The organism is Actinosynnema sp. NPDC023587 (assembly GCF_040640215.1).
GTDB lineage: Bacteria > Actinomycetota > Actinomycetes > Mycobacteriales > Pseudonocardiaceae > Actinosynnema.
In genome coordinates, this window is the sequence record NZ_JBFABG010000014.1 from 57,672 (window position 1) to 154,552 (window position 96,881).

Sequence of the window (96,881 nt, forward strand, 5' to 3'; positions counted from 1 at the left end):
CACCTCGATACACCGTCGACCAGTCCTCGGCGGCCTGATCAACGAGTACGAACCCACAGCAGCATAAACGCAGGTCAGACCTTGTAGCCGAGTTTTGACACCCCACAACCGTCGACTGGCTGTGGCCGTTGAGCTCACCGGCACCTACACCCGCGGCCGGCTCGTCGCCGACCTGCGCCCCATCGTCAACACCACCCACATTGAAAGCTTCATCACCACCGACCGCCACCCCGTCGACGTCGCCCTCACCGCCAGCGCCGACACCTTCTTGGCCAGACTGCTCGCAGCACTCAGCTGATCAACAGTCACGCCGAGAGCTGCCAGACCCCCACGCACCACAGCACGTGTCCATAGCCTTCTCGCAAGTTTCCCAGTGTCCTCCCTGAAGGATGGTGCAACCATCGCGGTATGGACCACTGGCCATTGCTTTATTCCGCTATCGTGGTGCATTCCAGCATACGGAGGGCAGCAATGGGGTCGCAGATCAAGGTACCGCGAGAAGCTCTGGCGCAAGCACGCGATCAAGCCGGGTTCAGCCAGGAGAGCCTTGCTGATGCACTAGGGGTGCACCCCACTACAGTCGGCAACTGGGAAAACGGCAGGACGTCCCCATTGCCACACCACCGACGCCCTCTTGCGCAACTACTTCACATCAGCTTGAGCGAACTTGCCAACCTACTCGGCCCAGGCCAGTCCCCGACTGCCCCTAATACGTTGTCCCTGAACAACGGCCAGTCAAGTTCATCACGCGATCGACCCCGTCAAGAGCCGCTTGTAGACAATGACGCCGAACAGGTTCGAACGCAACTGGAGTCGTCCCTGAGCGAGTCGGCCTCACCAGCTCGTATGGAACTAATTGATCAGCAAGTAGCGCACTACATCGGTGAGTACACCCGAACCGGTCCAGGGCAGGCGTTGGAGTCCTTGATACCGGCCTTGGCGGACATGCAGGCATTGGTCGCACGGCGCCATCCGGTGGCCGTGCACCGGCAGCTGTCCACGGCTACGACCACGTTGACGCTGCTGATCGCCGATGCGTTCATGAAGTTGCAGCACATCACCGGCGCACGCCGGTGGTACGGCACCGCCTTGCTGACCGCGCGGGACGCCGACGATCCGGTGCTGGTCGCGCTGGTGTTGGCTCAGCAGACAATGCTGGCGTACTACTACGAGAACGCGCGGAACGCGGTCGCGTTGGCACGACGCGCACGTGCCTTGACCTCCGACCTGGTATGCGACGCCGCAGCGCTCGCCGCAGCAGCCGAGGCGCGCGCCTTGGGCAAGCTCGGCGAAACCCGTGGTGTGAGGGAAGCGCTGGACGACGCCCGACGCCTGACCGAGAAGCTGTCCGACCAACTGACCGGGCAAGACGACCCGTACGCCGCCTTCCGCTTCAACCCAGGTCGTCTGTACTTGTACGCCTCCGGAGCATGGGCGAATCTGGGCGCTACCTCTCAGGCTCACGCCGCCCAGGAGGCCGCCTTGAGGGCCTACGCCGACGACGAACGCCTGGTGGTCGATCCCGCGCTCATCCGCTTGGACCAGGCACTGACCGAGGCACGCTGCGGTGACATGGTCGGCGCGACCACGCTTGCCCTGACCGTGCTCACGGAGTTGCCGCCCGCACACCGCACCGGAGTGGTGCTGACCCGCGCCCGCGATGTGGTCGCCGCGACGGAGGCACTGCCCCGACCTCGTGGCCAAGTACCGGAGACCGTGCAGGAACTGCGAGCGCTCACAGCATCCGCCGCTCACCGTTGAACGCACGGAGGACAAGACCGTCCCCCGGTCGGTGCACGACAACCGTTTGACCGCAGACTTGACTGGTGACCTCACGGCCGTCCGCGACCGAAAACGACTTCACCGTCGACCGCACCCGACCGCTTCTCCAGCGGGCATGCGCAGCAATCGGCTTGGATGCACGGGACGCACAGGTGTTGCGCCACCACACCAACGCCGTCTACCTCGTCGGCGACGTTCCGAACGCCGTAGTCGTCAAGATTAGCCGCCCAGGCTCCAACCCCCAACAAAGCCTGAGCAACGCACGAGGACTTGTCTCCCTCGTCGCCTGGCTGACCCGTCACCGGGTGCCCATCAGTCCCCTGCTGCACGGCGTGGAACAGCCCGTCGTCATCGACAATCACGTCGTCACCTTCTGGCACCACCTGCCACAGGACCGACCGGTATCGACCGAGGCCATCGCCAAGCCACTGCTGGCGCTGCATCAGGCGCTGCAACCGTCGATCAACCTCCCTGCTTTCGATCCGATCACCGCGATCACTCGCTCGGCAGATGCCAGTCGCATCCTCAGCGATGAGCACAAAGTGGTAATCAGGGAAAAGCTGGATGGCCTGCGGACTTTTTGGGCGCATCTGGTCCAGGCAACGTCACCGTGCCTGATTCATACTGATCCACAGCATCGCAACACCCTGTGGCGACCTGCCACCGGCGGCGAACGGGCGGCCGTACGCGGTTTCCCGACGTCGGCCATTCTATGCGATCTGGACGGCGTGACACTCGGCCCGGTCGAATGGGATCTGGTCACCGTCGAGGTCCACTGCCGCAGGTTCGGCCACGCCGACTACGAGACCTTCGCCGCAGCTTACGGGCGCGACGTCCGCGAATGGCAAGGCTACCCGAAGCTACGCGCTCTGCGGGAGCTGCGGATGATTACCACCAATGCCCGAAAGTCCCAACCCGGCAGCCCTCAAGCGGCCGAGGTCATCCGACGTGTTCACAGCATTGACGAAGACGTCACCCTGCGATGGAACATCATCTGACTCCTGGCCAGACCAACCAAGCCGAGCACTTCTTTACGTACAGCTTGTCGAGTAAAAAACCTCTGAAAGGTTCAGAGGACCCACTTCTCGATTCGATCAAGATTGCAGCTGGATTGCAGCCGGATTCTATGGCGGGTGTTGCGCGGACGCGGTTGACTATCCACATAGCGCAGCGTTTCACCTTCGCAACGAGCTTCATATTCTCGAAGACCCGTCGCTTCACCGAATAACCGGAAAAGGGCAAGCGTAACGAGGAGGCTTACGGTGACGACCACCTGGGCTGCCAAGGATCCACTCGCTGTCAACTGCCGTCTCCGCCGCAGCCGATCAGGCGCGACGAGATTTTGCTCGAATCGCGCTCCAGGCCAGCGCTGATGGGGACCCGACCGTTTCGGTGGTTGCCGCACCAGGGACGTCGTCACGCCATCCCCGACTCGATGGCAGCCAACGACGACGGCCAGACTCTGTGCGGGGTTGCCGTCACCATGCCACACGACCCACCACCACGTTCCCCCGACGGCTGCTGGCCCACATGTCGTGACTGCGACCAGGCATGGCGCCAACACGAAGGCATTCCCCTGTTCCCCTGGCCCCGCGAGGCAGTGGACAACGCAACGACCACCGCAGCACGACAAGGCGCTCGTGGGAGTGGGCCGTGATGGTGGCGCAGAACAACCACGTGGTATTCGCCGCGATCCGTGACCAACTCTGGTCCGACCTCGAAGCCACATGCGACGTCGTGCTCGATGGCGACGACCACGCCGCCGCCCTGGCCGCACGGACACAGTTGCCCGGCTTGATCGCGGGCCTGCGCGCCCTACTCGCACAGCACACACCCGATGCGGACGGCTACTGCCGACAGTGCCGAGCCGGACGCTGGTGGCGCAGGATCCCGGCTCCATGCCGTGCGCTGCTCGAGTTCCGACTCGCCCGAGACGACTCGATCGAACACCGACCACGGCACCGACTCCGAGGACGGTGAAGCGGCTCGCGCGCTGATCCACCCGGCTCGGTTCGCAGGCAGCTCACGCACACCCCGACACGTTGCCCCGCGTGAGCGAGGTGCGCAGAGCGCCGGACAGAAGCCGGTTACCGGAGCGGCAGGAACCCCGGCCCCCGCCGCCCCACCCAACTCCGCCAACCGCCCCCGCCTCGCCCAACTCGCAGCTGGAGAATCCTCATGACCGGAATCGGTAACCAACCCCCGCACACAAGCCACATCGACCCGCTGGACCGCAGGCCCACGCTATGCGCCCGCCTGCTCGGCACCGAACTGCGCCGCATCCGCGAAGCGGCAAGCCTGACCGTGGGCGAAGTAGCCGCGCTCACCGACCTCGAACCCAACAAGATCCGGCAGCTGGAAAGCGGCATCGGTCCGGACGTCCCAGCGTCCGAGTCGACGGTCTGGTGTCAGTGGGGCACCCTCACCATGAGCATGATCAACTCTCTGTGCCGCAACGCAGAGCGGATCGACATCTTCGCGCCCCTGGGCATCCACCCCGCCCTCGGACCACTCGATGTCGACCGGTGCACCGCCTACGTGCTGGAAGACTTCGCCGCCGACCGTCGCGACGTGACCGTGCGCGTGATCCGGCACGGAGGACGACTGTACCCAGGCATCGAACACCACCCGATTACCCGCTTCACCCTGCCCGACGGCCCGGCCGTCGTTCTCTACGCCTACCTGCACGCGGCCCAGTTCACCGAGGAAGAACAACACCTCCTGGCGGCGTACACGCTCTTCGACGAACTCGCCGGGTTCACCGGAACCACTGGTTCCGCCTAATAGATCAGAAGAACGCGGTGAGCCACGGATCGCAGCTCACCGCCCACGGCCCGCCCGACACTTTCTTGACCTGGCGGCGACTTCAGCGGAGCTGAAGCCGTGAAACTCACGGGAGGACACATGAGCACGCGCACCACGCCCGAGTCACAAGGGCAACCAACGGAGGCCGACGAGAAGACCGCTCCCCGGTTGAGCAATGCGCGCAGTCGCGAACTCGGCGAGGAACTACGCCGAATCCGCCATCGTGCCCGCAGGTCGTCCGCGGGCACCCCCGAGACGATGGGCTGGTCACTGGGCAAGCTCAGCAAACTGGAGACCGGTAGCCGTGGCACCAGCGCGTGGGAGATCGCCACCCTTATCGGACGTCTCGGCACCGACGAACCCGCCCGTGACCGCGTCCTGGCCATCGCCGACGAACCCGACAACGGTAGCTTTCTCCGCCCTCACAACGACGAACCCGACACCGTGACCGCCCCGACCCTGCACGAGCAGCTTGCACAGACCATCACTACCTACGAACCCCTCAAAGTTCCCGGCCTCGCGCAGACCGAGGACTGCGCATATGCCTTTACCGGTGATCGCACGCTGGCCATGGCTCGGATCGCCAGGCAGGACGCCTGCGCCGGCGAGATGTCGGTCCAGAAATGGCCGTCTTCGTGCACGAGGCCGCGCTGCGCACGATCGTCGGCGCTCCGGACGTCATGCCGGGCCCAGTTGCTCCACCTGACCCTCATGTGCGGATGAGCCCACCGCAACCCGCGAATAATCCTCATGTCGGCGCAGTCCCACGCCGTCCTCCGCAACCCGGCCACGCTACTGACCTTCGACCATTCGATCCCGCCGCTGGTCTACACAAAGACCGACACCACGGTCGTTTTCCAGGACGAGCCCAGGCCGTCACCCGCTATCAGGCCAAGATGCGGCGTCTCGCCGCAATCGCGCTGAGCCCCGTTAAGTCCCACGACGTCCTGGCCAGCTGGGCCAATCGCTACGACCGTGACACGCGCTGACCACCGCACAGCCGTCGGAGCAACTATGAACACGACCTACACCGTGAAGCTTCGGACCGACGCCTTCGGCAAAGCCGCCCTGCTGGCCGGCTTCGGCTCCGATTACCGCACCGCGGCGGCGATGGGAGTCAACCGCTCTACCGTCAGTCGAGTCCTGTCGGGTGAAATCCAGCCTGGGGCCGCGTTCATCGGTGGCGCGCTGATCGCGCTGAAACCGATGGCCTTCGAGGATCTGTTCGAGGTGGTGCCCAACGCGGACAGGACCTCCGAGTGAGTGTCTCCAGGAATGCCGCCTCACAGTTGCGTCGTGAACTGGCACAACACCACGACGGCTCGCACTTCGACCCTGGCCGTGTCCTCACGACCCTGCACGCCGTGCTGGACGAACCGGAGGCCGCAGTCGCTCTGCTGGCCGAGGTCTGGTCCGTCGTCCCACCGGATGTCGAGCAGGACTGGATCCGCCGAATGAGCGATGTCGGAGCCCACCTGCTGACCGTGCTGCCCACATCCCTGCTGCTGGCGACGACGTTCCGCCGCGCCGCCCGGACCTTGCGTACACACGGCAACCTCCGCCCCGCCGCCATTCACGGCATGCGGGAACTCGCGATCCACCGGCAGCGCGACGACGACCCGGACGCCACCGCCACGTCGCTGCACGACCTGGCCGAGACCTACCGGACCCAAGGCCGGATGCGCAAGGTGATCGACTGCGCCGACGAGACGCTGGAGACCTACCTGCTGCATGGGCACAGAGCCGGTGTCGCGCGAACGCTGACCCACCTCGGCACCCTGATGAGCGAAGTCGGCCGGCACGACTCGGCCGTCAAATACTTCACCCGCGCCGACAAGGCATACGAAGACCTTCCCGACACCACCGCGCGGGCCGAGTGCCTGGCCGGGCTCGGCCGGGCGCTGTGGCTGTCCGGAGAGTAGAACAGCGCCCATCAGGTCCTCAACCGTGCCCTCGCAGTCGTCATCGGCTCCGAGAGCAGCGCCACACTGCGTGTACGGGCCTTCATCGAAGAAATCCGGCAATCGGAGGTCGTTGCGCGGGATGGTGCGCCGGGCGGGTCGGCTGCGGGTCGCCGCCCCGGCTCACGGCCTGGATGAGGTCAGCGGGGTGGAGTCGGTCGGGTGGGGGTGGCGTCGGCGAAGGCGGTCCAGAGGAGGTTGAGGGGGTGGTCGTGGGCGTAGCGGTCGCGTTCGCCGGGGCGGGCGAAGATGCCGGTGACGATCTGGAGGTCGGGCGTGTAGTCGTGCGCGAGGGGAATGTTGCGCAGGTTGGTGCCGGGGAGTGTGCCGGTGACGGCGGCGTGGGCGACGCGTTCGGTGGTGAGCATGCAGCCGTGGAGCAGTTCGTTGTCCAGCAGGGTGAGGCCGTAGTTGAGGGAGTCGATGTCGGCGACGACGTTGAGGGTGCCCCGGTAGTCGGGTCCGTACCAGCGGCCGAGGAACTGGGCGAGCAGTCCGGCCGAGGGCACCAGCAGCGGTAGGTCGCGCAGGGTCTCGGAGGAGACGGGGGTGTCGGGCAGTTCGCGGGTGTTGAGGTTGGTGAGCAGGGCGACGCGTTCGCGGTGCCATTCGATGAAGTCGTAGTCCAACGTCACCGGCTGGTCGTGCTCGACGGCGAGGCTGCCCACGACGAGGTCGACGTGCTTGGCGTCCAGGCGTGCCCACAGGTCGCGGGTACGGACGTGTTCGATCCGCAGCTGCACACCGCGGCTTTCGAACTCGGTGCGCAGGCCGGGCCAGACGGTGCCGAGGAACTGCACCGTGAACTCGGTGGTGCCGACGGAGATGGTGGAGCCGACGCGTCGGCGGGTGTGGTGCACTCGTTCGCTCCACCCGCGCAGGTGCTCGATCGCCAGCTCGACGACTTCGTGGCCCGATGGGGTGAACGCATAGTCCTTGCCGCGTCCCTGTTTGAGCACAAGTGCTTCGCCGACCAGTCGGACGGCGGTGCCGTTAAGGTTGTCCAGCTGCTTCTGCACACTGGACTGCTCACGCCCGAGGGCTTTGGCGGCGCGCTGCGCACTGCCGGCGATCCTCACAACGGCCAGGGTGCGCAGCTGGTCGAGGCTGAGATCCAGAAGGTGGGGCGGCACGTCGAGCATCTCAGCGAGCAGCGCCGCGTCGTGGTCGGGCGTCGTGGAGTCGGTCACGCGCGCTCCCTGATTGGGCTGGCTGTCATTGTCCGCGCGGACAACCGGGCTGTCGCTACTCGCACTGATAGCCGAACTGTCCGAAGAATGTCCACACGGACATCTTAAGGCCCACTACTGTTCGACCGAACACTTAGTGAGGTGGTGCGTCGCCGTGCCGCCCGAGTGTGGAGAGGTGAGCCATGAGCGCACGCAGCATCGCCGGCCCCGACCGGGCCGCGTCGTGTTACTTCCGGACCACGGTCGACGCGCCCCACCGCAAGGCGCTGGTGCAGATCAACGAGGACTGCAACCTGCACTGCGCGCACTGCTTCGTCTCGGCCACCAAGGTCGGCAGGCAGATGCCGCCGGCCGACGTCGTCGGCAAGGTGATCCCGAGACTCGCGCAGTGCCGGGTCACCCGCGTGACGCTGACCGGCGGCGAGCCGACCCTGCACCCGGACTTCATGTCCATCGTGCGGGCGTTCCGCGCCGCCGGGATGCAGGTGGGGATCTGCACCAACGCCACCACCTTGGACAACCAGCGGATCGCCGAGCTGACGGCGATCGGCGACATTCACTGCAACGTCTCGCTCGACGGGTTCGCCGCCGAGTCCCACGGTCGCTTCCGCGGCGACCGGGCCTCGTTCGACGTCACCGTGGACACCGTGCGCAAGCTGGCCTCGGCGGGTTTGCTGCAGGGCTTGTTGTGCACGCCCAACACCCTGGCCCGCAACGAGGAGTACGCCGAGCTGTGCGCGTTCGCCCACGAACAGGGTGCCCGCTACGTGCTGCTCAACCCGCTGGGCAGCATGGGCCGCGGGGTGAAATCCCAGCGGACGCTGGCCAAGACGACCCTGCACATGCAGGACATCTTCCAGCGCACCATCGGCTTCGACGGCCCAGACCTGGACATCGTGCACATCCGCTTCCCCAACACCGAGAGCAAACCGCTGGCCGGGTGCGAGGCCGGCACCATCCTCTACGTGTTCACCCCCGGCGAGGTCACCGTCTGCCCGTATCTGGTCTTCGCCGCCCGCACACCAGCCTCACAGCACGTCGACACCGAGTTCATCGTGGGCAACATCTTCACCGACCCGGACCTCGCCACCCGTCTGGACGACTACCGCTTCCACGACCGCTACCAAGTAGGCGACAACCCCACCTGCGGGTCCTGCGCACTCGGCGATGGCTGCGGCAAAGGCTGCCCCGCCGCCGTGGTCGCAGGCGGCGGACGCATCGGCGAGGTCGACACCGACCAATGCCCGCTCCCGGTACCCGCGCAAGGACGCCGGCTGCTGCCGCTGACGCCGGCATGACCGCCCCGACCCCCGAACAGCGTCGGCTGCCGGGCACGCTGGTCACCGTCGACGGCCCCGGCGGCGTCGGCAAGTCCACCACCGTGGCCCGCCTCGTCGAACTGCTCACCGCCACCGGCACCGCCGCCCACGGCACCACCCAGCCGTCCCGCACCCCGTTGGGCGAGCTGATCCGCCACGGCACCGACACCTTCCACGGCCTGGCCCTGGCCCACCTGTGCGCGGGCGACCGCCACCACCAGCTCACCGACGAGGTCCTGCCCGCCCTCGCCACCGGCACCGTCGTGGTCAGCGACCGGTACGTGCCCGCCTCACTGGTCCTGCAAGGACTCGACGGCCTGTCCGCGGACACCGTGTGGACCATCAACCACGGCGTCTACCGCCCCGACCTCACCGTCATCCTCAACGCTCACCCGGACACCATCGAATGCCGGCTGCGCACCCGCGGCGCACACTCCCGATTCGAACGCGACCCCGACAACGCCATCCGGGAATCCCTCGGCTACCACCACACCGCGAACTACCTCAGGGAACACGGCTGGCCCGTGGTCACGATCGACACCACCTCGACCCACCCGGACCGGACCGCCGCACAGATCGCCGACCTCATCCGATCACCCCACGCCCGCACCACAACGAACACAACCGAAAGAACCCCGCAGGAGAACCCGGCATGCCCCTGAGCCTGCTCACCCTCAATCTCGGCGCCCCCTCCCTGGACCGCGCCCAACGCCAACTGGACTGGCTCGCCACCCGCCCCGAAGACGTCCTCGTGCTCACCGAGACCAAAGCCACCCCCGGCACCCGCCACCTCGCCGAGTCCCTCACCGCCGCCGGTTACACCGTGACCATGCCCGAGCACGCCGACGGCGAACTCGGCGTCATGATCGCCAGCAAACTCGCCACCCACCCCGACCCGCTCACCGACCACCTCGACCACCTACCCGCCCGCGCCACCGGCGTCGTCATCGACACCGACCACGGCCCCGTCCGCGTGCTCGGCGCCTACGTGCCCTCCCGCGACGCCTCCTTGGACAAGACCGAACGCAAAAAACGCTGGACCACCGGCTTCCTCAACGCACTCGACGCCACCCGCGACGACCAGCCCATCATCCTGATGGGCGACCTCAACGTCCTCGAACCCGACCACCAACCACCCCACCGGGGCCAATTCGCCCCCTTCGAATACGACTTCTACCGAGCCCTCACCCACCGCTGCGGCCTGACCGACCTCTACCGCCACCACCACCCCGACCGCGTCAACCACAGCTGGGCCCGCCGCCCCGACCTCGGCTACCGCTACGACCACGCCCACGCCACACCCACCCTCGCCGACACCCTCACCACCTGCGACTACATCCACGAAACCCGTACACACCAAACCGACGGCACCCGACTCACCGACCACTCAGGACTCGCTATCACCCTCGCCCTCACCCCCACAACCCGACTGCTAACGTCCGACCCCACCACGGTGGCCGCCCAGCACGACGAACCCGAATTCACCCTTTTCTGACCCGCCCGCCGGCCACCCTCCCCCCGACCGTCGCACCCGAGGGACACCGCACGGATGGCCGGTACCACCACCAGCAGCACCGCCCCGCGCATCGGCGCACGCGTGCTCCTGCTCGACCCCCACAACCGGGTCCTGCTCATCCACGCCCGCGACCCCGACCAACCCAAGCACCACTGGTGGGAACTCCCCGGCGGCGGCGTCGACCGTCACGAGACCCTTGCCGACGCCGCCCGGCGAGAAGTCGCCGAGGAAACCGGCATCCACCTCGACCACCTCGGCCCGAAGCTGTGGATCCGCGAGAGTCGCTTCCACTACCGCGGCCACAACCACCACCGCATCGACCACGTCTACCTCGCCCGCACCGCCACCGCAGCTTCCCAACTGGCCCTCAGACCCACCGACAACGAGAAGCACGGCCTCATCGAACGCCGCTGGCGCACCCTCCACGACCTGGACAGCAGCACGGACAAACTCCTGCCCCCGCAGCTCCCCCGACTGCTGCACCAGATCATCGACGGCACCCTGCCTACCGAACCAGTAATCCTCGCCGACTGACCGGCACAGCGAGTGGCCCGCGTAGGGCGGCCCGTCTGCCTGGGAAGCCCACGATCCCACCGCCCGTTCTGCGGTGGCGGGTGGGGGTGTCGGTCGGGCGTCGGGTCGCCAGTCCACGGCCGTCGACCTGCTGCCGGTCGTGACGAACTCGTGCACGGCCGTGCGCACGGCGGCCAGGAGCACTTCGGCGTCGGCCGGGAACTCCCGGATGTTGCCCTGGTAGTCGTAGACCAGCGGACCGCCGGACGAGTCGCCGCCGTTGGTCGTGATGAGCGTCCCGGTGGGGTCGGTGTGGGTGATCAGCCCCCGGTCCCCGTTGACATCGACGTGGACCACGACCCAGTCCTTGCCGAGGGCGGACAGTTCCATCAGCCGGGGAAGTGGCCCCGGGCCGGCGGCCTGGTCGGCGGACATGCGTGTGATGAACGCGTCCACGTCGTCCGTCGTGTCGATCCTGATGGGCTCGTTGTCGTCGTAGACGTCGTAGTAGGCGTTCAGTGCCACCACGGTTCAGCTCCTCCGGTGAAGCGCTTCCGGTAGTTCGGACCGTGCACGGTCAGGGAGTACCCCTCGCGCAGCAGGATCGGCAACAAGGTGTCGCAGCCCATCGCACCCCGGCACGGGCGGTGATTCAGCACCAGCGTCACCTCACGCATGGCCGGGTCGTCCGCGTTCCGTCCCGGAATCCGCCCGACCGACGCGTGTCCCACCCGAGAAAGCGCCTTCGGAACGGGTGGCGCGGCTCCGCGAGGAACTGCCGGACTACATCACCTCCGGGCGGTACGAGGACGAGAACGACCGGCCGGTGGTGGTACAGAGCGGCCGAGGTGCCGAATCCCCGCTGATCGCCCACCACCTGTTCGACACGGGCATCCTGCCCAGGCCCGGTATGCCGTTCGTGGCGATGCACGTCGAGCCGAAGGTCGCCTGGAGAATGCGCACCGGCGGCCATGACACCGTCGAACTCGTGATCAACAACAAGGTCTGCCAGGGCGACCTGTCCTGCCGCAAACTGGTCGAGGACATCCTGTACGAAGGACAGACGCCGATGGTGCACGATCCCACGGAGGACCGGCCGCTGGTGTCCGAGGGAAGGAGTCCGCGGTGAGCGCGGCGTTGACCATCTGGTACTACCGCCACGACGGCCGCGACGGGGAGGACCCTGAAGTCGTCTCCACACCCGACGCCCTGGACCGGATCCTGGACTACATCCTGGACCACCCCCAGCCGCATCCACCGGTGCTCACCGTCCGCGACCGGCCCCGCCTGATGGACGGCCGCTACCCCGACCACGAGGTCAAGATCGACGCCGACCGCGACGCCGGGCTCGGCGCCGTCCTGTGCAGCGGCCCGGCCGACTTCGCACCCGACGCCACAGTGACAGGCGGGGACGGCGGCAGCTGGATGACACTGGCACGAGGCACCCACCCGCCGCACGACACAACACCCGCCCTGTACATGGACAAGGCAACCAGGACCGAATTCCCCAGCGATGCACTGCTGCCACTGGCCTTGTGGAGGAAATCCCTGCACGAACTGCTGCAGACCGGCCGACGCCCGACCTGCGTGCAGTGGCAGGACACCGACTTGTCCTGAACCGCTCCGCTCACCCTGCGAGATGTCGCTCCCCAGGGATATGCAGAGCCTGCTCCCCCGAATGGCCAGGGACCACGCTGTCGGGCGTTCGGTCCCCACACCTGTCCGGCCGATGCGTCCCGCGCCCGGGAAAGCGTCTTCGGATCGAGCCCTGCGGCACCGCGAGCAAGCGCTGGGCTACATCATTTCCGGGCGGTGGAAGGACGAGACCGGCCAGCCGGTTGTGGCGGGACGGCCCAGGTGCCGGATCCCCAGTATCGGCCGCCACCTGTTCGCCACAGGCCGATCGGTTCTGGATTGGGTTGCGGCACGAGGGGCGGGTCCCGTGGTCAGTAGACCTCGGATGGTTGCCAGGAAACGGTGCCGGGGCGCAGTCCGGTGCGCATGAATTCCCGCAGCGCCGCCCGCCACACGTCCAGGGGCAGGGCCGCGTCCCGGGGGAACTCGGTCAGTGTGGCCTTGTCGATGTACAGCGGCGGTGCGTCGCCGGGCACGGTGGTGTCGTGTGCCTGTGTCACCCACACCCCGCCCTGCGGGTCGAGGTGGGCGTGGTCCGGCGCGTCGGGCGGGACGATGTCGCGGGGGCCCAGGATCAGGATCGCGCCGATCCCGGCGCGGGCGCACATGTCGATCTTGACGAGGTGGTCGGGTTCCTCGGTCCCCTCGTAGCGGGTTCGTTCGCGGGCGACCAGCACGGGCGGGTTGGGCTGGTCGCGCTGGAGCAGGGTGTCGAGCAGCCGTTCCAGTTCCGGTTCGGTGTACACGGTCGTGGGCTGCGAGGTCGCGCCGTCGGCTCGCCCGGTGTGGTGCCACACGTCGAGGGTGAAGCTCATGGGCCGACCTTCCCATGCAACGGCGGGTGCCTGCCGTCGGGGTCGTACACGGTCAGCGTCTGCCCCGGGCGCAGGATTGCCGGGATCATCCGCCGACAGGACAGCGGGCCGTCGCACAAACGGTTGTTGACGATCACGGTGGCGTGGGTCGAGGCGCTGTTGCGCAGCCGCCACGCGGCTTTGACCTCGACGTGCTCCACCACCGTCGGCCGCCCGAACGGCCTGACGGCACGGACCGACTTGAGATGGTCGGTGATCCGGTCGTGTTCCCCGTCGGGTTCGGCACCGCTCTGGACCAGTTCCCGGTGGCCGTCCTCGTCCACCAGGTAGCCGCTGGTGACATAGCGGGGAAGACCGGTCCTCTGCCGACGCGACCATTCGAGATCGTCGTCGACTTCCGCTGCACCACCCTCGCCCACCGACGAAGCCGCCGAGCCCAGTCGTGCCGCGTACTGTGCGGCCAGGGCGGTGGCGTGGCGCAGGAGCCCGACCAGATCGTCAATGCCGGACACGGTCTCGCGCAGCGCCGCGACGGCCTGCGCCGAGTCCGCCTCCAACCCGTACGCGCCGGAGGTGGCATTGTCTAGCAGGTCGGCTGCGTCGCGCGCCAGGTCCCGGGCCTGCTGAAAAGCGATCGCCGCATCTTCGGCTCTCTCGCCCGCGTTCCGCACCGCAGCGACGACCTCGGCCAACGTCGCCAAGCCGCAACCCTCCTCACGGGCCGAACCCCCGCGATCGTGACACGAACCGGGCACAGAAGACGTCCCCGGTCAGCGGTCGGTGTCTTCACGGGACGCCGACGGCCACGTCAGGGGTGCCCGGCCGGACGTGCCGGGGCAGCCCCGGTGCCCCGACGCCCACGGCTCCAACGGTGATCCCCGAGTCGTGCGAGATGTGCCAGGGCGATGGCACCCTGAACCGGTCCCGGAACAAGGCGCGGTGCGGAGTACCGAGGATGCCCAGCCGACTGTTCCGGTGCAGTGCCACACGTCGAGGGGTGACACTCGCGGGCCGACCTTCCGGGTCGGTCCGCCGTCGCCCCGTCGGGGTTTGCTCGTAGCGGTGGCCGGGCGGTGGTGGTGGGCATCGACGGCATCGGCCGTGACCGAAGCCGGTCCGGAGGAGCTACTGCTCGAAGCCGCCGTGCTTCGCCGCGGCGACGAACGTGCTGAAAGCGTCGGCACCGAACGCGATGTCGACGTCGGGGTGCTTCGAGTCGCGGAATCCGACAGAGCCCTCGACGAACGTCACCTCGACGCAGTTCGACCCGCCGCCGCCGTTGCTGCCACCGCTTCGGCTGCTCTTGCGCCACAAGACCGCGTCTTCGATCACCGAGGCTCACGCTCCAACTCTTCGATCACGCTGCCGATCAGCGCGATCGAGTCGGCCGGATTGAGGGCGATACCGAGCAGGTGCCCGAACGTCAGCGTACAACGCCGCACGTCCTCGGAGTCTTCAAGATACAGGCTCCCACCAGGGCCGTCGGTGTAGCCGACGTCGGCGGTGTCGTCGGAGAACCCGAAGATCGTGAACCAGCCGGACAGGCCGGGGTGCGCACCGGCGTCGGCTCCCACCACCCGCAGGACCACGTTCCTGCGGGAAGCCAGTTCGACCAGGCGACGAAGCTGTTCGGCACGCACGTCGATCGAGCCGATCCGCACCCGGAGAACGCGCTCGTCGAGCAGTACCCAGAGCTCTTGCGGATCGTCGCGCGTGAAAACCGCCTGCCGGGCCATCCGTGTGGCCACGCGCCGTTCCAGCTCGTCGTTCTCGATGCTCGGCTCGACACCGGCGATCACCGCGCGGGCGTAGCCCTCCGACTGGCACAGGCCGGGCACGAGCAGCGGCTCCCAGACCCGCTGTACGGCCGCCCGCTCCTCGTACTCGCCGAAGTCGGCCATGTTGTCCGGCAGACCTCGTCGTCCCTTGTGCCAGTGGCCCTTGTCACGGGCGGCCCTCGCCCACTGCTTCAGCCTCGCGAGTTCCCCGGGGTCGTCGTGCCCGTAGACGGCCAGGAGGTCTTCGACCACATCGGGTTGCACCCGTGCCTGATCGTTCTCCATCCGGCTGAGCTTGGTCACCGACCAGTTGCCGCTGCCCGGGATCGCCTGGAGCGCACGGACGACGTCCTCCTGGCGGCGGTCGCCGCGCAGTTCCTTGAGCCTGGCCGCCAGCCGCTTGCGCACGTTGGGCGGGATGTTCTCCGTGGCCACGCCGACCCTTCCTCACCGAACTACCTCGAACAGCAGCCTACGGCCGCCACCTGCAGCAGCAGGTAGCCCGACCGGGTGAACAACCCGCAAGTTGCTAGTTTCGCACTTGCGGATCTCGCAACTTGCACCTAACCCTGGTGCTGCGCACGTGACTACCGAAGGACCAAGCGTAACGAGGAGGTTCACGGTGACGACCACCACGGCTGCCGATCTCCTCGCCGTCACCCCTCCGCCCGGCCATAGCCGGCCAGCGGTGACGGCGAGCCTCTCCCCAACCCTCCTTCCAGGTCGGTCCTGATGGGTATCGGACCGTTCCGCTGGCTGCCCTATCAGAGCCGACGTCACGCGATCCCGGACTCCATGGCGGCCAATGACGAGGGCCGGACCCTGTGCGGAGTGGCCGTCAGGGTGCCGCACGACCCTCCGCCACGCTGTCCCGACGGCTGCTGGCCCACGTGTCGCGACTGCGACGGGGCATGGCGGGAACAGGAAGGCATCCCCGTGTTCCCCCGGCCTCATAGAAAGGCGGACAAGGCGTCCACCGCCGCGGCGCGACAGGGTTCCCGTCGAGGTCGGTCGTGATGGTCGCGCAGAACAACCACGTGGTGTTCGCCGCGATGCGTGAGCAACTCTGGTCCGACCTCGAAACGACCTGCGACGTCGTGCTCGACGGCGACGATCACACCGCCGCGGTGGTCGCGCGGGATCGGCTGCCCGGACTGGTCGCGGGCCTACGGGCTCTGCTCGCACAGCACACACCCGACGCGAACGGCCACTGCCGCCAGTGCCGCGTCGGGCGCTGGTGGCACCGAACCCCAGTCCCGTGCCGTGTGCTGCTCGAGTTCCGGCTCGCCCGGGACCACATGGTCGACCGCCGCCCACGCCACCGACTCCGAAGACACTGAAGGCAGCCCGCGTATCCGAGACCACCCGGCCCGGTCCGCACGCAGCCCGCGCACAGCCAGCCACGCCGCCCCGCGTGGGCGATGTGCGCAGAGCGCCGAACCGAGCCGGTCACCCGGGGTGGCAGGAAACCCGTGCCCCCTGCCGCCCACCTTGATCGACGACGAAGTGGCCTGAGCTCTACAGGCAGTCCCATCAGCAAGACGATGTCCCTGGTGGTCCGTCAACGGGTCGACTCGCCCACGGACTACCCGTCGAACAGATCAAGACGGTGCCAACCGGCACTCAACCACCAGGCTGCCGGCGTAAAACCCCTGGTCAGCCCTGTTCTCATCCTTTGGTGCTCCCGCCCAAAGTCCGGCCCTGTGCACAACGATCTCGCGCAGGTTGGCGCCCGCCCCAAAGTCCGGGCCAGGGCGGCGGCACATACCGAGATCACCGACCGACGGCGGGACATGTCGCCGCCACTGACCTCCGAACAATGCCTCGACCCCAAGACCGATGGTGCGGCAACCACATCTGACGAGCCCTCTGGCGGCCGTCAACCCGATCCTTCGGGGAGTGGCCAACTACTTCCAGCGCGCTGTGGTGAAACGGACCCTGCACTACCTCGCCTACTACGCGTGGTGGCGGGTGATGCGATGGCTCCGTGCCAAGCACTCCGAGGTGAACTCGAAGTGGGTCGGGGACCGGTACTGAAGCAAGGACAAGATCGCGGTGGCGGGCGTGGCTCTCTTTCGTCCCGACTGGTGCTGGTGACCGGGTATCGCTATCGAGGCGAGGATTCCCACGCCGTGGAACGCTGAGACGCTGAACGGGCAGCATGGTCCCACCTGCACACCTGTGGAGAGCCCGGTGCAGGGCCAACTTGCACGCCGGTTCGGAGGGCGGGGCGGAGAAGCGGGCGACGCCGCATGATCACACTCGACCGCAGAAGCCGCGGGTGAACATAGGGAACAGACTCCGTCCACGCCACCCAGACGCCCCTGCCGCTTCGCGACGACCTTGGCCTCGAAGCTCGCGTCCCGATACTGCGGCACAATGATCTCGACCGGGCCGACATCGGTCAGCACGGTCTTGGGCCGGGTGGCGTTGCGCGAGTTCCCGTCCCGCGGCCGGCCGGGTCGTGCTTGTCGTAGCCGAGGTGATCTGTCATCTCGCCCTCAAGCGCGGAGTCCAGCACCGGCTTGGGACAGCTGCCGCAGTCCGCCCTCTGACACCGGCGGCTACGCGGAACGCCCAATCACGAAGATTGGGTTATACAGATCCCGTTTGACGCCGTCACAACCACGGCGGGAACCGGCGTCGGCGGCCTCCTGCCGCGAAGTGCTACCGCGCCTGTCACGCCCCCGAGCCTCGGGCCAACTTCAAGCAGGTGGTCAGGTTCTTGCGGGTGTGCAGGGTGCGCGGGTGATCGGGCCCGCCCACCTTGGTCCAGACCTCCAGTAGTTCGGCGAACAGCTCCGCTGCGGCGGCCGGGTCTCCCGACATCGCACGCCAGCGCGCCAGTTCGCTGCGACTGTCCAAAGTGTCCTGATGTTCCGCGCCCCCCAGTCGCGTCCGGTCCGCCACCAGTTCCACCAGGTCGGCCGCCGCTCCGCGCGCGTCGCCTGTCTCACCCCGACACATCGCGAGGTAGTGCCGGGCACGGAGCGTGCGTGGATCATCGGGGCCGTATGCCTGCGTCTGGTCCGGGATGAGCGCCTTCAACGCCTCCGCCGCACCGGGCTTGTGCCACCTCACCTGCGAGAAGATCAGGGTTTCCCGTGCGGCTAGCGCTTCCGGGTGTCTGGGTCCCAGGCGACGTACTTTGTCGGCCAGCTCAGCGGCTTCGTCGAGCGGCTTCGTCCCTTGCGATGCCCAGGTGTCCTGCTGCCCGGTGCCGGGTGTCGCGAACTCCGCGCGGAGAGCGGGGAAGGCGGCGAGAACGGCCTTGGCCTGCCTCTGGATGGCTGGCAACACGTCGTCGCCGATCTCGGCGCCGTCGATCGTTGCTGTCACTTGCGTGTAGTGGGCCTCGATGTCGTCCAGTCGCCTCGCGATGGACTCCTCCGGGTTCCAGAAGTGCTCGTTGACCTTGTATGTGCCGCAGCGGCATCCGAGAGCGTCCTGTGGATCTCCATCGAGGGAAAGCAGGAACACGGGCAGGTCCTCGCGGCGCCTGGGCGGGTCGCCATCCCAGGCCGGCGCTTTTACGCCCCGGACGGCAAGTTCGCGGTCGACCGCGTGACGGACGTCGCGCACCGCTCCCCGGAAAGCGCGGAGATCCTCGCGGATCTCGTCGATGGTGGAGAGTCTGCTGCCGGCGGGGTGCGCGATCGTGATCGCCGGCGAGGACACCGCCAGGTCCTTGTTGTAGTGCAGGTCGAGCCGAAGCAGATAGAGGAGGGTGTCCTGGGTGCCGGGGATGCCCAGCCGGATATGGAAGCGGTCGGTGCCGTAGGGCGCGATCTCTTGCGAGAGTTCCAAGTCGAGGCGGGTGCCGCGGGCTTTTCCGGGTTCGGGCAGCGCGACGTCGTAGGTATGGCTGACGTGCAAGACGCCGCGGACCCACATGTTGTCGTGGGGCAGGAACCCGACAGTGTTGTACGGCGAGAGGCTGACAGCGTCGCACAGGTGCACGGTCGCCCGCAGCAGGATCGCGGGCTGACCGCCGGTGTTGCGCAGCTTCAGGTCGAGCAGAGCACCGGAGTTCTGGCTTCCGGTGTCGGCCAAGGTGACCGAAGTCAGCTCGAGCTCCGCCTCACCGCGGTCGGGGCCGACGTGGTTGACCGTCATGTCCCGACCGGCGACGTGCGTGTCCCGGCCGGAGTGGATGTCACCGATCCGCAGGCCACCCGGCTCCGGCTTCTCCTGGGCGGGCACGGCGATGATCAGCTGCAGCACCACCGATGCGGCAGCCAACGCTCCCAGCGCCAGCCACCAGGTCAGCGTCCAATTGTCGCTGAGCACGTTGGTGACGACACCCGTCGCGGCGGCCACGAGCACCGAGGCGACTGTCGCTGCTAATCGGTTCTTCATCCGCGCCCTGCCCTTTCGCGCGGTCCAGGTCCGTCGGCTCACGCCCGGAAGGTGAGGGTCGCCTTCGCACCGGCCGCGTCGTCCATCGCGTCGGAGTGGTTGATCGAGGCTACCGAACGCGACGACTGCGGGAGCCGGAACAGGCGACGTGACAGTCGCCCTCCGTGAGCCTGTGTCACCGTTCAGTGATACGACAGTGCGAATCTGCCTGCATGTGGCTCACATGCTCGCCGCAGACAACGCAATCACGTTCGCCCACGCCTGAGCGCACATTCGTCGGTACTGTGGCAACTTGAGACGGCTGGCGTCGCCTCGGCCGAGCTCTCGAAGCCAACGCGACGAACCTCTGCGAAGACCTGGCTGGCGCCAGCCACTTGGCCGGTGTCGTCCTCTCGACCTGCCCCGCCTTGGCACTCGGCGTGAGAGTCTCGACGGCCGAAACCAGACGACTCGCTCGACAACCGGACGCGGCCTACAACACCTCATCAGCGCACACAACGTCCGCGAGACGTTCGTTGTAGCCCTACGCGATGATGCGGGTGACCAGCAGGACCGGTGAACGGAGGCGTATGCCATAGAGCCCAGTGGCTCCCGCAAGACCTCTCCGGCAGGGCACGTCCACAACTCTTCGCCATCCTGGCTGGTTGAGGCAGTCCCACGGTCACTCGGCTGTAGAGGCAACCCCGAAGTGGGGACGGGTCCGAGCGACCCGTCCCAGGCCGCTACTCCAGTGTGGATAGGCCGAACGATGACTCCACCACCAGGCTGCCGATATTGAACCCGCTGGTCAGCCCTGTTCCCATCCCCTTGGTGCCCCACCCGACGTCCGGCCCCGCGCAGAACGATCTCGCGCAGGTTCGTGACTGGCCAGGGCGGCGGCACATACCGAGATCGCCAACAGACAGCGGGAAATGCCGCCGCCACTGGCCTCCACACGAGACCCGGACTTCAGAAGGATGGGCGCGGCAACCGGATCGGACGAACAAGCGTTTCTTCCACGGTCGGCACGCGTCGATCCAGCTCCAGATCACCGGAGGACCTCTGGTTGAGCCTCTGCGACGTCAACGACTGAGTGGGCTTGCCGGAGACTCACCATCGTGAACGTCCGCGACCTGCCCGGCTAGATCGGGCAGGTCGACCCGGCTGCCCTGTCAGCGGCATGACAGGACGTTCGTCGAGTGCCGTATCGGCGGTGTCCGCAATTGTGCGTTGTGGTGGCTGGTTGTGGCGGCTGTGGTGTCGTTTGGTTCGGATTCGGCGGTGCAGGGATGGTGTTGGTGGGTTCTGATGACGGTGGTGTGCCCGGTCGGGTGATCCAGTCCGGCGTGGCTTCCGGTGAGGCGCTTGTCTATCAGGCGGGTCGGGATCTGACGGTGCGTTCCGGGCCGGTGGTGCCGATGATGGAGTCGGTGCCGGTGGTGGCGGGTGTGGGTCGTATTCCGGTGGGATCGGGTGTGTTCGTGGGGCGCGCGGTGGAGTTGGAGCGGCTGGACGCTGCTGTGGCGGAGTCGGGTCGTGCGGTGGTGGTGGCGGTGCACGGTCTGGGAGGGGTGGGCAAGTCGACGTTGGCGGCGCGGTTCGCCGAGCTGCGCGCAGAGCGGTTTTCGTTGGTGTGGTGGGTGACTGCGGATTCCGCCGCTGCGGTGGATGAGGGGTTGGCGGAGTTGGCGGTGGCGGTGGCTCCGGAGGTGGCGGGCTTGCCGTTGGAGCAACGCACGGAGTTGGGTGTGCGGTGGCTTTCCACCCGTGACGACTGGCTGCTGGTGTTGGACAACCTGACCGGCCCTGTGGACGCGGTGGGATTGTTGGAACGGGTGCGCACCGGGACGGTGGTGGTCACCAGCCGTCAGGCGGTCGGTTGGCGCATGGTCCGCACCGTGCTGTTGGACGTGTTGTCCCCCGACGAGGCGACTGAACTGCTGGCCCGCATCGTGCGCGCCGAGTGGCCGGAGGCTGACCTGGCCGGTGCCGGGGCGTTGTGCGCGGAGTTAGGGCTTCTCCCGTTGGCGGTGGAGCAGGCCGCCGCCTACCTGGCCCAGGCCCGGATCACCCCGGGCGCCTATCTGGGACTGTTGGCCGGGTTCCCGGCGCGGATGTTCGCCGCGACCGCGGAGGGCGGGGACACGCAGCGGACCGTGGCCCGTGTGTGGCGGGTGACCCTGGACCGCCTGGCCGACACCCCGCACGCCGGGCGGCTGCTGCGACTGCTGGCCTGGTACGCATCCGACGCCGTTCCCCGCGCTGTGCTCGCCCGCGGCGTCGGGGAGCCGGACCTGTCGGAGGCGTTGGGCAGGCTGGCCGCCTACAGCATGATCACCCACACCGTGGACGCCGTGTCGGTGCACCGCCTGGTGCAGGCGGTCACCCGCATCCCCGATCCGACCGACCCGCACCGACAACCCGACGACATCGCCGACTCCCGCGACACCGCCACAACCATCCTTTCGGACATCGTGGCCGCATTGGACCCCTGCTCACCGGCCGACTGGCCCCGCCACCGGCTCATCCTGCCGCACGCCCGCGCCCTGCTCGACCACACCACCTCCGACACCGACAACTACCAGACCTGTCGACTCCTCCACGAACTCGGCATCTACCTACAGGAACAGGGCGAGGCCGGCACCGCCATCACTTACCACACCCGCGCCACCACCACCCTCGAACACCTCCACGGCTCCGACCACCCGAACACACTGACCTCACGGAACAACCTGGCCCACGCCTACCAGGCAGCGGGTAGCCTTAGCCGAGCGATCCCGCTGTGCGAAGCCACCCTGGCCGACCGCGAGCGGGTGTGGGGCTCGGACCACCCGCACACGCTGAACTCGCGGAACAACCTCGCCGGCGTCTACGAGTCAGCCGGTGATCCACGCAGGGCGATCCCGCTGTACGAAACCACCCTCGCCGACCGCGAGCGGGTATTGGGCTCCGATCACCCACATACGCTGAACTCGCGGAACAACCTCGCCGGCGTCTACGAGTCAGCCGGTGATCCACGCAGGGCGATCCCGCTGTACGAAACCACCCTCGCCGACCGCGAGCGGGTATTGGGCTCCGATCACCCACATACGCTGATCTCCCGGAACAACCTGGCCTACGCCTACCGGGTGGTGGGTGATCTGAATCGGGCGATCCCCCTGTACCAAGCCACCCTCGTCGAGGCCGAGCGGGTGCTGGGGCGAGAGCACCCGTACACGTTGACCGTGCGGAACAATCTCGCTATCGCCTTCTGGGCGGCGGGTGATCCGGGCCAGGCGGTCTCGGTGTTCGAGGTCGCCCTCACCGACAGCGAACGGATACTCGGCTTAGAACACCCTACCACCACGGCCATCCGGGCGAACCTCGACAACGCGAGGTCGACCTGAACCTGTCACGCCTGATCATCACGGGCCGTCTCGCGACCCGGCGAACATTCACGTCGGCAGCAGTGGACCGCATGTATCGCGCGATCAGCGGCATGTGCGGGTGTTGCACCATGGTGATCGACGGCGCGATGTCCGATTCGTTCAAGACCGCGGCGTCGGCTCTGTGATGGTGTTGGCGGTGCTTCGTACTGATCTCCTGGGAGCGGCAATGAGGTTCGGTTACGCCATCGTGTACGTCTCGGACGTGGTCCAAGCCGTTGGCTTCTACGAGCGGGCTTTCGGGCTGGCCCGCGCTTTCGTTCACGAGTCGGGCGATTTCGCCCAGCTCGACACCGGCGGCACGGCGCTTGCCTTCACCAGCCACCGGCTGGGGGCGGAGGCGGTGCCGGTTCCCTACGCCGCCCTCGACCCTGCCCTGCCACCGGCGGGCATCGAGTTCACCTTCATCACCGATGACGTCGCCGGTGGCTTCGCCCGCGCGGTCGCGGCCGGTGCCACTGCCCTGGCCGAGCCGCACGACACTGCCTGGGGTCAGGTGGTCTCCTACGTCAGAGACCCCTACGGCGTCCTCGTGGGAATCGCCTCGCCGGTCACCGGGTCCTGACCCGTCAAGACCGGTCAGGCAGAGCAGCGCTGCCGGGAGCACCCCGCTGCTTCCACGCAGGCTGCCACCGTCGGCTGGACGAGCGTACTCATCTCGGCATGTGCGTGCGTTCGGTCCTGTCGCTTGATCAACGCCTGTCGAGTGGCTTGAGGCGGCCGGACCCGATCAGGCCGGGCCCGGTGCAGACCAGGTTCAGGTGGTGCCGTCGCTTGCCATACGTGCGGGTGTTGCCGCCTTCTGGAAAGCCTGACGTCGGTGGGCGCGCGTTGCCTCGCAGGTGCGGTGGCCGGGGCCTGAGCCGTGACGGTGGGCCACACGTCAGGGTCGAGTCCGCATAAGTGCGGACTCATTGGTATTCCAGTCTGGCTAGCATCGTCGTGTGCCAGTCGACCCATCCGCCTTGCACGGGGACCACGAGGAGCTGTTCGCGGCGATCCCGACCGAAGGGACCACGATCAGCAACCCGACCCTGCAACGGCGTCTCGGCTGGGACGGCACCCGCTACTTTCGTGCCCGCGACGCCCTGGTCGACGGCGGGCTCATCGTCCGCGGGCGGGGACGCGGCGGTGTCGTGCGTCGTGTCGTCTCCGACGACGACACGGTGGCGGAACGCACCATCGCCGTGGTCGTCGACACCACCGCCGACCCGGAGACCACCGCGGCCACCGTCGAGGCGGTCATCAAGAACGAACTGGCGCTCTACGACCCCATGCGGCACGTCATCGCCACCGACTGGGCGCAGGACCACCGCCGCGACCCACTCGCCGTCGAGATCACCGCGCTACAGGGACGCCGCGCCACCGGCGGCACCTGGTCACGCCCCGACATCGTCAGCGTTGAAGTCCGCACCTTCGCCTACGTCCCCGGCAAATACCTCGAAGTCGCCACCTTCGAGGTCAAGGCCTCCAACGCCGTCAACGTCCAGGCCGTCTACGAAGCACTGGCCCACCGCCGCTCCGCCACCCACTCCTACGTCCTGCTCCACATCCCCGCCGACCAGGCCGACCACCTCGAAGACGCCGTCGCCGACGTCGCCGAAGCCGCACGCGCCCACGGCATCGGCGTCATCACCGCCGCCGACCCCCACGACTACGACACCTGGGAAGACCGCGAAGAAGCACGCCGCGTCGAACCCGACCCCGAACGCCTCAACACCTTCGTCGCCACACAACTCGCCCCCACCACACGCGACCTCATCTCCCGACGCCTGCGCTGAAACACAACGGGGCTCCGGCCCACACACGAACCCCGACTCACGCGCCACCCGCACCGCATCCTGACATCGGCATGACAGGACGTACGCCGCGCGATGTCAGCGAGGCGGCTTCGGCCGAGCCGCCGGGTCGTCCTGTCGCCAGGCTTCCAGCCATGAGTACCCCGGCTGCGGATGTGTCCGCCTCCGGCCTTCCCGGATTAGGATGCGCAGTCGATCAGGAATAGGAAGGTAGGACGTTACGTGACGACGGGGAGCAGCAGGTGAGTAGCCGGGCGGCTGTCAGCGCCATGCCCCTACCGGTCGATTCCCCCCGGTCCGTGGTCTTGGATGGTCCGCCGATTCCCCCTGCGGCGCGTCTCCGGTTGTACACGCCCGACGAGTGGGAGGAGTTCATCCGCGAGTGGGCCACCGCGCTGGCTGAGGACTATTTCCAGATCAAGCGGCTCGGTGGGGCGGGTGATAAGGGTGCGGACATCGCAGCGTTCAAGACCGACCGGCAGTTCGAGGGGCCGTGGGACTGCTTCCAGGCCAAGCACTACAAGGAGCCCCTCGGCTACGCCGTTGCCGCGGCCGAGATGCTCAAGGTCTTCACATCCGTCATCGACGGTGCGTACTGCCTGCCCGAGAGCTACCAGTTCTTGGCGCCCAGGGGGCTGTCGACGCCGTTCAACATGATGGTCAGTAAGCCGACCACCCTGCGGAACAAGTTCCTGGACCGGCTCGTCGAAGGCGACGCGCTTGTGAAGGGGCTGGACAACGTGATGCTCGGCGCGGTGCAGGATTTAGCGGCGGTGACCGACTTCGCCATGTTCAGGTCGGTGGAGGTCTTGGACGCGCTGGACACCCACAGTCGAACCCGGTGGCACGCCGCCCGGTTCGCCACCGCGCTCCCTGCACGGGCCGACGGAGAGATCCCGCCTGAGCAGTACATGCCCGCCGAGGCCCGCTACTTGCAGCAACTCCTGGCCGTGTACGTGGAGCGTGCCCCGGACAAGATCACCACTCTGGACTCGGTGGCCGGTGTTCCGAAGCTGGGCAGGCACCTTCAGCGGCAGCGGGTGAGTTTCTTCCGGGCGGAGTCGCTCAAGGCGTACTCCGCCGGAGCGGTGCCTCCAGGCACCTTCGAGAAACTCCAGGAGGACATCCACGCCGGGGTCGTCGACGTGGCGGAGGGCGACCACACGGACGGCTACGCGCGGTTGGGACAGGTCCTGGCCCAGGTGGGCAGCCTCGACCTCAGTCGCCACAAGCTCATCGACGTGGCCGACATGGATGACCGCAAGGGCGTCTGCCATCAGCTCGCAAACGACGACCGGCTGACCTGGGTGGAGGAAGCATGAGGGCTCCGCTCAACGGCCCACTGGAGTACGGGGTCCGAGTCCTGGTGATGCTGACCGAGGCGTATCCGGAGCAGTTGGACATCAACCACCTGGTCCTGCTTGACCACAGCGTGCTGCACACCGCCGAGCTCGGGGGACCACCCAGCATCCACCCCGCCCACGCCCTTCACGCCGGAGAGCTGGGCGTGCGGCGCGCGAGCATCGAGGAAGGGCTGCGGGTCATGATGCGTGCCGGGCTGGTCGACATGCGTGCGTCGGCTGCCGGCATCCGCTACGAGGCAGGGGATGAGGCGCACAGTTTCGTCTCCGCGCTCGCGTCGGGCTATATCGCCAAGTTGCGTGACCGCTGCCGGTGGGTAGTCGAGCGGTTCGCTCCTCTGCCCGAGGAGGAAGTCCGCCGACAAACGGCTGCGATCTTCGGCAGTTGGTACGGCGGAGGCGACAACGGTGACCGGGAGAGGGGTACGGGTTCATGGAGCGGCTGACCCTGCTGCATCTGACCTTCATCGGCCCGTCGGTCAACCCGGCAACCGTGGATTTCGGGCCCGGTCTCACGCTGGTCCGTGGTCCGTCGGACACCGGGAAGTCCTACATCGCCGACAGTATCGACTTCATGCTCGGCGGCGCGGCGCTGGAGGACATCCCGGAACGGGTCGGTTACGACACCGTGCTGCTCGGCATCCGCCTGCCCGACGGCGAGGACGTCACCCTGTCCCGAGCCACCCAAGGGGGTGGCTTCCGGCTGTTTCACGACGACCACCGCGCCTACCCACTGCCCGCCAACGGTGGGATCCTTGCGGAGAAGCACAACGCCAAGAATGCCAGGAACCTTTCGCGCTACCTCTTGGACAAGATCGGCCTGGATGGGAAGTTCATTCGAACGGACGGCGCAGGGAAGACGATCTCGCTGAGCCTGCGCAAGTTGGCTCCCCTGTTCCTTGTCGGCGAGACCAAGATCCAAGCCAAGACCGCCCCAGTGGTGACAGGGCAACACACACACCGCACCGGAGAAATCTCAACGTTTCGTCTCCTCCTTCAAGGCGAGGACGACTCCGCGATCGAGCCGGGTGAATCGGCAACCGAACGTCGCCGGTCCAAGCTCGCCAAGCGCGACGTCATCGACACGCTGCTGGCCGAGCTGCGTGAACAGCTCCAGACCGAGGAGACGCTCCAACAGGTCGTCGACCGGCTGGGCCGACTGCGGACAGCAATCACCGAGTCGACCGCCGCGGTCGAGCAGACCGCCACCGCAAGGCACCAATGGGGGCAAACGCTGTCCAACAGCGAACGACTCGTCGTCGCCGCACGGCGCAGCCTCGCCGAACTCGACGCCCTCGATGCGCGTTTCACCCTCCTGCACGAGCAGTACACCTCGGATCTGGCACGACTGGAAGCCGTCGCCGAGGCCGGATCGCTTCTCGGCTACTTCACCCCGGGTCGCTGCGTGTTCTGCGGTGCCGAGCCCGCACACCAACACCTCAACGAGGACTGCGCCGACGACACGACCGCGTTGGCCGAGTCCGTGCGAGAGGAGCAACGCAAGACGACCGCGCTGCGCGGCGACCTGCTTCATGCCATCGACGGGTTGCGCGTCGATCGTGCGGAGAAGGCCACGCGCCTCTTGGCATACACGGATCGGACAACCGAGGCGCGGTCGATGATCTCGCGACTCGACGGCATGCTCAATCCTCGACAACTTGAGCTGAACGAGGTGATCAGCTTGTCGTCGCAACTCGAACGCGACGCCGAGACCATCCGCCGAATCCAGCGGCTCGAAACCCTCCGCGTCGAGATCGAGAATGAACCCAAGCAGGACACGATCGCTCCCACCGCAGGCCTGCAACGAAGCGCTGTCGACGATCTGTCGCGCATGATCGCGGCCCGGTTGCGGACCTGGGGCTTCCACGACGCGGACAACACCAGTTACAGCTTCGAGGCCCAGGACATCGTCTCGGGAAGCCAACTGCGCTCCGCCCACGGCAAAGGTGTCCGTGCCGTACTGCACGCCGCGTTCACCATCTCACTCGCCCAATACTGCTTCGACAACGACCTACCCCACCCAGGCTTCGTCGTGCTCGATTCGCCCCTGGTCGTCTACCGCCCCCCGGACCCCGACGCCGAACCCGACGACAGCGGCGACGTCCTCGACACCACCAGTCTCGCGGGCCGGTTCTTCGCCGACATCCAAACGAACTTCTCTGGCCAGATCATCATCCTGGAGAACCAAAACCCCCCGGACGCCTTGGGGGTCGGGGCACGGGACATATCCTTCACCAAGAACCCGACCCGCGGTCGCTACGGCTTGTTCCCGCACCCTCAGACGGCCGATGCCTACGAGTTCAGCGGGTGATCCGGGTCAGGCGATTCCCTCTACCAAGCTGCCCTCGGCAACCGGGAGCAAGCGCCGGGCACCAACCATCCACAACCAGGACCATCCGCCCGAACCTAGGAAGACACCAGAGACAACCGGACCCGCCTCGTCACGCACATCTCGCAACGACGCCGACCGGGCAACGGTGACAACATCCACTTCTCGGCAGAAGCGGACGTTCACGGCACGCGGCACCGAGGCCCGTCCGTAACGGCTGGTCCTGCCGAGCGGGTTAGCACCTACCTCCGTCGCCTCCTGACACATCCGGCCGCGACAGCGTGAATCGCGGCTCCACCACCAAGCTGCCGGTATGAAACCGCCGGTCAGCCCCGTTCCGTCCTTCGGTGCTCCTACCCAGGAGACGAACCTGCGCAGGACCAGGTTCACTGCCTCCCATCGCTCGGAGGAAGCAGTGCACAGACACGAAGCGCCAAGCCCTCGATCGGCCATCCGGCCTGAATGCTGTACGTGCCGTACCTGGGGCACGCGAGCACACTTCGTGCCCCGGTTGTCTCAGGCGTCCCGTCGGATGCCGGCGTCAGTCCTGGCCTCCACAACACCGCGCGGGCTTCAGCGGCGGGAACGGTCGTCCGGGGTCGCGCGGGTGTGCGTGGTCGAAGCTGGCGGTTAAGGATGGTAGTCGCCCACGCCAAGGCGGCGGTTGCAGTCGTCGTCGGGGTCTTCGATCCGTTGGACTCGTCCCGACGGAACCGATCCACGCTCCTGCCGGAGCCGTCACCGACCACATAATCGGACTCGGCGACCGACCTCAGGGCACCGCCTGCTCCAGCACCGCATTTTGTCGACCACCTCGACCAGCACCACGACGGTCACCTCGGACCCGCGGCGCATCCCACCACCCGCGACCGCCTCACGACCCAACGACCAGCACCCCTCGACGGCCCTTCCGCTTCAGGTCGGTTGACGTCGGTCCGCGCCCATCAGGCCCGGTCCTGGCAGGTTCGACAGAACCACCCATTCGGGTGACGACCCCATATGGCGCTGGCAAAAAATCAGGAGCGAGTCGCTCCTGATCCGCTCCTTCACAGCACCCGCGAAGATCGTTTCGTAACCGTCCCGTGACCACTCTAAGATCGGTACGAACACACGAAAAAACCCGCCGACCTGGGCTTTCGCTCCAGAGCCAGCGGGCTTCCTCAGACCGTCGGGACGACAGGATTTGAACCTGCGACCCCTTGACCCCCAGTCGCGGAACGACTGAGCGACATGCTTGGGCCTGTTCTTCCAGGTCGTTCCCTAGTGTACTCAGCCGAGTAAAGGTGTCCACGATTCAAGTCTTCGGACTGGGCGCCCCTAGGATCGACCGTACCCCTGTGACAGTGACTCTGACTGCCCCGGTTCACCCGGCCTGACGGCAGCCCGATCGAGGGGGCCACCCTCACCCGGCACTTCAACGCCCTCCTCCACAGGGCTGCCCTCCGCCGCATCCGGTTTCACGATCTCCGGCGTTCGGCAGCGACGCTCCTGCTGGAGCAGGGCGTCGAACTGGTCGTGATCGAGGAGCTGCTGGGCCACGCCCACATCGGCGTCACCGCGACGGTCTACGCCCATGTCCGACTCCGCCTCCAGCGCGAGGCCATCGACCTCCTCGGCCACGCCCTCCGGGCCACCGGCGAGACCGTCACCGAGCCCGACGAAGGCAACGACCCACCACTTTGCGCAGCACCCATCCGCTGACGTTGCCGTCAGCTACTGCCGTCAGACACCCCAAAGGCCCCACCGGAAACTGATCCGGCGGGGCCTTTTATGGGAGTTTACATTTGCCGTCGAGCGATCTGAAGCGCCCATTCGACGAATTCAGCAGACACGCTTTCCACCTTCGGATTAATACTCACCCGCGCATCCGGCCAACCTTCCCCGGAGCTATAAATGGCGAGGACGGCACCATTCGCCTCGATCGCAGGATCCACGAATTCGATAACATGCTCGCCGCTGACGTCATCAATTTCGATGACCTGAACACGGCGTCCCTGGAATGCTTCGTATCGCACGACGGCCCACCCTATTAGTCCAGGAAACCTGAGAAGTTCCCGTTGAGGTCAAACCGCGCCCCCAGGCCACTGGAGAGGCGCACATCCAGCGCATCCTGCCAAGCTCCTCCGACTCGACCATACCCAATGTGTGCGACTGAATCAGGGTTAGTGAGAATACCGTCGAGCATATTCTGCTCGGACTCGTTCCACCCCGTAGGATTCTCTCTCTCCCGGACGGCCTCGGCCAGTTCGCACCGGTGCCCGTACGATCTGCATGCTTCTGCAGAGCGCGCCCAGCAAGAGAGCATCCACCCCTATCCGCTGCAGCCCCAGAGTGAGAGGCGTGATCCAGGTCAATTAGACCATCCGGCCCAGTCCCACAATTGTGAACCAAGATCGGTGTCGCGCCAGCGAGTACATAGTACGTGCGCGCCGCCGTCCGGAGTCGAGACGGTCAGGTCGACGTAGTCGGCGTCGGCGTCGGTGACGTGAACGGCGAGGACGGCGTGTTGTTCGGTGTCGGTTTCTTCGGGTTCGCTGTTGGTGACCTTGTCGCCCGCCTTGATCTCGTCGATGCGCTTGGTGCTGCCGTCGGCCATGAGGACTCGCGTGTCCCCGGTGAAGCTGTTTCGATACTTCACCAGCTTGGGTGACATACCAGACTCGAGCGTCGAAACGCGACCACTCGGGAGGGCCTTGGCAGCGGCAGCACCCAACTTGCCACCGAGTTCAACTCCCGGCATGACTCCCATGCATGCGCCGACCATCCCTGCCGTATCGCCGTCCTGAGCGTACTTGGCGCAATCCATCGCGGCGAACGGGATTCCGACGAAGGGCACCGTGGCCGCCCAGCTCATCGCCCGGTGGAAGTCCTTCTTCGTGGTGTGCGTTTCACACTGCGGGCAAGCCGGATAGTTCGACCCGGGCGGTTCGTAGGCGGAACCCTGACTGCATTCGACGGCGTAGCTTCCGGAGGCGGAGAGACAACGCCCTTGAGCCGGCCTGCCCGGTGCCGAAGGCGATATCGACGACGCGGTCGACGAGTTCGCTGAGCTGGATGTCGAGGCGTTCGAGGAGGCCGTCGAGCACGCCGAGGACGAGCTGTACGCCGCGACGCAGGCGCACGTGCTGGCGCGGCTGGCCCTGCTGCGCCCGGATCTGCTCGACACGGAGGCGACAGCCGATTTGATGGGTGGTTCTTCCGCGTTCGAGCCGTTGCACCACATCGGTATGCAGGTCCTGCTGTCCCTGGGCAGCGCCACGATGGAGCAGGTCGTGAACTCGTCGTCCGGGCCGGTGAAGGCAGCAGCCGAGCAGGTGCTGCGCGCCGTCGACGCCGAGGATGACGACGCCTACGACGATTTCCACCGCGTGCTCGAAGACCTGTTGCCGGCGATCGTCAAGCCATCGGCGGCCCGCCGCGCCGGCACCCGAGTCTTCCTGTACCTGCTCGCCACAGCCTCTCGTGCCGCAGGGGTCGGGGCCGCCGCTGAGGGCGCTCGGTACCTGGTGGATTTCCCGGCTGAGTTGGCGTGCGTGATCGTGGGCGTGCCCGACGACGACACGGTGGAGCACGTGCTTCAACGGCGTGTGCTGGCCGCCGTAACCGCGCTGGACCCCACTGCGGCGGGCCGGTACGCCGCAGATCTTCCCGAGCTGCGCAGCGACGACCCGCGCGACGAGCCCGCTCTCCGTTCCGAGGCCACCGGTTGGTGGGCCGCCCCGCGCCTGCACGCCGCGTCGAACCCCTCGCTGGTCGAGGCGGCGCTGGAAGCCTGCCCGGGGCCCGCGGCGACCCTCTCCTGCGAACGCCGAGTGACGGTCCTTCGTTGGGCGCGCTGAGCACCGGGGACCTAGTGTGCTGCGCCTGAAATTCGTTGAAGAATTGTAGAGTTGTCGGGTGGCTCGTAGGGGTCGGCCGGTGGCCGTGGTGACGTTGACGGACGAGGAACGCGAGACGCTGACACGCTGGGCACGGCGGGCGAAGTCGTCGCAGGCATTGGCGCAGCGGTGCCGGATCGTGCTCGGCTGCGCGGACGGCAAGTCCAATCAGGATGTGGCGGCCGAGTTGGGGATCTGGCCGCAGACGGTGGGCAAGTGGCGGCGCCGGTTCCTGGACAGGCGCCTGGAGGGTCTGGTGGACGAGCCACGTCCCGGTGCCCCGCGGAAGATCACCGACGAGCGGGTCGAGCAGGTCGTGGTGGCCACGCTGGAACGGACACCGGCCGACGCCACGCACTGGTCGCGGACCTCGATGGCGGCCGAGAGCGGACTGTCCCGTTCGACGGTCGGGCGGATCTGGAAGGCCTTCAAGCTCAAGCCCCACCAGGTCGACACGTTCAAGCTGTCCACCGATCCGCAGTTCGTGGACAAGGTCCGCGACGTTGTCGGCCTGTACCTGGATCCGCCGGAGAAGGCGCTGGTCCTGTGCGTGGACGAGAAGTCGCAGATCCAGGCACTGGACCGGTCCGCGCCTGTCCTGCCGATGATGCCCGGCCTGCCCGAACGCCGCACCCACGACTACATCCGGCACGGCATCACCACCCTGTTCGCCGCGCTCGACGTCGCCACCGGCGAGGTCATCGGCTCCGTGCACCGCCGCCACCGGGCCGTGGAGTTCAAGAAATTCCTGGCCAAGCTGGACAGGGAAGTGCCCGCCGATCTCGACGTGCACCTGATCTGCGACAACTACGGCACCCACAAACACCCCACCGTGCGGAAGTGGCTGGAAGCGCACCCTCGGTTCCACATGCACTTCACCCCTACCTACTCCTCCTGGCCCGACCAGGTCGAGCGGTGGTTCGGACTGCTCACCGACAAGCGACTACGCCGCGCCGCCCACAAGTCCCTGCGCGCCCTGGAGAACGACATCCGCGACTGGATCAAGACCTGGAACGCGAACCCCAAGCCCTTCATCTGGACCAAGGACGCGGACGAGATCCTCGACCGCCTCGCCTCATATCTTGATCGAATTCCCGGCGCAGGACACTAGGGAGCTGTTTGGGGTTCGGATCATGTGGTTGAGGTGAGGGTCTTCAGCCACATGATCGCTCCCCGTAGATGCAGTCCGGCCTCGTAGCTCTCCGGTGATTTGTCGTAGCGGGTGGCCAGGCCGCGCCATGTCTTGATCTTCTGGAAGGAGCGTTCGACGGTGTTTCGTTGTCTGTATCGCACGGGATCGAAGGACACGGGCCGCCCTCCGGCCGAGGCTTTCTTCTTCCGGTTGGCCTGCTGGTCGGTCTTCTCCGGGATCACGGCCGTGATCCGGCGGCGGCGCAGATAGGCCCGGTTGGCCTTGGAGGAGTAGGCCTTGTCCGCGGCCACCGCTCCCGGACGGGTGCGGGGCCGACCGGACGGGCCGGGAACCCGGACCCGGTCCAGCACCGTCCGGAACCGCGGACTGTCAGCGGCCTGGCCGGGTGTGAGCACGAACGCCAGCGGCAGCCCGGCGGCGTCGACCGCGGCGTGAATCTTGCTGCTCAGCCCGCCTCGGGACCGGCCGAGCCCTGCCGCTTCGGCCCGCGCCTTCCGACGGCGCCGGAGAGCGGCACGGTCCCGACCCGCAGACGTGCCCGCGTCGGCCTTGTCAGGCGCGGACCGCGGCGCATCACCCGCAACACCCGCCGCTGGGTGGCCAACGGAGCCCCTTTTTCCTCCGTCAGCGCCTGTTCCAGCGCGTCGAGGGTCTCCCCGGCGACCGCCAACCCGGCCGATTCGTGATGCGCCCGCACGATCGTGGAGTCCACGCCGACCAGTTCCAACCCGACCTGCCCCTGGGAGGCGGCCTCGGCGATCAGCGCCTCCATCAGCGCCTGGAACACCCCGGCCCTGGCCCGGGCGTTGAACCGTGAGTAGACGGTGGACCACGGCCCGTACCGTTCGGGCACGTCACGCCAGCCCGATCCGGTGCGGAACCGCCACAGGATCCCGTTGAACTGCTCCCGCACCCGACGCGGCAACGGCCCCGTGGCCGCCACCGGCACATGCGGTTCGATCAACGCCCACTCGGCATCGGTCAGGTCAAAATGCGCCACATCCGTGTTCTACCAGCCCCACCAGCACACCACCGCGCCCGACCTAGATCCGAACCCCAAACAGCTCCTAGTGGTGGCGGTCGTCCAGGCGATCTCGGCGCTGAGCGTCGCGGCCCGCAATCCCGAGCTGCCGAACGACATCCTGTTGTAGCCGCAGCCGGCACAGCCCGGGATCGGCCGCTGCGCGGTCCTTGGCATTACCGAGGTTCGGTGTCGTAGCGGCGGGGAGCCCGGCGTCGGACCGCCGCCGAGCGGCGGGCGAGCCTCAACATGTGTGCGGTGCGGGCGTGGACCGCCAGTTCCCGGCGCAGGTCCGGCGGCAACTCGCCCTTGGGGTCCACCTGACGCTCGAACTGCTCCAACGTCGCCTGGGTCGCGTTGGCCGTGCGTGCACGGCGATCCGTCGTCCTCGCCCACGACTCGTGCGCCGCAGCACGGGCCCTCAACCTCCGGTCTGCGTCGCTGATTCCGCGCTGGTCAGACATTTTCACCGATCCCCATCCGTGTCTGGGACTCCTGCGCACGTTCTGCAGCGGCGCTCGCACCGTAGTGGCGCGGCATGTCCTCCGATTCCCAGCCCAGCAACAACATCAGGTCACCGGTGTCCCCGCCGGCCCGCTTCCACTCGTGTGCGAAGTTGTGCCGCCACCGATGCGCGTGCACTCCCACCACCCCGGCCGCGCGTCCCCGCCGCTTGAGCATCAGCTTGATCCCGTTGGGCGCCAGCGCCCGACGACCACGCTCGGCCAGCCACAGGTTCGGCAACCTTGCGGCGACGTGACGGTCGCGGGCCCGCAGGTACCGGCTCAACGCCCGACCCGTCCGAGGCCCGAACCGCACCCGCCTCTCCTTGCCACCCTTGCCCCGGTACACCACCGTGTCCCGACCCAAGTCGACGTCCTCTAGCCGGAGACCGCCCACCTCGGACAGACGCGCACCGGTGTTGTAATACAGCCGGATGATCGCCTCGTCGCGCAGGTGCACGAACTCCTTACCCTTGCACGTGGCCAACACCCGCCCAGTGTCCTCGTCACGAATCACCGGTATCAGCCGCTTCTCCACCTTCGGCTGCCGCACGCGCTCCATCGGCGACCGTTCGATCTCCTCCTCGTCCAACCACAACCACTTGAAGAACTGCTGCAATCCCTTGTGCTTGTTCAACGCCGTCGCCGCCGACCGTGATTCGATCATCCACGCCTGGAACGACTCCACGTGCCCCCGCCGAACCTCCACCGGGTCCCCCGCCGCAGCGGCGCATTCCACGTCGGTCGCGGCCTCCTGCGCCAGGAACCGGGCCAGCTGCGACACCGCCAGCAGGTAGTTGTACCGCGTCGTCTCCGGCCTGTTCGCCGCCCGCAACGACCGGTCCCAGTCCCGCATGAACCCGGCCCACGACCTCGGCAACCCCCGCGTCAACCGCTCCAGCTCACCCCACACGGCACGGCCCGACGACCGAAACGACCGCGCCTGAACGGACAGCGAGCCCTCCACCAGGTCGAGCCGCCCACGTACCCGATCTCATCGACACCACCACTTCCCCGGATGAGCCGAAGTCGAGTGTCGACCGCATACCGCCGATCGCGAAGGTCGAGGGGACGAAAACCCGGAAGCCCATCAGACGGAAGCAGCACTGCGGCGGCATGTCTAGACGGCGCAACCGGACCACCGGTCGACCTCATCCAGCGCCGCCAGTCGACTATCAGTCGCTGGCCTCCAGAAGGCCCCACGGCAGTACCCACTGCGGTGGCGGGCCCCTCGGGCAGCGGAACTCGGCAGAGGCGTCGGGCGCCTGCCTCTCCTGGCGCGGAGGGTCAGGCGATCTCTGTGGTCGGTGTGGGCCAGATGGTGATGTGCCAGCGTTCAATGTCCACGATCGGGTCGCGGTGTTCGTGGTGGCGGGCGTTGAAGGTTTCGTCACGACCTGTGCACTCGACGACGCAGGTGATGGGGCCGGTGGCCGGTGCAGCGGTCACCAGGGCGGTGCGGCCTTCGGTGTCGACCACGGCGATCTCCGGCCTGGAGTTGGTGAACGCGTAGCGAGGCCGGTGGTCGCGCAGGTGATCGGGCACTTCAGTTTCGTCATCGGCGACTACCAGGGTCACGTGGGCGGTGTGTTCGCTGGTGACGCTGTTGAGGCCGATACCGTCGCCGGCCGACACCGCCAGTTCCTCCTGCGGGCCCCAGACTAGGCGGGGGTCGTCCTTGATGGGTTGGGGGTGGCTCACCAGGTAGAAGCGTGCGAAGTACACCGGGACGGACGTTTCGTGCGTTCTCATGGCTCTGCCCCCTTCACCGGGCCTGGGTGGAACAGCGGTTCGACTGTTCCACCCAGGATGTAGTGGTCAGTCTAGGGACTCAATCGATGTTGGGAGTGCCGACGATGTCGACCCAGAAGCGGTCGGTGTGGAGGACGTGGTCGCGCAGGTAGAAGGCGCTGAGCAGACCTCCGCCGATACTGTTGTCCAGTTTGCGGATCGGCCTGGCGGAGTAGCTCCAGATGCCCGCACCGCCGTTGTACTCCGTGTACGCCGCGCCTTCGTACGTCGACCGGTACGGGTACTCGTCGCACTCCCGTTCACCGGTGACCGGGTCGTTGGTGGCGTAGTCGTTGCCCCAGTGCTGCTTGCAGGTTAGGACCGCGACGTAGTTGTTGCGGTCGTACCGGGTTTTCTCGTAGTCCGGGTGCATCCGGGTGAGCATCTGCCCGGAGCCACGGCTGCCCGCGACCTTGGTGAGCGGGATGCCGGGTTTGGTCGCCGCGATGTTGTTCTGGGCGTCCCAGATGTGCTTGACCTGTTGATAGATCTCGGGCCGGGAGAAGTCGTACTGGAGCCAGGATTCCACGTCCATGAACACGAACCCGCCGCTGCCGGCGTAACTCGCGGTGTCGCTGCGCAGGATCTGGACCTTCTCGCTCACGATGTCACCCATGCCACCGCGGATCAGGAACCCAAGGTCGTAGTAGATCTTGTTGTCCTTCTCCGCAGAGGTGTTGCGTTCGGTCAGCGTCTGCACCGAACTTGTCCACCCTGCCTGGAGTTGCGCCACCGTCGCCATCCCGAAGCCCCGGTCGAAACCACAAGTCACACCGATGTAGGTCTTACAGACCAGTCCGTTGTAGATGTTGTCCCACGCCGGCGGTGGCGTTCCGCCGTCCACACCGCCCATGTCGGTGAACCACTGGAACTTCACGGCCCGGGAACCGTCCGGGTTCACGTTGCGGGTGCCGTGGCCGACGATGACCAGCCGGTAGTGGACGGCACCAAGGATGGAGCACTGGCCGTTCTGGCAGAACTTGTTCTTGAGCTGGATCGCCGCGACCATGCACGAGTTGAACCGGTCCCGGTACCAGTACTGCGGCTTGCCGATGTTCGTGCCGAACTTCTGGCGGCAGTCGTCGACCGAGACGGGGTTGGGCGTCTCGGCGTCCGTAGCTGCGGGATTCCCGGCTTCGGCGATCAGGTCGGCGGCGCGGGTAACGTGCCGCGCAGGCTTGGGGCCGTTAAGGTAGGCATCCAGTTCCTGGCGCCCGTTCGGTTTGTCCGACCGGAACTCGGTGCTCAGCCCGGACGCGACCCCCGTATCCTCCGCAGCCGCCCGATTCACCGAGGTGCCCCAGGCATCGAACTCGACGCTGGTGAAGCGCATACCACCCGAACTCGCACCGGCCGCGCCGGGCGTCAACCCGACCGCGAGCAGAGCGACGATGGCAACGAAAAGTGCACGCCTGTTCTTCATTTCCCCTCTTCGTGCAGGGCCCAACCGGATTCCGGCGCAGCATGAAGAGGCGCGTGAAATCACAGGCCTTGATGCAGGAAATCCGCACTGCAGACGGTTCCGGTCGGACGAGACTGACGCCCGAATCCTTTCGGGCAAGCCCGGCGTTCTGCCCTAGCGGTGAACGAATTGCCGTACCGGGAAGACCACGTCACGACCCGATCGAAGGGATACCAGCCGAGATGCAAAGCAGATTCGGTGCACGATCCTCCCAGTTCGACCGGCGCACGCGAGCGGTCTTCATGAAGATTAGCGACACCTTCGGCGACTGTCAGCCATGAATCACGAGATCACTCGACCGGACGCGTCGTTGCCACCGAACGTCAAGTCAATAGGCAATGCGGGCGATCCTGCCGAAAAGTGGCAGACGGCACACATGATGGAGACACGAGATGGTGCAGGAGCCACGTGTGGGTTAACCGAGGGGCACGACGGCCGGAGCGAAGAAGATCGCGGCCACCGGGTCCGGCGGAATTTTATCGCATTCGGCATGGCGCGGCGGTGCCGGTTGTGAGGTGCGAACGGCGCGGCGGGCGGAGCCACCGTCGAGTCGGCCAGTTAGGGAACCGTCCGAAGGGCCGTCCCGCGATCCCACGAGGCTGAGAATCGAGCGGTGTCCGGGGCGGGGCCACCGGCACCGACCGAGCGAAGGGAACGCCCGAGGTCCCCGGTCAGGATGCGTGGGTGTCGCCGCCACCACCACAGGTCGGGGCCTGGCAACCGGTGGAACCCACCGAGTGCCTGACCGTCGTCGTCGACGGTCACGGCCTTGGACCCGCGGCGTCCCGAGCTGGACGACGGGGTCGTCCAGTAGGACCCACGCCTCGTGCAGCCAGTTCCGGCGGTAGAGATCGTTGGCGTACTCGTGGATGTCGTCGCCCTAGCCGCGCTCGACGACACACACCAAGGCAGCCCACGCGTCCACCCTCTCCGCGACCGTGAAGGCCGCCCGCCAACCACGCTGACGCAACAGTTTCCCTACCTCGGCTTTCGGTGGCCACGGGATGAGGCTTTCACGTCGACTCCGTCCGGGCGACCGAGATGTCTACAGCCAGAGGACAACGGGAACCCGCACCGTGATCGAGCTAGGACGATCTCGCCGTGGCCGGTGTGCTTTCAGCGTCAGAGCCGTCCTGGACAACCCGTTCACCGAGCCGAGCCGGTCCGGCAAGCGCCGGTGACGGCCCTGCGACACAAAGGCTCGGACCCGGCCCACAGGGCAGCCGTGGGGTCTTCCCGTTAAGGGACCGGGTACTCCTGGTCGCGGCCTACCGGCGCACCAGCAGGTTGACCATCACGATCCGATCCTCGTGGTTGCGATCCCGCTGGGACACAGGTCCCAGCGCTGCCCGCGAGCGCCATCCGGGACCCGAAGGACAGGTACCAGTTGCGATCCTCGCTGGGACGCGGGTCCCAGCGCTGCGTGCGGGCGGCGCGGGCGGTGACCTGTCGCTGGTGTTGCAATCCTCGCTGGGACGCAGGTCCCAGCGCTGCCTCCCGGCCGTGCTCGTCGGCCAGCTCGCCCCGTGGTTGCGATCCTCGCTGGGACGCAGGTCCCAGCGCTGCACACGGTCGTCGCCGGGGCCACGTGCACGATGCGGTTGCGATCCTCGCTGGGACGCAGGTCCCAGCGCTGCGCCGGCCCCGGACGTGGACACCGCGCCGCACCACCGTTGCGATCCTCGCTGGGACGCAGGTCCCAGCGCTGCCGGTGAGCGCCTGGACCAGCTCGCCGACGACCTGGTTGCGATCCTCGCTGGGACGCAGGTCCCAGCGCTGCGCCGGCCCGCGTGGCCGACCAGCTCGCCACCGAGGTTGCGATCCTCGCTGGGACGCAGGTCCCAGCGCTGCCCGCCGGTCTGCTGTTCGGGCCCGATGTCCTCACCGTTGCGATCCTCGCTGGGACGCAGGTCCCAGCGCTGCCCGACACCTCGTGCGGCGCACGATGGACACACCGAGTTGCGATCCTCGCTGGGACGCAGGTCCCAGCGCTGCCTGGAGCAGGCCGACGGGTTGCCGGCGGTGTGGGAGTTGCGATCCTCGCTGGGACGCAGGTCCCAGCGCTGCCAGCCCGTACGCACGGGCCAGGGCCGCGTGGTGGTCGTTGCGATCCTCGCTGGGACGCAGGTCCCAGCGCTGCGTGCGGCGGCGGCCTCGTCGGCGTGGTCCTCGCCGTTGCGATCCTCGCTGGGACGCAGGTCCCAGCGCTGCCCGTGACGACACCAGCGACTCATACGACGGCAGGGGTTGCGATCCTCGCTGGGACGCAGGTCCCAGCGCTGCCACGGTCGACGAGGTCACCGAGCAGCTCAGCGAGTTGCGATCCTCGCTGGGACGCAGGTCCCAGCGCTGCACGACTGGCTCAGCCACAACCCCAGCCGCGCGGAGTTGCGATCCTCGCTGGGACGCAGGTCCCAGCGCTGCCCACCCACACGAGCCCGACACCCTTGTGCTGCTGTTGCGATCCTCGCTGGGACGCAGGTCCCAGCGCTGCCTGCTGGACCTCGACCGACTGCTGGATGGCCTCGGTGTTGCGATCCTCGCTGGGACGCAGGTCCCAGCGCTGCGTCGTCGAACGTCGCCGCCTCGTCCAGCAGGTCGTCGTTGCGATCCTCGCTGGGACGCAGGTCCCAGCGCTGCGTTGACGGCCACGGTCGCGCGGCTGGACGGCGAGGTGTTGCGATCCTCGCTGGGACGCAGGTCCCAGCGCTGCACTACGTCGACCTGTCGACGCCCGGCAGCCAGGTCGAGTTGCGATCCTCGCTGGGACGCAGGTCCCAGCGCTGCACGCGCTCGGCTCGGCGATCTCCTGGGTGTGGCAGTTGCGATCCTCGCTGGGACGCAGGTCCCAGCGCTGCTCGGTGTCCTCGCCCTCCAGGAGGAGATCGCGTGGGTTGCGATCCTCGCTGGGACGCAGGTCCCAGCGCTGCCCGAAACCGTTGGAACGCGGCGTGGAGCAGCCGAAGTTGCGATCCTCGCTGGGACGCAGGTCCCAGCGCTGCTGGCCGAGGCGCGTGCGGGCGGGCTTTGGCATCCGTTGCGATCCTCGCTGGGACGCAGGTCCCAGCGCTGCCTGGGCGGGTGTGGGTGTGGTGTCCCGCCTCCCGGTTGCGATCCTCGCTGGGACGCAGGTCCCAGCGCTGCCGGCGAGTTGCCGCCCCTGAGACGAGAGTTCGTCGTTGCGATCCTCGCTGGGACGCAGGTCCCAGCGCTGCACGTGGCGGATCTTGATCTCGTGCTTGTCCGCCGAGTTGCGATCCTCGCTGGGACGCAGGTCCCAGCGCTGCTCGCGACCACCTGCACGTAGCTCCCGATGGTCGAGTTGCGATCCTCGCTGGGACGCAGGTCCCAGCGCTGCCGATCGCAATGTAACCGTCCGGGGTCTCCACCCGGTTGCGATCCTCGCTGGGACGCAGGTCCCAGCGCTGCCCTGGATGAACAGGGAAAATGTGGTTACGGGTTGGTTTCTGGTCGGCAGTTGTCCCCAAATCGGGATGACACGCCGGTGCTCGCTTAGGAACCTCTCGGCGTGTCGTGTCACGCTTGTGGTTCCCAAGCGGCCGGGACAGCGGCTTCGGCGTCTGGCCCAGGGCTCAGACGATCCACGGGCCGGTGTGGGGGATGGCAACTGCGGCACCGAGGTGTCGGGCGGCGTGGAAGGTGCCTCGGTCGAGATGGTAGATGCGGACCGAGTCGAGCCTGGTGTCGATGGTCGACTGGAGGCGTGCTTCGAGTTGGAGTCGTTGGGCTGGGGTGCAGGTGACCTCGAAAACGGACTTCTGAACTCGGTGGCCGACGCCTTCGCAGATTTTCGCCACTTGCCGCAGGCGTCGTTCACCTTCCGGGGTTGTGGTTTCGACGTCGTAGGTGACGAGAAGTTCCATCAGGCCACGGTCCAGGGGATGTAGGTGTCGGCGGTTCCGCGTAGGTGGCGGGCGAGGAGCCGGGCCTGTACGAGCGGGATGAGGGCCGCGGGGATGTCGCGGCCGAGGGTGGCGTGGGGCCAGGGCCGTTCGCGGGCGGTGCTCCAGTGTTCGAGGAATGTCTTACGGCCGTCGTCGGTGAGTTGGACGGCTCCGCCGGGAAGTGTCTCGGTGTGTCGGTCGAGGATCTGTTTGCGGTTGAGGAGGGTGAGGACCAGGCGGTCCACGAGCAGGGGCCGCATCTCCTCCATGAGGTCGAGGGCGAGGGAGGGTTTGCCTGACCGGACGCCGTGGAGATAGCCGACGTAGGGGTCGAGGCCGACTTGTTCGAGGGCTCCCTGGACGGCGACGCGCAGCATCCCGTAACCGAAGGACAGCAGACAGTTGACGGGGTCGGTGGCCGGTCGGCGGGTGCGTCCGGCGACGACTCCGGGTGCGAGTGTGTCGAGGGCTTGGAAGTAGTCGCGGGCGGCTCGGCCTTCGATGCCGAGGGTTTGGGACAAGGTTGTGGCGGTGGGGAGTTGTTCGAGGGATAGTGCGTGGGTGGCGGCAATTTCGCGCAGGCGATCCCGGCGGGGCCCGGTGAGGTCGCGAGCGGCACGCAAGAGTAGTTGCCGGTAGTTGTGGAGCTTTCCGGCGACGAACGCTTTGGCGAGATCGAGTCGCCGGTCGTGGTCGTCGTGTGCACGGACCTGGGCGAGACGCAGGAACGGGTTGCCGTTCTGGGGACCGCTGGTGCGCGCCAAGAAGCGACCGTTGCGGGTGATCCAGGTGACCGAGCGCCCGTCGGCGGCGCAGCGATGGACCAGGTCGTCGGTGAGCGAGACGCCGTTCCACGCAACGATGTGGTCCAGACGTACCAGGGGAAGCAGGTGTCGGCCGGGCTTCTCGGGATGGGCGACGCGCAGGGCGTCGCCGTCGAGGTGGAGGCTGGTGCCCGGCGTGGTGACGTAGAGGGTGCGGAGGAGTTCAGACATCCCACTCTCCGAGCGGTCTGGGGCGGAAGAGGTCCGTGGCTGGGACCACGGGGGTTTCGGGCAGGCAGCCGGGACGCAGTGAGCAGCGGCGGCACCTGTTGTCGTTGACCGCTGGCGGGAGCACGGCGTCGTCGAGAAGGGCGCGTACGGCGCTGGTGGTGTCGAGGACCCTGTCGCGCAGGGTGTCGTCGACGGTCACCTCGTGCCTGCGCCGGTCCCGCCCGGAGAAGACGATGCCGTGCGGGACCGGGGCGGCGAACATCTCGCGCAGGCATAAGACCTGGGCTGCGACCTGGAGGTCTGCGGGGCCGCCTGGGTGGTAGCGGCCGGACTTGTGCTCGATCGGTGTCGGGCCGTCGGCGGTGAGGCTGACGGTGTCGCAGATCCCGTGCAGGCCCAAGGTGTCGCTCCAGACTGGCAGCGAATGCCACACCTGTCGACCGGCCCTGTCGGTGGCGGAGCCGGACCGGTCGACGGCGGCGTGGGCGAGGTCTCCGCGCACGGTGTCGGTGTTGGCCTCGAAGTAGGCGTCCACGTGGATCAGGGCAGCCTGTCGAGGGCAGTAGGCGTGGTGTTCCAGGGCCGAGATCGGGATGCTGCGCAGCACCTCCCCTGGCGAGTCGTGCATGGGGGATGTCCTCAGGCGATGAGTTTGGTGAGGGTGACGCCTTCGGGGAGTCCGTCGTCGTCAACGGAGACGACGTAGTCGCCGAAACGTCGGGGGGACAGGTCCGGTTCGGTCTTGGTGACGTTGACGCGTTGAGTGAGGCGGTGTGCGGGTGCGGCGCCGAACGCGTTGGGGTGGCTGAAGATGTAGAGGCCGCGCGGGGTAAGGGTGCCCCTGGTCGCGGAGCGGTCGTGGTCGAACATCATTTCCAGGGCCTGGTAGAGAAGGTTGAAGTCCTTCTCGTCCACGCCGGTCTTGATGCCGCGACCGGCGGAGTAGTACAACTCGGCCCGGTAGAGACCGTAGGGCACAGTCCACTTGCTGCCCATCTCGGTGGTCTCGCCCTTGTCGATGTCCTCTTGGCGGGTCTGGGTGACGCGGGTGATGGCGTGTTCGGCGGGGTGGACCGGGTCGAGGCTGCGGGCCATACCAACCTGGAGTGGGCCCCGGATTTGGCCGAGGGCACCGGTTTTGCCGACGGAGAGCACGGCGCCGAACAGGCGGATGTCGGCGTAGCGGTCGCAGAGCCACGCGCGGGCTCGCTCGGCGTCCTCTGGGCTGATCTTGCTTCCGAGTTTGAGGCTGTTGGCTTCGTAGGAGGCTTCCAGGCGGGGGTTGAGGGCGTGTCCGGCCTGGACGAAGATGCCGTAGCGGGGGTCGTCTCCGGCGGCCAAGGCGAGGGTGTCGCGGATCTTGCGCTTGAGCGCGACGTCGGTGACGAGACCGTGTTCGGTCTCCTCGTCGGTGCGCGGCCGGTTGCCGGCGTCGGGGTCGCCGTTGGGGTTGCCGTCGGTGACGTCGAACAGGAACACCATGTCGTGACGCACAGCGGGGTTGAGGTGGGCGGCGGTCATTCGGAGTCCTCCTGGTTGGTGGTGGGGTCGTCGGACTGCGCAGCGGCACGCGCCTCGGCCTTGGTGCGCAGGGTGTCGAAGCGGTGGGCGCGCTGGTGGTGGTAGCCGAGCAGGAACGTCGCCTGCTGGCGTGGCGTCGCGCGGGCGGGGATGACCTCGTGCGGGTCCTTCTCGCTGACAGGAGCGGTGAGCAGCTTGTAGAGGGAGTCGAGTTCGCGGCTGTGGTTGACCCCGATGCCCTTTCGGTCACCGCGGAACTTCCGCAGCCACGCGTCGACGTGCCTGCTTCCGGCGAGCAGGGCGGTGCGCGGGTTGGCGGGCGCGCCTTGGAAGTGCTTGTTGGCGAACGACGCGTTGATCTTGCCCTGCAGGGCGTCGTACTGGAGGGCGTCGAGCGCGGCGAAGATCCGTCCGGCGACGTAGGCGGGGTCGGTGGATTCCGGGTTGAGACCGGTCATGGGGGACTCCGTGGTCGAGGGCGAGCGGCGCAGCGTCAGGCTCAACAGCGCCGCGCGGGGTGTGTCAAGTCGTCCGTCGGCGCGGACGCGGTGCAGCACGTGCAGCAACAGCGACGGGGGCAGGCGGGTTCCGCGCATCGCGGCGCGCAGCAGGTGGCGCTGGATGTCGTCGGGGCGGTCCGCGCCCTTCGTGCCGATCGGGACGTACTCCTTCCGCTGGCGGTGCCACCGCCCGGTGACGCGGACGAGTCGACCCAGGCTCAGGTACGGGGGCTCATCCGGGCGCAGAGGGGGGACCTCCATGTCCTCGAACCACCGGACGACGTTGTCCTCCAGGGTGTTGAGCGGCATTTCGAGCCAGTCTCGGACCATGACGCGAGCGACGTTGCCGCCGACGGTGAGCGCGCAGAACTTCGTCTTGTCCGCAGAGGCGTCCGGTTTGCGCCCCTTGCGGACGGCGCGGATCAGCTCCCTGGTCTTCGCCGGGTCGGCGTCGACGATGCGGCGCATCGCGTTGCGCTCGACCGGCTGGGTGACCCACCAAGCCAGTCGGCTGTCCTGTCCACCGTAGGACGCGGTGTCCGGTGATTCCAGGACTTGGACAAGGCCGGCGGACAGCGCCTCACCGCAGGTGATGCAGATCGGTGAGCACGACAGCTGCGTGCTCAGGTCGTAGCCGAAGACGCGCTCGTTGATGCTGACCAACGCGGCGTCGTTGGACGCGCCGGGAACCAGCCGTGCGGGCACTTTGCCGGGCAGTGTGTCCAGCAGTGGGCGGTGCTTCCCGCACACCAGGCACAGGCCCACGCGGCCATCGCCTTTACGGAGCGCCACCTCGGCGGCCCAGAACGCAGCCACGGACGGTGCCCGGTAGGCAGCGTGCCCGTCTACGGTGATCAGGACGCGCTGCTTCATGGTGGCGTCGGGATGACGGTGCAGCCACTCGGCCTGGCCGGACTCGTAAAACCTGGCCAGCGCCGTGGGGACGGGATCGGCTCTGCCTTCGTCGCTGGCCGCCCACCGCCGGGTGAGGTCGACGAACGCATCGTGGCATTTGGCGACCCGCTCGGGTTTGCCCTCGGGGTCTGCCCAGCCCAGCACGTACTGGATGTCGTCGGCGGCCAGGTTGGGCGCCACGCCGACCGTGCGGACCACTGCGGGCACGACATGCTCCACGCCGCGAGGCTTCTTCGGCGGGCTGTCTGGATCGACCAGGGCCTCAAGCCCGTCGCTGTGGACCGTGCCGTCCAGTCCGAGCCGCAATTCCCAGTCGAAGCGCAGTGCCCGGTGGAACGGTGCGGCGGACCGGTTCCGCTCCGCGACGTCGACCAGTCGTCGGACTAGCATCAGGCGGCTCCGCTCACGACGTCCTCGTCGCGCACGGTGACGACGCCGTTGACGATCTCGGCGTTGAACCAGGTGAACGACGGCGGCGTGGTGGAGTGGTCGACCGAGTGCAGCATCAGCCCCAGTTTCTCGTTCAGGTCCACGTCGGCGGGCTGATCGTCGGGGTCGCCGAAGAAAGCGGAGAACTCCCGAACGCCGAGGTAGGGCTGGGAGAAGCAGCTTCCCCTGGTGACCCGGCGGCGGAACTGGTCGCGGAATGCGGCTTCGGGCTTGTCGACGCCGGGACGCGGGATCACGTGCGCGTGGATGCGGTAGGCGACATCGCGCAGGCACACCGCGTTGCGCTGCACCCGGTTGGCGACCGTGTCCAGTCTCCGGGTGCCGGACACGGCGTCCGTCAACGAGGCGAGATCGGTGGTCTCGTTGCGCCGCTGGGTGAACTGGCGAATCGGGTTGAGCACTTCGATCGCGACGACCTTCCACTGGAACTGCGGCTTCCAGTAGATCGCCTCCAACACACCCACCGCCGCCGACGGCGTCATGACGGGGTAGGACACCCGCTCGACCTTCAACTCGGGCCGGGTGAACAACGCCGCGTCACCCCACACCTGGACCACGACCGGCGGCGCACCGGACGCCGACTTCGGGAATTCTGGCTTCACCACACGGTCTCCACTTCGTTGCCTTGTTCGTCGATGCCGACGCTGGGGTCGTAGGGTCCGACCCACTCCCACAGGTCTCCGTCTCCGGCCAGCACCGGCCGGCACAGCGCCCGCACCTCCGGGGCCGTGGCGATCCTTCGAGGCAGCGGGACCATGTAACGACGGAGTTCACGCAGAATCCGCCCGGCCTGCTTGTCACCGACTCGCACCTGGTCGACCAGGTCGGCGATGTTCTCGTCAGATTCGTACCTCGTGGCAATCACCGTGACGGGGTCTTCGTCGATCATGCGGAACGCCAGCTTGCCGTCACGCTTCCCGTCGTTCTCCGGCCCGTATGCGACGGCTTCGAAGTCCCGTTCGGACCGGTTGAACTGGATCACCGATCCGCGCCGTGCCTCGTCCACGTTGAGGCCCGTGTACAGGCTGCGGTAGTAGGCGTCGAGCAGTACCGGGTCGTCGGGGTCTCTGCCTGGGCCGAAAAACGCGCGGGTCTTGTCGACCGCAGATTGGTAGAAGGCGGGGGTCTTCGTCCCGTCCGGGTCGAACACCACCACCCGACCGAGGCCGGGAATCTTGCCTTCGCGATTCGCCCGGCCCGCTGCCTGCTGCAACGCCTCCGACGGCGCGAGCGCCCGGAAAACCACCGGGAAGTCCAGGTCCACCCCGGCCTCCACCAGCTGAGTGGACACGACCAGGACGGGTTCGCCGTTCTTTTCCTTGAGCAGCCTGTGTATGCGGTCCAGCTCGACCTTGCGGTGCGCCGGGCACATCCGGGTGGATAGGTGCAGCACCGTCGCGTCCGGTCGCCGGTCGCGGACCATTCGGTGCAGCTCACGGGCGTGGCCGACAGTGTTGACGATCGCGAGCGCCCGACCCTCGCCCGAGATCTGGCTGGCGATCTGCTCCCACGTTGGACGCGGGTCGAGCTGCCACTCGTAGCGGACTCGTTTGAGTTTGGAGAAAATCTCGACCGGCGCCTCCACCAGCGGGACGACCTTCAAGTCCTCCCACGCCTTGAGGTGCTCGAAGGTGGGCTGCGTCGCCGACGCCAGGATGACCGTGGTGCGGAAGTGCTTCACCAGCGTGCGCAGCGCGTCCAGGATCGGCACCAGCAACGAGATCGGCAGCGCCTGCACCTCGTCGAGCACCACGACGGCATTGGCCAGCCGGTGCAGCTTCCTCGACCGGGAAGGTTTCCTCCCGAACAGCGAGTCGAACAGCTGGACTGTCGTCGTCACCACGAACGGCGCATCCCAGTTCTCCGCCGACAACCGCAACCGGTAGTCGTCCAACTCGGCGTTGGAATGGTGCTCCAATACCACGTCGGTCCCCAGCACCCGCCGGTAGACTTCCGCGTTCTGCCCGGTGATCGTCGTGAACGGCACCGCCACGATCACCCGCGACTTGCCGTGCACGGCGGCGTGGTGCAACGCCGCACCGGCCGCCGTCAGCGTCTTCCCCGACCCCGTCGGAGCCGGAAGCCGGAACACCCCGGGCTCGCCCTTCGCCAAACGGACCGCGTCGTCGTACAGTCGCGTACGCACCACGTCCAACTCCGAGGGCTCATCGGGCTTCTCCAGCATCACGGCACGCCCGGCTTCGAACCGCCTCAGCAACCCCGCCATATCGACCGGGGGCCTCACGCGCGGCTCCGCATACATGTGGTGGTGGGCAGCGGTGTCGAGATGGTCGGCATCGACCAGAGCGGAGAACACCAGTCGAATTCCGATGTCCGCGACGAACTCCGACTCGAACCACGACACCGGCACTAACGACGGTCCGGCCTCCAGTCCGCGAGCCTCCGGCACCTCGGCGACGAACCGCGCCCACGCGGTCTGCAGGTCGGGTGTCCAGGTCAGTTTCTCCAGTTCGCCCGGCGACGTCAGGCCACCGTGGTGGCCGAGAACCGCCATCGCGGCGTCCAGGGCCCGGTCACCAAGAACCAGCGCACCGAGACTTTTGTGATCACCACCGACCTTGCCTCGAGTCATGGCGACCTTGAGCAGTCTCGATTGCCAACCACAGTCGGCTTTACCTGCATCGTGCACGAGCCCCAACGCCCAGGCGAGTGGCCCAGCATCGAAAGACTCCGCAAATCTGCGGGCTAACTCCGCTGTAGAACGTACGTGGTCCGCTAACGAGTGCCACGCCCCCGGCACTCGACCGGGACTGTGCGCCAACAACACTGATGAACACCTTCCACGTCGTCTCCCCGACGAACGACGTGACCATAAGGACCACCACCGACAAAACCAGGACATCCGGCGACAGGCCCCACCAAGACCACCCTAATGGAGCAGCGCGCCAACGGTCACCGTTGGCGCGCTCCCGTGATGATATTCCACAACCTCTGGAAAACCGCACGTTGCGATCCTCACCGGGACCTAAGCCCCAGCGCTGCCGAAGGGCTATGACCCCCCATCTGGCGAGCACAGACCTTACCAGTTCGTGCGGTTTTCAGAGGAGAGCGCTTAGGGGTGGTTCGAACCGATCGACCACCTCCGGTATGGTCCGCCGATGCGACATAAACCGAAGGAGTCCGACAAGGCCACTACAGCCATTTCATGAGGAATGCTCGAATGCGATCATGAGCGAGGAGAGTGTGGATTGCCTAAGAGATATTGCCGAACGACTCGCATGAGGAAACGCAGTCGCGTAGCCACGTCACACAAGAACCAACCACGATTTTGGCGGTCCGAGCGGGGCGGCAACCCCGCTCAGACCACTGCCTTTCGCATCATCATCACGGCTACAGGAGCACTTGTGAACCTTCTGATCAGCCTGACCCGCTAACTTCGGCGGGGCCAGCGGCAAGCTCCACACCACTGGCCTCGCCAGGTTGCTGTGCACCCCTAACATACCAACCTACGAGTGTTGCGATTCTCGCCAGTCCCGGAGGGCTGGCGCTGTTTGCCCGCTGGTACGCAAGTCACAACGGGCGACGGGCCGATCCGCTCGGTGCTCCACGGGGCACAGTTGCGCCCCTCGATGGGCCGCGAGTCCCAACGCTGCTCCCGACCAGCGGCAGAGCCGCCACGCTTGCGGCCGTTGCGATCCTCGCTGGGACGCGAGTCCCAGCGCTGCCCGCCAGGTCGTCCCGCAGCCGGAACCGCAAGTCGTTGCGATCCTCGCTGGGACGCGAGTCCCAGCGCTGCCAGGAGGCCCTGGGGCCGACGCTGCTGGCGGTCCCGTTGCGATCCTCGCTGGGACGCGAGTCCCAGCGCTGCACGCCCAGCATCACGCTCGGCGCGGGCCTCACGTTGTTGCGATCCTCGCTGGGACGCGAGTCCCAGCGCTGCCCCCGCTGAGCGACTTGCCCTGCCCGTAGGTCGGGTTGCGATCCTCGCTGGGACGCGAGTCCCAGCGCTGCCCGACTCCACGTCCACACCGGTGGTCTCCAGGTCGTTGCGATCCTCGCTGGGACGCGAGTCCCAGCGCTGCGTCTGCGCACCGATCACCCGCTCCGTGCCGTCCGGTTGCGATCCTCGCTGGGACGCGAGTCCCAGCGCTGCGACGTTCAGCCCGAGGCTGGACCGGTCGGCACGCCGTTGCGATCCTCGCTGGGACGCGAGTCCCAGCGCTGCACCAAGACGAAGATCGAGTGGACGGACGCGACGTGGTTGCGATCCTCGCTGGGACGCGAGTCCCAGCGCTGCCTTCTGCCCAGCGGCCACGGGTCACCCCATCCCGTTGCGATCCTCGCTGGGACGCGAGTCCCAGCGCTGCCCAGCCAGTAGGTCGTCACGATCCGGGGGTCGGCGGAGTTGCGATCCTCGCTGGGACGCGAGTCCCAGCGCTGCACCCCTTTCTCAGGAGACGGCGGGGGTGCCGAGCACGTTGCGATCCTCGCTGGGACGCGAGTCCCAGCGCTGCGGACTGGTACTGCGCCGTCTGCGGACCACAACGAGTTGCGATCCTCGCTGGGACGCGAGTCCCAGCGCTGCGTCACGGTGGCCAGGGTGTCATGACGGTTGTGGGAGGTTGCGATCCTCGCTGGGACGCGAGTCCCAGCGCTGCACGGGGTCCTGGTGTTCGACCGGCAGGCTCTCGTGTTGCGATCCTCGCTGGGACGCGAGTCCCAGCGCTGCCACTGGCGGCCTCGGCGGTTGCGACCGCCTCGACGTTGCGATCCTCGCTGGGACGCGAGTCCCAGCGCTGCCTGGCCGGTGACGACGTGCACGAGGTGCCAGCCGCCGTTGCGATCCTCGCTGGGACGCGAGTCCCAGCGCTGCGTTCGCGGCGTTCTCCCACTTGGCGTAGGCGTCGGGGTTGCGATCCTCGCTGGGACGCGAGTCCCAGCGCTGCCGGGACCTGATGGGCCACTCGGACACCAAGATGGTGGTTGCGATCCTCGCTGGGACGCGAGTCCCAGCGCTGCCAGCCCGATTCGGGTGCTCATGCCGCCACCCCTCGGCCGTTGCGATCCTCGCTGGGACGCGAGTCCCAGCGCTGCCCTGCATGAGCAGGGGATTCTCCCACTCGACGGATACGCAAGAGCCGAACAACACGAAATCCGAGAAGACACGCCGATGGCAGGTTCGGAACCTCTCGGCGTGTCGCGTCACGCTTGAGGTTCCGAAGCCCGCCCAAGGTCGTTCACACGGACCACGCTCCCGGCAGCCGCCGCAGGCCAGCCGGCTTCACGGAAGCTGCAGCGAAGCCACCGAACGCGCACCTCGGACGCTGCCCTCTCAGCTCTCGGCCGACTGTTCCAGGAACCGGTTCCACGCCCGTCCGCTCACGGCGACCTCGGGCGAGGTTCCGGGACTCTTGGTGTCCCGGATGCGCACGGCGGCGCTGGTGATCATCACTTCGACGCAGTTGTTGCTCGGGTTTGAATGGCTGGACTTGAACCAGCCTCGCCCCGCGCGGTCCCCTCCACCGTTCATCGGTCCTCCAACTCCTTTCGGACGCTGTGCAGCAGGGCAAGGGTGTCGTCGCGGTCCAGGGCGCGTTCGAAGACGTCCTCGAAGCTCGCGGTGAGTTCCAGGAGCGTGGTCCGGCGGTCCACGAGCCCGGCGGTGCTGGTGATCGAGTCGATCCAGGCGTGATCGGTCACCCAGCGGGACGCGAAGCTCATGATCGAGACCGACGAGCCGATCATCGAGTGGGCGCCCACGGTGTAGGGCACGACGCGTATGCGGAGGTGCTCGTCGTCGCGTTCAACGAGTTCCGCCAGGTGCTCCACCTGTCGCCGCATCACGGCTCGCCCGCCGATGTACATCCGGATCGACGCCGGTCCGAGCACCACGGAGTAGCGCACCGGCTCCGGCCCTTCGAGGCGAGCCTGCCGCGCCAGGCGCGACTCGACCCGGGGACCGACGTCGACCGGCCGGATGTAGGTCGAGCCGCCTTTGATCATCGCCCGCGCGTAGTCGGCGGTCTGCAACAGGCCGGGGACCGTCTCCGCGACGTATTCCCGGATCTCGGCGGCACCGGCCTCCAAGCCGAGGAACCGGATGAACTCGTCGCTGAAAACCGACTCGTAGTCGTTCCACCACTGCCGCCGCTCGGTCGCGACGCGCAGGGCCTCCAGCTCGGCGACCTCGGCCGGTTCGAGTTCGTAGTGCTCGGCGAGCCGGGACAGACCGGCGGGAGTGAGCCGCCGCTTGGCGATCTCGATCGTCGAGACGTTGTTGCCGCCCAGACCTGTCGCCGTACCGACCGCTCCGGTCGTCAAACCCAGAGCACTGCGGTGCGCGCGAAGCCGTTGGCCCAATTCGATCGCGTGCACGGTGGTGAGGATCGGTCCGCCGGCCATCAACCTGGAACCTCCCGCGTGCGTGCTGGAGCTGGCTCGACAGCCTACGACGCCGCGCCAGCTTTACCCGATCGGGGCACTTCATTCGAGATTGAATCGGAGCTACCGTGATTGTACTCACGAGACCCATCCGGCTCCCGCCGGAAACCGGAGGTGGCCATGTCTTTCGCCCAGCCCGCACGTCTCGGTGTCCCGCAGACCTCCTGCCGAAGGCGGCCTCGGTTGTGATGGGCACCCGACCGTTCCGATGGCTGCCTCACGCCGGAGCACGGCACGCGATCCCGAACGAACTCGCCGCACACGAAAACGGATCGACGTTGTGCGGTGTGGCGGTGACCGTGCCGCACGTGCCGCTTCCCCGGGTTCCCGACTGGTGCTGGCCCACCTGTCGCGCCTGCGAACTTGAGTGGCGCGCCGTGGAGGGCATCCCGGCCTTCCCCCGGCAGTGCGCGAACCCGACACGCTCATCCACACGACCGGCGAAGGGGGCCCGATGACCCCATCCACAGTTATGCAACGTGCGATTCGGTCAACAAGCAGGCCTGCTCCGGAGTGCCGAGCCCCCGAACGGCGAACACTTCCGCAAGGCAAGAGCCTGTGCGCATGCCCTGCCGCCTCGGCGCGCACACGCAACGCGGAAACCGGGGCCCGACCAGGCGGGTGTTGCCGACGCCAGCGCGCGAGGCGTGGATCGCTCGACACGCGAATACGGGCACCTGCTCCTCGGGAACCGCCACGAGACCAGCTATGATCACACTGGGAATCCATTCGGTCACTGATCAGGATGGCCTTCCCTGTGCCCAGGCTACGCACGGAGCCCACCGTGAACGACGTCGAACTTCCTGACCACGACGACCCGCCCGCCGCCGCTCGGCTCGCTCTGGAAATCAGGCGGCGCAGGAAGGCCGCCGGGCTCAGCCAACCGCAGATGGCCAGCCGGATCGGCTACACCCGCCAGTACGTCTCCTTGGCCGAGCGCGTCGGGCGCAACCTGCCCTCGCGCGAACTGGTCACTGCAATCGACCGCGTCCTGGGCGCTGCCGGGGTTCTCAACGCCTTGCGGGATCAAGCGAAGCTGGATCAACAAGCGCGCCGACGTCGCACCGGCACCGACGCCGTCAAAGCAACCGAGTCCACTTCCCACGACCGAGCCGTTGCCGAAATCGCCGATCCGCGCGGATCGTCCGACCTTACGAAGCCGTCAGACGACACCGCAGTCCAAGTGATCAGCCCCGAGGTCGTGGAGGAGATGCTGGTGAGCGCGGCCGACGAGTCCACGGACTTCCTGGCGTGGGCGGAGACCACGAACGTCGGTGAGTTGACCATCGAGCAGATGCACGCCGAGGTTCGACGTGTCGCGCGCTCCTACCTCAAGGTGCCGACCCTGCCGTTGTTCGCACGCACCAAGGCTTTGCGGGACCACTCGTTCACCTTGCTGGCCGGACACCAGGACCCCCGCCACAGCCGCGAGCTGTACGCCGTCGCCGGCTGGTCGCTGACGGTGCTCTCGTGGATGTCGGTGGACTTGGGCCACGCCGAAGCCGCCGAGAATCATGGCCGGGCCGCTTGGGCGTGCGCCGAACGCGCCGACCACAACGGGTTGCGCGCGTGGGTGCGCGCCACCCAGCACACGTCGCTGTTCTGGCAAGGCAACTACATCGGCGCCGCGCGGTACGCGACCGACGGCCTCGGCTACACCGGGACCGGCACCGCGACGTTGTTCCTGTCCAGCGCACTCGCGCTGAACCTGGCACGCGCCGGTGATGCCGACGCCGCCGCACGGGCTCTCGAGCGCGCGCAACGGGCTGCCGAGTCGGCTGCGCGTGCCGAGGATGAACCGGCAGGGCCTCTGACTTGCTCAGTCGACCGTGCCGCGTCGCTGTGGTCGGACACCGAACTGGCGTTGGGCCGTGCTGAGGGTGCGCTCGCGCTGGCCAACCGGGCCGTGGCGATGTTCGAAGCCACCGCCGAGGAGCAACGCAATCGAGGCTCGGAACGCATGACACGTCTTCAGCAGGTCAAGGCGCACCTGGTGCTCGGCGACCTGAGCGCGGCAGCCGAGGCGCTGCAACCGGTGCTCGACACTCCCCCCGCCCACCGCGTTCGCCCCTTGGCGCACCGGGTGGCGGAAGTCGGGATGCTCGCAGCCCAGGCAGGGAGGGAAGCCGACCCGATCGCGCGGCGAATCCGTGCGGCTGTCGCTTCCTTCCGCAGGGATTCCACGACGAAGGAGTTGACCGCGTGAGCGAGGCGATGCGTGATCATTGGTGGTGGCGACCTGGGTGGCGGATCGGCCGGTCGTTCTACACCTGGCACGTGACCTTCGCCGGCCAGCCCGGCGCTCAGCGACTCGTCGACGACTACGCGCCGTTGCTCGCCTCACTTCCCCAGTTCGATCCGGTGCCGGCGCAATGGCTGCACCTCACGCTCCAAGGCATCGGCTTCACCGACGAAGTGGACCGCGACGACGTGGACCACATCGTGCAGGCCGCGCGGGCGCGGTGCGCGGAGCTTGTCCCGTTCACCGTCACCATCGGACCTGCCCTCGTGGACCACGAAACACTTCAAATGCCCGCCCTGCCGGGTGAGCCGCTGGCCGGGCTGCGACTGGCCATCCGCGCTGCCATCGGCGACGTGCGAGGAAACGACAACGTGCCCGAGTCCGAGGACGGGTTTCGCGCACACGTCAGCCTTGGCTACTCCAACACCACCGGCCCAGCCGCACCCGTTGTCGCGGCTGTGGAAGCCCACGGCGGGCACACCGCCGAGGTCACCGTGTCCTCGGTGTCGCTCATCGACCTCCACCGCGACCGCAAGGCGTACGAATGGACGGACGTCACGTCGGTCGAACTCGGGCGTCTCTGAGCCACCACAAGATCCAGTCGCACCACGCCGACTTGCACTACCGGATCACCCGATGTCGGGACGTCACGTGGTCGAGGCGTCGGTGCCCGACCATCCGTTCCAAGCCAGACCACCAGTTGGGTCGCCGAACTCGGGCCACGGTGACGCAGGTGCAGCGGTTCCGCTCGGGGTGGCCAGCAGGGCCTGGACGTGGTTCGCGGTGGAGTAGTCGAGGCCGATGCACTGTGCGAGCACATGCCGCAGTCGGCGGTTTGCGGCCCGTCTGTCGCCGGCGGCCAGGTGCACCCTCGCGACCTGCACGTGACAGCGTGCCACGCCGCTCGTGTCCGACAGCTTCTCGTACAGCGCCTTCGCGCGGTCGAAGTAGCCGACGGCAGCGGAGTGTCGGCCGACCTCGGCCATGAGGCACCCGAGGTGGCCCAGCATGGACGCGATCCCCGTCTCGTCGCGGCAAGCGATGCAGTCCTCCAAGATCCCGTCCGCGCAGTCGACCACCCGGTGCATCCGCCCCTGTGCCCGGTAAGTGACGGCCAATGACTGCAAAGCGGCACCCGACGAAATGCGGTCATCCCTTGCGCGGTGCACCGCCAGCTCCCTCAACCCCTGGCTGACTGCGAGCGGGTAATGCCCCCTGGCACGAAAGAACTCCGCGCCGCGCCGGAACGCCGTAGCCAGCGCAAGGGACGCAGGCAGCGTGGCGGCCACCTGGTCAGCCATGAGGAGCAGGGGCCGGCACCAGTCGGAGTCGTCACCCTCGGGCGCGAGAAGCCACAGGTAAGCGACGAGATCGGCCACCGCATCGGACGGTTCGTCGGTGATCATCTCGCACAACGCGTCCACCAGGTGCTGCCGAAATTGTTGGGCGCCGTCGCCGATGCCGTTCACCAAACCGCTCCCATCGCCGGTCGCCGATTGACCGCTCCGGGGTTCAGTACAGCCCGGCGACGACAGGTTCGGCACCACGACCCGAGGGGGCAAGTAGGTCTGCAACGTGACTTGCCTCCCCCTTCGGCAACGGCCGCCTGAACAGCGGCCACGCAAGGTGCCAGAGCGAGAAGGGGGCAGGCGCCATCTGTATTCCACTTGCCTCCTTTTGTGAGCACTCAGGACCTGATCACATGGCAAGTAGTCACTTCATTGAGCAATGAGGCGGAGTACCGGTCCGCGACCTGCACGACCCGAACAGCCGGATCACCAGCTTCGAACGTGGAAGCTCCGTTCCCACCTCTGCTGTCGCCCACCTGACACGACCGGAACCTCCGAGAGATTCACTACTGGAGCCTCGCCATGACCAAGGACGAACTCGACCACGCTGCCCATGTGGCGCGAGTGAACACCGTGCTGGGGCGGTACTGCGTGCGCCTGGTGGACGAATCCGACCCGAGGAGCACCACCCATCGAACCGTCCCGTTGGAGGAGGTGGAGCGCAACCTCGGCCACGAACTCGTTGAACTGGGCCAGGCACTCCTCGGTCGAGCCACCGGTCGAGGTCATATCACCGTTCCGATCCTGCTGCCGGGCACCTACGAACCTGCCCCCTCCCGATCAACGCACCCAACCGACAGCACAGACGAGCCTGCCCAATGCTCGTTGACGGAAGGCACCGCCATGCACAACCACCACGAGCCCGGCCCCGCCGATGACCTGCCCAACCCGCCGGCTTCGCTGCGGACCTTGGCCTCCCAACGCGCTCCCCGCCTGTTCGCCATCGGCTACGCAGGTGGTGATCACGACGATGTTGGTATCGCGGCCTGGGGAATCGCCTTCCCCGATCAGGTGCAGGTCACCTCGACCGATGGCACGCACCAGGTCGTGACCGATCGGCCCGAGCACGCCATCCGGCACTTCCTCGAAGCCGATGCGACCATGCACATGATCGAACTTGAGGTCCGGTAGACCTGGGCACCGACCAAAGCCGAGGCTTTGGAGGAAGGCGGAACAGTGGGTTCCGGACCGACGGGCGACCCACGCGCCAGGCGCGCGGCCCCGAAAGAAGTGCGGCTACGAAACGACTTGTTCGCCAGGGCTGCCCTCGCTGCCGGATTCCGGTCCGATTACGCGTTGGCAGGAGCCATGGGCCTCCATAGGTCCACCGTCGCGAGGGTGGTCAACGGGGAGATCCGGCCAGGTGCAGCGTTCATCGGCGGAGCCCTGACCGCGTTGGCCCCATTCAGGTTCGAGGACCTGTTCGAAGTGGCCGACGACGTGAAGGCGTGAGCACAACGGTGCACGCCACCGACTGTTTCCACGGTACGAACCGCGATGGGTTGACCTGAACGTCGGCTGGGTAGTTGCGCTCCGTCCTGCCGCGCAGCGTCGAAGACGATCACATCGCGTGGAGGAAGGTTGGCGCTGAACAGCGCTCGCTGCGATCACGCAGCGAGCGGTGCACGACGTTGTCCGTCGGACACGGCTTCGCGCCTAGCGACCGCGCACCCACAGCGCGACGTCACGCGAGGATCTGGTTTCGGGTTCGCTCGGTCTCCGCCAGGTGGGTGCGGGTTATACCCGGAGGTTCAGGGGCCGCAGTCACGTCGACCGCAGACCGGGCTGGCCGGCACCCGAGCAGGAAGTTCTTCCCTGTTGCTCGGCAGCGAAGCAAGTGTTGCCGAGTCCAGCAGAACTGGTCGATGCCCCGTTCGAGGCCAGCGGACGGGGCATCGTCGCGTTCACAAGTCGTGCGCACTGCGCACACCACGGGTGCGTCGGTCGACTCGATCAGGATGAGTGCCCGGCGATGTCGTCGCCGGGTACTCGTCGTTCGTCGGGTATCGGTTACACCGCAGGCTGTTCCAGTCGACACAACCGGCGCCCGTCGACATCCATGGTGTTCGGGGCGACAGGGATGTAGTAGGCGTTGGTGACGCCTTCGCTCAGGTAGAAGGGAACCGATCCCCACGGGCCGACGCACTTGCCGAAGCGGTGACCGGAGGTGGTGTCGACCCGGATGAGGATGAACGAGTCGGCGCAGTGGTCGTAGCGGGAGACGGCGCCGTTGTTGTGGTCGGGGTTGACGTGGTGGAAGCCGCACGCCGCCTGGGCCGATGCGTCCGGTGCCAGGCCGAGACCGGCGGTGGCCGTGAGGGTGATCAGGGCAGCGCGAAGTGGTGCGAGGATGTGCATGGGATCGCCTCCGAGGTGATCGGTACCGCTTGTGCGATATGGCGATTCCGAGCATTGATCCCGTCGTTCATTTTCGACAGGGAGTTGCCGTATTCGAATGGGAATGAATACGGAACAACCGCGCCGGTCAGGTGTCGAGGTCGCCCAGGTAGGCGACGCCGCCTGCGGCGGTCGCGGCGTTGATCAGGCGGTGGTTGTGGTCGATCATCCGGGTGAGGGTCGCGGGAGAGTCGGGTGGTGCGGCGCGCAGCAGGGAGAACAGGAAGCTGGTCGGGGTTTGCGGCAGGCGGAGGTTCGGGGTGGTGATCCGGGCTCGTGGCAGGGGGTAGAGCAGGGCCAGGCCGCTGTCTCCGACCAGTTCGGGTGTGGTGGTGGCCAGGGCGGTGGTGACGATGTTCTCGGTGTCGCCGTCGGGTAGCAGGAGGTTGAGCCAGGGGTGGGGGTCTTGCCAGGGGCCGATTCTGCGCAAGAGCGCGACGGATTCGGCCAGGCGGTCGAGGAAGTTCAGGTAGGGCACGGTGTTGCTGGCGGCGTTGTGGTGACGCAGGCCGTGGAGTGCCTGGTCGGGGTGGTCTGGTGGGGAATGGAAGGTGGCGGCTTCGATGAGCAGGGTCCAGGGACCGGTGTCGGTCGGCTGGGCCTGGCCTTCGAGGTAGTCGAACCGTTGTTCATTCATCAGGGTGCGTTGGTCGGCGAGGAAGTCGGTCAGGTTGGCGTAGCACAGTCGGTGGACGGTGGCGTGGGTGTGTGCGGGGACCAGTCGGAGCGTGGCGGTGAGGATGATGCCGTGGCGGCCTCGCCCGGCTCGGACCGCGTCGAACAGCGCGGAGTTCGTGGTGGGTGAGCAGGTGTGGCGGGTGCCGTCCGGGGCGAGGACGTCGAGCGCCAGGACGTTGTCGGTTTGCGCGCCGTGCCGGTGGCTCGCGCCGCCGAGCCCGCCGACCGACAGGGTGCCGCCGACGGACAGCTCCAGGTAGTCGGTCAGGACCGGCGGGGTCAGGCCGTGCGGAATCGTGGCGGCCAGGACCCGGCTCCACCGCGCGCCCGCGTCGACGACGATGTGGTCGGAGGCAACGCGGTGGACGGTGTTCAGGCCGGTCATGTCCACGACGATTCCGCCGGGTGCCTGGGCCTGGCCGGCGGTGGAGTGGCCTTCGGCACGCGGGACCAGGCGGAGGTCGTTCGCGGTGGCGTAGCGCTGCACGGCTGCGATGTCGTCGACCGAGTCGGGCCGCAGAACGGCCAGTGGCCGGTGGTGGACGGTTCTGCCGAAGTCGGTCGCTGCCCACGTAAGGTCGCGCTTGTCGGTGGAGATCACGCCCCGCACTGCCGGGAACGGTGCGAGGGGGTCGGGCATTGGCGGTCCTTTCCTTGCCTGGGCACATTTTCAGTCGGGGCAGCGCGGTGTGGGCAGGTCACCGGCATCCAACTCGGCGAGGTCGGCGCGCAGGCCGACCGCCCTGGTGTCCCCCAGCGCCTCGAACAGTTGTAGCGCCTCGGTCCAGGCTTGGCGGGCCTGGTCGGGTCGGTGGTGTTCGAGGTGGAGTCGGCCCAGTTTCCGGCGCAGCTCGGCCTGCCCCCACAGGTCGGCTGCGCCCGAGCTGGCGGCCAGCGCCTGCTGGAGGTACGCGAGCCTCGCAGCCTGGTCGCCCCGGTCCCGGTGGACGTCGGAGATCTTGCCCAGCGCGCAGCTCTGCGACTGGGGGTCGTCCAGCCGTCGCATCACAGCGTGGCTCTGTTGCAGGGCTTCGAGGGCGGCGTCGTGGTCGCCCAGCGCGCGGCGGGCATCACCGACGTAGGCGGTGGCCATGGCCCATCCCCACCGGTCCCCCAGTTCGGCGCACAACGCCTGCACGGTCAGGTAGTGCTCATGGGCCCCGATGTGATCTCCCTCGGACTGCAAGGCACGTCCTATGCCGATCCCGCTCCACACCTGGCCTAGGCGGTCGCCGTCGTGCACCCGCAGGCGCATCGCCTCGGCGAAGCTGTCGTGGGCGTCGCGGACGCGGTGGAGGTCGAGGTAGGCGGTGGCGAGGTTGTTGAGCAGCGATGCCTGGGCGGCGGTGTCGCCGAGGCGACGGGCTTCGGCCAGACCGGTCTCCATCGGCCCGACCCACAGGTGCCAGGGCCGCCGCCAGTAGAGGTAGTACCCGAGCACGACGGGGAATCCGAAGGCGAGATCGTGGATGCCGAGCGTGGCTGCCTGGCGGGTCATGGCGGCCAGGTTCGCCAGTTCTGCCTCCACCCAGCGCACCGCGTCGTGAACCGTGGCGAAGACCAGTGGTTCCGCCGGTTCCGTGGTGTCCGGGATCGCTGCCTGCGGGCGGTTCGGGGACATGGCCTCGTTCGCTGCCGCCATCGTGCGCAGGTACCAGGAAGCGAGGGTGCGCACGGCGCCGACGGTGTCGTCGATGGTCTCCTCGGCGGAGACGCGTTCGACCGCGTAGTCGCGGATGAGGTCGTGGAAGCGGTAACGCCGGTGGCCGACTTCGTGCAGCAGGTGCACGCCGGTGAGCGTGTCGAGCAGCCTGGTCGTCTCGGGCATCGGGTAGCCGGTGAGCGCGGACGCGGCTCCGACGCCGAAGTCCCGGTCGGGGTGCAGGCTCAGCAATCGGAACGTCCGTGCGGCGGCAGGTTCCAGGGCGCGGAAGGACCAGGAGAACACCGCGCGCACGGCGGTGCCGATGTCGTGCAGGGTGAGCACGTCGAGTCGCCGGCTCTCGCCGGACAGTTCGTCGGCAAGCCCGGCGAGGGTGAGATGTCGGCTGGCGGCAACCCGTTCGGCGGCCACCCGCACGGCCAGGGGAAGCCCCCCGCAGGATCTGATGATCCGGTGGGCGGCGTCGAGGTCGAGGTCGACGCGTTCAGCGCCGACGACGTCGCGGAGCAGTGCCACGGCCTCGGATTCGTCGAACTTCTCGACGGTCAGGGTGTGTGCTCCGTGGCGCACCGCGAGTCCGGAGAGGCGGCGCCGGCTGGTGACGATGACCAGACAACCGGGTTCGGCGGGGATGAAGGATCGCACCTGCTCGATGTCGGCGGCGTTGTCGAGCAGGAGCAGCGTGCGGGTGCCGCTCAGGACGGTGCGCAGCAGCGCGGCCTTCCAGTCGACGCCGACCGGGACGTCGGTGGACGGGACGCCGAGGACTTTGAGCATGTGTTCGAGCACGTGGTCGGGATTGGCGGGATCGCCGTCTGCAGCGTAGCCGCGCAGGTCCACGAACAGCGCGCCGTCGGGGTAGGCAGCCTTGGCGTGGTGGGCCCAGGCCAAGGCGACGGTGGTCTTGCCGACGCCCGCTTGGCCGTCGAGCGCGATGACGCGCGGTGAGTGACCGTCGTTCGGGGTGGTGAGCACCTTGTCGAGGGCGTCGAGCAGCGCGGTACGGCCGACCAGCCGAGGTGAGTGCGGCAGTTCGGCGGGGCGAGCGCGGGTTCCAGATCCGCTTCTGGCTTGCGCGTGCCCGACCAGGGCCACGAATTGGGAGCCGGTCGCGAAGGCGGTGTCGCAGGCGCGGGCGAAGTCCTCGGTCGGCGGTTTCAGCCCGTTCTCCACGTTCGAGTAGTGGCTGGCGCTGTACTTCATCCGCCTCGCCACCGATGATTGGGACTCGGGCCCCCGCGCGCGGCGCAACTGATCGGCGAAGCCCGCCTCGACCGCAGAGCTATTCTTTATTCCTTCCATTCGAATACACCATCCCCCTTGTCCGCCCCCCAGGCTGTTCCGACACTCGGAAGACCGGTCAACGCCCGATGGGCGACAACTTCCGAGGAGTCGAGGATATGTCCATGCACCCACGATCGTGCGGAGTAACAGGGACACAAATCACCGGTCGGGTGGTAAGTCACCCTTTCAGGGAGCCGGAACTCCCGCCATCGTCACCCGGTGTGGCCGAGGAACGGGACTACCTGGGACGCATCCTGCGGGTGCTTGATGTCGTGGCCGCGAGCGGGCGAGCGGTGAGCATGTCGGAGATCTGTCGGCAGATGTCGTTGCCGATGACGACCGTCCACAGGCTGTTGGTCGCGTTGTGGAAGGCCGGGGTGCTGGAGCGCGACGCCAGGCGTCGATACCTGATGGGACGCCGGCTGGCGGTGTTGTCCGCCGCACCAGGCTCGGGCGGGGATGCGGCGTAGGCGCGCTTCATGCGGCCAGGTGTGTGTTCTGGTCTGCCATGCGCGAGGCATCGAAGGCCATGGCAACCAGTCGTGGTGTGACGCGCAGGGCACGGGCCAGGCGGACGGCCAGCGCGATGGGCAGCAGTCCGGTTCGTTCGTGCTGGTCGACGGCGCTTTCGCTGATACCGATGAACGCGGCGAGCAGAGGGCCGTGTTCATCGGGCCCGCCGAGGTGGCCGTGCTCCCACAGGAGCAGGCGGTGGAGCTTGATGTGGAGTCGCGCGGCGAGTTCGGTCGGGGCTAGGGCGGCGAGGCTGCGGAGGTCGACCATCGTGGGCGGTGCGGTGAGCGGCAACTGGAGTTGGGGCGGGACGACTCGCAGTTCGCGGGCGACCCGGCGCAGTTCGGCGGCGGTGATGGGCGTGATGCCCTTTTCCCACCGGTAGATCTTGTTGTCGTGAACCGTCAGGCGGCCGGCAAGTGCTAGCTGAGTGAGGTCGGCCCGCCTGCGGCACCGGGCCAGAGCAGCCGGGTCAAACCTCGGGATTTCGTGGACTTCGGACGACATCGCTCCTCCTCAAGTCGGTTCACCGGAGTGCGAACATTCCGAAGGTAGCTCTGACGGACGCATTTATTCCACCTTCCCATGTACCGAAAGAGCAAGCTTCAACCGGTTCGCGGAAATCCGGGAAATCGGCGTTCCGATCCGACCGCTATGACTCTTCGGCGTGATGCTGAAGTGCGTTCGCACTCTCACGGAGGTCGTCCATGAGCAGGTTCATCTTCCTGGTTGGGGTGGTGTGTGGCATAGCCGTGTCGACTGCATCGGCGTCGTGCGCGGTGCCGGAGGCAGCACCGTCGCCGTCGAGAACCGGTTCGGCTCCGACTGCCGAAGTGCAGGTGTTCGCCGCCGTGCGGGTGGTGGCGAAGGTGCCCGTCGGCGTGGGCGCAGGCGTCGGGTTGGCGCTGTCAGCGGACGGCCTGGTCGAGTTCGTGGTGACGCCCGCCGGGTCGGCGCTCCGGGTGGTGGATGTCGGAGATGGCCGCGAGGTGCGCCGGATGCCTCTGGCCGACCGGCGTGATGTGGCCGGCGTGGCGGTGACGTCCGGCGGACTGTGGCAGGTCTCGTCCGGAGTCGCGGTGTTGCGTGATCCGGTGTCGTTGGCCGAGAAGCGGCGAGTTCCGGTCGGTGGTGTGCCGTCGGGTGCGTGCGCAGTCGGCAGGTTCGTGGTGGTCGGCGACGGGACCGATCGGCTGGTGCTGCGGGATTCCGTGACGTTGAAGGAAGTTCGCGCGGTCACGGTGTCGGGTCATTGGGCAGCCGGGCAGCGTCTCGGGGCGTTGACGTGTGTGCGTGAGGACGGGCGGGCACAGGTCTGGGCGGTGGTGGCCGGGTCGGATTGGCTGGTCCGGATCGACGTCGAGTCCGGTCGTGTGACGGGTGTGGCGAGCGTTGCCAGGATTCGCGCGGAGGAACCGGGCGCAGGTGGTGCGGTCGGCGGGATCGTCGCCGCCCGCGAGCCGGGCGAACTGTGGGTCTCGGGCGGGTTCCGCCATCGGTTCAAGGTCCGGTTGGGTGGAGCCGGCCGATGAAGCTGCTGCTGGTGCTGATCGCCGTGGCGTTCGCGGTCGTTGTGGGTGGCGGCTTGCTGACGACGCAGTGGGATGCGGGTGCGACGAGTGCGGCCGTGGCGTGTGTGGTTGACGGTACGGCGGATGGTGCGCCGTCGATGTCGTCCGCTCAATCGGCTGTGGTGGACGCGATCCTGGGTTCCGTCAGGGAGTTGGGCATCGAGCGGCGTGGGGCGACGATCGCGTTGCAGACCGCGATGCAGGAGAGCACGTTGCGGGCCGATGTGGTGGTCGGCGAGGCGGTGGGCGCTTTCCAGCAGATCGCTCCGGGTCCGTTCGGCGCGTACGCGGGTTATGACCGTACTGATCCGGGCCGAGCGACGGCGGGGTTCTTCTCCGTGTTGCTCCGGCGGATTCCCGGGTATGCATCCGATCCGCGACCGAATCACGAGTTGGCGCAGGTGGTGCAGGCGAGCGGAGCGGGCGCGGCGTGGTACGCGCGGCACCAGAAGTGGGCGGAGTCGGTAGTGGCCGTCCGGTTCAACTCCGGCTCCGGTTGCGTGGAGCAGGTGGTCGAGGGCCCGGTTCCCGTGAGGGTCAAGGGGAACACGGTCGAACTGCCGGCCGAGGCGAAGGTCACCGGCACGGTCGTAGCCGCATCGGAACGGGTGGCGAAAGCGGTCGGCGCGGCGTTGGCGTGGCTGGGGACGCCGTACTCGTGGGGCGGTGGGGACGAGAACGGCCCGACCAAGGGCGTGCGGGACGGCGGGGTGGCGGACGCGCACGGCGACTTCGACAAGGTCGGTTTCGATTGCAGTGGCTTGACGTTGTACGCGTACGCGCAGGCCGGGAAGCGGATCACCAGACCGTCTGATGCCCAGTTGACCGGGGCGGAGCTGGTGGTGCCGTTTGCCCAGGCCCGGTCGGGTGACCTGCTGTTCTGGGGGACGCACCACGTGGCGATGTACCTCGGTGTGTTCGACGGCGTGCACCGGATGGTCGAGGCGCCGCAGTCGGGGGATGTGGTGGAGGTGTCGCCGGTGCGGTTGGACGGCGACTTCCGGGGCGTGGCGGCACGGCCGATTCCGTGAGATCCCGAGAGGTAAGGAGAGGTCGATGACCGGTCTGGAGAACGAGGGCTTCGTGGGATTCGACGGGCAAGTGGTGGAAGCGGCGTCGCTGGACAGGACGCCGGCCACGGATTCGGTCGCGTCCGCAGTGGCCGTCGAATCGCATTTCGCTTCGCGCGGGTCGGCTCACGCCGATCGACTCACAGAGGAGATTACGCTGTCCACAATGGATGCTCGGCCGGTCGATCTGTCCGAGTCGATCAAGGCTTTCTCCGCCACGACGAAGCGGCAGAAGCAGTACTCGACAGCGTTGTGTGATCGGGTGGCACATCATGCGAGCGAGCTGCGTGGTGCCGTCGCCGGACGCGAACTCGGCCTCCCTGTCTCGTACGCGGGGCCGATCTACGCCGCGTCCCACCTGTCCGACCGGCAATGCCTGGACCTGGCCGGGGCGTTGGACGAAGTCAGCGCGCAGCTTTCGTCACGGGCGGGGATCGACCTGCCGTGGCAGTTGCGGGCGTCCGGTGGGTCGTCGGGGGCCTCTTCGACAGAGTTGCGCTCCAGGGTGGGTCGGCTCGGCAACCCGGGCCCGACCGGTTGTGCGCCGCCAGAGCCCGTTGTACAGCCGCGTCCGGCGTGGCTCCCGATGCGCATTGGGTTCCGCTGATGAGCGCGAACTGGGGAGGCAGGCCGGTGCCGTTCCCGGCCTCCGCCGCGTTTGCGGTCCGTCTCGCCCCGCAACCCGGGCTCCCCGCGCCGATCGTGATCCCACGCGCGGAAATCTCTGCTGTCGAGCGGTTGACGGCCGGACGGCGAGGCCGGGCTGAGGTGGAGGAGGCGCTGCGTCGGGTGCCGCAGGCTGCCCGGGTGGTGGCGGTCGTGGGAGTGGCCGGGTCGGGTCGGTCGACGGTGGCCGCCGAACTGGCGGTGGTCGCCGCGTCGTATCAGCCGGGTCCGGTGATCGTGGTCGACGCGTCGGGCTCGGTGTGGCCGGGGGCGCGTTGCAGGTTCCCGCCGACCTCGGGAAGTGATCTGGACTGGCTCAGGATTCGCCCGTTGTTGGCACGGCAGGACCGCGTTCCCGCTCTCGGCGCGTTCGTCCACTGTGTGCGGCACGTCGAGTACCGCAGGGAGGTCAACGGTTCGGAGGGCTGGGTGACACGACTCGGCGGTGTGCCGCCGTCCCGCCCGTGGGAGCCGGTCAGGCCGGCGGAGGTTCTGGCCACCGTGGAGGCCGTGCGTGGGCTGAGCCGGATGACCGTGGTGGACTGCCCGGCCGACACCGACGCGGTGACGCGGGTCTGCGCGACGGTCGCGAACGTGCTGGTCGTGGTGTGCCGGGCCGATGCCGCCGAGGTGCGCCGTTGCGGGCAGTTGGTAGAGGTCCTGTCGCGCGATGTGCGTCGCGACTTGACGAGAAGAAGCGTGATTGTCCCGGTGCAGCACCGGCCGGGTCGGTGGCCACGTGCCGCCGCCGCTGCCGAAGCAGCCGCAGGTCGTGCTGTCACGGCAGTGCGACGGCTCCCGTTCAACCGAACCCTTGTCGACGCGAGCACGCCCGTGACGCATGGCGTGACGGCAGCCAAAAGGCTCACAGCAGCCGTAGTTCTCCTTTCCGCACAACAGTTGTGAGGTGTATTCCGATGCAGTACGACATCTGGTCGATGTGGTGGCACGCCGCTCAACCCGGCGGACCGGTCGCGCCGATCGACATCGAGGACGGACGCAACGCACCGGGGTTGAGCGCGATGGAGTCGTTGGTCAACTCGATCGCGATGTACGTTTTGGTCGGCGGGTTGGCGGCGGTGGTGATCGGGATCGGGATCGCCGTGGTCGGGCCACGATTGGGGTTCCAACACGCGCGCGGGGTGGGCATCGGCGGTGTGGTGGGCGGAGTGTTCCTCGGCGCGGTCGTGGGGCTCGCCTCGATCCTGGTCAATTTCATGTACTCGGTGTTCTCCGGTTGAGAGGGGCGCACCGATGGTGGATTACATCAACTCGCGGGTCCTCCGCCCGGTGATCAAGGTGCTCGCGGTCGCAGGTGCGGCGGCGTCACTGTTCACCGGGGGAGTCCTCATCGGCCGAGTGAACGCCGATCAGGCACCCGTGACGCAGACCTCGCACGACATGGAATGCGAGCGTGGAGACGACGCGCTGGCGGCTACTGCCGCAGCTCACCTGGCGGTGCTGGTGTCCCAGCGGGTTGCGGGCAGCCAGGCGGTTCGTGATGCCTCCGGCCGGCTGGGTGCCCGGCCGGAGGTGGCAGAGGAGTTCGGCCGGTGGGCGGAGCAGGAGAACCCTGCGTACCGGCACGGGTTGTTCGGTGCGACGGCGGTGAAGGTCGACACCCGCGAGGGTGATCGGGCGCGGGTGGCGGTCGACGGCTACTGGCTGCGTTCCGGGAGCACCGCTGTGGGAGCGGGCGAGGTCACGAGCGCGTTGTGGACGTATTGGCTGGTGTGGCGTGACGGCCGCTGGACGCCGTCGTCACCGCCGGAGGCGACCACGCTGCCTGAAGGGGCCGTGCACAAGTCACTGGCGTTCCTCAGGATCAGCTCGGGGTTCGTGGGGGTGCCCTATGTCCGCTGCTGACCGGTTCCTGCGGCTGGGATTCGTCACCCTGACCGGGGTGGTGTGGTCGGTGGTGTTCGCCGGGCCCGCCTTGGCCCAGGCGGCTGTGCCGGTGCCGACGACGGGTGTCGACCTGGTGCGGATCGCCGACCGGGAGTATCCCCGGCTGAAGGTCGCGGACGGGCGCTGGTGGTATCTCGCGCCGAACTGTCCGTGGCCCTCGGCGCAGGTCCCGGCGGACGCGGTGTGCGGTGGGGACCAGGCACTTCTGCGGGATGACACGGACTTGCGGTGCACGTTCGTCGTCAACTACCGCAAGGAGCTGCTTCCGCAGCGCGCGACGTGGCGGTTCTGCCTGACCCGGCCACCGTTGTCGCCCGCGTACCACTGGACCGAGGAACAGAACGAACGCCGCATCGACCAACTGCGCAACGCCGTGGGTTCGTGCGTGGGCACCAGCAACGGGTGCATGGCTTTGCAGTGGTGGCCGCGAGCGGCGGACGGCACCATCGACTGCGCCGCGATCCCCCGCGACAAGCTAGGCAACGCACTCAAGACGGCCAGCTCGCAGGGAACCGACAGGGCGGTCGTCGCCCGGACGTGCGCGGTGTTGAACTCCTACATCGCCCGCCGTCCGTTCTCTTCCGGCGTCACGGCACCTGACCTCAACCTCGCCGGGCGGGTCGTCGCGGACGGCGTCCCCATCGGCAGCGCCACCGGCGCGACCGACTCGGTGGTGGACTGGGACAAAGTCGGTGACAGCCTCCAGGGGTTGTGTTCGATCCCGACCACCATCCTCACGATGGGCACGTTGTGCGTGGGCGCGACGGCAGCCCAGATCGGCGCGAAGTTGTGGGGCGCGATGGACTGCGCCACGGAGTTCGACAAGTGCCTGGCCGAGGCCGCTGCCCGCGCGATGCTCGCCGGGTTGGAACTCACGCTGGACGCGTTGCGGCACCCGACCTCGGTGGACTTCAACGATCCGGGGTTGCGGTCGGTGTTCGGCGCGATCGGCACGGTCAGCGCGTACCTGGTATTGACGTTGTTCCTGGTCAACGCATTGATTGCGGCGGTGCGGATGCGGACCCGTGAACTGGCCGAAGGCGCGCTGGGAGTGGTCCGGTGGGCGTTCGGGCTGGGCGCGGGGTTGACGCTGGTGGCGTTGGCGGTGTTCGTGTCGGACCGCGTGGCGGACTGGTTCGCCGGCGCGACGGCCGGGACGTCGGAGGTCGTGTACGCGCGGTTCTTCGCGCTGATGTACACCCTGGCCGCGTCGGGTGGTTCGCAGGCCGTCGGTGGCTGGCTGTTCGTGATGGTGGTGTGCTTCATCGGCGCTTTCTGCTCCGGGGTGGCGTATCTGTTGTTGGTGTTTCGCAAGGGTGCGATCGTCCTGGCGGTCGCGTTGATGGTGTTGCAGCTCGCCGGCGGCGCGGGGCCGAAGGGTGCCCGGAGGTGGTCGCGCAAGGGTGCGTCGGTGTTGTGGGCCTGCGTCATCGCCAAGCCGCTGACGGTGATCGTGTTCCGGCTCGGGGAACACTGGATCGGCCGAGGCCGTGGGTTGGGCGACCTGCTGCTCGGGGTGGGGACTCTGGGTGTTGCGGCGTTTGCGCCGTTCGTGGTGGTGAAGTGGTTCCCGCTCGACGGTGGGCACGGTGGTGGTGCGGCGCGTGGGTCGTTGGCGATGACCACGGCTACCGCGTTGACCATGGTCGCCAGCCGTGGTTCGACCACGAGCGCAACACTGCGTGCGAACACCCCGTCGGCCGCTGGACCGCATGTCGCCGGGGCGCGGCTCCAGGTCGGTCGCGTGGGAGGAACGGGATCGCCGCCGAGCACCAGCGCCGTGATGGCGTCACCGCCGGACCGGGGGCAGAACCACTCCGCGAGTCGACCGGACAGCCTCCCTCAGCAGGTGCATCGCGTCGCCGGCGGCAACACGACAGGGATGCGGTCGGTGCTGACCGGTGCCGCGATCGCCGGGGCCGCGGGCGCGGTGGTGGGGCAAGTGGCGATGGACGGCGTCACCACCGGCGGTGCCGAGGACAGCCCGTATCCGGAGCACCTGCCCTACTTCCCGTCCTCCGGTTCGAACGGCCTGCCGCCACCGCCGGAGACGGGTGCCCCGCAGCAGGCGAGCGGGCCGGCCAGGCCCGCGACAGGAGGAGGTCGGTGGTGACCGAGATCCGTGTCCGCTTCTCGAAACGCCGGAGTGATGGTGTCCTGTGGGGCAAGACTCCCGCCCAGCTCGCATGCCTGGTGGTCGCGCTGTTCGCCATGGTCGGCGGGCTGAACACGGCCGGAGTGGTGAAGGTGGTGCCGCTCGGTGTCGCGGGTCTGCTGGTCGCGGCGGCCCTGGTGCCGGTGTTCGGACGGCCGCTGGTGGACTTCGCGCCGATCCTGCTGGGGCGGCTGGTCACCAGGGCGTCCGGCGGGCACGAGTACCGGGGCGGCCCGTTCCGCCTCGGTCGTCGCGAGGTCACCTCCGACGGTCCGAGGCTGCCCGGTGACCTGTCACGGTTGCGTTTCCACACCTACCAGGTCGGCGAGAACCGCGACCGCGATCTCGGCGTCGTCACCGACACGCTGGACGGCAGCATGGTGGCCGCGTTGGAGATCGGAGCGGACACCTTCGCGTTGCTCGACTCCGCCGAGCAGGCACAGCGCGTGGTGGGTTTCGGGGCGGTGCTCAACTCGTTGTGCCGGTCGGACAGTCCGCTGGCGCGGGTGCAGATCCTCCAGCGGGTGATCCCCGAATCAGGCGATCCGGTCCGGCGGGAGTGGAACGTCCGGGGTGAGCACGGCAACCCGTTCGCCGCCGCTGCCTACGAAGAGCTGATCGGCACGCACGGCCGTGCCGGTCAGCGCCACGAGTCGTTCCTCGTCCTCAAGCTCGACCCCAGGCGGGCCACGGCGCGGATCAGGGCGGCCGGTGGTGGTGACGACGGCGCGGCCTCCGTGTTGTTCGCCGAGATCACCCGGGTCGAACGCGGGCTGCGGGCAGCGGGGGTCACCGTGCGCGGCTGGCTTCCCCCGCGCGGTCTGGCCTACGTGGTCCGCACGGCGTTCGACCCCGCCGCCACCGCGATGCTCGACCGGCGTGGCGGCGGCCGGGGCGACCAGGCCGGAGGTGACCTCGGCGCGCCTTCCGGCGTGCACCCCGTCGCGTGTCACCCGATGGCCACCGCGACCGCCCGCACCCACTACGCCACCGACTCGGCGGTGCACCGGACCTGGTGGATCGCGGAGTGGCCGCGCGCCGACTGCGGCGTGCCGGTCGGGTTCCTGGAGCCGTTCCTGCTGCGCTTGACCGTCCGCCGCACCCTGTCGCTGGTGTTGGAGCCGGTACCCGCCCGCAAGGCCCAGACCAGGATCAACGTCGAGGCCGGAGCCGACGACGCGCGCGAGACGATGAACCGCCGCATCGACCGCCGCACCAAGCGATCCGACCGTCGCGAAGCAGAGGACCTGCACCGCAGGGAAGCCGAACTCGTCGAGGGCTTCGCCCATTTCCGGTTCCTCGGATTCGTCTCCGTCACCGCGTCCACCCTCGAAGAACTGGAGGTGGAGGCGGGCGCGGCCGAAGCGGCGCTCAACGAGTCCACGGTGGAGCCTCATGTGCTGCACTGGGAGCAGGATCAGGGGTTCTGGGCCGCCGCGCTGCCCCTTGCCCGGGGTCTGCGATGAGCGGGCGACGCGTCCACCAGGTCGGGGCGGCGCTGCCCGACTGGGTGCCGCGTCCGTGGCTCGGACCGGCCGGGCGGCGAGCGGGCCGGGTCCTGCACCGGATGCGGCTCCCGGCGCACGTCGAGTCGACCGCGCAACTGCGCGGGGTGCTGCCGTGGCTCGCCGGTGTCGGGTTGCCGCCCGTGGGCACCTACATCGGGCAGGAGCGGTTCTCCGGCAGCCCGTTCTGCTTCGACCCGTGGCGGCTCTACTCCCTCGGGCTGCTGCACGACGCCGGGGTCTTCATCGCCGGCGTCATCGGCAGCGGCAAATCCGCGCTGGCCAAGTCGTTGTGCATACGCGGTGCGGCGTTCGGCCGCCGCTTCGCCGTTCCCGGCGACATCCGCGGCGAATGGGTTCCCGTCGTGGACGCCCTCGGCGGTCGGGTGCTGCGGCTCGGGCCGGGCATGACCGAACGCCTCAACGCCCTGGCCCTCCCGCCCCGGCCGGACGGCATGACCGACCGGCAGTGGTGGCCCATCGTCCGGTCCCATTGGGAGGAACTCCTCGCCGCACTCATCCGCACCCTGCTCCCGAGCCAACGCGCCCTCACCATGGACGAACGCACCGCCCTGGAAACCGCCCTCACCGTCGCCACGCGTTGGCACGATGTCGACGGCGACCTGACCCGGCTCCGCCCCATCCACCTGGGGCTGCTGGTGGACCTGTTGCTCGACCCGACCGAGGAGATGGCCGAACACCACCACCTCGACTCCGCGACCCTCCGCGACCGCACGCACGAGATCGGCTTGGCCGTACGAGCCCTGACCCGGGGCAGCCTGTCCGGGCTGCTGGACGACGAGCGACCGGACAACCAACTCGACTGGCGCGACACCGCCACCGTGATCGACATTAGCCGCGTCAAGACCAACGACACGGCGGTCGCGTTGGTCATGGCCGCCACCCAGGCCGTCATCGAGTTGGCCTTCGCACACCGTCCCGGCCACCGCTACACCGTCTACGACGAAGCCTGGCGCCTCACCCGCTTCCCCGCCCTCATGGCTCGTACCAACGCCGGGCAGAAAGTCTCGCGAGCCACCGGCAACGCCACACTCCTGCTGTGCCACCGCATCGGCGACATGCTCGGCGGTACACCCGAATCCCAGTTCTACGGCCGCGCGCTGCTCGCCGACTGCGGCACCCGAGTGCTCTACCGGCAACGTTCCGACCAACTCGCGGTCACCGCCACCGAACTACACATGGACGACAGCCAGGCGTCCATGCTCACGCTGTTGGAACAGGGCACCGCGCTGTGGAAGATCAACGATTCGCCCTACCTGGTCGACCACGCCGTGTTGCGCGGCGGACGTGAATGGCAACTGATCGACACCGATCAGACCATGCGCGACACCACCCCGACCGGTGCGTCATGACAACGCGACGCGACCCCCACGGCGACGACCAACTCCTCGCCCTGGCGTTGGCCATTGCACTGGCAATCCTCGCGATGGGGCTGGTCACCGGCTTGGCGGTCGGCGGAGCGGTCACCGCACTGCTCGATGGCCACGGGTGGACCTGGCGTTCCACCGGCTGGGCCCGTGCCACCGCCGCGCTGCTGCGCGACCCCGCCCACCCGGGAATCGCCTTCGGCCATCCCGATTCCCACCCGCTGCCCTGGTGGACCGTCACCGGCCTGGTCGAACTGCTCGTCCTCGCCTCCACAATCACCCTGGCCACGGTCATCGCGCGACGGTTCCGACGCGAGAACACGATGGCCGGCGGCCGGCACCTGCGCCGAGCCCTCGGTGCCGGGGCCGCCCGCGCACGCGCCCGACGCACCCGCCCCTCACTGGCCGATGTGCCGAACCGACCCATGTCCGAGGTCGCCGTCCACATGGGACGGTCCGTGCAGCATCGCATCGACCTGTACGGGCAACACGAAGACGCCGAACTCGTCATGGTCGGCACCCGGCAGGGCAAGACCAACCGCCGCATCATCCCCTGCGTCCTGGACGCGCCCGGTCCCGTCGTCACCACCTCTACCAAAGGTGACGTCCTGGCCGCCACCGTCGGCGTGCGTGAGCACGACGGCCCAGTCCACGTGTTCGACCCGGAGAACGTCACCGGCTGGCCCGAGCCGATGCGCTGGAACCCCGTGAAAGGCTGCCAGGACCCCGAGGAAGCGATCCGCCGAGCCCGCGAACTCGTCGCCGCCAGACCGATGGACGGAGCCTCCAACGTGGGCTTCTTCACCGACTCGGCCGCACGAGTCCTCCGGGCCTGGCTGCACGCCGCCGCCCTGTCCGGCAAAACCATGCGCGACGTCCTGGTGTGGGCGTCCCGCTGGACCGACGACGAGCCCGCCGCCATCCTCCGCCAGTCCCCCACCAGCGCGCACTGGGCCCACATCCTGCGCGACCTCACCACCAACACCGCCGGCGAAATGCTCGGTGGCATCGCCCAAACCCTCAACCTCGTCCTGGACCCGCTCAACTCGCCCAGGCTTCTCGACGCCTGCTCACCGCGCGCGGGCAGAGAGTTCGACGTCGACGTCTTCCTCAGATCACGCGGAACCCTCTACATCATCAGCGAAGGCGGTGTCGGCTCCGCCGGCCCACTCGCCTCCGCCCTCGCCCTGCACGTCCACCACAAGGCCAAACGCCTCGCCGCCCACTACCCCGACGGGCGCCTCGACCCTCCCCTGCGCTGCCCCTGGGATGAAATCGGCAACGTCGCCGCCCCGGAGAACCTCGGCCAACTCGTCTCCGACTCCGGCGGACGCGGCATCCACATGATCCTCGCCTGCCAAGGACTCGGCCAACTCCAGCGCCGATGGGGCAAAGACCAGACCCGCGAAATCTGGAACTCAGTCACCACCCGCCTCATCCTCGGCGGCGTCGCCGAAGCCGACACCCTCGACGACCTCTCGCGCCTCGTCGGCGACACCCAAGCCCTCCAGACCAGCGCCAGCAGCGGCGAATTCCGACGCACCCGCTCTACCAGCTACACCTGGGAGAAAGCTCTCCGCGTCGATCAGCTCCGCACGCTGCCCGACGGTCAGGCTCTCCTGCTCTACCGCAACACCCCGGCCACGCTCGTCCACCTCGACGCCTGGTTCGAACGCCCCGACGCCCACCACCTGCAAACGCTCAAGCAGCGGGCCGAGCAGCGCATGGGACGCACCACGCCATGACCAATCCAAGCCCGGCAGACTTGGCGAGGGCACTGGCCGAGCTGCGCACCCGACACGTCGAACTCACCGACACCGTCGAACACGTCGTGACCGCGCTCGAAGCCCTCCGCCCCGCCGTGGACCGCGCCGAACCAGGTGCCTGGTCCTGGGAACACCTCGACGCCGACCGCGCCGCCACCCTCTGGCATCAACTCGACCAGTTCGTCCACGATCTCAACACCCGCGAGGAACTCACCCACCCCCACCACATCCCACCCTGCTGGCACCATCACCCACGAGCCGTGGAAGACCTCACCGCCCTGCTAGCCGCCTGGCAGGACGCCTACCACCGCCCCGCCGAACCCACCACTGCCCTGATCGCCTATCGCCACCACTACCTGTGGCCCACTCTCATCCGCCTCACCGAGACCAACACCCCACTGCGCCGCTGCATCGACAAGGACCAGCACAGCCCCTGGCAGGCACCCGACGACGCCGGCTACCTTGATCCAGACGGGCAGCCATACGATCCCGCAGCGCAACTGGCCCACCACCTCGCACGCGACACCGCTCGACGCCCATGACCGGATCGCGAGTAGCGCCTGACATTGGCGTGACTACGTGCCAAGTGCGCGACGCAGCCGAGATGTCGTCATCCGGCGGTCGGGTACCAGGCCGGGGGCTCCTGCCAGGTGGGAGCGGTCGGCCGTTGTCCGCCGGTGGTCAGGTACTCGTGCGCGGCCCGACGCACCACGTCCAACGGGATCTCGCAGTCGACCGGGTACTCGGTGTCCGAATTCATGTAGTAGTACAGAATCCGGTCGCCACCACTGCTGTCCGAGCCGGATTCGGCCTTGCTGAACCACAACCCGTTCGGCGAGGTGTAGACGAGTGCGCCCCGACCGGTGTCGCCGTGCACGCCGACGTCCAAGGTCATCCGTCGCATGGCCAAGTCCACCGGCCGGGCCGGCTTCAGGTGCACGATGATCCGGCCGTCCCATCCGGCCACGGTGTCCAGCACGGCATCCAGTTCGGCGGGGGTGCGGACGGTCACGGCGTCGTTCTGCTCCTCGTCGTACCAAGCCTCTAGGTCCACCACGGTTGAGCTCCTCCTGTGTAACGAGTGCGGGTTCGGGTGCCGGCTGCGGTTTGTCCGTGCACGGTCAACGTGGACCCTTCCGGGAGAAGGATCGGCACGAGGGTGTCACAGGAGTCGTCACGGCCGCGACAGGGCCGGTGATTGATAATCAGTGTCGCGTGGGTGATCCCGTTCGCCACCATGTACGCGGCCAACTTCTGTTCCACATCCCCGGAACGCCCGGACCCGCCGGGCAGCCCCATCCGGGCTAATTGGCTCTGCACCAGCGCGGACCCATGATCGAACCCGCTGTGGATCGCCCGCGTCACGCCGTCCTGGGCGATCCACCTACCGTGCGTCTTTTCCCCACTGTTGGGCGTCACCGGCGAAGGCAATTCCCGCCGTAATTCCTCGATTCGCTCGGGCAGGATCACCGGTGGATCATCGGATTCGGCACGGCAAACCGGAGGTTGCCGCAGCCGTGTCGGGGGTGGTTGCACCGACTGCCGAGCGTCCGGCGCCGGGGCGACTGTGTTCTCACCCTCAAGCCTGGCCACGATGCTCTCGGCAGCCTTCAGCGCTTCGGTGATCAACGGCCACAAATACCCCTTACACCCGTCCACCACGTGGGTGAACCGGGAGAGCATCACGGCCACATCGGAGTCGAGGTTGCTCGAACCTGCCAACGCCCTGGCCAACCCGTCGTGGGCTTCCTCCGCCAAGTCCTCCGCCTGTTCCAGTGCAGTCCGTGCCTGTTCGGCTTTCACGCACGCGGCACGGACTCGTGCGGCCACCTCCTTGATCGACCCCACCCCAGCTCCCTCTCTGCCTGGCCTGGTCCTTCAATCCTTGGAGGCCAAGGTCAAACGGTAATGTCCCGGCGGCAGCATCGAGTATCGGAATTGGGCCGACCAGGGGTCTCGCACCGGCTGCCGGGGTCGCAGAGGCGTTCAGGGAACGCCTTTGGTGCTCGGTGCTGACCGTATCGTGCGACATCCTCGAGTACACCCCGGCCGAACTGATCGCCATGACCCCTGACACGATCGCACCGCGCATGACCGCGACCGCCGGGGCCGAGGTGGTCGATCTGGCGGCCACCGTGCGCCCCAAGACACTGGGCAGCCTCGCCTCGAAGAACGGCATCTCCCGCATCAGCGGCTGCGTCGCCGCACTCTGCCGACTCGGCCTCGAGGCACCCGCACCCGTCATCGCCGACGCCCTGGGCATCCGATACACCACCGCCACCCGTCATGTGTCCTGGCGGGAGGCACCTGGAATCGTTACGCCCCCGAGCCACCACGCACGACCGCCTTCACCGATGGACGCTGGATGAAGGCGCTTCGACTGACCAAACCCGCCGACCGACCTGATCACACCTGGACCTGGGTCCGACCTGGGTCCGTGGAGTCGTCGAGGTCGTCGAGTTGCCGTTGAACACGTTCGGCATCGAAGGTACGACCTTGTTCCCGATATAACTCCAGCGCTTCCCTCCATGCGACGCGGGCCTGCTCGTGTCGTCCGAGGGCGGCGTGAGGGTGGCCCGTGTGATCGAGGGCGTCCGCGACCTGGTAGGCGTTGTCGAGAGCGCGGTACAGGGTGAGTGCCTGATGGTAGTAGTCGACGGCCTGTTGGTGTTCGCCGGCTCGACGGGCGATGAACCCAAGGCTGTCCAGGGTGTTGGACTCGCCGTCGAGGTTTCGGTGGTCTCGGTGCATGACGAGGGCGGCGTGACAGCAGTCCCGGGCGGCGTCCAACTCACCCAGGCGGGCGGAGTGCCAACCCACCAGGTTGAGCGCGACGGCTTCCCACACCGACAGGTCGAGAGTGCGGAAGAGGTCGAGGGCGCGGTGGGCGTGGTCCAGTGCCCGCCGGGCATCCCCCCGGCTTCCCCAAACGAGCGCGAGCACTCGGTGGGTGTGTGCCTGTTCGGTGGGGTCGCGATGGCGCACCGCCAGTTTGAGGGCCCGATCCAGGTGGTCGGTGGCTTCCTCGTGCAGGCCCATCCGGGAGTAGGCGCTGCTGAGATTCCGGTGGGCGCGGCTGCGGGTGGTGAAGTCGGGTAGGTGTTCGGCGGCCTCCAGTGCGATCCGCCACGAGTTGAGCGCGTCACGTCGGTGTCCTCGCCGGAAGTGGAAGATGTCCAGGACCCAGGCGAGGTGCCAGACGACGAGATGGCGGCTAAGGGCGGCGGCGGTGCGCTGGGTGGCCAGGAGAGTGGTGTGTTCGGCGTCCAGCCAGGCCATCGCCGCCGCGGCGTCGGGCAGTGGGTGTGGGTGGATGCCGGGCGCGGGCGGCTCCGGCCGCACGAGTGTGCCCTGGGGGTCCAGGAGGCGGTCGGCGGTGTGGGCGGTGTGCAGGTGGAAGTCCGTCACCCGCACCAAAGCAGCCTTCTGTACGCCGTCGGGCAGGGTGTGGGCGGTAGTGGTGGCGAAGGCGCGAACCAGGTCGTGCATCGCATACCGGCCGCCCGGCCGCCGTTCGAGCAACGACGCCTCCTCCAGCGCCGTCAGCGCCTTGCACGCGTGGGCGCGGGGCTGGCCGGTAAGGGCGGCGACGGCAGGTGGGGTGGTGTCAGGGCCGGGGGCGATACCGAGCAGGGCGAACAGGGTGCGTTGTGCGTGGGTGAGGTGGCGCAGCGACCAGGACAGGACAGTGGGCAGGCTGGCGTCGGGGTCGTCGGAGTCCAGGGCGTCCAGGCCGAGGTCGCGGAGTTCGGCGGCGATGTCGTGCAGCAGGTGGGGTCGGGTTCGGATGCGGGCGGCGATGAGACCGAGTGCAAGGGGGAAGCCGCCGCAAAGTTCGACCAGCCCGGGAATCGCCTGGTCGGTGTCGGTGGTGGAGTCGAGTGCGGTGGTGAGCAGGGTGTGGGCTTCGGTTTCGGTGAGGATGTCGAGGTGGACGGGGCGGGCGTCGTGGCGGGCGACGAGGCTGCGCAGCCGGTCGCGGCTGGTGATCAGGACGGTGCAGGTGTCGCCGCCGGGCAGCAGGGGCAGGATTTGGTCGGCGCGGGCGGCGTTGTCGAGCAGGACGAGCAAGCGCTTGCCGGTGGTGTGCGTGCGGTAGAGCCCGATCCGGGCGTCCAGATCCGTGGGCTGGCGGTCGCGGTCGACACCGAGGGCGGCGAGGAAGTCGCCCAGCACGTCGACCGGTCGGCGGGAGTCGCCGGGGCTGAAGCCGCGCAGATCGGTGGCCAACTGTCCGTCGGGGAAGCGGTGCAGGTTGCGGTGGGCCCAGGTCTGGGCGAGCCAGGTCTTGCCGATGCCACCGGTACCGCCGATCGCGGAGATCACCGCCGTGCCACCGGTACCGTGGCCGCCGTCCCCGGTTCGGGTATCTGTGACGAGAGCGCGGTCGAGAGCGGCGAGTTGGTCGGCGCGGCCGACGAACCCCGCAGGTCGGGGGCCGAGCTGTCGTGGGGTGGGCACGGATGGTCGGGGTGGCGGCGGGTGGAGGTGCAGGCCGCCGGCGAGGATACCGATGGCGGTGCCGCCAGTGTCCGCCGTGACGTCCCCGCGCACCTGCTGGGCGGCCATGCTCGTTCCGGCCGGGCGGCAGGTGCCGATCGGACGGTCAGAGGCGGGCACCGACGAAGTGTGCTCAAGGTCCTTGGCCATCAGGGGGTACTGCGGTTCCGCACCCGCCGGGGAACGCGCGGGTGATGGGTTGATGGTGAGGTGGCCTCCGGTGACCGCGCCGACCGTGATCCCCGCCCCGGCACCATGCACGCCGCCGGCGATGTGCACCCCGCGAGGCCCCGTGCGGAAGTCTTCCACTTCGGTGCGGCCGGTCCCGCTCTCGGAGCCGACCGGTGCCCGACCGCCGGGCACGGAACCTGTTGCGGGGAAGTGTGACGGGTGGTCGAGCACCGCCGGGTCGGCAGGGTAGGGATGGTCTGGCAGGGCGATCCAGGCTCGGTCGCGGAAGGACTTCACCGCCACCTCGACCGGCCGGAACGTTGCCGGGTCCACGGTCGTGGAGTTGCGCACGACTTCGTCGAAGACCAGCCGGGACACAATCAGCACCAGTACGCCCGGTGTCCCGGCCAGCGCCTCGCGCAGCGGGGCGGCGTCCACCAGCCGGAACGCCGCGACCATCGTAGGCGAGGTCGCGCCGTGCCCGTCGAAAGCCACCTCCCCTGCATGGATCGCCAGCCGCAGCCGGACGCGCGCGGCGTCGTGACTGATGCTGTTGTGCCCCCGCACCGCCCGCGCCAGCGCCTCGGGCAGCACCTCCACCAATGGAGCCTTCGGATACTCCGGCGGAATCAGCAGGAACAGGCCGTCGCCGCGGTCCTCGCAGTGACAGGCATCCCACGGCACACCGGCCGCCGCCAGCGCCTCACCGACCACCGCGTAGAGACCCGCACGGGTGCCGAGTTGGTGCGGCAACGTCCTGGTCGCGGAGCTGTAGCCCTCCACGTCGACCAGGACCATCGTGCGGTGAACCGCCTGCCTGGCCGTGTCCGCCATGCCACCCCCGGAGAAGGACCGCGTGGTGCGCGGATGAACCACGGTTCTACCGACCGACGCGGGCAGGCCCCTCGCCATTCGGCGTCAGTAGCTCATTCGGCTGTATGAATACACCCGACCGGGGTACGCTCGTCACTACGCCTACCAGCTCATTCCAGGCGACACAGCAAGTAACGAACCAACCGATCCACCGGGAACACAGACCACGGGAACAGTGGCTCCTACCAGTCTGGGTCGCCGCTCCGGTGGCACGTTTCGCAGATAATGGCTCGGGCACCACGAACAGGCTCACCTGGTGGCAGGGGTGCTGGTTCTGTACCGGGAACAAGAGCGTGACGTCGACGCCATCCCGGGCAGCGTTTGATCACCCTTGTCGAACATCTTCCCGGCCAAGCCCGCGCCCGCAGCAGCAGCGACACCGCTTGGTCCACCGAACGTCTGCAACGATCCGTAGCCGACCGCCGACAGTCGCATTCAGGGTTTGAGGTGTGGACCCTTCTGCCGTGGCTGGGTATACGGCGCTGGCTGGGTGTGTGGTTCGGTCGCCTTCTCGCTGGCAGTGCCCCGGCGTAGCCGGGCCAGCAGGCGTGCGGCCCGGGTCTTCAGGGCGTTCGTGTTCGGGCGTGGCTTCTCACGCGCGGTGGAAGCGGCGATGTGGTTGAGGTAGGCGGTGCTGGCCTCGGCGAGGTCTCGGAAGAAGTCCGTTCCTGGTGTCGGCACATTGGGCTGGTGACTGTTGGTGGCAGGCCGAAGTGCCGTGGGGTTGGGGGTCGGAGGCGGGATCGCTGTGGACTCGGTATGACGTGTGTTGCGACCAATCTCGGTGAGCCGGTTCCGCATCGCGCGGGCGGCGTCCGTCGGTAGCGGTTTCGGGGCGGCGGGATCTCGCGTTGCAGTGGGTTGTTTGGGCAGCAACGCGCCGAGTCGGTGGTGCAGGACCTTGGTCAGCGACTTCGCGGTGCGGGTCTCACGTTCCGCGCGGGCGTCGATCAGAGCCGTGACAGGGTTGGTTCCGGTGTCGTCGACGTGGTGCAGCAGCTGTGCCAGCGCAGGCCAGGCCGGGTCTGCGGTGATCGGATCGGTCTCGGTGGGCAGTGCCTGGCGGAGCCACTGTGCCGCTTGGTGTTCGAGGTAGGTGGTGGCCGCTTTGTGGATGTCGGCCCGGAGGCGGTTCGCCGAGACCGGTGCAGGACCGACGTCCGAAATCGGGAGTGTCGATGGTTTCGTCGGTTGGGGCGAGTCGTGGCGATGGGCGTCGACGGTGTTCGCCAGCCAGCGACGGGCGCGTTCACGGGTTCCGCAGGCAGGCGGGCCGAGAATTTCGGGATCGGTGTCGGGGACGCTCCAGCGTTCCCGAAAGGCTGCGATCTGCGCAACAGCGTCGAGCCATTGCAGCCGACGATCGAGGCTTTGCGGAGGGCCAAGGCTCACCAACCAGGACGGTTGCCTCTGTATGGCATTGAGTGCGAGTTCTTCGACCCGCCGTGCGATGGAGTCGTGTTTGTTCTGCAACCAGTGAAGCAGTTCGGCGTGCTCCACGTCGTGCGCGGGTTGGACAGGTGGTGGAGGCAGCCAGATGGGAACGAACGACTTGTCCGGATCGGCACTGGCCGGTGGGGAGCGGAGGGGTGTGGGTTCGAGTTCTTCGAGGTGCTCGTTCAGGCGGTGGTGCAGGACTTTGGCGATGCTCTGGGCTGTGTCGAGTTCACGGCTGCTGGCGTTGGTGGCCAGGATCTCGGTGGGGTCGTGGCCGATGTCGTGGATTTCGTGGAGTACGGCTTGGAGGGAGGGCCAGGCGTCGTCGGCGAGGATGGTGTCGGCGAGCTGCGGGAGGGCGTCTTCGACCCATTGCTCTGCTTGGGTTTCGGGGTCGGTGCCGTGGTAGAGCAGTAGGGCGTGTTCGTACTCGGGGACTTGGTGGTCGAGTCGATACGGCAGTTCTCGGGCGTCCTGCTGGGTTTCGGTGGCGGTCTTTTCGGTGCCGTCGTTGGTGAGGAGGGCCGCGAAGGCGGCGACTACGGGTCGGGTTTCGCGGTGGCGGTAGAAGAGGTCTCCGGGGAGGACCGGGGGTTCGTCGGGTGCGAGTACCGCTGTGGTGTCGAGGTAGAGGTGGTTCTGGTCGGTTCCCCGGGAGAGTGCGACGGTGGCGAGTTGTCGTGTGGCGTGGGGTGAGAGGTGGGCGTGGGCGATGTCGACGTTGATGCCTTGGGTTCTGTGGATGGTGGCGGCGTAGCCGAGTTCGACGAAGTGGGTGACGTAGTGGGCGGGCAGGGTGACGGTGCCCTTGTGCTTGAGGTGGCGGGCTTTGAGGCTGCCGTCGGGGTTGACGCGTTGCACGGTCCAGAGGTCGCCGTTCTTGACGTGGTCGGTGAGGCGGGGGCGTAGGTCTCGGCGGTTGAGGCGGGTGACGATGGTGTCGCCGCGACCGGCGTGGTTTCCGTCGCGGAGCGGGATTCCGGTGGGATCGACGTGTCCGGTGGCGCGGAGTTCGGTTTGGGCACGGGCGGAGAGTTCGGCGACGATGTCGTTGGTATCGGAGGACATGATCGCGGCGTGGTCGTTGTCGCGGTCGATTCGCCATGCGGTGTAGAGCTTGTCGAGCAAAGCAGCCTGGGGACCGCCGTGCAGTCGGTCGTGTTTGGCGTACCAGGAGACGGCCCGGCGGTCGCCGACGCGGACCTGGAGGACGGCTTGGGCTTCGGTCGGGTCGCGGAAGCGGTGGACTTCGGTGAGTTCGACCCCGCCGGTCTGGGTGTGGATGAGGCGGAGCACGCCGCCTGCTTCGACGGCGGCGAGTTGTCGGTAGTCGCCGACCAGGCGGACCACCGCGCCGCGTTGCGCGGCGAGGGAACGGATGTGGTCGAGCATGAGGGTTCCGGCCATGCCGGCTTCGTCCACCAGGAGCATGTCGCCTTGCCGGATGTCGACGGGCTGGTGGTGGAGGCGGGCGGTGACGAGGCTGTGGATGGTGTCGGCGGGGATGCCGAGCATGTCGCCCAGCACGCTGGCGGCGGCTGCGGAGGGGGCGAGTCCGATGACGCGTCCGCCGGTGGTGCGCCAGACTTCGGCGACGGCGCGCATGGCGGTGCTCTTGCCGGTTCCGGGCGGTCCGATCGCCACGGTGAGGGCGCGGCCGGAACTGACGAAGCTGCGGACGAGGTCGCGTTGGCCGGGGTTGAGCGTGATCCGGCTGCGTCCCTTGGCTTTGCGATCGAGGTGTGTGAGGACCTTGTCCACCACACCGTCGGCGACGGCGGGACCGTGGCGGATGCGGGCGGCCTGGACCAGGCGTTGTTCGGCGCCGAGGATGGCGTTGCTGGTGTAGCGGGCGAATCCTCTGCGGCGCAGGACGGACTCTCCGTCGGCGCGTCGCAGCATGGCCGGTGGCGGGTCGGGGGTGATGTCCAGCTTCACCGAGTCGTGGTCCAGGGCTCGTCCGACGACGGCTTCGCGGAGTGCGGTGTGCTCGTGTTCCGGACCGGTTCGGAGGCCACGCAGAACGCGTTCGGCTTCGGCGCGGACGTGGTAGACGGTCCAGGTCGCGCGGCGTTCGGAGACCGCGTGGATGACGGCGGCCGACAGCGTCGGGACGTCGACGCGGTCGGGCGGGGTCGAAGGTGCGGCGGTGACGGCGGCACGGACGACGCCGGGGATGTCGAGGTCCGGACGCAGGTCCCGGGCGCGACGGGTCCAGTCGGCGAGTTGGTCGCGGAGGCTGCGCAACCCGGCCTTGTCGGGTCGGTCGGTGGTCGCGGCCTGTTGGGCAAGCTTGAGTTGGATGCTGCGGGACGGGGTGGCGCCGTGGGCGCGGACGTAACGGGCGACGAGCTGGTCGTAGATGGCCTCGACCTGGGTGCGGCGTTGGGAGAAGCCCACCACCCACTCCTGCGGGATTCCGGCAATGTCGCGGACGGGGCGTTTGCCGGGGCCTCGTGGTGTCGTCGTCCACCTCACGTTGAGGCGATTGGTGACGCCACGTTCCCAGGCGGCGTTGTAGACCTCGGAGGCGGAGACGGCGGCGTGGTGGAGTTGACGTGAGTCCAGGGTCCGCCACCTGCCGTCGCCGCACAGCGCGACGTTGGCGACGGCGACATGGGTGTGCAGGTTGGGATCTCCGGCACGGGATTCGCGGTGCGTGAATGCGGTGGCGACCAGGCCCGCGGTGTCGATCTGGGCGATGCCCGCCTTGCCCGCCCGGCTGAACGCGGCTTCGTGTTCGAGGTAGGTCATCGCGGTGCGGACCGCGTCGTGGTGGGCCTGTTCCAGGGCGGTGCGGGTGCGGTGGTCGCCCAGCGCCCAGAGGATATCGGCGGATTTGGTGGGCTGGCTGAACACCAGGTCGAACCCGGAGACGGGTTGGCGGGCGCGGCCGAGTTCGTCGGTGATGTAGGTGCGGACCTCGGTGTCGGCCCACACCCGATACGGGTCACGCAGGGACAGCAGGGCGGCGGCGACCTGTTCCTTGATGTCGCGCCGCTCCTGGATGTCGGGCCGGCGCCGGTGGGCCTGCTCGAACCGCTTGTAGGCGGCCTGAAGTTCGGCGATCAGGGGAATGTCGTTGTCGTACTGGGCGAGTCGGCGGCCCAGCCGGACGTCCACCAGAGCGTTGGTGATGTTGGCACCCTGGGCGACGGCGGTGGCGATGAGGGCGTTGGCCTCGGGGTGCAGGCGCTCGCCGTAGAGGGCCTGCATCTGGTCCTCGCGGACCTCGCCGTGCACGCCCAGCGCGATGATGCCGGAGCCGATCCACTCCCCCGGCGGGTTGCCTTCGGCGTGGTAGTAGGCGGCGAGCGGGTCACGGCCCTGGCGCGGGGTATCGCCGGTGGCGACCTGACGCAGCAGGTAGGTGTAGCCGTCACCGGCGTGCAGCACCTTGAGCGCCATCATCACGTGCCCGCCCGGCGGCCGATGCCGTTCATGCCCGGACGTTAGGCCGCCGGGATGTGGGAAGTCGTTGTTCTGGCGACGGTTTCACGGGTCAGTGGACGGTCCGCGCACTGCATAGTGCCAGAGGTGTCTCGTGTGTAGGGCGTCATGGGAGCCATGATCACGAGTGATCCGAGGACGGGGTGAACAGCTTGGGTCGAAGGACCGTGTCGTTGGTGAGCGCGAGTAGACATGGCTTGGTGGTGCCAGAGCAGTTACGGCGTGCTGAACGAAGGACTCCTCGGGACCCGTGAATTGCCGGCTGGTCCGCCGGTCGATGCCCGGGGCGGCGCTTAACGTGAGGGCATGGCTGGGACTTCAGCGAGGGTTGCGGCACGGCAACGGGCTCGGCAGGCTCGGGTCCGGCGGCAGGAAGCGTTGCGGGAGCACGAGAAGCAGGTGAACCGTCTGTCGGAGGTGTTCTACGAGCATGAGGAGTTCCGTAGGCGGCACGAGCGCGCGTCAGCGGTAGCGGTGGCCGGACTGCTGAGGTTGGGCGAACCGGTCGGGGACGTGGCCGCGTTGCTCGGTGTGGATGTCGGCCGGGTACGTGCGTTGAAGTCACTGGCGCAACAGCAAGTTGAGGCGAACGGGATGAAGACCTGACCACCTTGTCCAACCAGTGGTCGCCGGGGTAGTCGGCCTGGTCGCCGTCGGTCCGTGGGAAGACGCGGCCGGTGCGGGCGAGATAGGTCTGTGCCGTGGCCGTGAGGACCGAGCGGGCGCGGCTCGATGTCGGCCGGTTACGGCCGGCCCTGGGGAGGGCGGGCGGGATGGGTGCGTGAGGGCAGCAGCCGTCGCCGAGTTGGTCGGTGCTTGATGCGTCGACCAATTCGGCCCGGCTCACCGCGCTTCGGCGGCGCACCCAGGGCACACCGCCGAAGCAGGCTGAGCTGGTCAGTCAGCGGCCACCATGCGCTCCACGTCCTGACATTCGGGGCACAGGTCGGTGTCTGCTGTATCGAGGTGATCGCCGCATTGGGTACAGCGGACCGGGTGAGAGGCCTGCTCGGTGGGGTTGTTCGCGCGCTGCGGAGTTGGATTGTCTGCCGTGCGCTGGTCGAGATGAGGCACCGGTGCGGACGGCGGAGCGGAAGGTTCGGGTGCGGTGGCGGGGAACGGGTTGCGGTGGACCCATGCGGTGATCGTGGTGCGGTCGGCGGGCGTGGCGTAGCTCTTCCACCAGCGGGCCAGCAGGGCGCGTGCGATCGGGTAGTTGGCGGTGATGAACGCGCAACGGGCTTCGATCGCGTCCACGCGGGTGTGGCCTTCGGGAAGTGGTGGGATGCCGGGTCGGCCCTTCTCGCGGCATTCGCCGCACAGCCCGTCGTCGCAGGCGGCGGTGTAGTCCGACGGAGCGCGCTCCAACCAGCACCGCACGCACGGGGTGCCGCGCAGGGCGGGCACGGCGGCCCGGTCGTAGTCCAGGCCGCCGGCGTAGACGGTGGCCCGGGGCGGTTGGTCGTCGGCTCCGGCGCGGGGCCCGTAGTCGGCCGCGAGTGCGTCCCGCCGGTCCTGGCGGCGCAGCTCGGCGCGGCGTGCCGGTGTCAGGGTGCGGCGGGCTTCGGGACGAAACTCCGTACGTCCGTCACGTGGGGCGGTGTCGCGGGCGGAGTGACGTGGCGGCGGGACGTACGCGGGACGGCGTTGGAGGTAGGCCGTGCCGAACGTGGCGATGACCGCCCGGTCGGTGTCGGTGCCGGCGGCCTTCCACCGGGCACGCAGGTGGACCTCGGCACGGTCGGGGTAGCGCTCGATGGTGTCGACGCAGTCGGCGACGATGCCGAACGTGTGCTGATCCAGTTTGCTCAGCAAGTGGCCGGCGTAATGCTTCGCGGCCGTGAGTTCACCGCCGCAGACGGCATCCACGATACGTTCCAGACAATCTGAGATACTCGACTTCTCAGCCACGGGAACCAACTTTCGATACGATTTTTGGGTTATGCCGGGCTTGACGTTCCCAGCAATTCCTACGATTCGATCGTATCGCCGCAAAGCGCCTAGAACAATGATCCGACACGATATAGCCGCACCCGAAAGGGTGGTTCCGACGGTTTTTGCTTTTCGTAAGCACACCGGGAAGGGATGACAGGAGGGGCGGCGCGACACCGAGGGCAGGCCCCCGGCCTGCCCGTGCTCGCCTGACCAGGGGACGGTGGCGGCATGTCAAATCGCGCGCTTTGGCCGGAACAATTTCAGCAAAATAGGTGGGGTGAGGGGCCCCGCGTATTTTGCGTGCTTTGAAATTGTTCCGGCCAGCGATTTGACATGGCGACATCGGCCCATACACTGCGCCGCCCCTCCTGTTGTTCCTGGAGGTGACGTGCGGTGCGCAGGTCGCTCCCGGTGAGGCGCTGGGGCCGACACCTGATACCCCGAGGGGCGGAAGGCCGGGACGGCCGACCTGAGCCGGTCGCCCCGGGCGTCCGATGCGGAAGCCCCGAGAGGCCACCCGTCCACCGGAGCGGACGATTCCGTCAAGACCGCTTCGGCACGCAGATCCGAACACGGACGGGGCCGTATCCACCCCGAGCCGCCTGGACTCCCGAACCAATTCTACCGTGAGGACGGCCGGACATCTGAATGACACGCCGGGCGGAGCACCCGCTCCGGGCGACGTGGGAATGTTGCTCTTCACCCCCACGTCGCCCAGAATGGATGACACGTGCAGATCAGGCGGGAGAGCCCATACCAGCCGGTTCCGGCCTATTAGTCGGGGTTGTGCGAACCTCACCGGTCTTGGCGACGGCCGCGGTGGCGTAGCGCAGTGCGGGCCCGATGTCGTCGATTTCGAATTCGAGCACGGAGTGCTTCTCGCCGTCCCTCTCGTAGGAACGTTGCCGCAACCGGCCCTGTGCGATGGCCCGTGTGCCGCGCGCAAGCGATTGGGCGACGTGTTCGGCGAGCTGGTTCCAGCAGGTGCAGCGCAGGAAAAGTGTGTCGCCGTCCCGCCATTCCCCGGCTTTACGGTCGAAGGTGCGCGGGGTGGACGCGATGGTGAAGTTGGCGACCGCCACACCGGCTTGGGTGAAGCGCAGCTCGGGTTCGGCGGTGAGGTTGCCGATGATGGTCAGAGTCGTTTCGCCGGCCATGTCACTTCTCCTCGTCGGTTGTGGGGCCCTCGGTCGACGTGCCCGTCGATGCGGGTGCGGGCCGGCGGAACAACTCCGCCGTGCGCATGAGCAACCGGCGGATGGAGCCCGGCTTCATCCCCTGCTCGAAGGCGATCCCGAGCAGTCCGGCCAAGCGGTGATCCGGCGCGGCATCGAGCGCGTGCCGGATCGCGTCCACGGCCAGCACGCCCTGGCCACGTACGTAGGCGTAGATCGCCAGGAGCGCTGCGGGTTCGGCGCACTCGGGCGCGGGGCATTGTCGTGTCAGTTCGGTCCACAGCCCTTCGGCGTCACCTGCGTTCTTGCCCAACGCGAACTCCATGCACCGGTCGCGCACGTCGAGGTGGCTCAGAGCGAAGGCCAGGTCCACGATCTCCGTGTCGGTCAGGGGCTGGGTGCGATAACGGGCTCGCTCGACGTGGCGACGGACCAGTTGGTACCAGGACTCGGCCGCTGCCTGCGGCTGGTGGAAACCGATCCGTTCCTGCTCGACCACGTCGGCCAGGAGACGGGCTCGGCGACTCAGCGCTTCATCGCTGTCCGGGCGCAACGCGTTCACGAGCGCTTCGCGGCTTGGACGGGTGACCACTCCCCTGGCGATCTGGGACAGGTGGATCGGAGAGGTCTCCGGGTCGGGCAGTGCTCCGTTGTTGTCCGGGGCGCCGTACTCGAACCAGCGGGCGCCCCTGGTGATGGTGGGCACGCCGAAGATGACCGGTGTCAGGCCGTCCGTGGCGAAGACAGCGGACAACTGCGCGGCCAGCCGCTCGTAGCTGAGGCAGTCGTGGTCGTCACCGACGATGAGTGCGTAAACGCGGTCCGCGTCGTGGCTGTGCAACTGGGTGGACAGGTCGTGGGCGGTCTGCCGGTACTGGTGGGAAGTCGAGGGAAGATCGATCCTTGCCGTGAGGGTGATCCGACCGTCACGGACCATGACCGCGACCAGTGAGTCGGTCGGGTAGAACTCCAGCAGGTGGGGCACTGCGGCGATGAGGTCACCCGGGTCGGACAGGTTCGCCGAGTCCAAGGTGTCGAAGGGTCCGGTTCCGATTGGGATGTCGTTCATGGTGTATGCCTCTCCGGATCGAGGCCGGTCACGTTGCGGGAAACTGTGCGACTGGTGATGAAACCCGTGTGGAGAATCGTTCATCTGCGGTGCAGTCGTCCGCTTGTAGACCTGGCCTGGGCGGTCCGGGTGTTGTGCCCGCCGCCTGGGGTTCGGGCACAGGGCGTGCGCGGGTGGGGCAAACGCTTTTTGTTTGCGGCACCCGCGCACGCCCTGTAGAACCAGGCGGGCGGTGGGCACAACACATGGGTTGCACTGGTCCTCCTATCCCCCACCATCTCCGCTTTGCGGTGGGGAGATGATGTGGCGCGGGTGGTCACGCCCCCAGGTGATGCCGTCGCTGATCGCGCGTTCGCGCTCGATGACGGTGTACGCGCCGTCGGCGATGTGCTGGGCCGCTGCCTGCCGCAACGTTCCTGCGATCGTCTGTTCATCCAGCCGCGTGAGCCGGCCCATCCGGGCTGCTGCTCTCACCAGTGCCAGCCGCCGGGTCCCCGGTTGTGCTTCCCGAACTCGTCGGGCTTCGTCGCTGAGCGCGGCGCGCAGGTAGGCGTCGGGGAGACTGGTCGTGACCGGGGTGTCGGCCGGTGGTGCGTGGGTCAGGGCGGCCACCAACCATTGCGGCAACGGTTGCACCGGGGCTCCGACGGCCAATTCGTACCGGCCGTCCGGGGTCGTGGCACCGATGGTGAGGACGTAGCCGCCGTGGCCCCGTGTGTCGATCAGCGGACCGATCCGGGATTGCGTGTTGCCCAGCCGCGTTCCCGACGGGGCGGCGAAGTACAGGTGCCGGCCGTCGTTCGGAGTTCGCACGGTGAACGTGGTCGGCACCCACTCCCCCGCCTCCAGCGCCGCCGACGTGAGGGAGTCACCGCCGTGGCGGAACGGCGCGGCGGTGTGGCCGTGATGTGCCGCGTCGTCCAGGTCCAGCACAACCAGACCTGCGGGGCCGGTTGCAATCGCGGGATTGGCGTCGGGGACAGCCCGCCACCACTGGTCGATCCGGTCGTCGTCAGTGGACGCCCGCGATTCCCAGTCGGTGATGGCGGGCCGTTTCGAGCCGGGGTGGCCGGGGAAGACCGGCCAGCCTCGTCGGGCCGCTGCCAGCGCCGCGTTCCGCAGACCGTGTGCAGACACCGTGGTTCACCTCTTTCCGGAAGGGCGGGGCAGGAGGGCAGACGAGGGTGGGTGTTGCCCTGCACTGCGTGTCCGGCGAGCAGCGGTTCGTTCGCCGCGACGGAGGACACCGGCGGTGCACCGCTGCGCGAACCTGCCTCCGAGTTCGTCGACAGTGATATCGGCAAGTGCGCAAGATTGGAGGGGTTGTGCAAAGCCGGTGAGGACCCCTCCGGCGACGGCGTTGGAGGGGTCCTTCGTCGATCAGGACGGCGAAGGCCGGTCCTGGAGGGGAACGTCGTCCAACGACTCGACGAACCAGGGTGCTTTCTCGTACACGCTGGAGCGCTGGTACGCCGGGACCGGCGTGCCGGTGGAACCCATGACCGGGGCGAGGTCGTCGGCGAGCATCGTGGATTCGGCGGCTGCGCGCAGCGCCATGCACCAGGCGTAGGCGTCGTTGGACTGCCAGCCGGGGCATTCGGATATCTGGTAGAGGTAGGTGTTCACGGCCTTGGCCACTGCGGCCGGGCGGAACCGGGCGGTCACGATGGTGGCGAGGTAGCGGGGAGCCTGGTTCGTCTCGCCGTAGCGGTGGTTGACGCTGCGGTAGTTCTCGTTCCACAGCAGCGTTCCGGCGTCGTCGGCGTCGGACCGGGTGTGGAGGATGCCGAGTTGGAGTGCGGCGTTGACCAGCAGGTCTATGTGGGCCATGCTCACGACGAAAACGGACATGACGGAACTCCTTGCCAGAGTGGTGTTGTCGGCGAGGTGCCTCTCCGGAAGCCGGGAGGGTGTGCGAGTCAGACGGTGAGCAGGTCGAATGCCTGCTGCTTGCGGCGGGTGACGGTGCTGCCGGTCAGGACGCGGTGTGCCCGGACGGCCGGCGTGGTGGCGGGTGCGTGGTGGTCCAGGTATTCGGTGACGGCTTGCAGGCCGGCCCATCGGGTGCCTCGGATTCGGTCCTGGGTGGAGGCGTCGGTCCACAGACGCAGCAGCGTGGTGCGGCGGCGTTCGGCGTTGGCACGCGTGCGGGGCGGTGCGGTGCGGTCGTCCACCGGCCAGACCGTTTCGACGATTTCGCGGAACTCCGGTGTGGTGAGCCCGGTGTCGATCAGCCGGGTGGCCTCGGCTTCGAACTCGTCGGCGTAGTGGTAGATCAGGTTCAGCTTGGCGCGGATGTCCGCCACGGTGATCCGGGAGTTGCGAGTGTGGCGTACCTCGACCGACGACGTGGTGGTGGCGATGGCCAGGCCGAGTTGGTTGGCGCACGCCACGCGGAAGGGCACCGCGCAGACGCGGAACGCGGTGCTGCCGTCGTGGGAGTCGAACACCGCCAGGTACAGGTCGACCCGGTCAATGCCGCCGATCCTCATCGTGGTGGGCAGCTTCATCGTGGCGAACGTGCGCCGGCCGTCGTCGAGCGACCCGACGTGCGCCAGGCCCGCCGCGCCGGATTCGGCGACCAGGGTGTCGAGCACCGCCGCCTGGTCTTCGTTCTGGGTGACGCCGTAGCCCTTGCCGACCGAGCTGAGGTAGCGGGTCTTGTTGGTGCGCGGGTCCGTGCGCACGAGCATCACCTGGTCGGGGTTGTCCACGGCCGTCACGCCCAGCGGGGTGACGTCCATGCCGGTCTGGGTGACCTTGCGAATGTTCCAGCCGGTCAGACCGGCTGCGCTCATCGCCTGCAAGGCGTTGCCCGCGTGGGTCACAGTGGTGCCGGTGGTTTCCCAGGCGCTCAGGCGCCGGACAACCTGTGTGGTGTGTGCTGCGGGGGTGGTGGCGGATTCGAACATGATCCTGTTCCTTTCCGGGCATGGGAAAGAGGGCATGGCCGGGGGAAGTCGGCCACGCCCTCCGGGTTCAGGGGGTTCTGCGGTTCAGGCTGCCTGGTCGTCGGCGGCGTCGAGGCTGCGGCCGTCCGAGTCGGCCTGGACAGGATCAACAGGCTCGTCGCCTGCGTCGACCGGGTCCAGGTCGGTGTCGACGGCCAGATGCGCGTCGGCGGTCGGGTCGTTGACCAACTGTTCGACCCAGTGCAGCCTGATGCCCCACTTGGCCAGCGCGGCGAAGTAACGTTTCTGCTCCGGAGTGGGGGTGCGCCAGGTCTCCACACTGGTCGACGCCTCGAACGCGGCGAGCACCACCGCCAGGGCGACCATGGTGGCCTGGTCGGCATTGGCTTTGGTCAGCTTCTGCGACAGCGGGTTCCGGCCGCCACCTTTGGATTCTTTGAGGTCGAGCAGGCGGCAGGCGAAGACGTGGTTCCGTTCCATCGCACGCCGCAGTTCGTGGTCGCCTTCGACCAGACTGCGCGCTATGAACTGCCCGGCCGCGCGGGGAGGACTGCCCGCGAGCAGCGTGCGCAATGCGGTGTGCCGGACCGTTTCGGCGGCACGCCACGCCTTGTTGTTGCGCAGCACGCGGACACGGGCGGCTTTCCGCTCCGGCGTCCACTCCGGAGAGGCGGACGCCTGGGGGTTGACGCTCCACACTTCGACGTGGCCGTGGGAGGCCCAGTCGCGGCAAAGGTGGATCGCGGTCGCCGTGCCCGCAAGGGTGTTCGAGGTGACGATCGCGGCATGGCCGGGACACGACTCGTGTCCGGCGGCCTTGTCGTCCAGCCGCGTCCGGTCTTTGCGGCCCCGGTACAGGCGGTCCAGCCGTTGCGCCCCGGCGGGCATCGTGTCGCCGACGACTTCCACGCCCGCCGCGCGCACCGTGGCGGCCAGTTCGTCGCGCGCGTCACGGAGCCGGTACTCCTGGTGCCACTCGGCCAGCGCGTGATCGAACCCCGCCGGGTCTGCCTCCAGGGTGTCGACCAACTCCCGGTAGGCGTCTTCATCGTCCTCGAACTCGGCCAGTTCGGCGGCCTGGAGCAGCGACAGTTGAGGGAAGTCCCGCAACGCCGTGGTGGCCTTCTCGCTGCGCCGGGTCCGCAACCCCGCCTCGACGCTCTCCACACCCACGCTCAACTCGTCCGCGACCTCCTCAACGCTGAGCCCGAACAACGTGAGTTCCTCGAAGATCCGCGCGGTGTCGGCGGTGTCGTAGCCGCTGCGCACCTCGTTGGCCAACCACTGATCCCGCAACCACCGCCACTGCCGAACATCGTCTGACTCGGTCACGATCGCCGGGATCAGCAGGTCCTCGCCCGGTAGTGAGATCGCGATGATCGTCCGGCAATGCCCGTCCTGCACCCGATAACGACCGTCCTCGGCAGGGTGGACGATGACCGGGATGCGGACACCGTGCCTGCGGACACTGGCACACAGATCCGGCTTCTCCGCCTCGATGTCACCGATCGTGCGCGAGTTCCGGTCCAACACCAACATGCGCGGGTCCAACAGCTCGAACCGCGTGTTGCTCCACGATTGTTCGCTCACAACAGTTCCCTTCGGTAGGCGCAACCGCCGGCCAACCCGCACGCCGGATCACCGGCCCTCCTCACAGGGCCTCCGGTCCGCGATGTCGACCCGACGGATCTCCGCCCACCCGAACACCACTTGGTTTCGAGGGCCGGTGTTCGGGCGGGGCCCGCTCGTCCCGGGTGGCGACGGGGTCCGTGTCCAACCGCGTCAGCGGGGTGCCGGGTTCTGCCCGACCGAAGGGAGGAAGCAGCAGAACCCGGCACCCCGCGCGGTTTGACACGGACACCGACGTCACCCACGATCACGAGCCCCGCCCGAACACCAACCTCGAAACATTTCTCACTGCGAAGTCACGCTCGCCGAGGCCACGCTCGCCACCGTCTCGAACTACCACAGCCACTTCAACCGACGGAATATCGAGGCCGAGGCACACCGGCAGAGCGCACACCTGCGCGTCGCCGACGGTGACCGCGACCAACTGGCCGGTGATGTCGTGCGCGCGGTGCTCGGCTCTGAGGACGTCGTCACTTTGGAGCCGGCGTCGCTGGCCGACGAGCCGGCCGCACTGCGCCGTAATTCCGGCGAGAGCGTGTTCATCGAACACAACAGCCGACGGTTACCCACCGGCCGCACCCTGCGCGAGGAATCCGCGCTGGCGGCATGGGACAGACTCACCGACGGCCAACGGCTCCGATCCGACACCGTCGACCACGCCCTCTTCGCCATGCCGTTGCGATCCTCGCTGAAAGCAGGCTTCCAGCGCTGCCAGGCTGCCCTTCAGCTCGTCGAGCCGCCCGCGGTAGTTGCGATCCTCGCGGGAAGCGGGCTTCCAGCGCTGCGTTCCGACTGCCACCCCAGGCATCGGGGCGTGAGGATTGCGATCCTCGCTGGAAGCGGGCTTCCAGCGCTGCCGACCGTCACGGGCGCGGCGAACTCGTGCGTCGTGTTGCGATCCTCGCTGGAAGCGGGCTTCCAGCGCTGCAGCAGGTCCCGGACGTAGACGACCTCCGGCGGGACGTTGCGATCCTCGCTGGAAGCGGGCTTCCAGCGCTGCGCCGGGGTATGGAGCAGGCCGGGCACGATCTGGTCGTTGCGATCCTCGCTGGAAGCGAGCTTCCAGCGCTGCGCCTGGTGGCCGCGCTGGAGAGCCCGGACGCGCAGGTTGCGATCCTCGCTGGAAGCGGGCTTCCAGCGCTGCTCCATTCGCTCACGGCGTTTACACGGCCTTCTCGGAGTTGCGATCCTCGCTGGAAGCGGGCTTCCAGCGCTGCCCGTCCGCCACCAGCTCCTGCCGCAACGCCTCGCTGTTGCGATCCTCGCTGGAAGCGGGCTTCCAGCGCTGCCATGGCGTGGGCCCACAGTTGGGCGAGGTCGCCCATGTTGCGATCCTCGCTGGAAGCGGGCTTCCAGCGCTGCTCGCGTCGACCGGGGTCTCGCCGTCGACGTCGTAGTTGCGATCCTCGCTGGAAGCGGGCTTCCAGCGCTGCCGTCCGCACGCTGACCTGAGCGGCCGGGTCGACCTGTTGCGATCCTCGCTGGAAGCGGGCTTCCAGCGCTGCCGCTTGCCGAACCGGGGCTCGGCGTCGTAGGCGCGGTTGCGATCCTCGCTGGAAGCGGGCTTCCAGCGCTGCCGAACGGCTTCGGGTGCGCCTGGCGCGCGACCTGCGGTTGCGATCCTCGCTGGAAGCGGGCTTCCAGCGCTGCCCCTGACCCCGGCCGGCGACGACATCTACGCCGAGGGGTTGCGATCCTCGCTGGAAGCGGGCTTCCAGCGCTGCCGGTCGTCGACCAGGCTGCCGGCGAGCACGTCGACGTTGCGATCCTCGCTGGAAGCGGGCTTCCAGCGCTGCCGGTCGACCTCGTCCAGAGCGTCTTCGATCAACTTCGGTTGCGATCCTCGCTGGAAGCGGGCTTCCAGCGCTGCGCACGGGGGGCGTCGGCGGGATGGGCGCGATGCTGCTGTTGCGATCCTCGCTGGAAGCGGGCTTCCAGCGCTGCTCTGCGCCCGGAAGGCGCTGCCCTCGCCGAGCGGGAAGTTGCGATCCTCGCTGGAAGCGGGCTTCCAGCGCTGCCCCAGACCGAGGCCCAGATCCAGGCCCTGACGGAGTTGCGAGGCAGCGCTGGAAGCGGGCTTCCAGCGCTGCCTCGCTGGACCATCCCGATCCGCACAACAAGAGGAGGTTGCGATCCTCGCTGGAAGCGGGCTTCCAGCGCTGCTTTTCGCACACCATGCACCGGGGCCGATGTTGGCGTTGCGATCCTCGCTGGAAGCGGGCTTCCAGCGCTGCGGGCACGGGCAGAGGAGAACGCAATGGCGAAGCAGGAGTTGCGATCCTCGCTGGAAGCGGGCTTCCAGCGCTGCGCGCGTCAGCAGCTCGACCGGCGCGGCTCCCCAGCGGTTGCGATCCTCGCTGGAAGCGGGCTTCCAGCGCTGCGGACTACGTGGGGCGGCGAGCCGTTCCCGGCAACGCGTTGCGATCCTCGCTGGAAGCGGGCTTCCAGCGCTGCGCGCGTCAGCAGCTCGACCGGCGCGGCTCCCCAGCGGTTGCGATCCTCGCTGGAAGCGG

85 protein-coding genes, 4 pseudogenes and 3 CRISPR repeat arrays are annotated in these 96,881 nt (G+C 67.9%); of the genes and pseudogenes, 46 read left to right on the forward strand and 43 right to left on the reverse strand.

Going from position 1 to position 96,881, the window contains the following annotated elements:
* Nucleotides 1-121 precede the first annotated feature (121 nt).
* From AB0G01_RS28990 to AB0G01_RS29030, 9 genes and pseudogenes are all read left to right on the forward strand, one after another.
* A complete protein-coding gene (locus tag AB0G01_RS28990) occupies nt 122-298 on the forward strand; it encodes a hypothetical protein (RefSeq protein ID WP_360951749.1) in 177 nt (58 codons plus the stop codon).
* 173 nt (nt 299-471) lie between these two features.
* Nucleotides 472-666, forward strand: a pseudogene (locus tag AB0G01_RS28995) (helix-turn-helix transcriptional regulator); the annotation flags it as partial.
* 270 nt (nt 667-936) lie between these two features.
* Nucleotides 937-1,761, forward strand: coding sequence for a hypothetical protein (locus tag AB0G01_RS29000; protein WP_360952137.1), 825 nt, complete (start codon nt 937-939; stop codon nt 1,759-1,761).
* A gap of 65 nt (nt 1,762-1,826) precedes the next feature.
* Nucleotides 1,827-2,780, forward strand: a complete 954-nt coding sequence (locus AB0G01_RS29005; RefSeq protein WP_360951752.1) for a phosphotransferase — start codon at nt 1,827-1,829, stop codon at nt 2,778-2,780.
* 374 nt (nt 2,781-3,154) lie between these two features.
* The gene (locus AB0G01_RS29010) at nt 3,155-3,439 is read left to right on the forward strand and encodes a zinc finger protein (RefSeq protein WP_360951755.1); all 285 of its coding nucleotides are present in this window, start codon (nt 3,155-3,157) and stop codon (nt 3,437-3,439) included.
* 521 nt (nt 3,440-3,960) lie between these two features.
* Nucleotides 3,961-4,566 carry a helix-turn-helix domain-containing protein gene (locus AB0G01_RS29015; protein WP_360951758.1) on the forward strand — a complete coding sequence of 202 codons (606 nt, stop codon included), beginning with the start codon at nt 3,961-3,963 and terminating at the stop codon, nt 4,564-4,566.
* Between the two features lie 120 nt (nt 4,567-4,686).
* Nucleotides 4,687-5,310: a Scr1 family TA system antitoxin-like transcriptional regulator gene (locus AB0G01_RS29020; protein WP_360951761.1), complete on the forward strand. Its 624-nt coding sequence runs from the start codon at nt 4,687-4,689 to the stop codon at nt 5,308-5,310.
* A 291-nt stretch (nt 5,311-5,601) separates the two neighbouring features.
* Entirely contained in the window at nt 5,602-5,850 is a 249-nt protein-coding gene (locus tag AB0G01_RS29025) for a transcriptional regulator (protein WP_360951764.1), read from the forward strand.
* 101 nt (nt 5,851-5,951) lie between these two features.
* On the forward strand, nt 5,952-6,509 hold the full coding sequence (locus AB0G01_RS29030) for a tetratricopeptide repeat protein (RefSeq protein ID WP_360951767.1): 558 nt from the start codon (nt 5,952-5,954) through the stop codon (nt 6,507-6,509).
* A gap of 179 nt (nt 6,510-6,688) precedes the next feature.
* On the opposite strand, the gene AB0G01_RS29035 is transcribed toward AB0G01_RS29030, so the two are convergent.
* Complete coding sequence (locus AB0G01_RS29035; RefSeq protein WP_360951770.1) at nt 6,689-7,690, reverse strand: LysR family transcriptional regulator; 1,002 nt, start codon at nt 7,688-7,690, stop codon at nt 6,689-6,691.
* A 230-nt stretch (nt 7,691-7,920) separates the two neighbouring features.
* Here AB0G01_RS29035 and AB0G01_RS29040 point away from each other — a divergent pair, with 230 nt between their 5' ends.
* Genes AB0G01_RS29040 through AB0G01_RS29055 form a run of 4 tightly spaced genes read left to right on the forward strand, consistent with a single transcriptional unit; the run spans nt 7,921 to nt 11,107 of the window.
* Nucleotides 7,921-9,036, forward strand: coding sequence for a radical SAM protein (locus AB0G01_RS29040; RefSeq protein ID WP_360951773.1), 1,116 nt, complete (start codon nt 7,921-7,923; stop codon nt 9,034-9,036).
* Complete coding sequence (gene tmk / locus AB0G01_RS29045; protein ID WP_360951776.1) at nt 9,033-9,719, forward strand: dTMP kinase; 687 nt, start codon at nt 9,033-9,035, stop codon at nt 9,717-9,719. The genes AB0G01_RS29040 and tmk overlap by 4 nt, the downstream gene beginning before the upstream one ends.
* Nucleotides 9,710-10,552, forward strand: a complete 843-nt coding sequence (locus AB0G01_RS29050; protein WP_360951779.1) for an endonuclease/exonuclease/phosphatase family protein — start codon at nt 9,710-9,712, stop codon at nt 10,550-10,552. Before tmk ends, AB0G01_RS29050 begins: the two co-directional genes overlap by 10 nt.
* A 54-nt stretch (nt 10,553-10,606) precedes the next feature.
* Entirely contained in the window at nt 10,607-11,107 is a 501-nt protein-coding gene (locus AB0G01_RS29055) for an NUDIX domain-containing protein (protein WP_360952109.1), read from the forward strand.
* A 114-nt stretch (nt 11,108-11,221) separates the two neighbouring features.
* On the opposite strand, the pseudogene AB0G01_RS29060 reads toward AB0G01_RS29055, so the two are convergent.
* Nucleotides 11,222-11,614: pseudogene (locus tag AB0G01_RS29060) on the reverse strand (Imm1 family immunity protein); the annotation flags it as partial.
* Nucleotides 11,602-11,763, reverse strand: coding sequence for a DddA-like double-stranded DNA deaminase toxin (locus AB0G01_RS29065; protein ID WP_360951782.1), 162 nt, complete (start codon nt 11,761-11,763; stop codon nt 11,602-11,604). The pseudogene AB0G01_RS29060 and the gene AB0G01_RS29065, both read right to left, overlap by 13 nt.
* 77 nt (nt 11,764-11,840) lie before the next feature.
* On the opposite strand from AB0G01_RS29065, the gene AB0G01_RS29070 reads away from it, so the two are divergent.
* Nucleotides 11,841-12,215 carry a DddA-like double-stranded DNA deaminase toxin gene (locus tag AB0G01_RS29070; RefSeq protein WP_360951785.1) on the forward strand — a complete coding sequence of 125 codons (375 nt, stop codon included), beginning with the start codon at nt 11,841-11,843 and terminating at the stop codon, nt 12,213-12,215.
* Nucleotides 12,212-12,703 carry an Imm1 family immunity protein gene (locus AB0G01_RS29075; RefSeq protein ID WP_360951788.1) on the forward strand — a complete coding sequence of 164 codons (492 nt, stop codon included), beginning with the start codon at nt 12,212-12,214 and terminating at the stop codon, nt 12,701-12,703. Before AB0G01_RS29070 ends, AB0G01_RS29075 begins: the two co-directional genes overlap by 4 nt.
* A 329-nt stretch (nt 12,704-13,032) precedes the next feature.
* Here AB0G01_RS29075 and AB0G01_RS29080 read toward each other — a convergent pair whose 3' ends face one another.
* The 4 genes from AB0G01_RS29080 to AB0G01_RS29095 all read right to left on the reverse strand — a co-directional run bounded on the left by AB0G01_RS29080 (nt 13,033) and on the right by AB0G01_RS29095 (nt 15,749).
* Complete coding sequence (locus tag AB0G01_RS29080) at nt 13,033-13,536, reverse strand: Imm1 family immunity protein (protein ID WP_360951790.1); 504 nt, start codon at nt 13,534-13,536, stop codon at nt 13,033-13,035.
* On the reverse strand, nt 13,533-14,237 hold the full coding sequence (locus AB0G01_RS29085) for a DddA-like double-stranded DNA deaminase toxin (RefSeq protein ID WP_360951793.1): 705 nt from the start codon (nt 14,235-14,237) through the stop codon (nt 13,533-13,535). Before AB0G01_RS29085 ends, AB0G01_RS29080 begins: the two co-directional genes overlap by 4 nt.
* A gap of 424 nt (nt 14,238-14,661) precedes the next feature.
* A complete protein-coding gene (locus tag AB0G01_RS29090; protein ID WP_360951796.1) occupies nt 14,662-14,868 on the reverse strand; it encodes a DUF397 domain-containing protein in 207 nt (68 codons plus the stop codon).
* Nucleotides 14,865-15,749 carry a helix-turn-helix transcriptional regulator gene (locus AB0G01_RS29095; RefSeq protein WP_360951799.1) on the reverse strand — a complete coding sequence of 295 codons (885 nt, stop codon included), beginning with the start codon at nt 15,747-15,749 and terminating at the stop codon, nt 14,865-14,867. The genes AB0G01_RS29090 and AB0G01_RS29095 overlap by 4 nt, the downstream gene beginning before the upstream one ends.
* A 297-nt stretch (nt 15,750-16,046) precedes the next feature.
* Here AB0G01_RS29095 and AB0G01_RS29100 point away from each other — a divergent pair, with 297 nt between their 5' ends.
* The 3 genes from AB0G01_RS29100 to AB0G01_RS29110 all read left to right on the forward strand — a co-directional run bounded on the left by AB0G01_RS29100 (nt 16,047) and on the right by AB0G01_RS29110 (nt 17,351).
* Nucleotides 16,047-16,331: a zinc finger protein gene (locus AB0G01_RS29100; protein ID WP_360951802.1), complete on the forward strand. Its 285-nt coding sequence runs from the start codon at nt 16,047-16,049 to the stop codon at nt 16,329-16,331.
* Entirely contained in the window at nt 16,331-16,654 is a 324-nt protein-coding gene (locus tag AB0G01_RS29105; RefSeq protein WP_360951804.1) for a hypothetical protein, read from the forward strand. Before AB0G01_RS29100 ends, AB0G01_RS29105 begins: the two co-directional genes overlap by 1 nt.
* A 499-nt stretch (nt 16,655-17,153) precedes the next feature.
* Nucleotides 17,154-17,351 (forward strand): group II intron maturase-specific domain-containing protein, encoded by a 198-nt coding sequence (locus tag AB0G01_RS29110; protein WP_360951807.1) that lies wholly within the window; start codon nt 17,154-17,156, stop codon nt 17,349-17,351.
* 266 nt (nt 17,352-17,617) lie between these two features.
* Here AB0G01_RS29110 and AB0G01_RS29115 read toward each other — a convergent pair.
* Nucleotides 17,618-17,841, reverse strand: a pseudogene (locus AB0G01_RS29115) (transposase); the annotation flags it as partial.
* A 152-nt stretch (nt 17,842-17,993) separates the two neighbouring features.
* Nucleotides 17,994-19,640, reverse strand: coding sequence for a tetratricopeptide repeat protein (locus AB0G01_RS29120; protein WP_360951810.1), 1,647 nt, complete (start codon nt 19,638-19,640; stop codon nt 17,994-17,996).
* A 1,244-nt stretch (nt 19,641-20,884) separates the two neighbouring features.
* Here AB0G01_RS29120 and AB0G01_RS29125 point away from each other — a divergent pair.
* The 7 genes from AB0G01_RS29125 to AB0G01_RS29155 all read left to right on the forward strand — a co-directional run bounded on the left by AB0G01_RS29125 (nt 20,885) and on the right by AB0G01_RS29155 (nt 30,267).
* The gene (locus tag AB0G01_RS29125; protein ID WP_360952112.1) at nt 20,885-23,038 is read left to right on the forward strand and encodes a tetratricopeptide repeat protein; all 2,154 of its coding nucleotides are present in this window, start codon (nt 20,885-20,887) and stop codon (nt 23,036-23,038) included.
* Nucleotides 23,039-23,246: 208 nt separating this feature from the next.
* Nucleotides 23,247-23,642, forward strand: a complete 396-nt coding sequence (locus AB0G01_RS29130; protein ID WP_360951813.1) for a VOC family protein — start codon at nt 23,247-23,249, stop codon at nt 23,640-23,642.
* A 379-nt stretch (nt 23,643-24,021) separates the two neighbouring features.
* A complete protein-coding gene (locus AB0G01_RS29135) occupies nt 24,022-24,858 on the forward strand; it encodes a hypothetical protein (protein WP_360951816.1) in 837 nt (278 codons plus the stop codon).
* 362 nt (nt 24,859-25,220) lie between these two features.
* Nucleotides 25,221-26,198, forward strand: a complete 978-nt coding sequence (locus tag AB0G01_RS29140) for an ABC-three component system protein (protein ID WP_360951819.1) — start codon at nt 25,221-25,223, stop codon at nt 26,196-26,198.
* Nucleotides 26,195-26,683, forward strand: a complete 489-nt coding sequence (locus AB0G01_RS29145) for an ABC-three component system middle component 2 (protein WP_360951822.1) — start codon at nt 26,195-26,197, stop codon at nt 26,681-26,683. The genes AB0G01_RS29140 and AB0G01_RS29145 overlap by 4 nt, the downstream gene beginning before the upstream one ends.
* On the forward strand, nt 26,671-28,548 hold the full coding sequence (locus tag AB0G01_RS29150; protein WP_360951825.1) for an AAA family ATPase: 1,878 nt from the start codon (nt 26,671-26,673) through the stop codon (nt 28,546-28,548). The genes AB0G01_RS29145 and AB0G01_RS29150 overlap by 13 nt, the downstream gene beginning before the upstream one ends.
* 1,371 nt (nt 28,549-29,919) lie before the next feature.
* Entirely contained in the window at nt 29,920-30,267 is a 348-nt protein-coding gene (locus AB0G01_RS29155) for a tyrosine-type recombinase/integrase (RefSeq protein ID WP_360952115.1), read from the forward strand.
* A 77-nt stretch (nt 30,268-30,344) separates the two neighbouring features.
* Here AB0G01_RS29155 and AB0G01_RS29160 read toward each other — a convergent pair whose 3' ends face one another.
* The 3 genes from AB0G01_RS29160 to AB0G01_RS29170 form a co-directional block, all read right to left on the reverse strand.
* Nucleotides 30,345-30,581, reverse strand: a complete 237-nt coding sequence (locus AB0G01_RS29160; RefSeq protein ID WP_360951828.1) for a hypothetical protein — start codon at nt 30,579-30,581, stop codon at nt 30,345-30,347.
* 335 nt (nt 30,582-30,916) lie between these two features.
* A complete protein-coding gene (locus AB0G01_RS29165) occupies nt 30,917-31,420 on the reverse strand; it encodes a Hint domain-containing protein (protein WP_360951831.1) in 504 nt (167 codons plus the stop codon).
* A 34-nt stretch (nt 31,421-31,454) separates the two neighbouring features.
* Complete coding sequence (locus AB0G01_RS29170) at nt 31,455-31,652, reverse strand: hypothetical protein (RefSeq protein ID WP_360951834.1); 198 nt, start codon at nt 31,650-31,652, stop codon at nt 31,455-31,457.
* A gap of 36 nt (nt 31,653-31,688) precedes the next feature.
* Here AB0G01_RS29170 and AB0G01_RS29175 point away from each other — a divergent pair, with 36 nt between their 5' ends.
* Both AB0G01_RS29175 and AB0G01_RS29180 read left to right on the forward strand, forming a co-directional pair.
* Nucleotides 31,689-32,405, forward strand: a complete 717-nt coding sequence (locus AB0G01_RS29175) for a hypothetical protein (RefSeq protein ID WP_360951837.1) — start codon at nt 31,689-31,691, stop codon at nt 32,403-32,405.
* A 58-nt stretch (nt 32,406-32,463) separates the two neighbouring features.
* Nucleotides 32,464-33,555, forward strand: coding sequence for an IS630 family transposase (locus AB0G01_RS29180; protein ID WP_360951840.1), 1,092 nt, complete (start codon nt 32,464-32,466; stop codon nt 33,553-33,555).
* A 20-nt stretch (nt 33,556-33,575) separates the two neighbouring features.
* Here the strand turns inward: AB0G01_RS29180 and AB0G01_RS29185 are convergent.
* Nucleotides 33,576-34,597 (reverse strand): annotated as a pseudogene (locus tag AB0G01_RS29185) (IS5 family transposase).
* Nucleotides 34,598-34,601: 4 nt separating this feature from the next.
* On the opposite strand from AB0G01_RS29185, the gene AB0G01_RS29190 reads away from it, so the two are divergent.
* Nucleotides 34,602-34,748, forward strand: coding sequence for a hypothetical protein (locus AB0G01_RS29190; RefSeq protein ID WP_360951843.1), 147 nt, complete (start codon nt 34,602-34,604; stop codon nt 34,746-34,748).
* A 46-nt stretch (nt 34,749-34,794) separates the two neighbouring features.
* Here the strand turns inward: AB0G01_RS29190 and AB0G01_RS29195 are convergent, their stop codons facing one another.
* The 13 genes from AB0G01_RS29195 to AB0G01_RS29255 all read right to left on the reverse strand — a co-directional run bounded on the left by AB0G01_RS29195 (nt 34,795) and on the right by AB0G01_RS29255 (nt 53,023).
* A complete protein-coding gene (locus AB0G01_RS29195) occupies nt 34,795-34,959 on the reverse strand; it encodes a hypothetical protein (protein WP_360951846.1) in 165 nt (54 codons plus the stop codon).
* Between the two features lie 115 nt (nt 34,960-35,074).
* Nucleotides 35,075-35,977, reverse strand: a complete 903-nt coding sequence (locus AB0G01_RS29200) for a tyrosine-type recombinase/integrase (RefSeq protein ID WP_360952118.1) — start codon at nt 35,975-35,977, stop codon at nt 35,075-35,077.
* A 431-nt stretch (nt 35,978-36,408) separates the two neighbouring features.
* A complete protein-coding gene (locus AB0G01_RS29205) occupies nt 36,409-36,846 on the reverse strand; it encodes a hypothetical protein (protein ID WP_360951849.1) in 438 nt (145 codons plus the stop codon).
* Nucleotides 36,847-36,952: 106 nt separating this feature from the next.
* On the reverse strand, nt 36,953-38,359 hold the full coding sequence (locus tag AB0G01_RS29210) for a hypothetical protein (protein WP_360951852.1): 1,407 nt from the start codon (nt 38,357-38,359) through the stop codon (nt 36,953-36,955).
* A 1,327-nt stretch (nt 38,360-39,686) separates the two neighbouring features.
* Nucleotides 39,687-41,803: a CRISPR direct-repeat array (repeat unit 37 nt; unit sequence GTTGCGATCCTCGCTGGGACGCAGGTCCCAGCGCTGC).
* A gap of 164 nt (nt 41,804-41,967) precedes the next feature.
* Nucleotides 41,968-42,258 carry a CRISPR-associated endonuclease Cas2 gene (gene cas2 / locus AB0G01_RS29215; protein WP_360951855.1) on the reverse strand — a complete coding sequence of 97 codons (291 nt, stop codon included), beginning with the start codon at nt 42,256-42,258 and terminating at the stop codon, nt 41,968-41,970.
* The gene (gene cas1c, locus AB0G01_RS29220) at nt 42,258-43,274 is read right to left on the reverse strand and encodes a type I-C CRISPR-associated endonuclease Cas1c (protein ID WP_360951858.1); all 1,017 of its coding nucleotides are present in this window, start codon (nt 43,272-43,274) and stop codon (nt 42,258-42,260) included. Before cas1c ends, cas2 begins: the two co-directional genes overlap by 1 nt.
* Complete coding sequence (cas4, locus tag AB0G01_RS29225) at nt 43,267-43,902, reverse strand: CRISPR-associated protein Cas4 (protein WP_360951861.1); 636 nt, start codon at nt 43,900-43,902, stop codon at nt 43,267-43,269. Before cas4 ends, cas1c begins: the two co-directional genes overlap by 8 nt.
* A gap of 11 nt (nt 43,903-43,913) precedes the next feature.
* Nucleotides 43,914-44,795 (reverse strand): type I-C CRISPR-associated protein Cas7/Csd2, encoded by an 882-nt coding sequence (gene cas7c / locus AB0G01_RS29230; RefSeq protein WP_360951864.1) that lies wholly within the window; start codon nt 44,793-44,795, stop codon nt 43,914-43,916.
* Nucleotides 44,792-46,600: a type I-C CRISPR-associated protein Cas8c/Csd1 gene (gene cas8c / locus AB0G01_RS29235; protein ID WP_360951867.1), complete on the reverse strand. Its 1,809-nt coding sequence runs from the start codon at nt 46,598-46,600 to the stop codon at nt 44,792-44,794. Before cas8c ends, cas7c begins: the two co-directional genes overlap by 4 nt.
* The gene (gene cas5c, locus AB0G01_RS29240; RefSeq protein WP_360951870.1) at nt 46,600-47,265 is read right to left on the reverse strand and encodes a type I-C CRISPR-associated protein Cas5c; all 666 of its coding nucleotides are present in this window, start codon (nt 47,263-47,265) and stop codon (nt 46,600-46,602) included. Before cas5c ends, cas8c begins: the two co-directional genes overlap by 1 nt.
* Nucleotides 47,259-49,523, reverse strand: a complete 2,265-nt coding sequence (gene cas3, locus AB0G01_RS29245; protein WP_360951873.1) for a CRISPR-associated helicase Cas3' — start codon at nt 49,521-49,523, stop codon at nt 47,259-47,261. Before cas3 ends, cas5c begins: the two co-directional genes overlap by 7 nt.
* Before the next feature lie 714 nt (nt 49,524-50,237).
* A CRISPR array of direct repeats spans nt 50,238-51,715; the repeat unit is 37 nt; unit sequence GTTGCGATCCTCGCTGGGACGCGAGTCCCAGCGCTGC.
* A gap of 238 nt (nt 51,716-51,953) precedes the next feature.
* Complete coding sequence (locus AB0G01_RS29250) at nt 51,954-52,151, reverse strand: DUF397 domain-containing protein (RefSeq protein WP_360951876.1); 198 nt, start codon at nt 52,149-52,151, stop codon at nt 51,954-51,956.
* Complete coding sequence (locus AB0G01_RS29255) at nt 52,148-53,023, reverse strand: helix-turn-helix transcriptional regulator (RefSeq protein ID WP_360951879.1); 876 nt, start codon at nt 53,021-53,023, stop codon at nt 52,148-52,150. Before AB0G01_RS29255 ends, AB0G01_RS29250 begins: the two co-directional genes overlap by 4 nt.
* 227 nt (nt 53,024-53,250) lie before the next feature.
* Between AB0G01_RS29255 and AB0G01_RS29260 the strand changes: the two genes are divergently transcribed.
* The 3 genes from AB0G01_RS29260 (at nt 53,251) to AB0G01_RS29270 (ending at nt 55,888) form a co-directional block, all read left to right on the forward strand.
* Nucleotides 53,251-53,520 carry a zinc finger protein gene (locus tag AB0G01_RS29260; RefSeq protein WP_360951882.1) on the forward strand — a complete coding sequence of 90 codons (270 nt, stop codon included), beginning with the start codon at nt 53,251-53,253 and terminating at the stop codon, nt 53,518-53,520.
* Nucleotides 53,521-53,846: 326 nt separating this feature from the next.
* Complete coding sequence (locus tag AB0G01_RS29265; RefSeq protein WP_360951885.1) at nt 53,847-55,268, forward strand: helix-turn-helix transcriptional regulator; 1,422 nt, start codon at nt 53,847-53,849, stop codon at nt 55,266-55,268.
* The gene (locus AB0G01_RS29270; RefSeq protein ID WP_360951888.1) at nt 55,265-55,888 is read left to right on the forward strand and encodes a 2'-5' RNA ligase family protein; all 624 of its coding nucleotides are present in this window, start codon (nt 55,265-55,267) and stop codon (nt 55,886-55,888) included. Before AB0G01_RS29265 ends, AB0G01_RS29270 begins: the two co-directional genes overlap by 4 nt.
* Nucleotides 55,889-55,951: 63 nt before the next feature.
* On the opposite strand, the gene AB0G01_RS29275 is transcribed toward AB0G01_RS29270, so the two are convergent.
* Nucleotides 55,952-56,773 (reverse strand): hypothetical protein, encoded by an 822-nt coding sequence (locus AB0G01_RS29275; protein WP_360951891.1) that lies wholly within the window; start codon nt 56,771-56,773, stop codon nt 55,952-55,954.
* 402 nt (nt 56,774-57,175) lie between these two features.
* Between AB0G01_RS29275 and AB0G01_RS29280 the strand changes: the two genes are divergently transcribed.
* The gene (locus tag AB0G01_RS29280) at nt 57,176-57,784 is read left to right on the forward strand and encodes a hypothetical protein (protein ID WP_360951894.1); all 609 of its coding nucleotides are present in this window, start codon (nt 57,176-57,178) and stop codon (nt 57,782-57,784) included.
* A gap of 879 nt (nt 57,785-58,663) precedes the next feature.
* Here the strand turns inward: AB0G01_RS29280 and AB0G01_RS29285 are convergent.
* From AB0G01_RS29285 to AB0G01_RS29295, 3 genes are all read right to left on the reverse strand, one after another.
* The gene (locus AB0G01_RS29285; RefSeq protein WP_360951897.1) at nt 58,664-59,011 is read right to left on the reverse strand and encodes a DUF6355 family natural product biosynthesis protein; all 348 of its coding nucleotides are present in this window, start codon (nt 59,009-59,011) and stop codon (nt 58,664-58,666) included.
* 127 nt (nt 59,012-59,138) lie between these two features.
* Nucleotides 59,139-60,368, reverse strand: a complete 1,230-nt coding sequence (locus AB0G01_RS29290; protein ID WP_360951900.1) for an FAD-binding protein — start codon at nt 60,366-60,368, stop codon at nt 59,139-59,141.
* A gap of 30 nt (nt 60,369-60,398) precedes the next feature.
* Nucleotides 60,399-62,693, reverse strand: a complete 2,295-nt coding sequence (locus AB0G01_RS29295) for a tetratricopeptide repeat protein (RefSeq protein ID WP_360951903.1) — start codon at nt 62,691-62,693, stop codon at nt 60,399-60,401.
* A gap of 203 nt (nt 62,694-62,896) precedes the next feature.
* On the opposite strand from AB0G01_RS29295, the gene AB0G01_RS29300 reads away from it, so the two are divergent.
* The gene (locus tag AB0G01_RS29300; RefSeq protein WP_360951906.1) at nt 62,897-63,145 is read left to right on the forward strand and encodes a helix-turn-helix domain-containing protein; all 249 of its coding nucleotides are present in this window, start codon (nt 62,897-62,899) and stop codon (nt 63,143-63,145) included.
* Between the two features lie 7 nt (nt 63,146-63,152).
* Here AB0G01_RS29300 and AB0G01_RS29305 read toward each other — a convergent pair whose 3' ends face one another.
* Nucleotides 63,153-63,695, reverse strand: coding sequence for a helix-turn-helix transcriptional regulator (locus AB0G01_RS29305; RefSeq protein WP_360951909.1), 543 nt, complete (start codon nt 63,693-63,695; stop codon nt 63,153-63,155).
* A 326-nt stretch (nt 63,696-64,021) separates the two neighbouring features.
* On the opposite strand from AB0G01_RS29305, the gene AB0G01_RS29310 reads away from it, so the two are divergent.
* From AB0G01_RS29310 to AB0G01_RS29360, 11 genes are read left to right on the forward strand one after another with little or no spacing between them, the layout of a single operon-like run.
* Nucleotides 64,022-64,720 carry a glutaminyl-peptide cyclotransferase gene (locus AB0G01_RS29310; protein ID WP_360951912.1) on the forward strand — a complete coding sequence of 233 codons (699 nt, stop codon included), beginning with the start codon at nt 64,022-64,024 and terminating at the stop codon, nt 64,718-64,720.
* On the forward strand, nt 64,717-65,790 hold the full coding sequence (locus AB0G01_RS29315; RefSeq protein WP_360951915.1) for an NlpC/P60 family protein: 1,074 nt from the start codon (nt 64,717-64,719) through the stop codon (nt 65,788-65,790). The genes AB0G01_RS29310 and AB0G01_RS29315 overlap by 4 nt, the downstream gene beginning before the upstream one ends.
* A 25-nt stretch (nt 65,791-65,815) precedes the next feature.
* Nucleotides 65,816-66,436 carry a hypothetical protein gene (locus AB0G01_RS29320; protein WP_360951918.1) on the forward strand — a complete coding sequence of 207 codons (621 nt, stop codon included), beginning with the start codon at nt 65,816-65,818 and terminating at the stop codon, nt 66,434-66,436.
* Nucleotides 66,436-67,401 carry a hypothetical protein gene (locus AB0G01_RS29325; RefSeq protein WP_360951921.1) on the forward strand — a complete coding sequence of 322 codons (966 nt, stop codon included), beginning with the start codon at nt 66,436-66,438 and terminating at the stop codon, nt 67,399-67,401. Before AB0G01_RS29320 ends, AB0G01_RS29325 begins: the two co-directional genes overlap by 1 nt.
* A gap of 11 nt (nt 67,402-67,412) precedes the next feature.
* Nucleotides 67,413-67,736: a hypothetical protein gene (locus AB0G01_RS29330; RefSeq protein WP_360951924.1), complete on the forward strand. Its 324-nt coding sequence runs from the start codon at nt 67,413-67,415 to the stop codon at nt 67,734-67,736.
* 13 nt (nt 67,737-67,749) lie between these two features.
* Nucleotides 67,750-68,361, forward strand: a complete 612-nt coding sequence (locus AB0G01_RS29335; protein WP_360951927.1) for a hypothetical protein — start codon at nt 67,750-67,752, stop codon at nt 68,359-68,361.
* Nucleotides 68,348-70,516, forward strand: coding sequence for a hypothetical protein (locus tag AB0G01_RS29340; RefSeq protein ID WP_360951930.1), 2,169 nt, complete (start codon nt 68,348-68,350; stop codon nt 70,514-70,516). Before AB0G01_RS29335 ends, AB0G01_RS29340 begins: the two co-directional genes overlap by 14 nt.
* Nucleotides 70,513-72,024 (forward strand): SCO6880 family protein, encoded by a 1,512-nt coding sequence (locus AB0G01_RS29345; RefSeq protein WP_360951932.1) that lies wholly within the window; start codon nt 70,513-70,515, stop codon nt 72,022-72,024. The genes AB0G01_RS29340 and AB0G01_RS29345 overlap by 4 nt, the downstream gene beginning before the upstream one ends.
* Nucleotides 72,021-73,436: a hypothetical protein gene (locus AB0G01_RS29350; RefSeq protein ID WP_360951934.1), complete on the forward strand. Its 1,416-nt coding sequence runs from the start codon at nt 72,021-72,023 to the stop codon at nt 73,434-73,436. The genes AB0G01_RS29345 and AB0G01_RS29350 overlap by 4 nt, the downstream gene beginning before the upstream one ends.
* Nucleotides 73,433-75,196, forward strand: a complete 1,764-nt coding sequence (locus AB0G01_RS29355; RefSeq protein ID WP_360951937.1) for a TraM recognition domain-containing protein — start codon at nt 73,433-73,435, stop codon at nt 75,194-75,196. Before AB0G01_RS29350 ends, AB0G01_RS29355 begins: the two co-directional genes overlap by 4 nt.
* Nucleotides 75,193-75,759 carry a DUF4913 domain-containing protein gene (locus tag AB0G01_RS29360; protein ID WP_360951939.1) on the forward strand — a complete coding sequence of 189 codons (567 nt, stop codon included), beginning with the start codon at nt 75,193-75,195 and terminating at the stop codon, nt 75,757-75,759. Before AB0G01_RS29355 ends, AB0G01_RS29360 begins: the two co-directional genes overlap by 4 nt.
* Before the next feature lie 68 nt (nt 75,760-75,827).
* Here the strand turns inward: AB0G01_RS29360 and AB0G01_RS29365 are convergent, their stop codons facing one another.
* Entirely contained in the window at nt 75,828-76,274 is a 447-nt protein-coding gene (locus AB0G01_RS29365; protein ID WP_360951942.1) for an Imm1 family immunity protein, read from the reverse strand.
* A complete protein-coding gene (locus tag AB0G01_RS29370) occupies nt 76,262-77,065 on the reverse strand; it encodes a DddA-like double-stranded DNA deaminase toxin (RefSeq protein WP_360951945.1) in 804 nt (267 codons plus the stop codon). Before AB0G01_RS29370 ends, AB0G01_RS29365 begins: the two co-directional genes overlap by 13 nt.
* A gap of 161 nt (nt 77,066-77,226) precedes the next feature.
* On the opposite strand from AB0G01_RS29370, the gene AB0G01_RS29375 reads away from it, so the two are divergent.
* Nucleotides 77,227-77,586 carry a hypothetical protein gene (locus tag AB0G01_RS29375; protein ID WP_360951948.1) on the forward strand — a complete coding sequence of 120 codons (360 nt, stop codon included), beginning with the start codon at nt 77,227-77,229 and terminating at the stop codon, nt 77,584-77,586.
* Between the two features lie 37 nt (nt 77,587-77,623).
* Here the strand turns inward: AB0G01_RS29375 and AB0G01_RS29380 are convergent, their stop codons facing one another.
* The gene (locus tag AB0G01_RS29380) at nt 77,624-80,722 is read right to left on the reverse strand and encodes a tetratricopeptide repeat protein (RefSeq protein WP_360951951.1); all 3,099 of its coding nucleotides are present in this window, start codon (nt 80,720-80,722) and stop codon (nt 77,624-77,626) included.
* 474 nt (nt 80,723-81,196) lie between these two features.
* The gene (mobF, locus tag AB0G01_RS29385) at nt 81,197-85,606 is read right to left on the reverse strand and encodes a MobF family relaxase (RefSeq protein ID WP_360951954.1); all 4,410 of its coding nucleotides are present in this window, start codon (nt 85,604-85,606) and stop codon (nt 81,197-81,199) included.
* A 441-nt stretch (nt 85,607-86,047) separates the two neighbouring features.
* Between mobF and AB0G01_RS29390 the strand changes: the two genes are divergently transcribed.
* Nucleotides 86,048-86,254 (forward strand): hypothetical protein, encoded by a 207-nt coding sequence (locus AB0G01_RS29390; protein WP_360951957.1) that lies wholly within the window; start codon nt 86,048-86,050, stop codon nt 86,252-86,254.
* A gap of 291 nt (nt 86,255-86,545) precedes the next feature.
* On the opposite strand, the gene AB0G01_RS29395 is transcribed toward AB0G01_RS29390, so the two are convergent.
* The 8 genes from AB0G01_RS29395 to AB0G01_RS29430 all read right to left on the reverse strand — a co-directional run bounded on the left by AB0G01_RS29395 (nt 86,546) and on the right by AB0G01_RS29430 (nt 94,918).
* Nucleotides 86,546-87,559, reverse strand: coding sequence for a hypothetical protein (locus tag AB0G01_RS29395; RefSeq protein WP_360951960.1), 1,014 nt, complete (start codon nt 87,557-87,559; stop codon nt 86,546-86,548).
* Nucleotides 87,560-88,320: 761 nt separating this feature from the next.
* Entirely contained in the window at nt 88,321-88,740 is a 420-nt protein-coding gene (locus tag AB0G01_RS29400; protein ID WP_360951963.1) for a single-stranded DNA-binding protein, read from the reverse strand.
* Between the two features lies 1 nt (nt 88,741).
* Complete coding sequence (locus AB0G01_RS29405) at nt 88,742-90,067, reverse strand: DUF4192 domain-containing protein (RefSeq protein ID WP_360951966.1); 1,326 nt, start codon at nt 90,065-90,067, stop codon at nt 88,742-88,744.
* Nucleotides 90,068-90,091: 24 nt separating this feature from the next.
* The gene (locus AB0G01_RS29410) at nt 90,092-90,964 is read right to left on the reverse strand and encodes a bifunctional DNA primase/polymerase (protein WP_360951969.1); all 873 of its coding nucleotides are present in this window, start codon (nt 90,962-90,964) and stop codon (nt 90,092-90,094) included.
* 243 nt (nt 90,965-91,207) lie between these two features.
* A complete protein-coding gene (locus AB0G01_RS29415; RefSeq protein ID WP_360951972.1) occupies nt 91,208-91,678 on the reverse strand; it encodes a hypothetical protein in 471 nt (156 codons plus the stop codon).
* A gap of 68 nt (nt 91,679-91,746) precedes the next feature.
* Nucleotides 91,747-92,775, reverse strand: a complete 1,029-nt coding sequence (locus tag AB0G01_RS29420) for a DUF932 domain-containing protein (RefSeq protein ID WP_360951975.1) — start codon at nt 92,773-92,775, stop codon at nt 91,747-91,749.
* Between the two features lie 48 nt (nt 92,776-92,823).
* Nucleotides 92,824-94,329 (reverse strand): ParB N-terminal domain-containing protein, encoded by a 1,506-nt coding sequence (locus AB0G01_RS29425; RefSeq protein WP_360951978.1) that lies wholly within the window; start codon nt 94,327-94,329, stop codon nt 92,824-92,826.
* Between the two features lie 286 nt (nt 94,330-94,615).
* Nucleotides 94,616-94,918, reverse strand: coding sequence for a hypothetical protein (locus AB0G01_RS29430; RefSeq protein ID WP_360951981.1), 303 nt, complete (start codon nt 94,916-94,918; stop codon nt 94,616-94,618).
* Between the two features lie 125 nt (nt 94,919-95,043).
* A CRISPR array of direct repeats spans nt 95,044-96,822; the repeat unit is 37 nt; unit sequence GTTGCGATCCTCGCTGGAAGCGGGCTTCCAGCGCTGC.
* Nucleotides 96,823-96,881: the final 59 nt, after the last annotated feature.

Bases quoted from the DNA above. Each gene is read 5' to 3' on its own strand.
- AB0G01_RS29010 (WP_360951755.1), top strand. From the start codon at position 3,155: ATGGGGACCCGACCGTTTCGGTGGTTGCCGCACCAGGGACGTCGTCAC.
- AB0G01_RS29015 (WP_360951758.1), top strand. From the start codon at position 3,961: ATGACCGGAATCGGTAACCAACCCCCGCACACAAGCCACATCGACCCG.
- AB0G01_RS29020 (WP_360951761.1), top strand. From the start codon at position 4,687: ATGAGCACGCGCACCACGCCCGAGTCACAAGGGCAACCAACGGAGGCC.
- AB0G01_RS29025 (WP_360951764.1), top strand. From the start codon at position 5,602: ATGAACACGACCTACACCGTGAAGCTTCGGACCGACGCCTTCGGCAAA.
- AB0G01_RS29035 (WP_360951770.1), bottom strand. From the start codon at position 7,690: ATGCTCGACGTGCCGCCCCACCTTCTGGATCTCAGCCTCGACCAGCTG.
- AB0G01_RS29040 (WP_360951773.1), top strand. From the start codon at position 7,921: ATGAGCGCACGCAGCATCGCCGGCCCCGACCGGGCCGCGTCGTGTTAC.
- tmk (WP_360951776.1), top strand. From the start codon at position 9,033: ATGACCGCCCCGACCCCCGAACAGCGTCGGCTGCCGGGCACGCTGGTC.
- AB0G01_RS29050 (WP_360951779.1), top strand. From the start codon at position 9,710: ATGCCCCTGAGCCTGCTCACCCTCAATCTCGGCGCCCCCTCCCTGGAC.
- AB0G01_RS29055 (WP_360952109.1), top strand. From the start codon at position 10,607: ATGGCCGGTACCACCACCAGCAGCACCGCCCCGCGCATCGGCGCACGC.
- AB0G01_RS29065 (WP_360951782.1), bottom strand. From the start codon at position 11,763: ATGCGTGAGGTGACGCTGGTGCTGAATCACCGCCCGTGCCGGGGTGCG.
- AB0G01_RS29080 (WP_360951790.1), bottom strand. From the start codon at position 13,536: ATGAGCTTCACCCTCGACGTGTGGCACCACACCGGGCGAGCCGACGGC.
- AB0G01_RS29100 (WP_360951802.1), top strand. From the start codon at position 16,047: ATGGGTATCGGACCGTTCCGCTGGCTGCCCTATCAGAGCCGACGTCAC.
- AB0G01_RS29105 (WP_360951804.1), top strand. From the start codon at position 16,331: ATGGTCGCGCAGAACAACCACGTGGTGTTCGCCGCGATGCGTGAGCAA.
- AB0G01_RS29110 (WP_360951807.1), top strand. From the start codon at position 17,154: ATGGTGCGGCAACCACATCTGACGAGCCCTCTGGCGGCCGTCAACCCG.
- AB0G01_RS29130 (WP_360951813.1), top strand. From the start codon at position 23,247: ATGAGGTTCGGTTACGCCATCGTGTACGTCTCGGACGTGGTCCAAGCC.
- AB0G01_RS29145 (WP_360951822.1), top strand. From the start codon at position 26,195: ATGAGGGCTCCGCTCAACGGCCCACTGGAGTACGGGGTCCGAGTCCTG.
- AB0G01_RS29150 (WP_360951825.1), top strand. From the start codon at position 26,671: ATGGAGCGGCTGACCCTGCTGCATCTGACCTTCATCGGCCCGTCGGTC.
- AB0G01_RS29165 (WP_360951831.1), bottom strand. From the start codon at position 31,420: ATGAGCTGGGCGGCCACGGTGCCCTTCGTCGGAATCCCGTTCGCCGCG.
- AB0G01_RS29200 (WP_360952118.1), bottom strand. From the start codon at position 35,977: ATGCGGGACTGGGACCGGTCGTTGCGGGCGGCGAACAGGCCGGAGACG.
- cas2 (WP_360951855.1), bottom strand. From the start codon at position 42,258: ATGGAACTTCTCGTCACCTACGACGTCGAAACCACAACCCCGGAAGGT.
- cas1c (WP_360951858.1), bottom strand. From the start codon at position 43,274: ATGTCTGAACTCCTCCGCACCCTCTACGTCACCACGCCGGGCACCAGC.
- cas4 (WP_360951861.1), bottom strand. From the start codon at position 43,902: ATGCACGACTCGCCAGGGGAGGTGCTGCGCAGCATCCCGATCTCGGCC.
- cas7c (WP_360951864.1), bottom strand. From the start codon at position 44,795: ATGACCGCCGCCCACCTCAACCCCGCTGTGCGTCACGACATGGTGTTC.
- cas8c (WP_360951867.1), bottom strand. From the start codon at position 46,600: ATGCTAGTCCGACGACTGGTCGACGTCGCGGAGCGGAACCGGTCCGCC.
- cas3 (WP_360951873.1), bottom strand. From the start codon at position 49,523: ATGTCCTGGTTTTGTCGGTGGTGGTCCTTATGGTCACGTCGTTCGTCG.
- AB0G01_RS29250 (WP_360951876.1), bottom strand. From the start codon at position 52,151: ATGAACGGTGGAGGGGACCGCGCGGGGCGAGGCTGGTTCAAGTCCAGC.
- AB0G01_RS29255 (WP_360951879.1), bottom strand. From the start codon at position 53,023: ATGGCCGGCGGACCGATCCTCACCACCGTGCACGCGATCGAATTGGGC.
- AB0G01_RS29260 (WP_360951882.1), top strand. From the start codon at position 53,251: ATGGGCACCCGACCGTTCCGATGGCTGCCTCACGCCGGAGCACGGCAC.
- AB0G01_RS29280 (WP_360951894.1), top strand. From the start codon at position 57,176: ATGACCAAGGACGAACTCGACCACGCTGCCCATGTGGCGCGAGTGAAC.
- AB0G01_RS29285 (WP_360951897.1), bottom strand. From the start codon at position 59,011: ATGCACATCCTCGCACCACTTCGCGCTGCCCTGATCACCCTCACGGCC.
- AB0G01_RS29290 (WP_360951900.1), bottom strand. From the start codon at position 60,368: ATGCCCGACCCCCTCGCACCGTTCCCGGCAGTGCGGGGCGTGATCTCC.
- AB0G01_RS29295 (WP_360951903.1), bottom strand. From the start codon at position 62,693: ATGGAAGGAATAAAGAATAGCTCTGCGGTCGAGGCGGGCTTCGCCGAT.
- AB0G01_RS29305 (WP_360951909.1), bottom strand. From the start codon at position 63,695: ATGTCGTCCGAAGTCCACGAAATCCCGAGGTTTGACCCGGCTGCTCTG.
- AB0G01_RS29315 (WP_360951915.1), top strand. From the start codon at position 64,717: ATGAAGCTGCTGCTGGTGCTGATCGCCGTGGCGTTCGCGGTCGTTGTG.
- AB0G01_RS29320 (WP_360951918.1), top strand. From the start codon at position 65,816: ATGACCGGTCTGGAGAACGAGGGCTTCGTGGGATTCGACGGGCAAGTG.
- AB0G01_RS29325 (WP_360951921.1), top strand. From the start codon at position 66,436: ATGAGCGCGAACTGGGGAGGCAGGCCGGTGCCGTTCCCGGCCTCCGCC.
- AB0G01_RS29330 (WP_360951924.1), top strand. From the start codon at position 67,413: ATGCAGTACGACATCTGGTCGATGTGGTGGCACGCCGCTCAACCCGGC.
- AB0G01_RS29335 (WP_360951927.1), top strand. From the start codon at position 67,750: ATGGTGGATTACATCAACTCGCGGGTCCTCCGCCCGGTGATCAAGGTG.
- AB0G01_RS29340 (WP_360951930.1), top strand. From the start codon at position 68,348: ATGTCCGCTGCTGACCGGTTCCTGCGGCTGGGATTCGTCACCCTGACC.
- AB0G01_RS29350 (WP_360951934.1), top strand. From the start codon at position 72,021: ATGAGCGGGCGACGCGTCCACCAGGTCGGGGCGGCGCTGCCCGACTGG.
- AB0G01_RS29355 (WP_360951937.1), top strand. From the start codon at position 73,433: ATGACAACGCGACGCGACCCCCACGGCGACGACCAACTCCTCGCCCTG.
- AB0G01_RS29360 (WP_360951939.1), top strand. From the start codon at position 75,193: ATGACCAATCCAAGCCCGGCAGACTTGGCGAGGGCACTGGCCGAGCTG.
- AB0G01_RS29380 (WP_360951951.1), bottom strand. From the start codon at position 80,722: ATGGCGGACACGGCCAGGCAGGCGGTTCACCGCACGATGGTCCTGGTC.
- mobF (WP_360951954.1), bottom strand. From the start codon at position 85,606: ATGGCGCTCAAGGTGCTGCACGCCGGTGACGGCTACACCTACCTGCTG.
- AB0G01_RS29400 (WP_360951963.1), bottom strand. From the start codon at position 88,740: ATGGCCGGCGAAACGACTCTGACCATCATCGGCAACCTCACCGCCGAA.
- AB0G01_RS29415 (WP_360951972.1), bottom strand. From the start codon at position 91,678: ATGTCCGTTTTCGTCGTGAGCATGGCCCACATAGACCTGCTGGTCAAC.
- AB0G01_RS29420 (WP_360951975.1), bottom strand. From the start codon at position 92,775: ATGCCCTCTTTCCCATGCCCGGAAAGGAACAGGATCATGTTCGAATCC.